The sequence below is a fragment of the Cellulomonas sp. KH9 genome (assembly GCF_900114185.1).
Taxonomy (GTDB): domain Bacteria; phylum Actinomycetota; class Actinomycetes; order Actinomycetales; family Cellulomonadaceae; genus Cellulomonas.
Genome location: NZ_FOSE01000002.1, coordinates 1,909 through 115,669, shown reverse-complemented (window position 1 = coordinate 115,669; position 113,761 = coordinate 1,909). Strand labels below are relative to the sequence as shown.

General features: G+C 75.2%; 111 protein-coding genes (1 of these 111 cut by a window edge). 50 read left to right on the top strand and 61 right to left on the bottom strand.

Features of this window, described 5'->3' with window-relative positions; translation table 11 throughout:
• On the top strand, positions 1–1,133 hold the 3' portion of the coding sequence (locus BMZ16_RS06700; RefSeq protein ID WP_089798861.1) for a ThiF family adenylyltransferase. Its footprint begins 13 nt before the window's first position; only the last 1,133 of its 1,146 coding nucleotides appear in the window; the start codon falls outside the window, past its left edge; its stop codon occupies positions 1,131–1,133.
• A 20-nt stretch (positions 1,134–1,153) separates the two neighbouring features.
• On the opposite strand, the gene BMZ16_RS06695 is transcribed toward BMZ16_RS06700, so the two are convergent.
• Genes BMZ16_RS06695 through glp form a run of 3 tightly spaced genes read right to left on the bottom strand, consistent with a single transcriptional unit; the run spans position 1,154 to position 3,376 of the window.
• Positions 1,154–1,657 (bottom strand): MogA/MoaB family molybdenum cofactor biosynthesis protein, encoded by a 504-nt coding sequence (locus BMZ16_RS06695; protein WP_089798860.1) that lies wholly within the window; start codon positions 1,655–1,657, stop codon positions 1,154–1,156.
• Positions 1,650–2,129 (bottom strand): cyclic pyranopterin monophosphate synthase MoaC, encoded by a 480-nt coding sequence (gene moaC / locus BMZ16_RS06690; RefSeq protein ID WP_089798859.1) that lies wholly within the window; start codon positions 2,127–2,129, stop codon positions 1,650–1,652. Before moaC ends, BMZ16_RS06695 begins: the two co-directional genes overlap by 8 nt.
• On the bottom strand, positions 2,126–3,376 hold the full coding sequence (gene glp / locus BMZ16_RS06685; RefSeq protein WP_089798858.1) for a molybdopterin molybdotransferase MoeA: 1,251 nt from the start codon (positions 3,374–3,376) through the stop codon (positions 2,126–2,128). Before glp ends, moaC begins: the two co-directional genes overlap by 4 nt.
• Positions 3,377–3,486: 110 nt before the next feature.
• Here glp and moaA point away from each other — a divergent pair, with 110 nt between their 5' ends.
• A complete protein-coding gene (gene moaA, locus BMZ16_RS06680) occupies positions 3,487–4,536 on the top strand; it encodes a GTP 3',8-cyclase MoaA (protein WP_089798857.1) in 1,050 nt (349 codons plus the stop codon).
• A 4-nt stretch (positions 4,537–4,540) separates the two neighbouring features.
• A complete protein-coding gene (locus tag BMZ16_RS06675) occupies positions 4,541–4,849 on the top strand; it encodes a MoaD/ThiS family protein (protein ID WP_089798856.1) in 309 nt (102 codons plus the stop codon).
• Between the two features lie 4 nt (positions 4,850–4,853).
• On the opposite strand, the gene BMZ16_RS06670 is transcribed toward BMZ16_RS06675, so the two are convergent.
• Positions 4,854–5,309, bottom strand: a complete 456-nt coding sequence (locus tag BMZ16_RS06670) for a molybdenum cofactor biosynthesis protein MoaE (protein WP_089798855.1) — start codon at positions 5,307–5,309, stop codon at positions 4,854–4,856.
• A 93-nt stretch (positions 5,310–5,402) separates the two neighbouring features.
• Between BMZ16_RS06670 and BMZ16_RS06665 the strand changes: the two genes are divergently transcribed.
• Genes BMZ16_RS06665 through BMZ16_RS06645 form a run of 5 tightly spaced genes read left to right on the top strand, consistent with a single transcriptional unit; the run spans position 5,403 to position 8,790 of the window.
• Positions 5,403–5,801, top strand: coding sequence for a TOBE domain-containing protein (locus BMZ16_RS06665; protein WP_089798854.1), 399 nt, complete (start codon positions 5,403–5,405; stop codon positions 5,799–5,801).
• On the top strand, positions 5,798–6,589 hold the full coding sequence (gene modA / locus BMZ16_RS06660; RefSeq protein WP_255366414.1) for a molybdate ABC transporter substrate-binding protein: 792 nt from the start codon (positions 5,798–5,800) through the stop codon (positions 6,587–6,589). Before BMZ16_RS06665 ends, modA begins: the two co-directional genes overlap by 4 nt.
• Complete coding sequence (gene modB / locus BMZ16_RS06655; protein ID WP_089798853.1) at positions 6,586–7,419, top strand: molybdate ABC transporter permease subunit; 834 nt, start codon at positions 6,586–6,588, stop codon at positions 7,417–7,419. The genes modA and modB overlap by 4 nt, the downstream gene beginning before the upstream one ends.
• The gene (locus BMZ16_RS06650) at positions 7,419–8,132 is read left to right on the top strand and encodes an ATP-binding cassette domain-containing protein (protein ID WP_089799906.1); all 714 of its coding nucleotides are present in this window, start codon (positions 7,419–7,421) and stop codon (positions 8,130–8,132) included. Before modB ends, BMZ16_RS06650 begins: the two co-directional genes overlap by 1 nt.
• A gap of 46 nt (positions 8,133–8,178) precedes the next feature.
• A complete protein-coding gene (locus tag BMZ16_RS06645; RefSeq protein ID WP_177199621.1) occupies positions 8,179–8,790 on the top strand; it encodes an NTP transferase domain-containing protein in 612 nt (203 codons plus the stop codon).
• Here BMZ16_RS06645 and BMZ16_RS06640 read toward each other — a convergent pair.
• From BMZ16_RS06640 to BMZ16_RS06630, 3 genes are all read right to left on the bottom strand, one after another.
• On the bottom strand, positions 8,762–9,031 hold the full coding sequence (locus tag BMZ16_RS06640; protein WP_089799904.1) for a DUF6457 domain-containing protein: 270 nt from the start codon (positions 9,029–9,031) through the stop codon (positions 8,762–8,764). The genes BMZ16_RS06645 and BMZ16_RS06640 overlap by 29 nt on opposite strands.
• A gap of 21 nt (positions 9,032–9,052) precedes the next feature.
• A complete protein-coding gene (locus tag BMZ16_RS06635) occupies positions 9,053–9,595 on the bottom strand; it encodes a hypothetical protein (protein ID WP_089798851.1) in 543 nt (180 codons plus the stop codon).
• A gap of 68 nt (positions 9,596–9,663) precedes the next feature.
• Positions 9,664–10,839 carry a glycosyltransferase gene (locus BMZ16_RS06630; protein ID WP_089798850.1) on the bottom strand — a complete coding sequence of 392 codons (1,176 nt, stop codon included), beginning with the start codon at positions 10,837–10,839 and terminating at the stop codon, positions 9,664–9,666.
• 193 nt (positions 10,840–11,032) lie between these two features.
• Here BMZ16_RS06630 and BMZ16_RS06625 point away from each other — a divergent pair, with 193 nt between their 5' ends.
• The 4 genes from BMZ16_RS06625 to treZ all read left to right on the top strand — a co-directional run bounded on the left by BMZ16_RS06625 (position 11,033) and on the right by treZ (position 18,419).
• The gene (locus BMZ16_RS06625) at positions 11,033–11,824 is read left to right on the top strand and encodes a transglutaminase-like domain-containing protein (protein ID WP_089799902.1); all 792 of its coding nucleotides are present in this window, start codon (positions 11,033–11,035) and stop codon (positions 11,822–11,824) included.
• Between the two features lie 85 nt (positions 11,825–11,909).
• Positions 11,910–14,102: a glycogen debranching protein GlgX gene (glgX, locus tag BMZ16_RS06620; RefSeq protein WP_089798849.1), complete on the top strand. Its 2,193-nt coding sequence runs from the start codon at positions 11,910–11,912 to the stop codon at positions 14,100–14,102.
• Positions 14,099–16,618: a malto-oligosyltrehalose synthase gene (gene treY / locus BMZ16_RS06615; RefSeq protein ID WP_089798848.1), complete on the top strand. Its 2,520-nt coding sequence runs from the start codon at positions 14,099–14,101 to the stop codon at positions 16,616–16,618. Before glgX ends, treY begins: the two co-directional genes overlap by 4 nt.
• Positions 16,619–16,625: 7 nt before the next feature.
• Positions 16,626–18,419, top strand: coding sequence for a malto-oligosyltrehalose trehalohydrolase (gene treZ, locus BMZ16_RS06610; protein ID WP_089799900.1), 1,794 nt, complete (start codon positions 16,626–16,628; stop codon positions 18,417–18,419).
• Between the two features lie 25 nt (positions 18,420–18,444).
• On the opposite strand, the gene zapE is transcribed toward treZ, so the two are convergent.
• Entirely contained in the window at positions 18,445–19,521 is a 1,077-nt protein-coding gene (gene zapE, locus BMZ16_RS06605; protein WP_369822495.1) for a cell division protein ZapE, read from the bottom strand.
• 347 nt (positions 19,522–19,868) lie between these two features.
• On the opposite strand from zapE, the gene BMZ16_RS06600 reads away from it, so the two are divergent.
• Genes BMZ16_RS06600 through cobA form a run of 6 tightly spaced genes read left to right on the top strand, consistent with a single transcriptional unit; the run spans position 19,869 to position 26,007 of the window.
• On the top strand, positions 19,869–21,539 hold the full coding sequence (locus BMZ16_RS06600) for a nitrite/sulfite reductase (protein WP_089798847.1): 1,671 nt from the start codon (positions 19,869–19,871) through the stop codon (positions 21,537–21,539).
• Positions 21,536–21,697, top strand: a complete 162-nt coding sequence (locus BMZ16_RS19215; RefSeq protein WP_177199620.1) for a hypothetical protein — start codon at positions 21,536–21,538, stop codon at positions 21,695–21,697. Before BMZ16_RS06600 ends, BMZ16_RS19215 begins: the two co-directional genes overlap by 4 nt.
• Positions 21,694–22,413 carry a phosphoadenylyl-sulfate reductase gene (locus BMZ16_RS06595; RefSeq protein ID WP_089798846.1) on the top strand — a complete coding sequence of 240 codons (720 nt, stop codon included), beginning with the start codon at positions 21,694–21,696 and terminating at the stop codon, positions 22,411–22,413. Before BMZ16_RS19215 ends, BMZ16_RS06595 begins: the two co-directional genes overlap by 4 nt.
• Positions 22,410–23,354: a sulfate adenylyltransferase subunit CysD gene (gene cysD / locus BMZ16_RS06590; protein ID WP_089798845.1), complete on the top strand. Its 945-nt coding sequence runs from the start codon at positions 22,410–22,412 to the stop codon at positions 23,352–23,354. The genes BMZ16_RS06595 and cysD overlap by 4 nt, the downstream gene beginning before the upstream one ends.
• Positions 23,354–24,799, top strand: coding sequence for a sulfate adenylyltransferase subunit 1 (locus tag BMZ16_RS06585; RefSeq protein WP_089798844.1), 1,446 nt, complete (start codon positions 23,354–23,356; stop codon positions 24,797–24,799). Before cysD ends, BMZ16_RS06585 begins: the two co-directional genes overlap by 1 nt.
• Positions 24,796–26,007, top strand: coding sequence for a uroporphyrinogen-III C-methyltransferase (gene cobA / locus BMZ16_RS06580; protein ID WP_089798843.1), 1,212 nt, complete (start codon positions 24,796–24,798; stop codon positions 26,005–26,007). Before BMZ16_RS06585 ends, cobA begins: the two co-directional genes overlap by 4 nt.
• Here the strand turns inward: cobA and BMZ16_RS06575 are convergent.
• Positions 25,998–26,717 carry a YoaK family protein gene (locus BMZ16_RS06575; protein WP_089798842.1) on the bottom strand — a complete coding sequence of 240 codons (720 nt, stop codon included), beginning with the start codon at positions 26,715–26,717 and terminating at the stop codon, positions 25,998–26,000. The two genes, cobA and BMZ16_RS06575, sit on opposite strands and share 10 nt — an antisense overlap.
• Before the next feature lie 106 nt (positions 26,718–26,823).
• Here BMZ16_RS06575 and BMZ16_RS06570 point away from each other — a divergent pair, with 106 nt between their 5' ends.
• Positions 26,824–27,612, top strand: coding sequence for a dihydrofolate reductase family protein (locus tag BMZ16_RS06570; RefSeq protein WP_089798841.1), 789 nt, complete (start codon positions 26,824–26,826; stop codon positions 27,610–27,612).
• Entirely contained in the window at positions 27,609–28,094 is a 486-nt protein-coding gene (locus BMZ16_RS06565; protein WP_089798840.1) for a hypothetical protein, read from the top strand. The genes BMZ16_RS06570 and BMZ16_RS06565 overlap by 4 nt, the downstream gene beginning before the upstream one ends.
• Positions 28,095–28,145: 51 nt before the next feature.
• On the opposite strand, the gene BMZ16_RS06560 is transcribed toward BMZ16_RS06565, so the two are convergent.
• The 3 genes from BMZ16_RS06560 to gndA are packed head-to-tail and all read right to left on the bottom strand — an operon-like array spanning position 28,146 to position 31,602.
• Positions 28,146–28,898 (bottom strand): cysteate racemase, encoded by a 753-nt coding sequence (locus BMZ16_RS06560; RefSeq protein ID WP_255366412.1) that lies wholly within the window; start codon positions 28,896–28,898, stop codon positions 28,146–28,148.
• Positions 28,895–30,151 carry a carboxylate--amine ligase gene (locus BMZ16_RS06555; protein ID WP_089798839.1) on the bottom strand — a complete coding sequence of 419 codons (1,257 nt, stop codon included), beginning with the start codon at positions 30,149–30,151 and terminating at the stop codon, positions 28,895–28,897. Before BMZ16_RS06555 ends, BMZ16_RS06560 begins: the two co-directional genes overlap by 4 nt.
• Positions 30,148–31,602 (bottom strand): NADP-dependent phosphogluconate dehydrogenase, encoded by a 1,455-nt coding sequence (gndA, locus tag BMZ16_RS06550; protein ID WP_089799894.1) that lies wholly within the window; start codon positions 31,600–31,602, stop codon positions 30,148–30,150. The genes BMZ16_RS06555 and gndA overlap by 4 nt, the downstream gene beginning before the upstream one ends.
• A 177-nt stretch (positions 31,603–31,779) precedes the next feature.
• Here gndA and BMZ16_RS06545 point away from each other — a divergent pair, with 177 nt between their 5' ends.
• From BMZ16_RS06545 to BMZ16_RS06520, 6 genes are all read left to right on the top strand, one after another.
• Positions 31,780–32,361, top strand: coding sequence for a DUF3000 domain-containing protein (locus BMZ16_RS06545; protein WP_089798838.1), 582 nt, complete (start codon positions 31,780–31,782; stop codon positions 32,359–32,361).
• A gap of 55 nt (positions 32,362–32,416) precedes the next feature.
• A complete protein-coding gene (locus tag BMZ16_RS06540; protein WP_255366410.1) occupies positions 32,417–32,944 on the top strand; it encodes a response regulator transcription factor in 528 nt (175 codons plus the stop codon).
• Positions 32,945–33,050: 106 nt separating this feature from the next.
• Positions 33,051–34,310, top strand: coding sequence for an HRDC domain-containing protein (locus BMZ16_RS06535; protein ID WP_089799890.1), 1,260 nt, complete (start codon positions 33,051–33,053; stop codon positions 34,308–34,310).
• A 141-nt stretch (positions 34,311–34,451) separates the two neighbouring features.
• A complete protein-coding gene (locus tag BMZ16_RS06530; protein ID WP_089798837.1) occupies positions 34,452–35,690 on the top strand; it encodes a thiolase family protein in 1,239 nt (412 codons plus the stop codon).
• The gene (locus tag BMZ16_RS06525; protein WP_089798836.1) at positions 35,687–37,807 is read left to right on the top strand and encodes a 3-hydroxyacyl-CoA dehydrogenase NAD-binding domain-containing protein; all 2,121 of its coding nucleotides are present in this window, start codon (positions 35,687–35,689) and stop codon (positions 37,805–37,807) included. Before BMZ16_RS06530 ends, BMZ16_RS06525 begins: the two co-directional genes overlap by 4 nt.
• A gap of 245 nt (positions 37,808–38,052) precedes the next feature.
• Positions 38,053–38,382: a hypothetical protein gene (locus BMZ16_RS06520; protein ID WP_089798835.1), complete on the top strand. Its 330-nt coding sequence runs from the start codon at positions 38,053–38,055 to the stop codon at positions 38,380–38,382.
• A 76-nt stretch (positions 38,383–38,458) separates the two neighbouring features.
• On the opposite strand, the gene pflA is transcribed toward BMZ16_RS06520, so the two are convergent.
• The 4 genes from pflA to BMZ16_RS06500 all read right to left on the bottom strand — a co-directional run bounded on the left by pflA (position 38,459) and on the right by BMZ16_RS06500 (position 44,353).
• A complete protein-coding gene (gene pflA, locus BMZ16_RS06515; protein ID WP_089798834.1) occupies positions 38,459–39,343 on the bottom strand; it encodes a pyruvate formate-lyase-activating protein in 885 nt (294 codons plus the stop codon).
• A gap of 76 nt (positions 39,344–39,419) precedes the next feature.
• On the bottom strand, positions 39,420–41,690 hold the full coding sequence (gene pflB, locus BMZ16_RS06510) for a formate C-acetyltransferase (protein WP_089798833.1): 2,271 nt from the start codon (positions 41,688–41,690) through the stop codon (positions 39,420–39,422).
• Positions 41,691–41,807: 117 nt separating this feature from the next.
• Complete coding sequence (gene dxs / locus BMZ16_RS06505; RefSeq protein WP_089798832.1) at positions 41,808–43,685, bottom strand: 1-deoxy-D-xylulose-5-phosphate synthase; 1,878 nt, start codon at positions 43,683–43,685, stop codon at positions 41,808–41,810.
• A gap of 59 nt (positions 43,686–43,744) precedes the next feature.
• The gene (locus BMZ16_RS06500; RefSeq protein ID WP_089798831.1) at positions 43,745–44,353 is read right to left on the bottom strand and encodes a DUF4126 domain-containing protein; all 609 of its coding nucleotides are present in this window, start codon (positions 44,351–44,353) and stop codon (positions 43,745–43,747) included.
• 91 nt (positions 44,354–44,444) lie between these two features.
• On the opposite strand from BMZ16_RS06500, the gene BMZ16_RS06495 reads away from it, so the two are divergent.
• The 3 genes from BMZ16_RS06495 to BMZ16_RS06485 are packed head-to-tail and all read left to right on the top strand — an operon-like array spanning position 44,445 to position 47,280.
• Complete coding sequence (locus BMZ16_RS06495) at positions 44,445–45,899, top strand: GuaB1 family IMP dehydrogenase-related protein (RefSeq protein WP_089798830.1); 1,455 nt, start codon at positions 44,445–44,447, stop codon at positions 45,897–45,899.
• Positions 45,896–46,606, top strand: a complete 711-nt coding sequence (locus BMZ16_RS06490; protein WP_089798829.1) for a type 1 glutamine amidotransferase — start codon at positions 45,896–45,898, stop codon at positions 46,604–46,606. Before BMZ16_RS06495 ends, BMZ16_RS06490 begins: the two co-directional genes overlap by 4 nt.
• A complete protein-coding gene (locus BMZ16_RS06485) occupies positions 46,603–47,280 on the top strand; it encodes an NUDIX hydrolase (RefSeq protein WP_089798828.1) in 678 nt (225 codons plus the stop codon). The genes BMZ16_RS06490 and BMZ16_RS06485 overlap by 4 nt, the downstream gene beginning before the upstream one ends.
• A gap of 52 nt (positions 47,281–47,332) precedes the next feature.
• Here the strand turns inward: BMZ16_RS06485 and BMZ16_RS06480 are convergent, their stop codons facing one another.
• Both BMZ16_RS06480 and BMZ16_RS06475 read right to left on the bottom strand, forming a co-directional pair.
• Positions 47,333–48,415 (bottom strand): Gfo/Idh/MocA family protein, encoded by a 1,083-nt coding sequence (locus BMZ16_RS06480; RefSeq protein ID WP_089798827.1) that lies wholly within the window; start codon positions 48,413–48,415, stop codon positions 47,333–47,335.
• 91 nt (positions 48,416–48,506) lie between these two features.
• Positions 48,507–49,670, bottom strand: coding sequence for a Gfo/Idh/MocA family protein (locus BMZ16_RS06475; RefSeq protein WP_089798826.1), 1,164 nt, complete (start codon positions 49,668–49,670; stop codon positions 48,507–48,509).
• A gap of 216 nt (positions 49,671–49,886) precedes the next feature.
• On the opposite strand from BMZ16_RS06475, the gene BMZ16_RS06470 reads away from it, so the two are divergent.
• Positions 49,887–50,897: a LacI family DNA-binding transcriptional regulator gene (locus BMZ16_RS06470; protein ID WP_089798825.1), complete on the top strand. Its 1,011-nt coding sequence runs from the start codon at positions 49,887–49,889 to the stop codon at positions 50,895–50,897.
• Between the two features lie 14 nt (positions 50,898–50,911).
• Positions 50,912–51,808 carry an aminoglycoside phosphotransferase family protein gene (locus BMZ16_RS06465; RefSeq protein WP_089798824.1) on the top strand — a complete coding sequence of 299 codons (897 nt, stop codon included), beginning with the start codon at positions 50,912–50,914 and terminating at the stop codon, positions 51,806–51,808.
• A 33-nt stretch (positions 51,809–51,841) separates the two neighbouring features.
• Here BMZ16_RS06465 and BMZ16_RS06460 read toward each other — a convergent pair whose 3' ends face one another.
• The 5 genes from BMZ16_RS06460 to BMZ16_RS06440 form a co-directional block, all read right to left on the bottom strand.
• Positions 51,842–52,093, bottom strand: a complete 252-nt coding sequence (locus BMZ16_RS06460) for a hypothetical protein (protein WP_089798823.1) — start codon at positions 52,091–52,093, stop codon at positions 51,842–51,844.
• Positions 52,094–52,242: 149 nt separating this feature from the next.
• Positions 52,243–55,062: an aconitate hydratase gene (locus BMZ16_RS06455; RefSeq protein WP_089798822.1), complete on the bottom strand. Its 2,820-nt coding sequence runs from the start codon at positions 55,060–55,062 to the stop codon at positions 52,243–52,245.
• A gap of 249 nt (positions 55,063–55,311) precedes the next feature.
• Positions 55,312–55,488: a translation initiation factor 2 gene (locus BMZ16_RS06450; protein ID WP_089798821.1), complete on the bottom strand. Its 177-nt coding sequence runs from the start codon at positions 55,486–55,488 to the stop codon at positions 55,312–55,314.
• A gap of 106 nt (positions 55,489–55,594) precedes the next feature.
• Entirely contained in the window at positions 55,595–56,857 is a 1,263-nt protein-coding gene (locus tag BMZ16_RS06445; protein WP_089798820.1) for a class I SAM-dependent RNA methyltransferase, read from the bottom strand.
• The gene (locus tag BMZ16_RS06440; protein WP_089798819.1) at positions 56,847–58,850 is read right to left on the bottom strand and encodes an APC family permease; all 2,004 of its coding nucleotides are present in this window, start codon (positions 58,848–58,850) and stop codon (positions 56,847–56,849) included. The genes BMZ16_RS06445 and BMZ16_RS06440 overlap by 11 nt, the downstream gene beginning before the upstream one ends.
• A gap of 124 nt (positions 58,851–58,974) precedes the next feature.
• Here BMZ16_RS06440 and BMZ16_RS06435 point away from each other — a divergent pair, with 124 nt between their 5' ends.
• Entirely contained in the window at positions 58,975–59,625 is a 651-nt protein-coding gene (locus BMZ16_RS06435; protein WP_089799888.1) for a potassium channel family protein, read from the top strand.
• A complete protein-coding gene (locus tag BMZ16_RS06430; RefSeq protein WP_089798818.1) occupies positions 59,622–60,296 on the top strand; it encodes a potassium channel family protein in 675 nt (224 codons plus the stop codon). Before BMZ16_RS06435 ends, BMZ16_RS06430 begins: the two co-directional genes overlap by 4 nt.
• Here BMZ16_RS06430 and BMZ16_RS06425 read toward each other — a convergent pair.
• The 4 genes from BMZ16_RS06425 to dut form a co-directional block, all read right to left on the bottom strand.
• Complete coding sequence (locus BMZ16_RS06425; RefSeq protein WP_089798817.1) at positions 60,229–61,002, bottom strand: DUF3159 domain-containing protein; 774 nt, start codon at positions 61,000–61,002, stop codon at positions 60,229–60,231. The two genes, BMZ16_RS06430 and BMZ16_RS06425, sit on opposite strands and share 68 nt — an antisense overlap.
• Positions 61,003–61,006: 4 nt before the next feature.
• The gene (locus tag BMZ16_RS06420) at positions 61,007–61,375 is read right to left on the bottom strand and encodes an OB-fold nucleic acid binding domain-containing protein (protein ID WP_089798816.1); all 369 of its coding nucleotides are present in this window, start codon (positions 61,373–61,375) and stop codon (positions 61,007–61,009) included.
• Positions 61,372–62,088 (bottom strand): DUF3710 domain-containing protein, encoded by a 717-nt coding sequence (locus tag BMZ16_RS06415; RefSeq protein WP_089798815.1) that lies wholly within the window; start codon positions 62,086–62,088, stop codon positions 61,372–61,374. Before BMZ16_RS06415 ends, BMZ16_RS06420 begins: the two co-directional genes overlap by 4 nt.
• Positions 62,089–62,202: 114 nt before the next feature.
• Complete coding sequence (gene dut / locus BMZ16_RS06410) at positions 62,203–62,712, bottom strand: dUTP diphosphatase (RefSeq protein ID WP_089798814.1); 510 nt, start codon at positions 62,710–62,712, stop codon at positions 62,203–62,205.
• Between the two features lie 154 nt (positions 62,713–62,866).
• Between dut and BMZ16_RS06405 the strand changes: the two genes are divergently transcribed.
• A complete protein-coding gene (locus BMZ16_RS06405) occupies positions 62,867–63,418 on the top strand; it encodes a DUF3093 domain-containing protein (protein WP_089798813.1) in 552 nt (183 codons plus the stop codon).
• Between the two features lie 31 nt (positions 63,419–63,449).
• Here the strand turns inward: BMZ16_RS06405 and BMZ16_RS06400 are convergent, their stop codons facing one another.
• From BMZ16_RS06400 to BMZ16_RS06390, 3 genes are all read right to left on the bottom strand, one after another.
• Entirely contained in the window at positions 63,450–63,749 is a 300-nt protein-coding gene (locus BMZ16_RS06400) for a DUF4193 domain-containing protein (RefSeq protein ID WP_089798812.1), read from the bottom strand.
• Positions 63,750–63,990: 241 nt separating this feature from the next.
• Entirely contained in the window at positions 63,991–64,869 is an 879-nt protein-coding gene (locus tag BMZ16_RS06395; RefSeq protein WP_089798811.1) for an inositol monophosphatase family protein, read from the bottom strand.
• Between the two features lie 45 nt (positions 64,870–64,914).
• Positions 64,915–65,499 (bottom strand): trimeric intracellular cation channel family protein, encoded by a 585-nt coding sequence (locus BMZ16_RS06390; RefSeq protein WP_089799887.1) that lies wholly within the window; start codon positions 65,497–65,499, stop codon positions 64,915–64,917.
• A gap of 194 nt (positions 65,500–65,693) precedes the next feature.
• On the opposite strand from BMZ16_RS06390, the gene sepH reads away from it, so the two are divergent.
• A complete protein-coding gene (gene sepH, locus BMZ16_RS06385; protein ID WP_089798810.1) occupies positions 65,694–66,773 on the top strand; it encodes a septation protein SepH in 1,080 nt (359 codons plus the stop codon).
• A 74-nt stretch (positions 66,774–66,847) separates the two neighbouring features.
• Here sepH and BMZ16_RS06380 read toward each other — a convergent pair whose 3' ends face one another.
• From BMZ16_RS06380 to BMZ16_RS06365, 4 genes are all read right to left on the bottom strand, one after another.
• Positions 66,848–67,528: a thymidine kinase gene (locus BMZ16_RS06380; protein ID WP_089798809.1), complete on the bottom strand. Its 681-nt coding sequence runs from the start codon at positions 67,526–67,528 to the stop codon at positions 66,848–66,850.
• Between the two features lie 31 nt (positions 67,529–67,559).
• Complete coding sequence (locus BMZ16_RS06375) at positions 67,560–68,720, bottom strand: alkaline phosphatase family protein (protein ID WP_089799885.1); 1,161 nt, start codon at positions 68,718–68,720, stop codon at positions 67,560–67,562.
• A 2-nt stretch (positions 68,721–68,722) separates the two neighbouring features.
• Positions 68,723–69,295 (bottom strand): DUF5998 family protein, encoded by a 573-nt coding sequence (locus BMZ16_RS06370; RefSeq protein WP_089798808.1) that lies wholly within the window; start codon positions 69,293–69,295, stop codon positions 68,723–68,725.
• A gap of 77 nt (positions 69,296–69,372) precedes the next feature.
• On the bottom strand, positions 69,373–72,171 hold the full coding sequence (locus BMZ16_RS06365) for a bifunctional acetate--CoA ligase family protein/GNAT family N-acetyltransferase (protein ID WP_089798807.1): 2,799 nt from the start codon (positions 72,169–72,171) through the stop codon (positions 69,373–69,375).
• A 126-nt stretch (positions 72,172–72,297) separates the two neighbouring features.
• Between BMZ16_RS06365 and BMZ16_RS06360 the strand changes: the two genes are divergently transcribed.
• The gene (locus BMZ16_RS06360) at positions 72,298–74,778 is read left to right on the top strand and encodes a DNA gyrase/topoisomerase IV subunit A (RefSeq protein WP_089798806.1); all 2,481 of its coding nucleotides are present in this window, start codon (positions 72,298–72,300) and stop codon (positions 74,776–74,778) included.
• A 33-nt stretch (positions 74,779–74,811) separates the two neighbouring features.
• A complete protein-coding gene (locus BMZ16_RS06355) occupies positions 74,812–75,570 on the top strand; it encodes a hypothetical protein (RefSeq protein ID WP_089798805.1) in 759 nt (252 codons plus the stop codon).
• Between the two features lie 16 nt (positions 75,571–75,586).
• Here the strand turns inward: BMZ16_RS06355 and glgA are convergent, their stop codons facing one another.
• Complete coding sequence (gene glgA / locus BMZ16_RS06350; RefSeq protein ID WP_089798804.1) at positions 75,587–76,813, bottom strand: glycogen synthase; 1,227 nt, start codon at positions 76,811–76,813, stop codon at positions 75,587–75,589.
• A 108-nt stretch (positions 76,814–76,921) separates the two neighbouring features.
• Between glgA and BMZ16_RS06345 the strand changes: the two genes are divergently transcribed.
• Entirely contained in the window at positions 76,922–78,163 is a 1,242-nt protein-coding gene (locus BMZ16_RS06345) for a glucose-1-phosphate adenylyltransferase (RefSeq protein ID WP_089798803.1), read from the top strand.
• A gap of 88 nt (positions 78,164–78,251) precedes the next feature.
• Complete coding sequence (gene serB / locus BMZ16_RS06340) at positions 78,252–78,902, top strand: phosphoserine phosphatase SerB (RefSeq protein WP_089798802.1); 651 nt, start codon at positions 78,252–78,254, stop codon at positions 78,900–78,902.
• Positions 78,903–78,934: 32 nt separating this feature from the next.
• On the opposite strand, the gene BMZ16_RS06335 is transcribed toward serB, so the two are convergent.
• The 3 genes from BMZ16_RS06335 to fabG form a co-directional block, all read right to left on the bottom strand.
• Positions 78,935–79,456 (bottom strand): SixA phosphatase family protein, encoded by a 522-nt coding sequence (locus tag BMZ16_RS06335; RefSeq protein ID WP_089798801.1) that lies wholly within the window; start codon positions 79,454–79,456, stop codon positions 78,935–78,937.
• A gap of 136 nt (positions 79,457–79,592) precedes the next feature.
• The gene (gene fabI / locus BMZ16_RS06330) at positions 79,593–80,360 is read right to left on the bottom strand and encodes an enoyl-ACP reductase FabI (RefSeq protein WP_089798800.1); all 768 of its coding nucleotides are present in this window, start codon (positions 80,358–80,360) and stop codon (positions 79,593–79,595) included.
• A 68-nt stretch (positions 80,361–80,428) separates the two neighbouring features.
• A complete protein-coding gene (gene fabG / locus BMZ16_RS06325) occupies positions 80,429–81,184 on the bottom strand; it encodes a 3-oxoacyl-ACP reductase FabG (RefSeq protein WP_089798799.1) in 756 nt (251 codons plus the stop codon).
• Positions 81,185–81,329: 145 nt separating this feature from the next.
• Between fabG and BMZ16_RS19710 the strand changes: the two genes are divergently transcribed.
• From BMZ16_RS19710 to BMZ16_RS06310, 3 genes are read left to right on the top strand one after another with little or no spacing between them, the layout of a single operon-like run.
• On the top strand, positions 81,330–81,665 hold the full coding sequence (locus BMZ16_RS19710; RefSeq protein WP_255366408.1) for a DUF3099 domain-containing protein: 336 nt from the start codon (positions 81,330–81,332) through the stop codon (positions 81,663–81,665).
• A gap of 2 nt (positions 81,666–81,667) precedes the next feature.
• On the top strand, positions 81,668–81,913 hold the full coding sequence (locus BMZ16_RS06315) for a hypothetical protein (RefSeq protein WP_089798797.1): 246 nt from the start codon (positions 81,668–81,670) through the stop codon (positions 81,911–81,913).
• Positions 81,910–82,935 (top strand): SURF1 family cytochrome oxidase biogenesis protein, encoded by a 1,026-nt coding sequence (locus tag BMZ16_RS06310; RefSeq protein WP_369822493.1) that lies wholly within the window; start codon positions 81,910–81,912, stop codon positions 82,933–82,935. Before BMZ16_RS06315 ends, BMZ16_RS06310 begins: the two co-directional genes overlap by 4 nt.
• Here the strand turns inward: BMZ16_RS06310 and BMZ16_RS06305 are convergent.
• Positions 82,908–84,506, bottom strand: coding sequence for an ABC-F family ATP-binding cassette domain-containing protein (locus tag BMZ16_RS06305; protein ID WP_089798796.1), 1,599 nt, complete (start codon positions 84,504–84,506; stop codon positions 82,908–82,910). The genes BMZ16_RS06310 and BMZ16_RS06305 overlap by 28 nt on opposite strands.
• 183 nt (positions 84,507–84,689) lie before the next feature.
• Between BMZ16_RS06305 and BMZ16_RS06300 the strand changes: the two genes are divergently transcribed.
• From BMZ16_RS06300 to BMZ16_RS06290, 3 genes are read left to right on the top strand one after another with little or no spacing between them, the layout of a single operon-like run.
• The gene (locus tag BMZ16_RS06300) at positions 84,690–85,361 is read left to right on the top strand and encodes a biotin transporter BioY (RefSeq protein ID WP_089798795.1); all 672 of its coding nucleotides are present in this window, start codon (positions 84,690–84,692) and stop codon (positions 85,359–85,361) included.
• The gene (locus BMZ16_RS06295; RefSeq protein WP_089798794.1) at positions 85,358–86,086 is read left to right on the top strand and encodes an energy-coupling factor ABC transporter ATP-binding protein; all 729 of its coding nucleotides are present in this window, start codon (positions 85,358–85,360) and stop codon (positions 86,084–86,086) included. The genes BMZ16_RS06300 and BMZ16_RS06295 overlap by 4 nt, the downstream gene beginning before the upstream one ends.
• Before the next feature lie 46 nt (positions 86,087–86,132).
• The gene (locus BMZ16_RS06290) at positions 86,133–86,768 is read left to right on the top strand and encodes an energy-coupling factor transporter transmembrane component T family protein (RefSeq protein ID WP_089798793.1); all 636 of its coding nucleotides are present in this window, start codon (positions 86,133–86,135) and stop codon (positions 86,766–86,768) included.
• A gap of 40 nt (positions 86,769–86,808) precedes the next feature.
• Here BMZ16_RS06290 and BMZ16_RS06285 read toward each other — a convergent pair whose 3' ends face one another.
• Positions 86,809–87,219: a DUF3817 domain-containing protein gene (locus BMZ16_RS06285; RefSeq protein ID WP_177199619.1), complete on the bottom strand. Its 411-nt coding sequence runs from the start codon at positions 87,217–87,219 to the stop codon at positions 86,809–86,811.
• Positions 87,220–87,314: 95 nt separating this feature from the next.
• Between BMZ16_RS06285 and BMZ16_RS06280 the strand changes: the two genes are divergently transcribed.
• Both BMZ16_RS06280 and BMZ16_RS06275 read left to right on the top strand, forming a co-directional pair.
• Complete coding sequence (locus BMZ16_RS06280; protein ID WP_255366407.1) at positions 87,315–88,616, top strand: alpha/beta fold hydrolase; 1,302 nt, start codon at positions 87,315–87,317, stop codon at positions 88,614–88,616.
• A 79-nt stretch (positions 88,617–88,695) separates the two neighbouring features.
• Entirely contained in the window at positions 88,696–89,565 is an 870-nt protein-coding gene (locus BMZ16_RS06275; RefSeq protein ID WP_089798791.1) for a KPN_02809 family neutral zinc metallopeptidase, read from the top strand.
• A 70-nt stretch (positions 89,566–89,635) separates the two neighbouring features.
• Here the strand turns inward: BMZ16_RS06275 and BMZ16_RS06270 are convergent, their stop codons facing one another.
• From BMZ16_RS06270 to BMZ16_RS06230, 9 genes are all read right to left on the bottom strand, one after another.
• Positions 89,636–89,998 (bottom strand): metal-sulfur cluster assembly factor, encoded by a 363-nt coding sequence (locus tag BMZ16_RS06270; RefSeq protein ID WP_089798790.1) that lies wholly within the window; start codon positions 89,996–89,998, stop codon positions 89,636–89,638.
• On the bottom strand, positions 89,995–90,510 hold the full coding sequence (gene sufU, locus BMZ16_RS06265; RefSeq protein WP_089798789.1) for a Fe-S cluster assembly sulfur transfer protein SufU: 516 nt from the start codon (positions 90,508–90,510) through the stop codon (positions 89,995–89,997). The genes BMZ16_RS06270 and sufU overlap by 4 nt, the downstream gene beginning before the upstream one ends.
• Positions 90,507–91,859, bottom strand: a complete 1,353-nt coding sequence (locus tag BMZ16_RS06260) for a SufS family cysteine desulfurase (RefSeq protein ID WP_089798788.1) — start codon at positions 91,857–91,859, stop codon at positions 90,507–90,509. The genes sufU and BMZ16_RS06260 overlap by 4 nt, the downstream gene beginning before the upstream one ends.
• A gap of 115 nt (positions 91,860–91,974) precedes the next feature.
• On the bottom strand, positions 91,975–92,739 hold the full coding sequence (sufC, locus tag BMZ16_RS06255) for a Fe-S cluster assembly ATPase SufC (RefSeq protein ID WP_089798787.1): 765 nt from the start codon (positions 92,737–92,739) through the stop codon (positions 91,975–91,977).
• Positions 92,740–92,760: 21 nt separating this feature from the next.
• Entirely contained in the window at positions 92,761–93,093 is a 333-nt protein-coding gene (locus tag BMZ16_RS06250; RefSeq protein WP_089798786.1) for a non-heme iron oxygenase ferredoxin subunit, read from the bottom strand.
• On the bottom strand, positions 93,090–94,397 hold the full coding sequence (gene sufD, locus BMZ16_RS06245; RefSeq protein WP_089798785.1) for a Fe-S cluster assembly protein SufD: 1,308 nt from the start codon (positions 94,395–94,397) through the stop codon (positions 93,090–93,092). Before sufD ends, BMZ16_RS06250 begins: the two co-directional genes overlap by 4 nt.
• Complete coding sequence (sufB, locus tag BMZ16_RS06240; protein ID WP_089798784.1) at positions 94,397–95,854, bottom strand: Fe-S cluster assembly protein SufB; 1,458 nt, start codon at positions 95,852–95,854, stop codon at positions 94,397–94,399. Before sufB ends, sufD begins: the two co-directional genes overlap by 1 nt.
• Complete coding sequence (locus BMZ16_RS06235; RefSeq protein WP_089798783.1) at positions 95,851–96,690, bottom strand: helix-turn-helix transcriptional regulator; 840 nt, start codon at positions 96,688–96,690, stop codon at positions 95,851–95,853. The genes sufB and BMZ16_RS06235 overlap by 4 nt, the downstream gene beginning before the upstream one ends.
• 175 nt (positions 96,691–96,865) lie before the next feature.
• A complete protein-coding gene (locus BMZ16_RS06230; RefSeq protein WP_089798782.1) occupies positions 96,866–97,498 on the bottom strand; it encodes a hypothetical protein in 633 nt (210 codons plus the stop codon).
• A gap of 187 nt (positions 97,499–97,685) precedes the next feature.
• Here BMZ16_RS06230 and BMZ16_RS06225 point away from each other — a divergent pair, with 187 nt between their 5' ends.
• From BMZ16_RS06225 to BMZ16_RS06215, 3 genes are all read left to right on the top strand, one after another.
• On the top strand, positions 97,686–98,621 hold the full coding sequence (locus tag BMZ16_RS06225) for an ABC transporter ATP-binding protein (RefSeq protein WP_089798781.1): 936 nt from the start codon (positions 97,686–97,688) through the stop codon (positions 98,619–98,621).
• The gene (locus tag BMZ16_RS06220; protein WP_089798780.1) at positions 98,618–99,406 is read left to right on the top strand and encodes an ABC transporter permease; all 789 of its coding nucleotides are present in this window, start codon (positions 98,618–98,620) and stop codon (positions 99,404–99,406) included. The genes BMZ16_RS06225 and BMZ16_RS06220 overlap by 4 nt, the downstream gene beginning before the upstream one ends.
• 100 nt (positions 99,407–99,506) lie before the next feature.
• Positions 99,507–100,505: a COX15/CtaA family protein gene (locus BMZ16_RS06215; protein ID WP_255366406.1), complete on the top strand. Its 999-nt coding sequence runs from the start codon at positions 99,507–99,509 to the stop codon at positions 100,503–100,505.
• 103 nt (positions 100,506–100,608) lie between these two features.
• Here BMZ16_RS06215 and BMZ16_RS06210 read toward each other — a convergent pair whose 3' ends face one another.
• The 12 genes from BMZ16_RS06210 to BMZ16_RS19705 form a co-directional block, all read right to left on the bottom strand.
• A complete protein-coding gene (locus tag BMZ16_RS06210; protein WP_089798779.1) occupies positions 100,609–101,217 on the bottom strand; it encodes an NUDIX domain-containing protein in 609 nt (202 codons plus the stop codon).
• A complete protein-coding gene (locus BMZ16_RS06205; RefSeq protein WP_089798778.1) occupies positions 101,214–102,878 on the bottom strand; it encodes a CTP synthase in 1,665 nt (554 codons plus the stop codon). Before BMZ16_RS06205 ends, BMZ16_RS06210 begins: the two co-directional genes overlap by 4 nt.
• Positions 102,879–102,950: 72 nt before the next feature.
• Complete coding sequence (murJ, locus tag BMZ16_RS06200; RefSeq protein ID WP_089799876.1) at positions 102,951–104,642, bottom strand: murein biosynthesis integral membrane protein MurJ; 1,692 nt, start codon at positions 104,640–104,642, stop codon at positions 102,951–102,953.
• Positions 104,639–105,514, bottom strand: coding sequence for a hypothetical protein (locus BMZ16_RS06195; protein ID WP_089798777.1), 876 nt, complete (start codon positions 105,512–105,514; stop codon positions 104,639–104,641). Before BMZ16_RS06195 ends, murJ begins: the two co-directional genes overlap by 4 nt.
• Positions 105,511–106,560 (bottom strand): copper transporter, encoded by a 1,050-nt coding sequence (locus BMZ16_RS06190; protein ID WP_089798776.1) that lies wholly within the window; start codon positions 106,558–106,560, stop codon positions 105,511–105,513. The genes BMZ16_RS06195 and BMZ16_RS06190 overlap by 4 nt, the downstream gene beginning before the upstream one ends.
• A 97-nt stretch (positions 106,561–106,657) precedes the next feature.
• Complete coding sequence (steA, locus tag BMZ16_RS06185) at positions 106,658–107,845, bottom strand: putative cytokinetic ring protein SteA (protein WP_089798775.1); 1,188 nt, start codon at positions 107,843–107,845, stop codon at positions 106,658–106,660.
• Between the two features lie 6 nt (positions 107,846–107,851).
• The gene (recN, locus tag BMZ16_RS06180; RefSeq protein WP_089798774.1) at positions 107,852–109,588 is read right to left on the bottom strand and encodes a DNA repair protein RecN; all 1,737 of its coding nucleotides are present in this window, start codon (positions 109,586–109,588) and stop codon (positions 107,852–107,854) included.
• Entirely contained in the window at positions 109,585–110,457 is an 873-nt protein-coding gene (locus BMZ16_RS06175) for an NAD kinase (RefSeq protein WP_089798773.1), read from the bottom strand. The genes recN and BMZ16_RS06175 overlap by 4 nt, the downstream gene beginning before the upstream one ends.
• Positions 110,454–111,347, bottom strand: a complete 894-nt coding sequence (locus BMZ16_RS06170) for a TlyA family RNA methyltransferase (protein ID WP_255366405.1) — start codon at positions 111,345–111,347, stop codon at positions 110,454–110,456. Before BMZ16_RS06170 ends, BMZ16_RS06175 begins: the two co-directional genes overlap by 4 nt.
• On the bottom strand, positions 111,344–111,526 hold the full coding sequence (locus BMZ16_RS06165) for a hypothetical protein (protein WP_089798772.1): 183 nt from the start codon (positions 111,524–111,526) through the stop codon (positions 111,344–111,346). Before BMZ16_RS06165 ends, BMZ16_RS06170 begins: the two co-directional genes overlap by 4 nt.
• A 154-nt stretch (positions 111,527–111,680) precedes the next feature.
• Positions 111,681–112,694 carry an HAD-IIA family hydrolase gene (locus BMZ16_RS06160; RefSeq protein WP_089798771.1) on the bottom strand — a complete coding sequence of 338 codons (1,014 nt, stop codon included), beginning with the start codon at positions 112,692–112,694 and terminating at the stop codon, positions 111,681–111,683.
• Positions 112,691–113,761: midas domain-containing protein (locus BMZ16_RS19705; RefSeq protein WP_255366404.1), on the bottom strand; the 1,071-nt coding region annotated here is incomplete at its 5' end. The genes BMZ16_RS06160 and BMZ16_RS19705, both read right to left, overlap by 4 nt.

Genomic DNA, 113,761 nt, shown 5'->3' with positions numbered 1-113,761 from the left:
GCGGCCCGTTGCCGCCGCTCGTCGAGCCCGGCCCCCCGCTGACGCCGGCCCAGGTCGCCCGCTACGCGCGGCACCTGGCGCTCGCCGAGGTCGGCGAGACCGGCCAGCGCCGGCTGCTGGCGGCGCGCGTGCTGGTCGTCGGCGCCGGTGGGCTGGGGTCGCCCGTGCTCCTGTACCTCGCAGCCGCGGGCGTGGGCACGCTGGGGGTCGTCGACGACGACGTGGTCGAGGTCTCCAACCTGCAGCGCCAGGTGGTGCACGGCGTGGGCGACGTGGGGCGGCGCAAGGTCGACTCGGCGGCCGACGCGGTCCGCGCCCTGGACCCGGCGCTCGTCGTGCGCACGCACCCGGTGCGGCTGGGCGCCGACAACGCCCGCACCCTGCTGGGCGGGTACGACCTCGTCGTGGACGGCAGCGACAACTTCGCGACCCGCTACCTGCTCGACGACGTGTGCGCCGGGCTCGGGCTGCCGTGGGTGTGGGGATCGCTGCAGCGCGGGCACGCGCAGGTGAGCACCTTCTGGTCGACACCCCCGGTCGGTGAGGGCGTCACGCTGCGCGACGTGTTCGGCGGCCCGCCGCCGGACGGCACCGTCCCGGCGTGCGCCGTCGACGGCGTGCTGGGTGCGGTGTGCGCGGCCGCCGGCGCGGCGATGGCGCTCGAGGTCGTCCGCCTGGTGTGCGGCGCCGGCCGGACGCTGCTGGGCCGGGTCGTGGTGCACGACGCGTTCGCGGGCACGTGGCAGGACGTGCCGGTGCGCCGCCGCGCGGGTGACGCCCGGCGTCCCGGCGCTGGCGTGGCAGGACGCGCGGCGGACGTCCCGTCACCGGCGCCGCGGGACGTGCGCACCGGCGACGTCCTGGCGGCCGGCGACGCCGACGTCGTCGACCTGCGCGACGCGGTCGAGGTCGCGGCGCTCCCGTTCCCCGGGGCTCGCCACGTGCCGTTCGCGCAGTTCGTGTCCGAGACGGCGCTCGCGGCGCTCGACCCCGACCGGCCCCTCGTGCTCGTCTGCCGCGTGGGGAGCAGGTCCGCGCACGCGGCCGCGCTGGCCCGTGCGGCGGGTGTCCGGGACGCTCGGCACCTGCCCGGCGGGGTGGCCGCGTGGGCGCGGACGCCCGCGGGGGCCTGACACCGCGGGACACCGCCGGCTCAGCCGGGGTGGTCGCCCCCGGCCAGCTGGGACAGGGCGTGCGGCAGCACGCCGGCGAGCACCTCGAGCGCGTCGCGCGCGGCGCCGGGTGACCCCGCGACGTTGACCACCAGGGTGCGCCCGGCGACCCCGGCCACGCCGCGCGACAGCAGCGCACCGGGCACGCCCCGGCGCGCGCCGTCCGCGCGCAGCGCCTCCGCGATCCCGGGCACGGTGCGGTCCACCACTGCCAGGGTCGCCTCGGGCGTCAGGTCGCGCGGTCCCAGGCCCGTGCCGCCCGTGGTCAGCACCAGGTCAGCGCCGGACGCCACCGCCTGACGCAGCGCGCGCTCCACGGGCATGCCGTCGGGGACGACCACCCGGTCCGTGACCACCAGCCCCAGCGCCCGCAGCCCGTCGACGAGCACGGGCCCCGAGACGTCGTCGTACGTGCCGGCGGCCGCACGGTCGGACACCGTGACGACCACGGCGGACGGTGAGCCGGCGTCCACGGGCTCAGGCACGGGTCCAGGTCCCGCTGCGCCCGCCCGACTTCTCCTCGACGCGCAGGTCGGTGAGGTGGGCGCCCCGGTCGACGGCCTTGACCATGTCGACGAGCGTCAGACCGGCCGCGGCGACGCACGTCAGCGCCTCCATCTCGACCCCCGTCCGGTCGGCCGTGCGCACGCGAGCGTCGATGATGACGCCGTCGTCGACGACCTCGAGGTCGACGCTCACCCCGTGGATCGCGATCGGGTGGCACAACGGCACGAGGTCCGGGGTGCGCTTGGCGGCCTGGATGCCGGCGATGCGGGCCACCGCGAGCGCGTCGCCCTTGGGGACGCCCTCACCCCGGAGCAGCGCGACCACGTGCGGGGTGGTGACCAGACGCCCGGTGGCCCGCGCGCTGCGCACGCTGACCTCCTTGTCGGCGACGTCGACCATGTGCGCGGCGCCGTGCGCGTCGACGTGGGTGAGGCGGTCGGACTGGGTCACGCGTCGTGCTCCCTCAGGTCGATGACGGTCACGGGGTCCCCCGCGGCCAGGTGGGCGACGTCCTCGGGGACGTCGACGAGCGCGTCGGCACCGGCCAGGGCACCGAGCAGGTGCGACCCGGGACCGCCGACCAGGGTGGCGACGGGTCGTCCCGAGCCCCAGTCGAGGCGCGCGCGCAGCAACCGCCGACGGCCGGCCGTGGACGCCAGGTCCGCGGCGAGGACGGCGGTGAGCGTGCGCCGGTGCACGTGGCGCGCGCCGAGCAGGCGCCGCAGCAGGGGGCGGACGAACACCTCGAACGACACGAACGAGCTGACCGGGTTGCCCGGCAGCGCGAGCACCGGGGTGCCGTCCGCGAGCGCACCCACCGCCTGCGGCTTGCCGGGCTGCATGCGGACGTGCACGAGCTCACCGGAGCCGTCGGCCAGCAGGGCGTCGCGGACCACGTCGTACGCGCCCACCGAGACCCCTCCGGTGGTGACGACGACGTCGACCTCGCCGACGAGCGCCGCCAGCGCGGCGCGCACCGCGGGGACGTCGTCACGCACCACTCGCACGGCGACGACGTCCGCACCGGCGGCGGCGGCCGCGGCGGCGAGCTGCGGCCCGTTCGACTCGTGGATCTGCCCGTGCGCGAGCGGCTGTCCCGGCGCCACCAGCTCGGACCCGGTCGACAGCACCGCGACGCGCGGGCGGGCGTGGACGGCGACGTGCGCGTGGCCCGTCGCGGCGAGCAGGCCCACCGCGCCGGCGCCGAGCACGTCCCCGGCGCGCAGCACGACGTCACCCGCGCGCACGTCCTCGCCGCGCCGCCGCACGTGGGCCCCGGGCGCGACGACGCCGTGGACGTGGACGCGTCGCGTGCCGCCGTCGGTCGCCTCGACGGGCAGGACCGCGTCGGCGCCGTCCGGCACCGGCGCACCGGTCATGACCCGCGCCACCGCCCCGGCGGGCAGGCGGACGTCGCGGGTGTCCCCCGCCGCGACGTCGTCGGCGACCTCGAGCACCCCGTCGACGCGCAGCTCCGCGCTGCGCACGGCGTAGCCGTCCATCGCCGAGCTGTCCCAGGGGGGCAGGTCGACCGCGCTGCGCACGTCGGTGGCGAGCGCACGCCCGCGCGCGTGCGCCAGGGGCACGGTGACGGCGGGCAGCGGCCGTCCGAGCGCCAGCACCGCGGCCGCGTGCTCGTCGAGGCTGCGCACGACGCGGGCGGGCAGTGCGGGCCCGGCGGGCAGGACGTCGGCCATGCGCCCAACCTACTGCCGGGTTGGCAGCCGCCCACGCCCGCCCGGCGCGGCGCACCGTCCGGGCAGCGGACGCGCACGGCGGGCGCCACGGGCGTCCGTATCATCGCCGTATGGGAGCCGTGAGCGGGGGCGGTGCCACCTCGCGGCCGACGGGGGGCCTGGTGGACCGGTACGGCCGGGTGGCCACCGACCTGCGCGTGTCGCTGACCGACCGCTGCAACCTGCGCTGCACGTACTGCATGCCCGCCGAGGGGCTGCCGTGGGCACCGGACGACACCGTCCTCACCGACGCCGAGGTCGTGCGCCTGGTGCGGGTCGGCGTCGAGCGGCTGGGCGTCCGCGAGGTCCGGTTCACGGGCGGTGAGCCGCTGCTGCGCCGCGGCCTGGAGGGCATCGTCGGCGCGACGGCCGCCCTGCGGACCGCCGACGGCGCCCCCGTCCGCACGGCGTTGACCACGAACGGGCTGGGCCTCGACAAGCGGGCCCGTGCGCTCGCGGACGCGGGCCTCGGCCGGGTCAACGTCTCGCTGGACTCCCTGGACCCGCAGCGCTTCGCGGCGATCGCGCGCCGGGACCGGCACGCCGACGTGCTCGCGGGCCTGGCGGCCGCGGCCGCCGCGGGCCTCGCGCCGGTGAAGGTCAACGCCGTGCTGGTGCGCGGCGTGAACGACGACGAGGCCGTCCCGCTGCTGACGTGGGCCCTGGAGCACGGCTACCACCTGCGGTTCATCGAGCAGATGCCGCTGGGGCCCCACGGGTCGTGGGTGCGCGAGGACATGGTCACCGCCCGCGAGATCCTCGACGCGCTGTCGGCGGCGTTCGGGCTCGTCGCGGAGCCGGACGGTGCCCGCGGCGGCGCCCCGGCCGAGACGTGGCACGTCGCCGGGCACCCGGGGGCGACGGTCGGGGTGATCGGCTCGGTGACGCGGCCGTTCTGCGGGGCGTGCGACCGCACGCGCCTGACGGCGGACGGCCAGGTCCGCAGCTGCCTGTTCGCGCGCGACGAGGACGACCTGCGCGGGCTGCTGCGCGGTGGGGCGGACGACGACACGATCGCGGACGCCTGGCGGGCCGCGATGCGCGGCAAGGCGGCAGGCCACGGCATCGACGACCCGACCTTCCTGCAGCCCGCCCGGACCATGAGCGCGATCGGAGGATGACGGCATGACGACCACCCCGTCGCACACCACCGGGACCCCGCCGGTCACCGCAGCCGACGTGCCCGTGACCACGGTGCGCTACTTCGCGGCAGCCGCCGAGGCGGCGGGGGTCGACACCGAGCAGGTGCCGGTGCCCGTCGGCGCGACGGTGGGCACCCTGCTCGACGCGCTCGCCGCCCGCCACGGCACCGCCCTGCAGGACGTGGCGGCGCGGTGCGCGCTCCTCGTGGACGGGGTGCTGCACCGAAACCGTGACGAGCCGCTGGGCACACCCTCCCGCGTCGACGTGCTGCCGCCGTTCGCGGGCGGCTGAGCCGTCAGGCGCTGCCGACCCACTCGTGACCGCCCGCCGTGAGGTCCTGGCGCTTCCACACCGGCAGGTGGGCCTTGACCTCGTCGACCAGCAGCGCGGCGGCCGCGAACGCGTCCTGCCGGTGGGCGGCGGACACCGCCACGCCCAGGGCGCACTCCCCCACGGCCAGGGTGCCGACCCGGTGGACGCAGGCGACCGCGTCGACGCGGCTGCGGGCGACGACGTCGGCCACCACGCGCTCGACCACGTCCTGCGCGTCGGGGTGGGCGACGTACTCCAGCCGGGTCACGCCCCGTCCCTGGTCGTGGTCGCGGACGACGCCGGCGAACGTCACGACCGCACCGGCCGCGGCGTCCGCCACCGCGCGGGCCAGCTCGTCGACGTCGACGGGGTCGGGGGTCACGCGCGCGGTGAGCACGCGGCGCGCGGGCTCGTACGGGCGGTCCTCGGGTCCGGTCACCGCGCCAGCCTAGGGTCGTGCCACGCCGGCCGCAGATGCGGTGCGCCAGTGCCGTAGTCGCCGCAGGTGCGGCGTCGACACTACGATCGGTCGGTGCCGACCTACCGCGTGGCCGAGGCCGCGACGCTGCTGGGCGTCAGTGACGACACCGTGCGCCGCTGGATCGACTCCGGCCGGCTCACCGCCGCCCCGGGGTCGTCCGGCCACCGGGAGGTCGACGGCCTCGCCCTGGCCGGCCTCGCGCAGGAGCTGGGCGCGCGGCCCGAGCCCGGCGGTGAGCACCGCTCCACCCGCAACCGGCTGCGCGGGATCGTCACCCGGGTCGTGCGGGACACCGTGATGGCCCAGGTCGAGATCCAGGCCGGACCGTACCGCGTGGTGTCGCTCATCAGCCGCGAGGCCGCCGACGAGCTGGGGCTCGAGCCCGGGGTCGTGGCGGTCGCCTCCGTGAAGGCGACGAACGTCGCCGTCGAGCACGTCGAGCGCGGGTGACGGGCCGCGCGCCGGCCCTCACGGCCGCCCTCACCATGACGCTGCTGGGCGTGACCGTGGCGCTCGGAGGCTGCGCGCCCACCGGGACCGCCCGTGCGGGCGACGACCCCGAGCGGGTCGAGGACAGGCTCGTGGTCCTGGCGGCCGCGTCGCTGACGGACGTCGTGGCCGACCTCGCCGAGCGCGCGACGGCGGACCACCCCGGGCTGCGCGTCGAGACGACCTTCGGGTCCAGCGCGACGCTCGCCGCGCAGGTCCTGGCCGGGGCGCCGGCGGACGTCCTGCTCACCGCGAGCGACGACACGATGCTCACCGTCACCGACGCGCTCGGCGGCGAGCCCGTCGTCGTGGCGACCAACCACCTCCAGCTCGCCGTGCCCGCCGGCAACCCGGGCGGGGTCACCTCGCTCGCGGACCTCGCCGACCCGGACCTGACGGTCGCGCTGTGCGCCCCGCAGGTCCCGTGCGGCGCGGTCGCGGCGGACGTCCTGGCGCGGGCGGGCGTCGTCGCCGCACCTGACACCCTCGAGCGCGACGTGCGTGCCGTCCTGACCCGGCTGACCCTCGACGAGGCGGACGCCGGCCTGGTCTACCGCACGGACGTGCGGGCGGCCGACGGCGCCGTCGAGGGCATCGAGGTGCCGCAGGCCGCGGACGTCGCCACCGAGCACCCCGCGCTCGTCGTCCCCGGTGCCCCGCACCCCGCCGCGGCCGCCGCCTTCGTGACGCTGCTGACGGGACCCGATGGACGCCGGGCGTTCGCCGCGGCCGGGTTCGGCCCGCCGTGAGCGGGCGGACCGCCGGCCGGCTCTCGTCGTGGGCACTGGTCCTGGCGGCGGGCGCGGGCGTCGCGGTGCTCGTGCTCCCGATCGTCGCGCTGCTGCTGGCGACGCCCTGGGGCGACCTGCCCGCGCTCGTCGGCGACCCCGCCGTGCTGCAGGCGCTGCGCCTGTCGCTCGGCACCGCCACGGTGGCGACGACGGTGTCCCTGCTGGTGGGCGTGCCCCTGGCGTGGGTGCTCGCGCACGACGACCTGCGCGGCGTCCGGCTGCTGCGCGCGCTGGTGACCGTGCCGCTGGTGCTGCCGCCCGTGGTCGGTGGCGTCGCCCTGCTGCTGCTGCTGGGGCGGCGGGGGCTGCTCGGCGGCACGCTGCACGCGTGGACCGGCCTGAGCGTGCCGTTCACGTCCGTCGCCGTGGTCCTGGCCCAGGTGTTCGTCTCCCTGCCGTTCCTCGTGCTGGCCGTCGAGGGTGCCCTGCGCGGCGCGGACCGCCGCCGCGCGCTCGCCGCCCAGACCCTGGGTGCGTCGCCCGGGTACGTGCTGCGCCGGGTCACCCTGCCCGCCGTCGCCCCGGGCGTCGCGGCGGGTGCCGCGCTCTGCTTCACACGGGCGCTCGGCGAGTTCGGTGCCACCGTGACTTTCGCCGGCAGCTTCCCCGGGACCACCCGGACGATGCCGCTGGCGGTCTACCAGGCGATGGACACCGCGCCCGAGCAGGCGGTGGCGATGTCGGTGCTGCTGCTCGCGCTCTCGGTGACCGTGCTGGTCGCGCTGCGCGGACGGTGGCTCGGCGGCCTGCCCGGGACGGGTGGCCGCCCGGCCGGGAGGGCACGGTGATGCTCGACGTCCACGCCCGGGTGGAGCGCGGGGCCCTGACCCTCGACGTCGCGCTGCGCGTCCCGCCCGGTGCGGTGCTCGCGGTGATGGGACCCAACGGCAGCGGCAAGTCCACCCTGCTCGAGGCCGTCGCCGGCCTGGTCCCGCTGACGGCGGGGCACGTGCGCCTGGGCGACGAGGTGCTCGCCGACGCCGCGGCCGGGCACCACCGGCCGCCGGCCCGGCGCGGCCTGGGCGTCGCGCTGCAGGACGGCGCACTGTTCGGGCACCTGTCCGCGCGCGAGAACGTCGCGTTCGGCCCGCGCGCGCAGGGGGTGCGCGCGGCCGCGGCGCGCGCGGCGGCCGACGCGCTGCTGGCGGACGTCGGCCTGGCCGAGCACGCCCGGACCCGCGCCGACCGCCTGTCCGGCGGGCAGGCCCGACGCGTCGCGGTCGCCCGGGCCGTCGCCGCACGCCCGCGCGCCCTGCTGCTCGACGAGCCGTTCGCCGCGCTGGACGCCGGGACGCGGCACGGGGTCCACGGGGTCGTCCGCCGGGCCGTCGCCGCCGGTGTGCCCGCGCTGCTGGTGACGCACGACCTGCGGGACGCGCTCGAGCTCGCCGACGCGCTGCTGGTGCTCGAGGCGGGGCGCGCCGTCCAGCAGGGCACCCCGGCCGAGGTCGCCGCGGCTCCCGCGACCGCGTACGTCCGGCGGGTCGCCGCGGCAGGCTGAGCGCACCGGCAGGCCGAGTGCACCGGCAGGCCGTAGCGTGACGCACGTGACCGGTGCACCCGCCGTCGTGGTCGTCCTGACCGGCGGCACCGCACGCCGTCTGGGCGGCGCGCCCAAGACGGCGCTCGACGTGGGCGGCCGCTCCCCGTTGCGACGCCTGCTGGACGACGTCGCACCGCTGCCGACGGTCGTCGTCGGTGAGCCGCAGGACGTGGGGCACGAGGTGCTGTGGGCCCGCGAGCAGCCCGTCGGCGGTGGTCCGCTCGCCGGGGTCGGCGCGGGTGTGGCGGCGGTCCGCGCGGCACACCCGGGGCCGGCGGTGGTCGTCGTGCTCGCCGGGGACCAGCCGTTCGCCGGACCGGCCGTCGGGGCGCTGCTCGCGGCGCTGGACGCGGACGCCGCGGTGGACGCCGCCCTCGCCGTCGGCCCGGACGGACGCCCCCAGCCGCTGCTGGCGGCCTACCGCCTCGCGGCCGTGCGCGAGCGGCTGGCCCAGGACCTGCACGGGCGACCGGCGCGGGACCTGGTCGCGGGCCTGCGCACGGTCGGTGTCGCGGTGTCCGCCGCGACGGTGCTCGACGTCGACGACGCCGACGACCTGGCAGCCGCCCGCCGCGTGGCCGCCTCCCTCAGCCCGCGGCCGCGGGCTCCTCGCTGAGCAGCACCGCCACCCGGGCCAGCGCGTCACGCACCGCCGCCTCCGGGTCGTCGCCCGCGGCGGCGGCCCGGCCGGCCGCCAGACCCACCAGGTACGCGGTCAGCGGTGCGGCGGGACGCAGGACGCCGTGGGCCACGTCGCGCACCATGTCGAGGACGTCGTCCTGCGTCGCCGCGACGAGCGCCGGGTCGACGCCGAGCGCGGGGGCCGCCCGGTCGGTCCAGTCCTGCAGCGCGTCCATCGCCACCTCCGTCGTCGCAGCCTAGCCACGGTCCACGGCCGCACACCCCTCGTGCGCGGCGGGTGCGTCGAAGGCCTGCGCCCGGTGCCGGGCGTGCAGGGTCTCGACCAGCTCGGCCTGCTCCCGCGAGCGCGCCACGAGCGCGTCGAGCCGTTCCGCGTCGAGGTCGAGCGCGGCGGCGTGCTCCCGCAGCGTCGTCCAGCCCAGGCGCTTGCCCTCGAGGCCCGAGCGCAGCACCTCCAGCTCCAGGACGAGCGTCATCGGGGACCGGCCCGCCGCGCGGCCGTTGGGCTTCAGCCGCGCCACGCGCTCGGCCAGCGCGGCCCCGAGGTGCTTCCAGCGGGAGAGCCGGAACCCGAGGTCACGCGCCGTGGCCTCGTGCACGCGACGCTCCTCGCGCAGCTCGGCCGCCAGCCGCTCGAGGTCGGCGGCGTCCTGCCCCGCGTCGGGGTTGCGACTCATCCGCAGGACCCGCGCGGCGACGGCGCTGGCGCCCGTGATGTGGTCGTTGAGGTAGGTGCGGACCAGCGCCAGGTCGATGCGCCCGGCGTCGGGCTGCGTCATGGCGTCCTCCCGGATCGGCGTGCACCGATCCTGCGGCCCGCGGGGGCCGGGCGCACGCGGGGAGGGCGTCAGACGGACTCGCTCGACGGTGCGGGCGGGGCGACCGCCTGCTGCGCCTCCCGCTCGACCAGCTGCTCACGCCGGCTCGACGCGCGCGGCCGGTACACGACGCGGGAGTGGAACGTGAAGCGGACGACGAAGGCGACCGCGATGGTGATCGCCGTCGCGAGCACCGCGGCCACGTGCATCGTGTTCACCAGCAGGCCGACCAGCGGCAGCCGGACCATCGTCTCGACGTTGTTGAACACGAACGACTGCGCGAACCGCGCCCCCACGCCCTTGCCCTCGTGCCGCAGGTCGCGGAACACGAAGCGCTCCTGCAGCAGGAAGTTCCCGGCGATCGTCACCTCGGCTGCGACGATCGCGGCCAGCAGCCAGTGCGCCCCCAGGCTCGTCATGGCCGCGACGATCCCGATGTTGGCCAGCGCCCCCAGGCCGCCGATGATCGCGAACCGCGACATGCGCCCGAACCGCAGGCCGGCGAGCTGCCACATGAAGTGGACGCCCTGGGCCAGGTTCGCCTTGGACGCGCCGGCGTAGCGCTCGCCGAACACGAACGGCACCTCGACCACCCGCATGGGGTGCCGCGCGAGGATCTCGAGCAGGATCTTGAAGCCGCGCGGGCGCAGCGTGTCGAGGTCGACCGCGGCGCGGCGCACGGCGAAGAACCCCGTCATGGGGTCCGAGCAGTCGCGCAGCCGCACGGGGAACATGGCGCGCGTGACCGCCGTCGAGGTCGACGACACGGCCTGGCGGACCACGCCCGAGAGCCCGGCGCTGGAGCCGTCCCCGATGTACCGCGAGGCGACGGCGACGTCCACGTCCGGCTCCTGCACCCGCGCCAGCAGCGTGGGGATGAGCTCGGGCGGGTGCTGCAGGTCGCCGTCCATGACGAGCACGTAGGGGGTCGTGGTGGCCCGCACCCCCGCGAGGACCGCACCGCCCAGGCCGCCCTCGGGCGTCTCGCGGTGGATCACCCGCACGGGCAGCTCGGCGGTGGTGGCGGCCGTGCGGACCACGTCCGCCGTGTCGTCCGTGGAGTCGTCCACGAAGAGCAGGTCGACGCCCAGCCCCCGGGTCGCCTCCCCGACGCGACGCACCAGCTCGGGCACGTTCGGGGCCTCGTTGAACGTCGGCACGATCACGGTCAGCACCGCTCCCGCGCGATCCGGCGCTCCGTCCATGTGCACCTGCCTCCGGTCTTCCGACGACGCCCCGTCGCGTCGCAGAACGTCCTGCCACGGTAACCGACACGATCTGCCGCGCCGAGCCACTCACCCGGGCTAAACGCTTCAGCAGCGCGCCGCCGCACGGTCGGCACAAACTCCCACGAACCCTGACGAGACAAGCGTGCACCCGGCTGCCACGATGACGCACGTGCATCGCGACATGACCGCTCGCCTGGTCCTCGACGTCACCTCCCCCGCGCGCCTCGTCCTCGAGATCGCCGTCTCCCACCGGCACGACCCGGTCGAGGAGCTGAGCATCCTGTCCGGCGGTCGCGCCGTGGTGCCGCGCGAGGTCGTGGACCCGCACGGGTCCCGGCTCCACGTCCTCGACGTCCAGCCCGGACAGCTCACCGTGGACTACCGCGCGAGCGTCACCGGACGGGCCGAGCCGGAGCCCGGCGACCCCTCGGACGAGCTGCTCTACCTGCGGCCGTCCCGCTACTGCGAGTCCGACACCCTCGCCCCGACCGCGCGGGCGGAGTTCGTCGGGCTGGCCGGCGTCGAGCTGCTGGGGGCCGTCAGCTCGTGGGTCGGCACGCGGCTCGCGTACGCCCCGGGCTCCAGCCTGCCGACGGACGGCGCCGTGCGCACGCTCCTCGCCCGGCGGGGCGTCTGCCGCGACTTCGCGCACCTCGTCGTCGCCCTGCTGCGCGCGCTCGACGTCCCCGCCCGGCTGGCCGCGGTCTACGCCCCGGGCCTGGACCCCATGGACTTCCACGCCGTCGCGGAGGCCTACGTGGAGGGTCAGTGGCGCGTGCTCGACGCGACCACGCTCGCCCCGCGGTCGAGCCTCGTGCGCATCGCCACCGGCCGCGACGCGTCCGACACGGCGTTCCTGTCGGTGCACCGCGGCACCGCGACGCTGCGTGAGCTGCAGGTGTCGGCCGTGGCCGACACGCTGCCGGACGACGACGTCCGGGAGCTCGTGTCGATCGGGTGAACGGGGAGGCCACCGGCGTCCGGACGTGATCTGCGGCACAGCGGCTCAGCGAGCCGATCCGATACCTCCCTGGCACGCTTTCGCCATGCAGACCTGGCCCGGACGCCCCTACCCGCTCGGCGCGACCTACGACGGCACCGGCACCAACTTCGCCATCTTCTCGGGTGTCGCGGAGCGCGTCGAGCTGTGCCTCATCGACGACGACGGTACCGAGACGCGGGTCGACCTGCCCGAGGTCGACGCGTTCGTGTGGCACGGCTACCTCCCCTCGATCGCCCCCGGGCAGCGCTACGGGTACCGCGTGCACGGCCCGTACGACCCGGCGGCCGGGCACCGCTGCGACCCCTCGAAGCTGCTGCTCGACCCGTACGCCAAGGCCATCGACGGGCAGGTCGACGGCGACCCGTCGCTGTACTCGTACGCGTTCGGGGAGCCCGGCACCCGCAACGAGACCGACTCGGCGGGCCACACGATGACCTCGGTCGTGGTGAACCCGTTCTTCGACTGGGGCCACGACCGTCCGCCGGAGCACCAGTACCACGAGTCGGTGCTGTACGAGGCGCACGTCAAGGGCCTGACCCGCCTGCACCCGGCGGTCCCCGAGGAGCTGCGCGGCACCTACGCGGCGCTCGGGCACCCGGCCGTCATCGAGCACCTGTCGGGGCTGGGCGTCACCGCGGTCGAGCTCATGCCGGTGCACCAGTTCGTCAACGACCCGTCGCTGCAGGAGCGCGGGCTGTCGAACTACTGGGGCTACAACACGATCGGGTTCTTCGCGCCGCACAACGGGTACGCGTCGATGGCCGGCAGCGGGCAGCAGGTCCAGGAGTTCAAGCAGATGGTCAAGGCGCTGCACGCCGCGAACATCGAGGTGATCCTGGACGTCGTCTACAACCACACCGCGGAGGGCAACCACCTCGGTCCCACGCTGAGCTTCCGCGGCATCGACAACGCGAGCTACTACCGGCTCGTCGACGACGACCAGTCCCACTACTTCGACACGACGGGCACGGGCAACTCGCTGCTCATGCGCTCCCCCGCGGTCCTGCAGCTCATCATGGACTCGCTGCGGTACTGGGTGACCGAGATGCACGTCGACGGGTTCCGGTTCGACCTGGCCGCGACCCTCGCCCGGCAGTTCCACGAGGTGGACCGGCTCTCGGCGTTCTTCGACCTCGTGCACCAGGACCCGGTCATCTCCCAGGTCAAGCTCATCGCCGAGCCCTGGGACCTCGGCGAGGGCGGCTACCAGGTCGGCGGGTTCCCGCCGCTGTGGACGGAGTGGAACGGCAAGTACCGCGACACGGTGCGCGACTTCTGGCGCGGGGAGCCCTCCACGCTGGGGGAGTTCGCGAGCCGGCTGACGGGATCCTCCGACCTCTACGAGCACACCGGACGCCGCCCGATCGCCAGCGTCAACTTCGTCACCGCGCACGACGGGTTCACGCTGCGCGACCTCGTGTCCTACAACGAGAAGCACAACGAGGCGAACGGCGAGGACAACCGGGACGGCGAGAGCCACAACCGCTCGTGGAACTGCGGCGTCGAGGGGCCGACGGACGACCCGGCGATCCTGGCGCTGCGGGCCCGCCAGCAGCGCAACTTCCTCGCGACCCTGCTCCTGTCGCAGGGCGTGCCGATGATCGCGCACGGCGACGAGCTGGGGCGCACGCAGGGCGGCAACAACAACGGGTACTGCCAGGACGACGAGATCACGTGGGTCGACTGGCACCTCGACGACGAACGGCAGTCGCTGCTGGAGTTCACGCGTCGGCTCGTCCACCTGCGCCGCGACCACCCCGTGTTCCGACGGCGGCGTTTCTTCGCCGGCGCGGCGGACCACGGCGGGCAGTCGGACCTGCGCGACATCGCGTGGATGACCCCGACAGGTGGACCCATGTCCGACGACACGTGGAGCGCGGAGCACGCGTTCGCGGTCATGGTGTTCCTCAACGGCGACGCCATCGACGAGCCGGACCTGCGCGGCCAGCAGGTGATCGACGACTCGTTCCTGCTGCTGTTCAACGGGCACTGGGAGAAGCGGCAGTTCCAGCTGCCGGGCACGGAGTACGGCGCGGTGTGGACGGCGGTGCTGGACACCGACACCCAGGTGCGCCCGGGCCGCGAGGTCAGGGCGCGGGGCCGGGTCACGCTCGCGCCGCGCTCGATGGTGCTGTTCACGCGACCCCCGGAGCAGGAGACGCCGTCGGCGTCCGGCAGCGGGTCCGCCGCGACCGCCGCACGCGAGGCGAGCAGGCTCGGGAGGGAGCACGTATGAGCGACCAGCCCGTCGAGCGTGCCCTGCCGGAGCGGCGCTCGGTCCGTCCCGGGCACCGTGTCCCCGTCTCCACCTACCGCGTGCAGCTCGGGGAGGACCTGACGTTCGACAACGTGGCGGCCCGCGTGCCGTACTACGCGGGCCTGGGCGTCACGCACGTCTACCTGTCCCCCGTGCTGGCTGCGGCCCCCGGGTCGACGCACGGCTACGACGTGGTCGACCACGACACCGTGTCACCGGTGCTGGGCGGCGAGCGGGGGCTGCGCCGGCTGGCGGACGCGGCGCACGCGGCCGGGCTCGGGCTCGTGCTGGACATCGTGCCCAACCACATGGCCGTGCCGACCCCCGCGTGGCACAACCGGGCGCTGTGGTCCGTGCTGACCGACGGCCCCGCGTCGCCGTACGCCGCGTGGTTCGACGTCGACTGGTCCGCCGGGGACGGTGCCGTGCTGATGCCGGTCCTGGGCGACCGGATCGGGGCCGTGCTCGCACGCGACGAGCTGCAGCTCGTCGAGGAGGACGTCCCCGGGGTCGGGACGACCACCGTGCTGCGGTACCACGACCATGTCTTCCCCGTGCGCGCCGGCACCGAGCAGCTGCCGCTGGCCGAGCTCGTGGAGCGGCAGCACTACCGCCTGGCGTACTGGAAGGTCGCGGACGAGGAGCTGAACTACCGGCGCTTCTTCGACGTCGGCACCCTGGTGGCGGTCCGCGTCGAGGACCCCGAGGTCTTCGACGCGACGCACGCGCTGGTCCTGCGCCTGCTCCGCGAGGGCGTCGTGGACGGCCTGCGCATCGACCACCCCGACGGGCTCGCCGACCCGGCCGGGTACCTCGCGCGGCTGCGCGAGGCGACCGACGGCGCCTGGGTGGTCGTCGAGAAGATCCTCGCCGGCGAGGAGGAGCTGCCCGACGACTGGGCCACGGCCGGCACCACGGGCTACGAGGCCCTGTGGCGCGTGCAGCAGACCTTCGTCGACCCCGGCGGTGCGGCGGTGCTGGGCTCGGTCATGCACCGCCTGACGGGCGACGTGTCGGACGCGTTCGACGAGGTCGAGGAGACGGCCAAGCGCGAGGTCGTCGACGGGCCCCTGTACGCGGAGGTCCACCGTCTCACCAACCTCGCGGCCGAGATCTGCCACGAGGACCTGCGGCTGCGCGACCACACGTGGCGCGCGCTGGAGGAGTGCCTGGTCGAGCTGCTCGTCGCGTTCGACCGGTACCGCGCGTACGTCGTGCCGGGCGAGCCGGCGCCGCCCGTGTCGGCGTCGGTGCTGACCGCGGCCGCCGAGCGGGCCCGCCGTCGCCTCGGCGTCGACCGCGAGGCGACCATGGCCGTCCTCGTCGACCTGCTGCTCGGCCGCGAGGCGGGCTCCGCGGGCCGCACGCGCGACCCCCGCCGTGACGAGCTCGTCGTGCGGTTCCAGCAGACGTGCGGGGCCGTCATGGCCAAGGGCGTGGAGGACACGGCCTTCTACCGGTGGACGCACCTGGTCGCGCTGTGCGAGGTCGGCGGCGAGCCGGTCCGGTTCGCCACCACCCCCACCGACCTGGCCGCGTGGGCCGCGCGGACGCAGGCGGGCGCGCCGTTCGGCATGACGACGCTCTCCACGCACGACACGAAGCGCGGCGAGGACACCCGGGCGCGCCTCGGCGTGATCTCCGAGCTGCCGCGCGAGTGGTCGACGCTCGTCGAGGAGCTGCGGCGGGCGTCCGCGCCCTACCGCGGGACGCTGCTCGACGGCCGCACCGAGTACCTGCTCTGGCAGACGCTGGCCGGCACGTGGACCGACGACGGGCCCATCGAGGAGGACCGCCTGCTGGCGTACCTCACCAAGGCCGTCCGCGAGGCCAAGTCGCACACCACGTGGACGGCGCCCGACGAGGCGTACGAGCAGACCGTCCTGTCGGCCGCCCGGCAGGCCCGCACCGACCCGGTCGTGCTGGGGCTGCTCGGCGACTGGGACCTGCGCACCCGCGAGGCGGTGCGTGCGGCCACGCTCGGCACCAAGCTCGTGCAGCTCACCCTGCCGGGCGTCGCCGACGTCTACCAGGGCACCGAGGTGCCGACGCCCACCCTCGTGGACCCGGACAACCGGCGCCCGGTCGACGCGGCCGCGCTGGCCGCACGCCTCGCCCGGCTGGACGAGGGCGCCGGGCCGCGCGGCCTGGCGGACGAGAAGCTGCTGGTCACGTCCCGGGCGCTGCGCGTGCGGCGGGACGTGGCCGACGCGTTCGTCGGGCCGCAGGCCGGGTTCGTGCCGCTGCCGCACTCGTCGGGCCACACCATGACGTACGCGCGCACCGCGGGTGGCGACCCGCGCGTCGTCGTCGTCGCGACCCGGCTGGCAGCCGCGGTCGAGCGCCTCGGCGGCTGGGCCGACCACACGGTGGCCCTCCCCGACGGGACGTGGCACGACGTGCTGAGCGACCGCGCTGTCGGCGGTGGTGTGCAGCGCGTGGGCGAGGTGCTCGAGCGGCTCCCGGTGGCGCTGCTCGTGCGGGAGGGGGTGTGAGGTGACCCTGACACCGCGCCTGTGGGCGCCGTTCCCCGACCGCGTCGAGCTGGTGCTCCCGGCCGACGACGGCCGCCTGCCGCTGCGCGCCGAGGACGACGGCTGGTGGACCGCCGACGTCGAGCTGCCCCACGGCACCGACTACGCGTTCTCGCTCGACGGCGGCGACCCGCGCCCCGACCCGCGGGCGCCCCGGCTGCCCCACGGGGTGCACGGCGCCGCGCGCGTCTTCGACGCCGACCGGTTCACCTGGACCGACGCCGGGTGGAGCGGGGTCGACGTGCGCGGGGCGGTGACGTACGAGCTGCACGTGGGCACGTTCACGCCGCAGGGCACGCTCGCCGCGGCGGCCGAGCGCCTCGAGCACCTCGTCGAGCTGGGCGTCGACGTCGTCGAGCTCATGCCCGTGGCGGCGTTCAACGGCCGGCACGGCTGGGGGTACGACGGCGTCGCGCTGTACGCGGTGCACGAGCCGTACGGCGGCCCGCGGGCGCTGCAGGAGTTCGTCGACGCCGCCCACGCGCACGGGCTGGCGGTCTGCCTCGACGTCGTGCACAACCACCTCGGCCCCTCGGGCAACTACCTGCACGAGCTGGGCCCGTACTTCACCGACGCGCACCACACGCCCTGGGGCCAGGCCGTCAACCTCGACGGCCCCGGCGCGGTGCACGTCCGCCGGTGGATCTGCGACTCGGTGCTGCGCTGGGCGCGTGACTTCCACGTCGACGCGTTCCGCCTGGACGCGGTCCACGCGCTGCGCGACGACTCCCCCCGGCACCTGCTCGCGCAGCTCTCCGACGAGGTCGCGGAGCTGGCCGAGGAGCTCGGGCGGCCGATCGGGCTGGTCGCCGAGTCCGACCTCAACGACGTCGTGACGCTGGACACGACCCAGGACGGCGGCTGGGGCATGACGGCCCAGTGGGCCGACGACGTGCACCACGCCGTGCACGCGCTGGTCACGGGTGAGCGGCACGGCTACTACGTGGACTTCGGCTCCCCCGAGACGCTGCGCACGGCCCTGACCCGGGTGTTCGTGCACGACGGGGGCATGTCGACGTTCCGCGGCGAGCCGTGGGGTTCCCCGGTCCCCGACGACGTCGACGGGCACCGCTTCGTCGTCTTCGCGTCGGACCACGACCAGGTGGGCAACCGTGCGCTCGGGGACCGCCCGTCGGCGCGGCTCGACCCCGGCGGGCTGGCCGCCCAGGCCGCGCTGGTCCTGCTCTCGCCGTTCACGCCCATGCTGTTCATGGGCGAGGAGTGGGGGGCCCGCACGCCGTGGCTGTTCTTCACCGACCACCCCGAGCCCGCGCTGGCCGAGGCCGTCCGTGAGGGCCGCACCCGCGAGTTCGGCGGGCACGGCTGGGTCGACCTGTACGGCGGCCCCGTCGACGTCCCCGACCCGCAGGACCCCGCGACGTTCACCGCGAGCGTGCTGGACTGGTCCGAGCCGGAGCAGCCCGACCACGCGCGGCTGCTCGAGTGGTACCGCGTGCTCGTCGCGCTGCGCCGGTCGGTCCCGGACCTGGCGTCGGGCGACCGCCACCACACCTCGCTCGACGTGCTCGACCCGCCGTCGCCCACCGACGCCCCCGGGTGGCAGGGGGCCCTGGTGCTGCACCGGGGTGACGCACGCGTCGTCGTGAACCTCGCCCACCAGCCCGTGGCGGTGCCGGTCGCGGCGTCGCACCCGCTGCGCGTCGTCGCCGCGTGGGACGGCGGGGCGGTGCACGCCCCCCACTCCCCCGGCGAGCCGCTGGTGGTGGACGTACCCGCACGCTCGGTCGTCGTGCTGGTCTGACCGTCGCGGCGGGCGTCGCGGCCGGTCAGTCCCGCACGACCAGGGCCGCGCCCTCACCCGCGAGCGCGCCGAGGCGGGACAGCGCCCGGTAGTACTTCTTGCGGTAGCCCCCGGCGAGCATGTCGGGCGTGAACAGGTCGGTGCCGTCCGTGGCGTCGGACCCGGACCCGCCCGCCAGCACGACCGGCACGTCGCGGTCGTACAGCCGGTCCACGAGCACGACGAGGCGCAGGGCGACGTCCTGCGCCGTCACCTGGTGCACACCGGTGAGCCCGACGAGGTCGATGCCGTCCAGCAGCGCGCCGTAGCGGCTGGGGTGGACGGTCGCGAGGTGCTCGAGCAGCGTGTCCAGGTCGTCCAGCGTGGCCCCCGGGTGGGCGGTGACCACGGCACGCACGTCCTGGGCGGACAGGGTGACGGCGTGCGTCGTGACCGCCCGGTGCCGGTGGTCCTCGCCGTCGATGCGCAGCACCTCGAAGCGGGCGGCCAGCGCCTGGATCTCGCGCAGGAAGTCCTCGGCGGCGAACCGCCCCTCGCCCAGCGACTCGGGCAGCGTGTTGGAGGTGGCGGCGATCGCCACGCCACGGTCCGCGAGCTCCCGCAGCAGGCGGGACATCATCACGGTGTCGCCCGGGTCGTCGAGCTCGAACTCGTCGATGCAGACCAGGCGCTTGGCAGCCAGGGCGTCGACGGTCGCGGCGAAGCCCAGCGCCCCCACGAGGTGGGTGAGCTCGACGAACGTGCCGTACGCGGTGCGCTCCGTACCGACGGCGTGCGCGAGCGAGGCGAGCAGGTGGGTCTTGCCGACGCCGAACCCGCCGTCCAGGTACACCGCCGGCGCCTGCGCGGCGGCGCGTCGCCGCCACCACGCCCCGCCGCTGCGCGTGGGGCCGCTGAGCGCGGCCGCGACCTCGCGCAGCCGGTCGAGGGCCTCCCGCTGCGACGGGTGCGCCGCGTCCGGCTCGTACGTGTCGAACGACTCGCGCGCGAAGTGCCGCGGCGGCACGAGCTCGGCGAGCAGCCGCGCCGCGGGCACCCGGGGGTGACGGGCCGTCAGGGAGTCCGGGCGTGCGCTCGGCGCGACGGGGTCGGGGGTGGTCACGGGGGACGACGATACGTCCCACGACACGGCCCGGCCCGGCAGGTCCGCACGAGGCGCGGGCGCGACGTCCTGGACGTCTGTCCGCATGTCGATCACGCATCTCGGGATCCGGACACACCCTGCCGATTCACCCGGACGCGTGTCACGCTCGTCACGTGAACCTCCCCGGGACCTGCCGTCTGTGTCGGTGCTGTCGCGCCGCCGCGGTCCCGTGCGCCTGCTGTCCGCGGACCCGCTGACCAGCCCCGTTCCCCTCGACGGGCGCGTGGTCCGCGCCCGTCGTCCACGACCTTCGTCGTGCGCGGACGCGTGAGCACGCCCCCCAGCACCCCGGAGGTGGCGCCCCGATGGCGCAGACCACGTCACGTCCCCCGCTCGCCCCGCCCGCCAAGCGCCCCGAGGGCCAGTGGGCCTTCGACCAGCGCGACCCGCTCAACGCCAACGAGGCCCTCAAGCAGCAGGACGACGGCCTCAACGTCCGGCACCGGATCGAGACCGTGTACGCCCGCGAGGGCTTCGCGTCCATCCCGGGCGACGACCTGCGCGGCCGCATGCGCTGGTGGGGGCTGTACACGCAGCGCCGGCCCGGCATCGACGGCGGGCGCACCGCCACGCTCGAGCCGCACGAGCTCGAGGACGAGTACTTCATGCTCCGCGTGCGGTGCGACGGCGGCTCCCTCGACCTGCGCCAGCTGCGCACCGTCGCCGGCATCTCCCAGGAGTTCGGCCGCGGGACGGCCGACATCACCGACCGCCAGAACGTGCAGCTGCACTGGATCCGCATCGAGGACGTCCCGGAGATCTGGCGCCGTCTCGAGGCCGTCGGCCTGACGACGCAGGAGGCGTGCGGCGACGTGCCGCGCGTCATCCTGGGCTCGCCGGTCGCCGGCGTCGCGGCCGACGAGATCATCGACGGCACCCCCGCCGTCCGGGCGATCCGCGAGCGGTACATCGGGGACCCGGCGTACTCGAACCTGCCGCGCAAGTTCAAGACCGCGATCAGCGGCTCCCCCCACCAGGACGTCGCGCACGAGATCAACGACGTCGCCTTCGTGGGCGTCGTGCACCCCGAGCTGGGCCCCGGCTTCGACCTGTGGGTCGGCGGCGCCCTGTCGACCAACCCCATGCTGGGCAAGCGGCTGGGCGCGTTCGTCACGCTCGAGCGCGTGCCCGAGGTGTGGAGCGGCGTCGTCGGCATCTTCCGCGACTACGGCTACCGCCGCCTGCGGACCCGCGCACGCCTGAAGTTCCTGCTCGCCGACTGGGGACCGGAGCTGTTCCGCCAGGTCCTGGAGACCGAGTACCTGGGGTACGCGCTGCCCGACGGCCCGCCTCCCCCGCCGCCGCCCACCGGCAACCGCGACCACGTCGGCGTGCACCCGCAGAAGGACGGCCGGTTCTACGTGGGGGCCGCCCCCACCGTCGGACGCGTCTCCGGGCCGGTGCTGACGGCGCTCGCCGACCTGGTCGAGGAGGCCGGGTCCGAGCGGGTGCAGCTGACCACCGAGCAGAAGCTCGTCGTGCTCGACGTCGAGCCGCAGCGCGTCGACACCCTGGTGGACGGTCTGGAGTCGCTGGGCCTGCGGGTCCGCGGCGCCTCGACGTTCCGGCGGGGCACGATCGCCTGCACCGGCATCGAGTTCTGCAAGCTGGCGATCGTCGAGACCAAGGCGCGCGCCGCGGCCCTGGTCGGCGAGCTCGAGGAGCGCCTGCCGACGTTCGACCAGCCCCTCACCATCAACGTCAACGGCTGCCCCAACTCCTGCGCGCGCATCCAGACCGCGGACATCGGCCTCAAGGGCGCGCTGGCCGGCGGCGAGGAGGGCTACCAGGTGCACCTCGGCGGCGGCCTCGGCCTGACCAGCGGGCTCGGGACCACGCTGCGCGGGCTGCGGGTCCCGGCCTCCGAGCTGCCCGACTACGTCGAGCGGGTCACCCGGCGGTTCGACGAGCAGCGCGCACCCGGTGAGCTGTTCGCGCAGTGGGTGCACCGTGCCGCCGAGGAGGACCTGCGATGAGCGAGCAGACCGGCGGGCAGCGGGCGGTGCCGTACTACTGCCCGTTCTGCGCGAGCGAGGACCTGTGGCCGGCCGGGCAGACGCACGGGCAGTGGGAGTGCCGCACGTGCGCCCGGGCGTTCGCGCTGCGGTTCGTCGGCCTCGTGGGCGTCTCGTGAGCACCGCGACGCACCGGGCGCCCGACCTGTCGCCCGACGCGCTGCGTGCCCTGGCCGAGCAGGCGGGCCGGGACCTCGAGGGGTCGCACCCCGCCGACGTGCTGCGCTGGGCGCGCGGCGTGTTCGGCGACGACCTGGTGGTCGCCTCGTCGATGGGCGACGAGGTGCTCGTCCACCTCGCCGCCGCCGCGGCGCCCGGCATCGACGTCGTCTTCCTCGACACCGGGTACCACTTCGCGGAGACCATCGGCACGCGCGACTACTACGCGGACTTCACCGACGTGAGCCTGCGCACCGTCCTGCCGCTGCGCACGGTCGCGGAGCAGGACGCCGAGCACGGCCCCCGGCTGCACGACCGCGACCCGAACCTGTGCTGCGCCCTGCGCAAGGTCGAGCCCCTCGAGCGGGCGCTCGCGCCGTACACGGCGTGGGTCACCGGCATGCGTCGCGAGGACGCCCCGACCCGCACGGACATCACGGTCGTCGGCTGGGACGCCCGCCGCGGCAAGGTGAAGCTCAACCCCCTGGCGGCCTGGTCGCAGGACGACGTGGCGGCGTACGTCGCCGAGCACCACGTGGTGCTCAACCCGCTGCGCGAGCTCGGGTACACCTCGATCGGCTGCGCGCCCTGCACGCGGGCGGTCGCCCCGGGCGAGGACCCCCGCGCAGGCCGCTGGGCAGGCACGAACAAGACGGAATGCGGGCTGCACACATGACGACGACGTTCCCCACCGACACCCCGGCCGCCACGGCGGCCGGCCCGACCACGCCGACGCAGCTCGACGCCCTGGAGTCCGAGGGCGTCCACGTGATGCGCGAGGTCGCCGGCGAGTTCGAGCGGCCCGTGCTGCTGTTCTCCGGCGGCAAGGACTCGATCGTCATGCTGCACCTGGCGCGCAAGGCGTTCTGGCCCGCGCCGGTGCCGTTCCCGGTCATGCACGTCGACACGGGCCACAACTTCCCCGAGGTCATCGCCTACCGCGACCGGGTCGTGGCCGCGCTGGGGCTCCGGCTCGTCGTGGCGAGCGTGCAGCAGGCCATCGACGACGGTCGCGTGACCGAGCGCCCGGGCGCGTCGCGCAACCCGCTGCAGACCGTGCCGCTGCTCGACGCGATCGCGGCGCACCGGTTCGACGCGGTCTTCGGCGGCGGGAGGCGCGACGAGGAGAAGGCCCGCGCCAAGGAGCGCATGTTCTCCCTGCGGGACGAGTTCGGGCAGTGGGACCCCCGCCGCCAGCGCCCCGAGCTGTGGGACCTGTACAACGGTCGGCACCGGCCCGGTGAGCACGTGCGCGTGTTCCCGCTGTCGAACTGGACCGAGCTCGACGTGTGGCGGTACGTGGAGCGCGAGGGCATCGAGCTGCCGAGCATCTACTTCAGCCACGAGCGCGACGTGTTCGCCCGCGACGGCATGTGGTTGACGGCGGGCACCTGGGGCGGCCCGCGACCCGACGAGACCGTCGAGCGGCGCCGGGTGCGGTACCGCACGGTGGGCGACATGAGCTGCACGGGGGCCGTCGACTCCGTGGCCGCCGACGTCGCCGACGTCATCGCGGAGGTCGCCGCCAGCCGCCTGACCGAGCGCGGTGCCACGCGCGCGGACGACCGGGCCTCCGAGGCCGCCATGGAGGACCGCAAGCGCGAGGGGTACTTCTGATGGGCACGCACGCACCGGGCCTCACCGGGACCCGACCGACCCCCGCCGCCGACGTCCACGCGCGGCGCGACCTGCTGCGCCTGGCCACGGCGGGTTCCGTCGACGACGGCAAGAGCACCCTCATCGGCCGCCTGCTGTACGACACCAAGTCCGTCCTGGCCGACCAGCTGTCCGCCGTCGAGCGGGCGACGGCGGCCCGGGGCGGCGAGGGCGCGGCCGTGGACCTCGCGCTACTCACCGACGGCCTGCGGGCCGAGCGGGAGCAGGGCATCACGATCGACGTGGCCTACCGGTACTTCTCGACCGCGCGCCGGGCCTTCGTGCTGGCCGACACGCCCGGCCACGTCCAGTACACCCGCAACATGGTGACGGGCGCGTCGACCGCGGAGCTCGCGATCGTGCTCGTCGACGCCCGCAAGGGCGTGCTCGAGCAGACGCGGCGGCACGCGGCCCTCACGGCGCTGCTCGGCGTGCCGCACGTGGTCCTGGCGGTCAACAAGATGGACCTCGTCGGGTTCGACGAGGCGACGTTCCGCACCATCGCCGCGCAGTTCACCGAGCACGCGCGCGTCCTGGGCCTGCCCACGGTGCACGCGGTGCCGCTGTCGGCCCTCGAGGGCGACAACGTCGTCAGCCGGTCCGCGCGCACCGACTGGTACGACGGCCCCACGCTCCTCGAGCTGCTGGAGCAGGTGCCCGTGGCACGGGACGCGACGGGTGAGCCGCTGCGCCTGCCCGTCCAGTACGTCATCCGTCCACGGACGGCCGAGCACCCCGACTACCGCGGGTACGCCGGCCGGGTCGCCTCCGGGGTGGTGCACGTCGGTGACGAGGTGCGCGTGCTGCCGTCGGGGCGTACCAGCCGCGTGGTGGCCATCGACACGTTCGACGGCCCCCTGCAGGCCGCCGACGCCCCGCGGTCGGTGACCGTGCGGCTCGCCGACGACCTGGACGTGGCGCGTGGCGACGTGCTGGTCCCCGCCGCCGAGCACGTCACGGTCGGCCAGGACCTGGTCGGGACCGTGTGCTGGCTCACCGAGCGCCGCTCCGTGCCCGGCTCCCGGGTGCTGGTCCGCGTCGGCACCCGCACGGTCCGGGCGCTGCTGCGCGAGGTCGACGCCCGGCTCGACGTCGACACGCTCACGGTGGAGCGGTGGGACCCCGTGGACACCCGGCACACCATCGACGCGACCGACACGTCGACGCAGGCGGCGCCCCCGGCGCTCGGCCTCAACGCGATCGGGCGGGCGCGCCTGCGGCTGGCCGAGCCGGTCGTGCTCGACGACTACGCGACCCACCGCCGCACGGGCGGCTTCCTCGTGGTCGACCCGACGGACGGCTCGACGCTGGCGGCGGGCATGATCGGGCCGACGCTGCTCGACCGGCTCGTGCCGGTGCGCACCGGCGAGCGCGACGACGACTGGCTCGCCGGGGCCGGGATATGAGCCCGCGGCACCCGCTGCTGCTCGACCTCGCCGGTCGGCGGGTCGTCGTGGTGGGCGGCGGCCCCGTCGCGGCGCGCCGCACCCGGGGGCTCCTGGCGGACGGGGCCGACGTGCACGTCGTCGCGCCCGCGCTGTGCGAGGACCTCGCCGACCTCGCCGCCGCCGGTGCCCTCACCTGGTCGGCGCGCGAGTACGCGCCCGGGGACCTCGACGGCGCCTGGCTCGTGCACACGGCGACCGGGGAGCGTCGGACGGACGACGCCGTGGCCGCGGACGCCGAGCTGTCCCGGACCTGGTGCGTCCGGGCGGACGACGCCGCGGCGTCGTCCGCGTGGACACCGGCGGTCGCCCGCGCGGGCGACGTGACCGTCGCGGTGAGCGCGGGCGGCGACCCCCGACGGGCCGTGGCCCTGCGCGCGGCCGTGCAGGTGCAGCTCGACACGGGCGGCCTGCCGCTGCGCCGGCGCCGCGCGGGCCGCGGGCACGTCACGCTGGTCGGCGGCGGGCCGGGTGACCCCGGTCTGATCACCACGCGCGGCCGGCGTGCGCTGGCCGAGGCCGACGTCGTCGTCGTCGACCGGCTGGCGCCGCGCGCGCTGCTCGACGAGCTCGAGCCGGACGTCGAGGTGGTCGAGGCCGGCAAGGCACCGCACGCGCACACGCTGACGCAGACCGAGATCAACCGGCTGCTGGTGGACCGGGCCCGCGCCGGGCAGCACGTGGTGCGCCTCAAGGGCGGGGACCCGTTCGTGCTCGGCCGCGGCGGCGAGGAGCTGGCCGCGTGCCGGGCGGCCGGTGTCGACGTGACGGTCGTGCCCGGGGTCACCAGCGCGATCGCGGTGCCCGGGGCTGCCGGCGTCCCGGTGACGCACCGGGACGTGGCACGTCAGGTGACGATCGTCTCGGCGCACGACGCGGAGACGGACTGGGAGACGCTCGCCCGCCTGCGGGGCACCCTGGTGCTGCTCATGGGGGTCGGGCGCCTGGGCGAGCACATGGCCCGGCTGGCGTCGCACGGGCTGGACGCGGGCACACCCGTCGCCGTGGTCGAGGACGGCACGCTGCCGAGCCAGCGCACGACGCTCGGCACGGTCGGGGACATCGCCGGGCGCGCGCAGGCGGTGGGTGTGCGCAACCCGGCCGTCGTGGTGGTGGGGGCCGTCGCCGAGCTCGCCACCACGCTGGGGGGCGTGGCCGCTCAGGGGTGAGGCGCCGGTGCGTCGTCCCGCTCGACGCGCGCCGCGCGGGCCAGCACGACGACCGCGGCGACCCGCAGGAGCACGGAGCCGGCGAGCGCGACCGGCGCCGTCAGCTCGCGGACCAGCACCGCACCGAGCGCCGCACCCGCCACCAGCGCCACCACCGCCAGCGCACGGTCCCGCTGGACGTGCCGCGGGCCGCGCGGCGCACCCGCGACGCGACTGTCCCGGCCCAGGTTCACCAGGGTGCCGGTCACCACGACCGTCGTGATCTCGGCGTTGCCCAACGGCTTCACGGCGGCCGCCTGCACCCCCGACAGACCGGCCAGCAGCCCGGTCGTGACCAGCACCGTCGTCTCCCCGAGGCGGGGCACCGCGAGCCAGGCCCCGCCCACGAGGACCGTGGCGGCCGTCAGTGCCGCGATCGTGACGACGGTCGCCCGGGGCACGACCGAGGACGACGTGTGGGGCACCGCGCGTCCCCCCACCACCGCGCCGACGAGGAACGCGCCGAGCGCGACCACCGTGCCGGCCAGCGGCACGTCGCCGGTGCCCGCGAGCGCGAACCCGAGGAAGAGCACGTTGCCGGTCATGTTCGCGGCGAACGCGTGGTCGAGGGCGAGGTAGGTGACCGCGTCGAGCGCGCCGCTCGCGGCGGTGAGCAGGAGCAGGGCGGCGCTGACCGCCTCCCGCCGTGCCGTCGCGCCGTCTCCTGGCATCGCTGCTCCCCCGTCGGCGCCGGTCGGGCGGCACGTGCTCCGTCCTCGACGGTGCCACGCCGGACCCGCCGGCGCACCCGGTCCGGGCGCGCCCTAGCCTGGGGACGTGACGCCCACCGTCGACCTCGACCTGCTCCTGCCCCGGGACGCGGCCCGTCGGCTCGCGTCCCCCGCCGACGAGGCGGACCTCGTCGCGCTGCTGCGGCGCGACCGCACCCGTCCGCACGTGCGGGCCACGATGGTCACGAGCGTGGACGGTGCCGCCGTGGGCGCCGAGGGCCGGTCCGGGTCGCTCGGCACCCCGGCCGACCGTCGCGTGTTCGCGGTGCTGCGTGCCCTGGCGGACGTCGTGCTCGTGGGTGCCGGGACCGTGCGGGCCGAGGGGTACCGCGAGCTCCCCGTGGCCGCCGGGCTGCGTGCGGTCCGTGCGTCGCTGGGCCTCGCGCCGGGCATCGTGCCCGCCGTGGTGACGCGTCGCGGCGACGTCCCCGCGGACGTGGCGGACGGTGCCCTGGTGGTCACCGGGGCGCAGGGCGCCGACCGGGCACGGGCCGCGGTGGGTGCGGACCGGACGGTCGTCGTCCCCGCCCCCCACGACCCCGGCTCCCCCGACCTGCGCGCGGCGGTCGACGCCCTGGCGGCCCGTGGGCTGCGCCACGTCCTGGCGGAGGGCGGCCCACGCCTGCTCGCGGACCTGCTGGCCGCGGACCTGGTCGACGAGCTGTGCCTGACGACGAGCCCGCTGCTCGTGGCGGGCGACGCACCCCGGGCCGCGACGGGCACCCGGCCGCTCGACCCGCCGCGCGCAGCCCGCGTGCGCCACCTCCTGCACGCGACCGACGGCACGGTCCTGACCTGCTGGGACCTGCGTGCACCCGTAGGCTCGGGGTCGTGACCGACACCATCCTCGTCCTCACCGAGGACACCCTGGCCGAGTCCGACGTCCGACACATCGTGGGCCTGCACCCCGACGAATCGCCCGCCTACCGCGTGCTCGTGCCCGCCGACACCGACCGCCCCCTGATCCCCTGGATCATCGACGCGCTGAGCCTCGGCGAGCTGCGCGAGGCGTGGGACCGGGCGACGGGCCACGAGCCGAACCGCACGCGTGCCCGTCAGACCGCCGCCGAGCAGGTCGCGGGCAGCGTCGCGGCGTTCGCCGCCGCCGGTCGCGAGGCGACGGGCGAGATCACCGGCGACGACCCCCTGCCTGCCCTGCGCAGCGCGGTCGCCGGCGGCGGCGTCCGCGAGGTCGTCGTGGTGACCTACCCGCACATGGTGGAGGACACGTTCCACACCGACTGGGCCTCGCGGGCGCGCGAGGAGCTGCACGTGCCGGTCCTGCACCTGTACTCGGGGACCAGCGAGCTGGGCTGAGCCGACCGGCGCGCCGGCCCGCGTCGTCGCGCCGTCCCCGGGCGGCGGCCGTCAGCGCAGCGGGTACCCGGCGCGCTCGACGGTCCGCCGTGCGAGGACGTCCAGCGAGTCGACGAACCCGCCGTCGGCGAGCAGGTCGTGCTCGGCCGCCACGACGGAGAGCTCGGTGCAGCCGAGCACCACGACGTCGGCCCCGCGCCGGCGCAGCCGGTCCGCGACCGCGTGCAGGGCACCGACGTCGGCCGGGCGGCCGGCCTTCACCTGGTCGTAGATGATCCGCATGACGGCGTCCTGGTCGGCGTCGTCCGGGACCACCACGGGCAGCCCGCGGTCCTCGAACGCCCGCTGGTACACCTGCGCCGCGAGCGTCCCGCTGGTGGCCAGCACGCCGACGCGCGTGACACCCGGGCGCGCGGCCACCTCGTCGGCCGTCTCGTCGACGATGCTCAGCACGGGCACCCCGACCGCGGCGGCGACCTCGTCCGTGAAGTGGTGCGCGGTGTTGCACGGCACCACGACGAAGCCGACGCCCAGCCGCTCCAGGCGGCGGGCGTCGGCGGCCATGACCGGCCCGGGGTCCTCGGTCGAGCGCCCCAGGATGTACGCGGTGCGGTCGGGGATGCCGGCGTGCTGCAGGACCACCAGGTCGACGTGGTCCTGGTCGCGCTCGGCGGCCGTGCGGCGCACCACGAGGTCCAGGAAGCAGACCGTCGCGGCGGGTCCCACCCCGCCGATGACGCCGACCTCCACGCGGTGCGGCGTCGTGCCGTCACCGCGTGGGGTCACCGTTCCGGCGTCGCTCACGCGTCACCCTTCGGGTAGTGGCGGCGGTACTTGCGCACCTGGTTGGCCTGCGCGACCGCCAGGTAGGCCAGCCGCCGCGGGTCGGTCTCCGCGCGGTACCACAGCGGGTTGGTCACGCGCCCGGCGCGACCGAGCGCCCGGGTGCGGGCCCGCAGCGCGGGGTCGGCGACGTAGCGGCGCAGCAGCCAGCGCGGCAGCACCGTGTACAGGTGCGGCTCCGTGAGGTGGTCCGCGGCCCCGTCGGGCAGCGGGTCGAGCCCCTGCACGTGCTCCCGCACGTAGAGCTCGGCCGTGTTGCGACCACCGGCCGTGATGTAGAAGTTCGACCGCCCCAGCCGCGGGTTGAGCTCGAAGAAGACGGTGCGACCGTCCCGCGGGTCGTACTTGAGGTCGAAGTTGGCGTACCCCGTCCACCCCAGGTGCTCGAGCAGCCGGACCGCCTGCGCGACGATCTGCGCGTCGTGGCCCGTGATGATCCCCGCGGGGTTGCCCAGCGCACCGGGCGTGTGCTCCTCGAGCAGCACGTGCCCGAACGCCGAGAACCGGACCCTGCCGGACGCGTCGCTGTAGCACGTGAGGATGCGCATGCCCGAGTCGTCCCCGGGGATGAGGTCCTGCACGACGAACCGGCCCTGGTACCCGGAGGCCTGCACCCGGGCCAGCAGGTCGGCGAGCTCGGCGGGCGTGTCGACCGTGAAGACCTTCTTCTTCCCGGGGAACTCCACCAGGTGGTAGGCCGCGGTGTCGGCCGCCTTCGCGATGACGGGGAACCGCAGCCCGGAGGTGTCCGGCGTCCCCCCGGCCTGCACGTCGTGCACGACCGTGGCGGGGTGGTCGATCCCGAGCTCGGCACACAGCTCACCGAACAGCACCTTGTCCGTCACGCGGTCGAGCGTCGCGACGTCCACGTACGGGATCGTGTACAGGTCCTCGAGCTGCGCCCGGTTCTCCACGATCGTGCGCACCAGCCAGTCCGCACTGCCCAGCAGCACCCGGTCGGTCCCCGGGTGCTGCTCGGCGATCGCGCGCAGCCGGCGCACGACGGTCGGGCCGTCGTCGATGCCCGGCTCGACGACGTTCTCGAGGATGCGCGAGTGGCGCACCAGGCCCGTCGAGACGGACGACACCACGACCGAGCGCACGCCGTACGCCTCGTGGAACGTGCGGGCGAGCGAGTACGCCCCGACGTCGCCGCCGAGGACGACGGGCTGCAGCCGCGGCGCCGGCACCTGGGCGCCCGTGCGCCGGCTCACCAGGTCTGCTCGGTGCGGTCGCCGGACCAGTCGGTGTGGAACACGCCGTCGCGGTCCGTGCGCCGGTAGGTGTGGGCACCGAAGAAGTCGCGCTGGGCCTGGATGAGGTTGGCCGGCAGCCGCTCGGCCCGCACGCCGTCGTAGTACGCGAGGGAGGACGAGAACGCGGGCGTCGGGACGCCGTGGGCCGCGGCCGCCGACACGACCCGCCGCCACGCCGCGACACCGTTGGAGACGGCCGCGGTGAAGTACGGGTCGGCGATGAGCAGCGGCAGCTCCGGGTTGCGCTCGTACGCCTGCGTGATGCGGTCGAGGAACTTGGCCCGGATGATGCAGCCGCCCCGCCAGATGCGCGCCATCGCGGCCCGGTCGATGTCCCACCCGTACTGGGCGGACGCGGCCGCGATCTGGTCGAAGCCCTGCGAGTACGCCACCAGCTTCGAGGCGTACAGGGCCAGGCGCACGTCCTCGATGAACGCACCGGGCTCGGGGACGTTCCAGGCGAGCGTGTCGGCCGGCAGCACGCCGCGCGCGGCCGCGCGCTGCGGGGCGGACCCGGACAGGGCGCGCGCGAACGTCGCCTCCGCGATGCCCGTGATCGGCACGCCGAGGTCGAGCGCGTTCTGCACGGTCCAGCGACCCGTGCCCTTCTGCTCGGCGGCGTCGGCGACCACGTCGACGAACGGGCGACCGGTGGCCGCGTCGGTGTGCGCGAGGACCTCGGCGGTCACCTCGATGAGGTACGACTCGAGGTCGCCGGTGTTCCACGCGGCGAAGACCTCGCCGATCTCGGGTGCCGAGGCACCCAGCCCCTGGCGCAGCAGGTCGTACGCCTCGGCGATGAGCTGCATGTCCGCGTACTCGATGCCGTTGTGCACCATCTTGACGAAGTGCCCGGCACCGTCCGGCCCGACGTGCGTGCAGCAGGGCACGCCGTCGACCTTGGCCGAGATGGCCTCGAGGATCGGGCCCAGCGACGCGTACGACTCGACGGTGCCGCCCGGCATGATCGACGGGCCGTTGAGCGCGCCCTCCTCGCCGCCGGACACGCCCGTCCCGACGAAGTGCAGGCCGTGCGCGCGCAGGGCCTGCTCGCGGCGGACCGTGTCGGGGAAGTGCGCGTTGCCGGCGTCGACGACGATGTCACCGGCCTCCAGCAGCGGGACGAGCTCGTCGATCACCGCGTCGGTCGCGGGACCCGCCTGCACCATGACGACGACCTTGCGGGGCCGGGCGAGCGAGGCGACGAAGTCCGCCATCGACTCCGACGGCACGAACGTGCCCTCGTCCCCGTGCTCGGTCACGAGCGACTGCGTGCGCGCGTACGTGCGGTTGTGGACGGCGACCGTGTACCCGTGACGCGCGAAGTTCCGCGCCAGGTTGCGGCCCATGACGGCCAACCCGGTCACGCCGATCTGCGCGGTGCCGACGACCGACGACGGGACAGACATCACTAGCGCTCCTTATGCCGGATGAGCACGGGCCGCCGGGAGGTGCCGGGCCTGTGCGGCGACCGGCACCGGCGCGCGCGGCGCGTGCGGATGCGTCGTCGAGCCTAGTGCGCGCGAGGCCCGGCGCCCTCGGCGTGCCGGGGACCGAGACGAGCGGTCCGCCCGTACTCTCGCCGCGTGACCCCTGCCGGACCCGAGGACGTCCCCGCCGAGTTCGTCCGCGCCCTGCGCTCGTTGCGCGGGGTGCCCGTGCGCCCCGAGGTGGTGCTGGACGAGGTTCCCGGACCTGCCCGCATCGCGCCGTACACGGCCGCACTGACCGCGGAGGTCCGCACGGCGCGACGGTCGGTCGCCGCGGAGGACCTCGCGTCCGGGCGGTTCGTCGTGCTCTACGACCCCGAGGGCCAGGAGGCGTGGGAGGGCTCGTTCCGACTCGTCACGCTGGTGCGGGCGAGCCTCGAGGCCGAGGTGGGCGCGGACCCGATGCTCGCCGAGGTCGCGTGGTCGTGGTTCCACGACGCCCTGGAGTCCACCGGTGTCACCCCGCACGCCGCCGGCGGCACGGTGACGCGGGTGCTGTCCCAGAGCTTCGGTGCGCTGGACCGGCGCGAGGAGCAGACCGAGCTCGAGATCCGCGCCTCGTGGACCGCCTGGGACGAGAACCTGGCCCCTCACCTGGCGGCCTGGGCCACCCTGCTGTGCACGGCGGCCGGCCTGCCCCCGCTCCCGGAGGGCGTCGTCCCGCTGCCGCGCCGCTGACGGGCCACCCGCGCACCGGCTCAAGTCGTCGGCGGGGCCTGCCGATGCACGGGGCGTGACCATCGAGCCTCTGCGACGCGACGTCCGCGACATCTCGGCCCGCCGCCCGGGCGTCTCGACCGTGCCCACGTCGCGGCGCGTGCCGTCCGCGACCCCCGCACGTCATCCGATGTGCGTGGTGGTCACCCAGATCGCCGAGGGTGAGGGCGAGACGCTGGTCCGCGCCCTGCGCCGGCGGGGGGCGCACCGCGTCGTCGTCCTCGCGCGGCGCGCGGGTCGTGTGGAGCTGCGCACGCTGCTGGCCGGTGGCCTCCGCGGCGGGGTGGCCAGCACCACCGACGCCGCCGGCACGCCCGCCCGCCCGGCACCGGCGCCGCCCGTCCCGACCGCCGAGCTCAGCGCCCGGGAGCTGAGCGTCCTGTCCCGCGTGGCCGAGGGCCGCACCAACCGCCTCATCGGCGAGGAGCTCGGCCTGTCCGCCCTCACGGTCAAGAGCCACCTGGCCCGGATCTCGCGCAAGCTCGGCACCGGTGACCGTGCCGAGCTGGTGGCGATCGCGATCCGCAACCGGTTCATCGACTGACCCACCACCCGCCGGGGCCGGCCGCAGGGACCTCACCCGGAGCGCCGTGCGCGACGCGCGCGCCTGCTGCACGGACGCACCCCCGCGGTCGCCTACGGTGGACGTCATGAATGCCGAGGCGCCGCAGGGCGCGCCGGGTGCGGACGACCACCCGGACGTGACCACGCCGGTCGTCGTCCCCCTGCTGGAGCCGGCCGACGGCGTCCCCGAGGTCGTCGCGACCCCGGAGGCCCTCGCTGCCACCGTCGCGGCCTTCGCGGCGGGCACCGGACCCGTCGCCGTGGACGCCGAGCGCGCCTCGGGCTACCGGTACGGGCAGCGCACCTACCTGGTGCAGCTGCGCCGCGAGGACGCCGGCACGGCACTCATCGACCCGATCGCGCTGCCCGACCTGTCGGCACTGTCCGACGCCCTCGTCGGTGTCGAGTGGGTGCTGCACGCCGCCTCGCAGGACCTGCCCGGCCTGGCCGAGCAGCACCTGCGCCCGTCCCGCCTCTTCGACACCGAGCTGGCCGCGCGGCTGCTCGGGATGGAGCGCGTCGGCCTCGCGGCCGTCGTGGCCGACACGCTGGGGCTCGGGCTGGCCAAGGAGCACTCGGCCGTCGACTGGTCCACCCGTCCGCTGCCGGCGGAGTGGCTGCGGTACGCCGCGCTCGACGTCGAGGTGCTGGTCGAGGTCCGTCAGGTGCTCGCCGAGCGCCTGGCCGTCGCCGGCAAGGCCGAGTGGGCCCGCCAGGAGTTCGAGGCGGTGCGGCTGGCACCGCCACCGGCGCCGCGGGTCGAGCCGTGGCGGCGGGTGTCGGGGCTGCACAACGTCCGCGACGCGCGACGCCTCGCGGTGGTGCGCGAGCTGTACGCGACCCGTGACCGCAACGCCCGCGAGCGCGACATCTCGCCGGGGCGGGTGCTGCCCGACGCGGCCATCGTGGCGGCGGCGCAGGCGCTGCCGCGCACGGTCGGCCAGCTGGTGACGCTGCCGGCGTTCGCCGGCAAGGGGACGCGACGCCGCGCGGCGCTGTGGCAGTCGGCGATCGACCGGGCCGTGGCCCTGCCCGAGGCGGACCTGCCCGCGACCCGCGGCCCCGCGAGCGACGGACCGCCCCCGGCCCGGGTGTGGGGCGACCGGGACCCGGCCGCCGCCCGCCGGCTGACCGCCGCGCGAGCCGTGGTCGCCGCGGCGTCCCAGGAGCACACCGTGCCCGTCGAGAACCTGCTGCAGCCGGACCTGCTGCGGCGGCTCTGCTGGTCCCCGCCGCAGCCGCTGGACGAGTCCTCCGTGGCGGCCGCGCTCCAGGCCGGCGGTGCGCGGGCCTGGCAGGTCGAGCTGCTCGCCGGCCCGCTCGCCGCGGCTCTCGCTGCTGCCTGAGGTCCCCGCTCGCGGGACTGTGATCTGCATCACCGGCGTCGTTACTCTTGAGTAACCTCGCGTGTCCAGGGACGATGGTCCTGCCCGTGCGCGACTGCGCGTGCGCGCTCCCCCGGACACCGCCGTCCCCCTGGAGGACTGATGCCGAGCACGTCCCGTCCCGACGCCCGGGTGCCCGCCGCCCGGCGCGTCGTCTTCGTCGACGGGGTGCGCACCCCGTTCGGCCGCGCCCGCAAGGACGGGCTCTACGCCCACACCCGCGCCGACGACCTCGCCGTGCGGACGGTCCGTGAGCTGCTGCGACGCCACCCCCGGCTGCCGCCCGAGCGCGTCGACGACGTCGCGCTCGCCGCGACCACCCAGCAGGGCGACCAGGGCCTGACGCTCGGGCGCACCGTCGCGATGCTCTCCGGGCTGCCGACGACCGTCCCCGGCTTCGCGATCGACCGCATGTGCGCCGGCGCGATGACCGCCGTGACGACCACCGCCGCCGCCATCGGCTTCGGCGCCCAGGACGTGACCATCGCCGGTGGTGTGGAGCACATGGGCCGCCACCCGATGGGCTTCGACGCCGACCCCAACCCCCGCTTCCTCGCCGAGCGCATCGTCGCCGCCGACGCCCTCAACATGGGCGTGACGGCCGAGAACCTCCACGACCGGTTCCCGGCGCTCACCAAGGAGCGCGCGGACGCGTACGGCGCCGCGAGCCAGGCCAAGTACGCCGCCGCGCTGGCCGCCGGCAAGATCGACCCGGACCTCGTGCCCGTCGCGCTGCGCGACCCCGCGAACGGCTGGGGCCTGGCGACGGCCGACGAGCCGCCCCGCCCGGGCACCACGCTCGAGGGCCTGGCCGGCCTGGCGACCCCGTTCCGCGCCGGCGGCCGTGTCACCGCCGGCACGTCCGCCCCGCTCACCGACGGTGCCGCCGCCTGCCTGCTCGCCGCGGAGGACGTCGCCGAGGAGCTCGGCCTGCCGGTGCGCATGCGGCTGGTCTCCTTCGCGTACGCCGGGGTGGAGCCCGAGGTCATGGGCCTGGGCCCGGTGCCCTCGACGCAGAAGGCGCTCGCGCGCGCCGGCCTCACGATCGACGACATCGGCCTGTTCGAGCTCAACGAGGCGTTCGCCGTCCAGGTCCTGTCCTTCCTCGACGCGTTCGGCATCGCCGACGACGACCCGCGTGTCAACCCCTACGGCGGCGCGATCGCCGTCGGCCACCCGCTCGCGTCGTCCGGCGTCCGCCTCATGACGCAGCTCGCACGGCAGTTCGCGGAGCACCCCGAGGTCCGGTACGGCCTCACCGCGATGTGCGTCGGCCTCGGGCAGGGCGGCACCGTCATCTGGGAGAACCCGCACTTCACCGCCGAGGAGGCCGCCCGATGAGCACGTCCGAGCCGCGACCCGAGCGCGTCACCCACGCCCTGGTCCGTGACGTCCGGCTGCCGGGGGGCCTGGGCACGCTGGCACTCGTCACCCTCGACAACGGGCTGGACCACACCAAGCCCACGACTCTCGGACCGCAGGGCATCGCCGAGCTCACGGCCACGCTGCGCAGCCTGCAGGAGCGCGCCGCGGCCGGCGAGATCGCCGCCGTCGCCGTCACGGGCAAGCCGTACTACCTCGCGGCGGGCGCCGACCTGCTGCAGGTCGCCGGCGTGCGCACCCGTGAGGCCGCGCTCGCGCTCGGCCGCGGTGGGCACGAGGCGTACCGGATGCTCGGCGAGATGGGTGTGCCGACGTTCGCCTTCGTCAACGGCGCCGCGCTGGGCGGCGGGTTCGAGGTCGCCCTCAACTGCGACTACCGCACCGCCGCCGCCGACGTCCGCGCCCTCGCCCTGCCGGAGACCGGCCTCGGGCTCGTCCCGGGGTGGGGCGGCGCGTACCTCGTGCCCCGGCTCGTCGGCATCGAGAAGGCCGTCGAGGTGGTCCTCACCCGCCCGGCCGCCAACACGCCGTACACCGCGGCGCAGGCGGCGCAGATCGGGCTCGTCGACGTCGTGCTCGACCCCGCGGACTTCCTCGAGGAGTCGGTGCGCTGGGCCGCGGGCGTGCTGCGCGGCGACGTCGTCGTCGAGCGTCGCCCGCTCGACGACGCCGCGACCTGGGAGGCCGTCGTCGAGGCGGCCCGCACCCGGCTCGACGCCGTCGTCCACGGCTCGCGCCCGGCGCCCGGTCGCGCGCTCGACCTCATGGCCGCCGCGCGGGACGCCGACAGGGACGCCGCGTTCGCCGCGGAGGACGAGGCGCTGGCCGACCTCATCCTCAGCGACGAGATGCGCGCCAGCGTCTACGCCTTCGGGCTCGTCCAGGGCGGCAAGAAGCCCACGGGTGCGCCCGACCCCTCGCTCGCCCGCCCCGTCACGCGGGTCGGCGTCGTCGGCGCCGGGCTCATGGCCGGGCAGATCGCGCTGCTGTTCGCCCAGCGGCTCGGGGTGCCCGTCGTCATGCGGGACCTCGACCAGGAGCGCGTCGACCACGGCCTGGCCGCGGTGCGCTCGACCGTCGAGCGGCTCGTGTCCTCGGGCCGCATGACGTCGGACGCGGGCGCGCGCATCACCACCCAGATCACGGGGTCCACGGACCTCGCGGTGTTCGCGGGGTGCGACCTGGTGATCGAGGCGGTCACCGAGGTGCTGGAGCTCAAGAAGCGGGTGTTCGCCGAGCTCGAGGACGTCGTCGCCCCGGACACGATCCTCGCGACGAACACGTCGGCGCTGTCCGTGACCCGCATGGCGGCGGACCTGCGGCACCCCGAGCGGGTCGTCGGCCTGCACTTCTTCAACCCCGTGGCGGCCATGCCGCTGGTCGAGGTCGTGCAGGCGCAGGCCACGTCCGACGAGGCCCTGGCCACCGGGTTCGCGGTCGCCGCGAAGCTGCGCAAGACCCCTGTCCTGGTCAAGGACCGTCCCGGGTTCGTCGTCAACCGCCTGCTCGTGCTGCTGCTCGGCATCATCGTGGACGCCGTCGAGCACGGCACACCCGTCGAGGTCGCCGACCGCGCCCTCGACCCGCTGGGCCTGCCGATGCCGCCGTTCGAGCTGTTCGACCTCGTCGGGCCCGCCGTCGGGCTGCACGTCCTGACGTCGCTGCGCGAGGACCTGGGCGACCGCTTCCCGCGCTCCCCCGGGCTCGAGAAGCTGGTCGCGGACGGCACGACCGTCGTCACGCCGGCACCCGCCAAGGGGCTGCCGAAGCGCGTCGACCCGGCCGTGCAGGCCGTGTTCGACGCCGCCCGGGAGACCCCGCCGGCCGACGAGCCGCTCGACGAGGCCGGGGTGCTCGACGCCGTCCTCACGGCCCTGACGGTCGAGATCGGTCACATGCTCGACGAGGGCGTCGTGACCACCCCGCAGCAGATCGACCTGTGCATGATCCTGGGCGCCGGGTGGGGCTTCCACCTGGGCGGCATCACGCCGTACCTGGACCGCACCGGCTACAGCGAGAGGGTCCTGGGCCGACGGCTGCTTCCCGACGGCGTGGCGAACGTCCCCACCACCTGACGACCACGGGCTGGATCGACCTCTCCCCGCGAGAGGTCGATCCAGCCCTCGGTGAGAGGTCGATCCGCCTGCACGCCCACGCGGGTGCCCGGTCCCCGGGGCAGGACCCGTCCCGCGGCGCGGCGCGGCGCGGGCGACCGATCCAGCGGTACGTCCCCGCTCCGGTCCGCCGCGCCGTCGGACCCCGAAGCCCGGCCCACGACCCGACCACGGGCCCGGCCGCCGAGTCCGCCGGCGAGTCCTGGTTGCGACTGCGCCTCTTCCAGGCAGGGCTGCCGCGACCCGTACCGCAGATCCGCATCCGTGACGCGTCCGGACGTGCGGTCTACCGCCTCGACCTGGGGTACCCCGACCAGCGGGTCGGGATCGAGTACGACGGTGAGGAGTACCACGCCGCCACGAGCGCACAGCACTGCGCTGACCTGCGACGACGCCAGGACCTCCGGGACCGGTTCGGGTGGGAGGTGCTCGGTCCGCACCGGGGGGACGTCCTCGGACGACGCAACGACCTCGAACGCGTGACCGCGGACATGATCGAGTTCACCGGTCCGCTGCTGGCACGGCAGGAGTGGTAGCACGGCTCGATCACTGTCGCGCCGGATCGACCTCTCACGCCTGACCGGGGGCGATCGGGCGAGCGGCGGAAGGTCGTCAGAACGTGGTCAGCCCGCGGGCGCGGAAGACGTCGCGGACGGCCTCGGTGGCCTCGCGCGTGGGCGGCTCGGTGTCCTCGAGCTCGTACGCCAGGCCGAGGTCGGCCCACTTGTCGCGGCCCATCTGGTGGAACGGCAGGACCTCGACGCGCTCCACCGCCTCGCCCAGCGACGCGACGTAGTCGGCGACGGCCTCGACGTTCTCGGGGGCGTCCGTCAGGCCGGGCACGAGCACGAACCGGATCCACATGCGGTTGCCGCGCGCGGCCAGGCGCCGACCGAAGTCGAGGGTGGGCTGCAGCTCGCGGCCCGTGGCCCGCTTGTACGTCTCGGGCAGCCCCGACTTCACGTCCAGGAGGACGAGCGAGACGTCGTCCAGCATCTCGTCCGTGGCCTGGGCGCCGAGGAAGCCCGACGTGTCGATCGCGACGGGCACGTCCATGGCCGCCGCGCCACGGATCAGGCGCCGCACGAACGCCGGCTGCATGAGGGGCTCGCCACCGGAGATGGTGACGCCCCCGCCGGTGGCCTTGAACACGCCGCGGTAGCGGGCGATGCGGGTGAGGAGCTCGTCGGCGGTGACGTCGGTGCCCCGCCGCATCTCCATGGTGTCGGGGTTGTGGCAGTACAGGCACCGCAGCGGGCACCCGGACAGGAAGATCGTCAGCCGCGTGCCGGGGCCGTCGACGGCCGTGACGAGCTCCCAGGAGTGCACCGAGCCGAGCCGGCCCTCGCGGACCGCCGCGAGCCGCTCGCTGCGCTCCGTCTCGGTGGCCTCGAGGCCGGCGGTGCCGTGCCCCTGCGTGCGGGTGTGCGACCCGCCGACCAGCGGCATGCCGAGCGGCACGACCGGCGCACCGGTCTGCTCGGTGGTGGTGCTCATCGTGGCCTCGCAGGGTCGGTGGTGCCGGGGGTGGCCCCGGCCCGGCGGTCAGGACGCCGGGCCGGGGTCACGAGGGTCAGACCGCGCCGTGGAAGGTGCGGGACAGCACGTCGAGCTGCTGCTCGCGCGTGAGCCGCACGAAGTTCACGGCGTAGCCCGAGACACGGATCGTCAGCTGCGGGTAGTTCTCCGGGTGCTCCATGGCGTCCACGAGCGTCTCGCGGTTCAGCACGTTGACGTTCATGTGGTAGCCGGAGGACAGCACGTAGGCGTCCAGCAGACCGACGAGGTTGGTCACCTGCTCGTCCTTCGTCCGGCCGAGCCCGGCGGGCACGATCGACGAGGTGAGCGAGATGCCGTCCTGCGCCTCGGAGTACGGCAGCTTGGCGACCGACAGCGCGGAGGCCAGCATGCCGTGCGTGTCACGGCCGTTCATCGGGTTGGCGCCCGGGGCGAACGGCTCGCCGAGCTTGCGCCCGTCGGGGGTCGACCCGGTGTTCTTGCCGTAGACCACGTTCGACGTGATGGTCAGCACCGACTGGGTGTGCAGCGAGTTGCGGTACGTGGGCAGCGCGCGGATCTTCTCCATGAAGGTCCGCACGAGCCACACCGCGATGTCGTCCGCACGGTCGTCGTCGTTGCCGTAGGTCGGGTAGTCGCCCTCGACCACGTAGTCGGTGATGAGGCCGTCGGCCGACCGCAGGGGCGTGACCTTGGCGTACTTGATGGCCGACAGCGAGTCCGTGACGACCGACAGGCCGGCGATCCCGCAGGCGAGCGTGCGCAGGACGGTGCGGTCGTGCAGCGCCATCTCGATGCGCTCGTACGCGTACTTGTCGTGCATGTAGTGCACGCAGTTCAGCGCGTCGACGTACGTCTCGGCCAGCCAGTCCAGCGTCTTGTCGAACTTGGCGAGCACGTCGTCGTAGTCGAGCACGTCGCCCTCGACGGGCGCCGAGACGGGGGCGACCTGCTTGCCCGTGATCTCGTCACGCCCACCGTTGATGGCGTACAGCAGTGCCTTGGCGGTGTTGACGCGAGCGCCGAAGAACTGCATCTGCTTGCCGACACGCATCGGGGACACGCAGCACGCGATGGCCGCGTCGTCGCCCCACGAGGCGCGGATGAGCTCGTCCGACTCGTACTGCACGGCCGAGGTGTCGATCGAGACCTGCGCGCAGAACTTCTTGAAGCCCTCGGGCAGCCGCTCGCTCCAGAACACCGTCATGTTGGGCTCGGGGGCCGGACCGAGGTTGTAGAGCGTCTGCAGGAAGCGGAACGACGTCTTGGTGACGAGCGGGCGCCCGTCCTCGCCGATGCCGCCGATCGACTCGGTCACCCACGTCGGGTCGCCGGAGAAGAGCGTGTCGTACTCCGGGGTGCGCAGGAACCGGACGATGCGCAGCTTGATGACGAAGTCGTCGATGATCTCCTGCGCCTGGTCCTCGGTGAGGATGCCGGCCTCGAGGTCACGCTGCAGGTAGACGTCGAGGAAGGTGGAGGTGCGGCCCAGCGACATCGCGGCGCCGTTCTGCTCCTTCACCGCGGCGAGGTAGCCGAAGTACAGCCACTGCACGGCCTCGCGGGCGCTGGTCGCGGGCTGCGAGATGTCGTAGCCGTAGGAGGCGGCCATCTGCTTGAGCTCGCCGAGCGCGCGGATCTGCTCGGACAGCTCCTCGCGGTCGCGGATGACGTCCTCGACCGAGCGCTCCATGTCGAGGGAGGCCTTCTCGAGCTTCTTCGCGGCGATGAGCTGGTCGACGCCGTAGAGCGCGACGCGGCGGTAGTCGCCGATGATGCGGCCGCGGCCGTACGCGTCGGGCAGGCCGGTGATGATGTGCGAGGACCGGGCGGCGCGGACGTTCGGCGGGTACACGTCGAAGACCCCGTCGTTGTGGGTCTTGCGGTACTTCGTGAAGATGTCGATGATCTCCTGCGGCGCCTCGTACCCGTAGGTCTCGAGGGACGTCTGGACCATGCGCCAGCCGCCGTTGGGGATGATCGCGCGCTTCAGCGGCGCGTCGGTCTGCAGGCCGACGATCAGCTCGTTCGCCTCGTCGATGTAGCCCGGGGCGTGCGACGTGATCGTGGACGGGGTGGCGGGGTCGACGTCGTAGACGCCCTTCTCGCGCTCCGCCGGGAACATCTCCGAGAGCTTGCCCCAGATGCCGGTGGTGCGGGCTGTCGGGCCGGCGAGGAAGTCGGCGTCACCCTCGTAGGGCGTGTAGTTGCGCTGGATGAAGTCGCGGACGTCGACGTGGTCGGTCCACGGTCCGGCGACGAAGCCCTCCCACGCCGCAGGTACGACGGTGTCGCTGCGGTCGCTGGCGGCGGCGGTGATGGTCATCAGGCTCTCCCTGGGTCGGGGTCGATGAGGACGACGCTACGGAGCAAATGATGGGATGTCTTGGGACCTCGGTCCCCGCGCCCCGGACGCCCCGGTGACGCCCACCACAACGCCTGGTCAGCCGCGTGCGCGCAGCGCCGCGAGGACGTCCCCCGCGACGTCGTGCGGCGTGAGCCGCAGCTCGTCGATCACCTCGTCGCGGGACGCGTGCTCCAGGAAGACGCCCGGCACCCCGAACGACTGCACGGGCGTCGGCACGTTCGCCTCCCGCGCACGCTGCCCCAGCAACGCCCCGATGCCACCGTCGACCAGCCCGTCCTCGAGGGTGACGACGTGGTCGTGCTCCCCCGCCAGCTTCACCAGGGCGGCCGGCACGGGCAGCACCCAGCGCGGGTCGACCACGGTGACCGCGGTGCCGTCGGCCGCGAGCAGGTCGGCGACCGCGAGCGCGGTGCCGACCATGGCCCCGATCCCGACGACGAGCACCCGCGTGCCCGCGCCCTCGTGCCGCGCCAGCACGTCGACCCCGTCGGCGTCCTCGATCGCGGGCACGGGGTCACCCATCGACCCCTTCGGGTACCGCACGACGCTCGGTGCGTCGTCGATGTCGACCGCCTGGCGCAGCGCGGCGCGCAGCGTGGGCTCGTCGCGGGGCGCCGCGAGCCGCAGCCCGGGCACGATCGACAGCATGGCCAGGTCCCACATGCCGTTGTGGCTCGCCCCGTCGTCACCGGTGATGCCGGCGCGGTCGAGCACGAACGTGACGCCCGCGCGGTGCAGGGCGACGTCCATGAGGACCTGGTCGAAGGCGCGGTTGAGGAACGTCGCGTAGACGGCGACGACCGGGTGCAGGCCCGCGAAGGCCATGCCGGCGGCCGACGTCGCGGCGTGCTGCTCGGCGATGCCCACGTCGAAGACGCGCTCCGGGAACTCCGTGGCGAACGGGGCGAGGCCCACGGGCTGCAGCATGGCGGCCGTGATCGCGACCACGTCGGGCCGGCGCCGGCCGATGCGCACGATCTCGTCGGCGAACACGCTGGTCCACCCGAACCGCGACGGCGCCAGCGGCAGCCCCGTCTCGGGGTGGATCCGGCCCACCGCGTGGAAGCGGTCGGCGACGTCCTGCTCCGCGGGCGTGTACCCGCGGCCCTTCTCGGTGATGACGTGGACGATCACCGGCCCGCCGAACGCCCGTGCCCGGCGCAGCGCACGCTCGACGGCCTGCTCGTCGTGCCCGTCGACCGGACCGATGTACTTCAGGCCCAGGTCCTCGAACATGCCCTGGGGCGCGACGACGTCCTTGATGCCCTTCTTCAGCCCGTGCAGCGCCTCGTAGGCCAGGCGCCCGGGCGGCCCGGAGCGGCGCAGGGTCGTCTTGCCCCACGTCAGCACCGACTCGTAGCCCTGCGTGGTGCGCAGCGAGTCGAGGTGCTGGGCGAGCCCGCCGATGGTCGGCGCGTAGGACCGCCCGTTGTCGTTGACGACGATGACGAGGCGCCGGTCGACGCCCGCGGCGATGTTGTTGAGCGCCTCCCAGGCCATGCCGCCGGTGAGGGCGCCGTCGCCGATGACGGCCACGGTGTGCCGGTCGGCCTCGCCGCGCAGCTGCCGCGCCTTGGCGATGCCGTCCGCCCAGGACAGCGCGGTGGACGCGTGCGAGTTCTCCACGACGTCGTGCTCGGACTCGGTGCGGCTGGGGTACCCGGACATGCCGCCCCGGCGGCGCAGCGACGTGAAGTCCTGGCGGCCGGTCAGCAGCTTGTGCACGTAGGCCTGGTGCCCGGTGTCGAACACGATCGTGTCGCGCGGGGAGTCGAAGACGCGGTGCAGCGCGATGGACAGCTCGACGACCCCGAGGTTCGGGCCGAGGTGGCCGCCGGTGCGCGAGACCTGGTCGACGAGGAACTCGCGGATCTCCTCAGCGAGCGCGTCGACCTCCTGCGTCGTGAGCCGACGCACGTCCTGCGGCGACGAGATGCGTTCGAGCAGCCCCACCTGGGCCTCCTTCGTGCCGGTCCTCCGGCGGTGTGCCGACGGTTGCCGGACGTCCCACTCTAGGTGCCGCGCAGCGGTCCGTCCTGCGCCACCCGCCCGCCCCGCCGTGCACGCCACCGGCGCCGCAGCACGACGAGCGCCCAGACGCCGAGGGCGAGGACCACCAGGACGAACACCGGGAGGAACACCGCGAGCAGACTCAGGCCGATCGCCGCGCCGTCCTCGATCGTCGAGACGACGGGTGCACCCAGGCCTCCGGTGCCGGCGTTGACGACGGGGCGGGCAGCCGCCTTGCCGGCGTGCACGAGGCCCGCGACGACGATCCCCGCGAGGACCGGCACCCAGGGGTTCTCCCGCACCCACGACGACGCCTCGAGCTCCTCCGCCGCGGACGTGGCGGCGAAGACGATGCCCCCGGTGGCCGGGCGGATGAACGTCTGCACCGCGTCGTTCAGGGTGTCCACCGCGGGGACCTTGTCCAGCACGACGTCGGTGAGCAGCAGCACCGCCCCGACACCGATCGCCCAGCCGCTCTGCACCCACTCCAGGCCGGCGGGCAGCACCACGAGGTCCGTGAACCGCGCGAGGAGCGCCACGAGCAGGAACGGGATGTACGCGTTGAGGCCCGCCGCGGCCGACAGACCGATCCCCGTGAGCGCGACCAGCATGTGCGGGAGACTACCGGCGGGGTCCCGTCCGCCGGGGCCGGTGCCGCGCCCGCGGCCGGATCGTTAGGATTCCTGGGAAAGGGGTCCCCTCATGCGCTTCCTCGACGGCCACACGGCCGCGTCCGACCTCACGTACGGCGACGTCTTCCTCGTCCCGTCCCGCTCGGAGGTCACCTCCCGCTTCGACGTCGACCTGGCCTCGAGCGACGGCACGGGGACGACCATCCCCGTGGTCGTCGCGAACATGACCGCCGTCGCCGGCCGCCGCATGGCCGAGACCGTCGCCCGGCGCGGCGGGATCGCCGTGCTCCCGCAGGACACGCCCACGGACGTGGTCCGCAAGGTCGTCTCGTCGGTCAAGGAGCGGCACCCCGTCGTGGAGACGGCGACCGTGGTCGCCCGCGACGACACCGTCCACACCGCGCTCACGCTCATCGCCAAGCGCTCGCACGGTGCCGCCGTGGTCGTCGACGACGGCCGGCCGGTCGGGGTCGTCACCGAGGCGGACTGCCGGGACGTCGACATGTTCACGCAGGTCGACCAGGTGATGACGCCGGACCCCACGACCGTGGACCTCGCCGTCATCGAGCAGGGCGGCGCGCACGGGCTGGAGGACGCGTACGAGCAGCTGCACCGCTCGCGGCGCCGCTTCTCCCCCGTCGTGTCCGACGGACGCCTGGTGGGTGTGCTGACGCGTGTCGGTGCGCTGCGGTCGTCGATCTACACGCCCGCGCTCGACGCGCAGGGCCGGCTGCGGATCGCCGCCGCCGTCGGGATCAACGGCGACGTGAAGGCCAAGGCGGCCGACCTGCTGGACGCGGGCGTCGACGTGCTCGTGGTCGACACGGCGCACGGCCACCAGCGCAAGATGCTCGACGCGCTGGCCGCGGTGCGGGCGCTCGACCCCCGGGTGCCGGTCGTCGCGGGCAACGTGGTCACCGCGCAGGGCGTGCGGGACCTCGTGGAGGCGGGCGCCGACATCGTGAAGGTGGGCGTCGGCCCGGGTGCCATGTGCACGACCCGCATGATGACCGCCGTGGGCCGCCCGCAGTTCTCCGCCGTGCTCGAGTGCGCGGCCGAGGCGCGGCGGCTGGGGCGGCACGTGTGGGCCGACGGCGGCGTCCGGCACCCGCGCGACGTCGCCCTCGCCCTCGCCGCGGGCGCCTCGCAGGTCATGGTCGGCTCGTGGTTCGCCGGGACGCACGAGTCGCCGGGCGACATGCGGACCGACAGCCAGGGACGGCTGTACAAGGAGAGCTTCGGGATGGCGTCGGCGCGCGCCGTGGCCGCGCGCACGCAGGGCGGGTCCGCGTTCGAGCGCGCGCGCAAGGGCCTGTACGAGGAGGGCATCTCGCACTCGCGGATGTACCTCGACCCGCGTCGCCCCGGTGTGGAGGACCTGCTCGACCAGATCACGGCCGGGGTGCGCTCCGCGGCGACGTACGTCGGCGCGACCAACCTCGAGGAGCTGCACGAGCGGGCCGTCGTCGGCATCCAGTCCGCTGCGGGGTACGACGAGGGCCGCCCCCTGCCCGACGGCTGGTGAGCGCCGTGCGCCCGGTGCTGGTGCTCACGCACGCGCCGCACGAGGGGCCGGGGGCGATCACCCGCGCGCTGGACGTGCCGTACACGGTGCGCACGGTGCTCGACGTCGCCGAGCCGAGGCTGCCGGCCCTGGCGGACGTCTCCGGCGTGGTCGTCATGGGCGGGGCGATGGACGCCGACGACGTCGCGGGCCACCCGGGCCTGGCCGCCGAGCGCGGGCTGCTCGCCGCCGCGGTGGACGCCGACGTGCCCGTGCTGGCCGTCTGCCTGGGGCACCAGCTGCTGGCGCTCGCGCTGGGGGCACGGCTGCACCGCCGGACGTCGCACGAGGTGGGGTTCGCGCCCGTGCGGGTCGTGGCGGACGACCCGGTCCTGGGCGGGCTGGGGCCCGCCGGGGCGGTCCCGACGGTGCTGCACTGGCACAGCGACGAGGTGGACCTGCCCGACGGGGCGACGCTCCTGGCGTCCACGGACGCCACGCGGGTGCAGGCGTTCCGCGCCGGCAGCGCGCTGGGCGTGCAGTTCCACCCCGAGCTCGACGTGGCGATGCTCGACCTCTGGCTGGCCACGCCCGACATGGTCGACGGCATGGACGACGACGAGATCGACGCGCTCCGTGCCGACGGTGCGCACCACCTGCCGGCGCTGGCGCCCGCCGCGCTGCGGGTGTTCACGGCCTTCGCCGACCAGGTCCGGGCCCGCGGGTGAGCCCCACCGACGCGGCGGGCGCACGCGCCGACCTGCTGCGCGTGGCGCACGACGGGGTCGACTGGCCGGGTGACCCCGGCCTGCTCGCCCGCAGCAGCGGCGCGCGCCGCTCCGCGGTCCTCGTCCTGTTCGGCGTGCTGGACGACGCACCGGCCCGGGTCGGGTCGCAGCACGTGCCGGCCGACCTCGACGTGCTGCTGCACCGCCGGGCGGCGACCCTGGCGCACCACCCCGGACAGGTCGCGTTCCCCGGCGGCGGCATCGACCCCGAGGACGACGGCCCGGTGGGCGCCGCGCTGCGCGAGGCGGTCGAGGAGACCGGCCTGGACCCGTCGGGCGTCGAGGTGCTCGGCACCCTCGCCGACCTCCCGCTGCCCGTCAGCGACAACCTCGTGACCCCCGTGCTGGCGTGGTGGGCCCGCCCCTCGCCGGTCGTGGCGGTGGACCACCGCGAGGCCGTGGACGTCTTCCGGGCGCCGGTGGCCGACCTCGTGGACCCCGCGCGCCGGGGCGTCGTGGTGCACCCCGCGGGTCGCGGACGGGTGCGCACACCCGCCTTCGAGCTCGACGGGGGTGTCGTCGTGTGGGGCTTCACGGCGCTCGTGCTGGCGGGCGTGCTCGACGCCGCGGGCTGGTCGGTCCCGTGGGACCGCTCGCGGTCCGTCGTCCCCTGACGGCACGGGCCGTCAGCGCCGCGCAGGTCACGGCACGGCGCCGACGCGACCCTCAGCCGCGGCCGGTGAGCTCGACGGCCTGGAGCTGTGCCCTGACCGACAGCTCGGCGGCCTTGAACGTGTGCTCCTGCGTCATGGCGTTCTCGGTGCGGTTCAGGCAGTCGAGGACCAGCTCACCGAAGTACGGGTAGCCGACCTCCCCCGCGAGGTGGAACGCCGTCTCCTCCTGGCCGTTCGCGAGGTACAGGTGGCCGCCGGTGGACTGCGGGTCGCCGAGCTGCAGGTACTTGCGCTGCTCGATGAACCCCTCGGTGCCCAGGATGATCGTGCGCCCGTCACCCCAGGTCTGCAGCCCGTCGGGGGTGAACCAGTCGCACCGGAAGTAGCCGGTGGCGCCGTTGTCCATGACGAGCATCGCGTCGCCGAAGTCGTCCAGACCCGGGTGCTCGGGGTGGTGGTGGTTCGCGATCTGCGACCGGACGACCTCGCCGTCCGACGCACCCGTGTAGTGCAGGATCTGCTCGATCTGGTGGGAGCCGATGTCGCACAGGATGCCGCCGTACCGCTCCTTGTCGAAGAACCAGTCCGGGCGTCCCGTGCCGAGCCGGTGCGGGCCCGTGCCGATGACCTGCAGGACGCGCCCGATCGCGCCCTGGGCGATCAGCTGCGACGCGAACACGGCCGTCTCCACGTGCAGCCGCTCCGAGTAGTACACGGCGTACGTGCGCCCCGTCCGGGCGACGGCGTCCTTCGCGGCGGCGAGCTGCTCGAGCGTGGTCAGCGGCGCCTTGTCGGTGAAGTAGTCCTTGCCCGCCTCCATGACGCGGATGCCCAGGGCGCAGCGCTCGGAGGTGACGGCGGCGCCGGCGACGAGGTGCACGGCGGGGTCGTCGAGTACCTCGGCCTCGCTGCGCGCGATCCGGACGCCGGGGTGGCGGGCGGCGAAGGCGGCGACCTTGCGCGGGTCCGGGTCGTAGACCCAGGCCAGCCCGGCGCCCGCACCGATCAGGCCGTCGACCTGGCCGTAGATGTGCCCGTGGTCCAGGCCGATCGCGGCGATGGTGAACTCCCCCGGTCCCACGACGGGTGCGGGGACGGGGTCGGGGGCGTAGGTCGAGCCGTCGGTCCTGCTCATCGGGCGTGCTCCTCGGACGTCGGGGCCCGCGGGGCGCAGGCCGGGGCTGAGGTCGGCGCGGCGCCGGCGGCACCGCCCGGGCGATGGCGGTTCAGGCGTGCGGACCGGGCGAGCCGCCGAGGGAGATCACACCCTCCTGCGACGCCACCGCGCCGGTCTTCTCGTGGTAGCGCGGCGCCCGTGCCAGCAGGGCCTCGCCGGTGTACCACGGGGACGCGGGGTCGAGCGGCAGGTCGACGGGCCGACGCTCGATCGCGGCCTGGTAGACGGCGGTGACCACCTCGACCGTGCGGCGTCCGTCCTCCCCCGTGATCGCGGGCGGACGGCCGGCGACGAGCGCGGCGACCACGTCACCGATCTGGCCCGCGTGGCCCTCGTGGGCGAGCGGTCGACGGTCCGCGGCGAGCCGCTCGATGCGGGCGACGAGCTCGGCGTTGCCGCCGCGTGCCGGGAACCCGTTGGGCTGGGCGGACTCCGCCCGCACCGACCACGGCTGGGCGACGGCGGCGTCGCGGCCCTGGACCGCGAAGGCCTGCTCCTCGCCGTGGTGCACGACGGACGCCGTCAGCGTCGCGATCGTCCGCTCCCACTCGAGCAGCGCGACGGAGAGGTCCTCGACCTCGGAGTTGTCGTGCCAGGCGTTCGTCATGACCGCCGTGACGCGCTCGGGACGGCCGAGCATCCACAGCAGGAGGTCGATGTGGTGGATCGCGTGGTTCAGCGTGGGACCGCCACCCTCGGACTGCCAGGTGCCCCGCCAGTCCAGGTCGTAGTACGGCGTGCCCCGCCACCACGCGGAGTCGACACGGACGTGCGACACCGGCCCGAGCAGCCCCGAGTCGACCGTCTCCTTCACCGCGGCCAGGTCGTCGCGGAACCGGTTCTGCGCGACCACGCCGAGCGTCCTCCCGGCCTGGCGCGCGGCCGCCAGCATCTCGTCGCAGGCGGCGACCGAGGGTGCCATCGGCTTCTCGACGAGGACGTGCTTGCCCGAGCGCAGCAGGTCCACCGTGAGGGACCGGTGCGACGACGGCGGCGTGCAGACGCTCACCAGGTCGACGTCGTCCCGTGCCAGGAGCTCCTCGTAGGTGACGACGTCGGCGTCGACGAGCCCGAAGGCGGCCTTCGTGTCGTGCGCCCGGGACGCCGCGACGTCGTGCAGGGCGACGACACGGCACTCCTCGGGGAACGCCGCGTACCCCGCGACGTGCGCCGCCGCGATGCTCCCGGTCCCGACGACGCCGACGTTGAGCATGGTCCGGACTCCTTGGTGCCGGTGTGCGTGCTGTCGACGCACACGAGGTCGCGTGACACGGCGGCCGAGGAGGTCGTCGGGCACGTGATACGTATCAGTGGTGATACGTATCACGGTAGGATGCGGGTCACGGGTGCACCCGTCAAGCCGTGACGACGTCGCACCGCGCCGGGGCCGTCCCGGTCGGCAGGAGTCCACCCCCGGCGGAGGACCGACATGGACGCACCGCGCGCCACCAGCCGCGACGTCGCACGCCTGGCGGGCGTGGCGCAGTCGACCGTCTCCTACGTGCTCGCCGGCAAGGGGTCGATCTCCCCCGCGACGCGCGAGCGCGTCCTGCGGGCCGCCGAGGAGCTGCACTACCGGCCGAACCTCGCCGCCCGCGCGATGCGCACCCGCCGGACGGGGCGCGTGGCGGCCGTGATGGGCCTGCCGGCCTACGACCCCGCCGCCATGCTCGCGGGCGCCTCGGCAGCGGCGCAGGCCGCGGGGTACGCCATGGACGTCCTGCACGTCGACGGCAGCGTCGAGACCCGCAGCGAGCGCGTCCTCGAGCTCGCGCGGTCCGGCCAGTTCGAGGGGGTCCTGTCGTTCACCCCGCTCCTGCCCGCGGTCCAGGATCACGCGCCGGACGGGGTCCCCGTCGCGGTGTCCGACACGTTCGACGACGACATGCACGCCGCCGGCGAGCTCGTCGACTCCTCACCGGTCGTGACGTTCGTCGAGCACCTGGCCGCCCTCGGCCACACGCGCTTCCTCCACGTCGCGGGCCCGCCCGAGTACGCCTCCGCCGTGGCCCGGCGCGACGCGTACCTCGCGACCGTCGAGCGCCTCGGCCTGACGTCGCTCGGCGTGGTCGAGGGCGACTGGTCCGGGCGGGCGGGTCTGCACGCGATCAGGTCGCTGCCCGAGCACGCACCGCCCCTCGCCGTCATCGCGAGCAACGACCTCGTCGCCGTCGGCGTGATGCGGGGTGCCGCGGAGCGCGGGTGGTCCGTGCCCGGGGACGTCAGCGTCACCGGGTGGGACAACGCCGCCGTCGGGCCGTACCTGACGCCGTCCCTCACCACCGTCGACACCGACCGCACCGAGGCCGGACGGCGCGCGATGCGGCAGCTCGTCGCCGCCCTGCACGCCGAGCCGGCGCCCGCCGGGCTGCCCCCGCTCACCACCGTCGTCTGGCGCGAGTCGACCGCCCCACCCGCGCACCGGGACGCTCGTCCCTGACGTACCGTCGCCCGGTGACGACGCCCCCGGTGCCCCGCCACCCCAAGATCGAGGTCGACGTCGACGCGGACCTCGCCCACGCGCTGCTCGCCGAGCAGCACCCCGACCTCGCGCACCTTCCGCTGCACGGGCGCACGTTCGGCTGGGACAACCTCACGTGGCGCCTGGGCGAGGACCTCGCGCTGCGGTTCCCTGTGCGGGAGATGTCGTCGACGCTGATCGAGCGCGAGCAGCGGTGGCTGCCGGTCCTCGCCGACCGCCTGCCGGTCCCCGTCCCCCGCCCGGTCCGCGACGGCCGCCCGGGGCACGGCTACCCGTGGGCGTGGAGCGTCGTGCCGTGGCTGCCCGGCACACCGGTGGCCGCGACGCCCGTCGCCGACCGCACCGGCTGGGCGACCGAGCTCGCCGACGCGCTGGTCGCGCTGCACCGGCCCGCGCCGCCCGACGCCCCCGTCAACCCGTACCGCGGCGTGCCCCTGGCGCAGCGGCACGAGGTCACGACGTCCCGCCTGACCGCCGACGTCCCGCACGCCGACGCCCTGCGCGACGCGCTCGACGCGGGCCTGGCAGCGCCCGGGTGGGACCGGGCCCCCGTGTGGGTCCACGGCGACCCGCACCCGGGCAACCTCGTGGCCGCGGGCGGCCACCTCACGGGGCTGATCGACTTCGGCGACCTGTGCTCCGGCGACCCCGCGAGCGACCTCGCCACCGCGTGGATGACGTTCGACCCGGCCGGGCGGGCGGCCTTCGTGGCCCGGACGCAGGAGACGCACCACTGGGATACCGCGACGTGGGTCCGGGCACGGGCCTGGGCGGCGTCGTACGTGCCGGTGCTGCTCGCGCACCCCGAGGAGTACCCGCTGATGGCCGAGATCGGCCGTCACACGGCCGCGCAGGTCGCGGCGGCCTGAGCCGCCCGGGCCGGCTCCCACCGGCCCGCTCGGTCACAGACGCCCGACGCGGTCGGACGTCCGCAGGACGACGACACCCGCCAGCACCGCGACCAGCGCGGCCACGAGCACGGTGGTCATGGACGGCACGGCCTGCGGCGGCACCGGGCAGCCCGCGGACGAGTCCTCCTCCTCGCACGACGCCCACGGCTGCAGGAAGACGGCTCCCACCAGCAGCACGCCCCACACGACCAGCAGCCACCCGACGAGCGCGAGACGATCCGCCTCCCCCGCTCCTGCGTTCATGCCTGCCCCTTCACGGGTGTCGCCGACGGTCGTCGGCGCGGGGCGTGCACCCTAGCGGGCGCCGTACCGTCGAGCAGGGTCCCCGACACGCCCGAGGGGGCGCCCCGTCGTGCGGGACGCCCCCTCGGGGAGCTGCGACGACCGCGGGGTCAGGCGACCCCGGCCACCTGGCGCAGCACGTACTGCAGGATCCCGCCGTTGCGGTAGTAGTCCGCCTCGCCGGGGGTGTCGATGCGCACGACCGCGTCGAACTCGACGGCCGTGCCGTCGGCCTTCGTGGCCGTGACCTTCACCGTGCGCGGCGTCGTGCCCTCGTTGAGCGCGGTGACGCCGGCGATGTCGAACGTCTCCGAGCCGTCCAGGCCCAGGGAGTCCGCGGACTCGCCCTCGGGGAACTGCAGCGGCAGCACGCCCATCCCGATGAGGTTGGAGCGGTGGATCCGCTCGAAGCTCTCGGTGATGACCGCACGCACGCCCAGCAGGCTGGTGCCCTTGGCCGCCCAGTCACGCGACGAGCCGGACCCGTACTCCTTGCCGCCGAGGATCACGAGCGGCACGCCCGCGGCCTGGTAGGCCTGCGCCGCGTCGTAGATCGTCGTCTGCTCGGTGCCGCCCTCGAGCCAGTTGACCGTGAAGCCGCCCTCGACGCCGGGCACCAGCTGGTTGCGCAGCCGGATGTTGGCGAACGTCCCACGGATCATGACCTCGTGGTTGCCACGGCGCGAGCCGTAGGAGTTGAAGTCACGACGCTCCACGCCGTGCTCCGCGAGGTACCGACCCGCCGGGCTGTCCGCCTTGATGGAGCCGGCGGGGCTGATGTGGTCGGTCGTGACCGAGTCGCCCAGCTTGGCGAGCACGCGGGCACCCGAGATGTCCGTGACGGGCTCCGGCGTCGCGCCCATGCCCTCGAAGTACGGGGGCTTGCGGACGTACGTGGAGTCGGCGTCCCAGTCGAAGACGTTGCCCTCGGGCGTCGGCAGCGCACGCCACCGGTCGTCGCCCGCGAAGACGTCGGCGTAGTCGGACTCGAACATCTGGCGGTCGATCGACGCGTCGATGGTCGCCTGCACGTCCTCCGGCGACGGCCAGATGTCCCGCAGGAACACCTGCTCGCCCGCCTCGGTGGTGCCCAGGGGCTCGTTCTCGAAGTCGAAGTCCATCGTCCCGGCCAGCGCGTACGCGATGACCAGCGGCGGGGACGCCAGGTAGTTCATCTTCACGTCGGGGTTGATCCGCCCCTCGAAGTTGCGGTTGCCCGAGAGGACCGAGACGACCGACAGGTCGTGCTCGTTGACGGCGGCCGAGATCTCGTCGGCGAGCGGGCCCGAGTTGCCGATGCAGGTCGCGCAGCCGTAGCCGACCAGGTGGAAGCCCAGCTTCTCGAGCGCCGGCCACAGACCGGCCTTCTCGTAGTAGTTGGTGACGACCTGCGAGCCGGGCGCCATCGACGTCTTGACCCACGGCTTGGCCGACAGGCCCTTCTCGACCGCGTTCCGCGCGAGCAGCGCCGCGGCGAGCATGACCGACGGGTTCGACGTGTTGGTGCAGCTCGTGATGGAGGCGATGACGACGTGCCCGTGGTCGAGCTCGGTCGCCGTACCGTCCGCGAGCGTGACCGGCACGCGCTTGTGCGGGCGGCGCGCGGCGTCGCCGTTCGGCACGTCGGCCGGCTTGTCGGAGTCGTCCGCGTGCTCGCCGGCCGCGATCGGGTCGGAGGCCGGGAAGGTCTCGTCGACGGACTCGTCGAGCCCCGTGAACGGCGCGGCCTCGACGTCGGAGACGTAGTCGACGATCGTCGTCGCGAACGACTCCTTGGCCGCCGAGAGCTCGATGCGGTCCTGCGGGCGCTTCGGCCCGGCGATCGACGGGACCACGCTCGACAGGTCCAGCTCGAGGTACTCGGAGAACACGGGCTCGACGTACCCGGGCGCAGCCGGGTCGTGCCACAGGCCCTGCTCCTTGGCGTACGCCTCGACGAGCGCGAGCTGCTCCTCGGAGCGCCCCGTCAGGCGCAGGTAGTCCATGGTCACGCCGTCGATCGGGAAGATCGCGGCGGTGGAGCCGAACTCGGGGCTCATGTTGCCGATGGTCGCGCGGTTGGCCAGCGGCACCGAGGCGACGCCGTCGCCGTAGAACTCGACGAACTTGCCGACGACGCCGTGCTGGCGCAGCTGCTGCGTGATCGTCAGGACGACGTCGGTGGCGGTCACGCCGGGCGGGATGGTCCCGGTGAGCTTGAAGCCGACGACGCGCGGGATGAGCATCGACACCGGCTGGCCGAGCATGGCCGCCTCGGCCTCGATGCCGCCGACGCCCCAGCCGAGCACGCCCAGGCCGTTGACCATCGTGGTGTGCGAGTCGGTGCCGACGCACGTGTCGGGGTACGCCTTGCCGTCGCGCACCATGACGACGCGCGCCAGGTACTCGATGTTGACCTGGTGCACGATGCCGGTGCCCGGGGGGACGACCTTGAAGTCGTCGAAGGCCGTCTGGCCCCACCGCAGGAACTGGTAGCGCTCGAAGTTGCGCTCGTACTCGAGCTCGACGTTGCGCGCGAACGCGTCGCGGCGCCCGGCGACGTCGATCTGCACCGAGTGGTCGATGACGAGCTCGGCGGGTGCGAGCGGGTTGATCCGCTCCGGGTCGCCACCGAGGTCCGCCACGGCCTCCCGCATCGTCGCGAGGTCGACCACGCAGGGCACACCCGTGAAGTCCTGCATGATGACGCGCGCCGGCGTGAACTGGATCTCGGTGTCGGGCACCGCCTGCGGGTCCCAGCCGGCAATCGCGCGCACGTGGTCCGCGGTGATGTTGGCACCGTCCTCGGTGCGCAGCAGGTTCTCCGCGAGGATCTTCAGGCTGTACGGCAGCCGCTCCACGCCGGGGACGGCCCCGAGCCGGTAGATCTCGTACGAGGCGTCACCGACCTCGAGAGTTCCCTTCGATCCGAAGCTGTCGACGCTGCTCACTGGCGCTCCTTCGCTGACGTGTGTCCGGGCGCTCACGTCCCGGCGGTCGGGCCCTGCCCGCGGCCCAGCCTAGGACGCGGTCGGACGGGTGCCCGTGCAAGTATCTTGATGTCGAGATAGATCGTACCGCCTCGGTGCGGTCCCGCGCACGGGCCGACACGCTGACCCGCACGCCCGCCGACACGCCGGCTCGACACGCCGCGAGGGGCGGCCCGCGACCGGACCACCCCTCGTCGGTGCCGTGTGCTGTCAGCCCGCGTCGCCCTCACGGCTCGCCCGCAGCGCCTCGGCCGCCTTGCGCTCGGCCTCCACGGCACGCTCGTGGGCCCGCGGGTCGTAGTCCGGGGTGCCCTGCTTGTGCAGCTCCTGGGTCGCGATGCGGCTCGCCTCCGCGAGCCGGCTGGCGGCGTCCTGCGACTCGGTCATCGTCCGCTCCTCATCGTCCGTCCGCGACGGGGTCCCGTCGGGGCCCGGCCCGCGGGCCCGCCACCACGCTAGGCCCGCCCGGTGCGCTCCGCGCGGCGGCGCGCGCTCAGCGGTCGAGGACGGCGACGGCCTCCAGGTGGTGCGTCATCGGGAAGAGGTCGTGCCCCGTGATCGTCACGTCCGACCAGCCCCGCTCACCCAGCAGGGCCACGTCGCGCGCGAGCGCCGCGGGGTCGCACGCGACGTACACGACACGGCGCGGACGCAGCGCGGCGATCGCGTCGACGACCTTGCGACCGGCGCCCGTGCGCGGCGGGTCCAGCACCACGACGTCCGCCGCCGCCACGGCGGGTGCTGCGCCGCGCCGCCCGCGCAGCACGTCGAGCACGTCCCCGGCGTGCAGCTCGACCTGGGGGCGGTCGTGCGCGTTGCGGCGCGCGTCGCGCACGGCACGCTCGTCGCCCTCGACGGCCACCAGGCGCCCGTCGGGGCCGATCGCGTCGGCGAGCGGCGCGGAGAACAGCCCGGCGCCGGAGTACAGGTCGAGCACCGTCGCACCCGCGACGTCCCCGACGGCCTCCAGCACGCGGGAGGCGAGCAGCGCGGGGGCCTCGCGGTGCACCTGCCAGAACCCGGCGGCGGCCACGCGGTAGTCGTACGCCGTGCCGGCGACGTCCACGTGCTCACGCACCGCGGCGCGCGCGTTGGGGCGCAGGTCACGACGGTTGCTGTGCAGGTCGAACGGCGCGCCGTCGAGCAGCACCAGCGCCGAGGAGCCGTCCGCCGGGGCGACGGCCTCGATCCGCGAGCCGGCCGGCCAGCGCCGGTCGAACAGCCCGAGCGCCGCGACGTGCTCGGTGGCCAACGGCATGTCCGTCAGCGGCAGGACGTCGTGCGACCGGTACGCGCGCATCCCGGCGCGCCCCTCGGCGTCGACGTGCAGGTCGATGCGCGTGCGCCAGGCCAGGCCGCCGCGCGCGTCGTCGCCGGGCGCCGCCACGACCTCGGGCTCCAGGTCGAGCTTCGCGAGGCGTCGCAGCTGCTCGGCCAGCACCGCGCGCTTCCACGCCCGCTGGGCCGGCAGCGCGACGTGGGCGAGCTCACCCCCGCCGACACCGCCGGGACCCGCGGCGGGCCAGGCGGACGGCACACGGTCCGGGGACGCCTCGAGGACCTCGACGGCGTCCGCGCGCCAGAACGACGCGTCCGGGGACGCGTCGGTCAGCCGCGCACGCACCCGCTCCCCGGGCAGGGTGTGCCGGACGAACACGACCCGGCCCTCGTGACGGGCGACGCAGTGGCCTCCGTGGGCCACCGGGCCGATCTCCAGGTCGACGATCGTTCCGTTGCGCAGGGTCTCAGAAGGCACCCGGTACGGTACCTCGGACCGAGTCCTCGAGCCCCGTCTGCCCGGCCGACGACGCGAGCTGCCAGGGCACGGAGGCGACGACCACGCCGGGTGTGAACAGCAGCCGGCTCTTGAGGCGCAGCGCGCTCTGGTTGTGCAGCAGGTGCTCCCACCAGTGGCCCACGACGTACTCGGGGATGTAGACCACCACGAGGTCGCGCGGGCTCTCACGGCGGATCGAGCGCACGTACGTGAGGACCGGGCGCGTGATCTCGCGGAACGGCGAGTCCAGGACCTTCAGCGGGACGGGGACGTCGGCCGCCTCCCACTGCGCGCGCAGCGCCGCGACCTCGTCGGCGTCGACACCGACCGTCACGGCCTCCACGACGTTGGGCCGCGACGCGCGGGCGTACGCGAGCGCACGCATCGTGGGACGGTGCAGGTGCGACACCAGCACGACGGCGTGGACGCGGCTGGGCAGCGCACGGGCCGACTGCTCGTCGGCGCCGAGCGCCAGCTCGGCACGCACGCGCGAGTAGTGGCGGTGCACGGCCTGCATCACGCCGTAGACGCCCGCCATCGCCAGGATCGCGATCCACGCACCGAGCAGGAACTTGGTGGCCAGCACGATCACCAGGACGGTGGCCGTCATGCCCAGGCCGATCGCGTTGACCACGCGGGACCGTCGCATCCGTGCGCGGGCCTGCGGGTCGGGCTCGGTGCGCAGCCCGCGCGTCCAGTGCCGCACCATGCCCAGCTGTGACAGCGTGAACGAGACGAACACCCCGACGATGTACAGCTGGATGAGCCGCGTGACCTGCGCGTCGAACGCCCAGATGAGCGCGATCGCGCCCAGGGCGAGCGTGACGATGCCGTTGGAGAACGCCAGCCGGTCGCCGCGGGTGTGCAGCTGGCGCGGCAGGTAGCCGTCGCGGGCCAGGATCGAGCCCAGGACGGGGAAGCCGTTGAAGGCGGTGTTGGCGGCCAGCACCAGGATCAGGCCCGTGACGACCGACACGAGCACGAACAGCAGGTGCTGCCCGGAGAACACGGCACCCGCGAGCTGGCTGATGACGGGGTGCTGCTCGTACCCCTCGCCGACCGGCACGCCGTCCCGGAGCAGCTGCGTGGCGGGGTCGTCGACGAACCTCACGCCCGTGGCCTGCGCGAGCAGCAGGATCGACAGGATCATCGCGATCGAGATGGACCCGAGCAGCGCCAGCGTCGTGGCGGCGTTGCGCGACTTCGGCTTCCGGAAGGCGGGCACACCGTTGCTGATCGCCTCGACACCGGTCAGGGCGGCGCAGCCCGACGCGAACGCGCGCAGCACGAGGAAACCGCCCGCCAGGCCCATGAGCCCCTGGTCGAACCCCTGCTCGGCTGCGACGCCCAGGCCGGCGCTCTCGGCCGGCGGCAGGGTCCCCGAGAAGTAGCGCACGGCGCCGACCACCGCGAGCGAGCCCATCGCGCCCATGAAGAGGTACACGGGGACGGCGAAGAGGGTGCCCGACTCCTTGACGCCCCGCAGGTTGAGCAGCGTGAGCACCACGACCAGCGCGATCGCGAACGACGTCTCGTGCCCGCGCAGCGCCGGGAGGGCGGTGGCGGCGTACTGCGCCCCGGACGAGATCGACACCGCCACGGTCAGCACGTAGTCCACGAGCAGGGCGCTCGCGACCGTGACGCCCGCCTTCGGGCCGAGGTTGACCGACGCGACCTCGTAGTCGCCGCCGCCCGAGGGGTACGCGTGCACGTTCTGGCGGTAGGACGCCACCACCGTCAGCAGCACGACCGCGACGCCCAGCCCGACCCACGGCGAGACGGTCAGCGCGGTGAGCCCCGCCAGGGACAGCGTGAGGAGGATCTCGTCGGGGGCGTACGCGACGGAGGAGAGCGCGTCGGACGCGAAGACGGGCAGGGCGATGCGCTTGGGGAGCAGCGTGTGGCCCAGCCGGTCGCTGCGGACCGGACGGCCGAGCACGAGCCGCTTGGCGGCATCTGCGAGGTCCGACACGATGAGCGATCGTATGCCCGTCCGGCACCGCGCACACGCGGGTGGGCCCACGGGTCACGCCGGCTGACACGCTGCGCCCCCGGCACCGCCGGGTATAGCGTGACCGGCTGTGCACTTCGTCATCATGGGATGCGGGCGCGTGGGTGCGACGCTCGCGCAGTCCCTGGAGTCCCGCGGTCACTCCGTGGCCGTCATCGACCAGAACCCCGACGCGTTCCGCCGACTCGACGCCGGCTTCTCCGGCAACAAGGTGACCGGCCTCGGGTTCGACCGCGACACCCTGCGCACCGCCGGCATCGACGACACCTACGCGTTCGCCGCCGTGTCCGACGGGGACAACTCCAACATCCTCGCCGCCCGCGTGGTGCGCGAGACCTTCGGCGTCGAGAACGTCGTCGCCCGCATCTACGACCCGCACCGCGCCGAGATCTACCAGCGCCTCGGCATCCCGACCGTGGCCACCGTGCGGTGGACCGCCGACCAGGTCCTGCGGCGGATGCTGCCGATGGGGACCACCGACGAGTACCGCGACGCCTCCGGGCGCATCCAGCTCACGCAGGTCGACGTCCACCCGGGCTGGGTCGGACGCCCGCTGCGCGCCCTCGAGAGCGCCAGCGGCGCGCGCGTCGCCTACGTCACCCGCTACGGCGACGGGCTGCTGCCCGCCGCCGGCTCCGTCCTCCAGGAGAACGACATCGTGCACATGCTCCTCGAGGTCGCGCAGGCCCCCGCCGTCGAGCGGGTCCTCACCGCACCGCCGGCGGTCGGCGCGTGAGGGTCGTCATCGCCGGCGCGGGCTCGGTCGGCCGGTCCATCGCGCGGGAGCTGCTCGCCCACGACCACGAGGTCACCCTCGTGGACCGCCAGCCGTCGGCCATGCGCGTCGCCCAGGTGGCCGACGCCGACTGGCTGCTCGCCGACGCGTGCGAGCTGCCCACGCTGCGCGACGTGCGCGCCGACGAGTGCGACGTGATGGTCGCCGCGACGGGCGACGACAAGGCGAACCTCGTCATCTCGCTGCTCGCCAAGACGGAGTTCGGCGTGCCGCGGACCGTGGCACGCGTGAACAACCCGAAGAACGAGTGGATGTTCGACGCGGGCTGGGGCGTCGACGTCGCCGTGTCGACCCCCCGCATCATGACCGCGATGGTCGAGGAGGCCGTCGCGGTCGGGGACCTCGTGCGGATCTTCACATTCCACCAGTCCAAGGCGGACATCCTCGAGCTCACGCTGCCGGAGGGGTCCCCGTTGGCGGGGCTGCGGGTGGGTCAGATCGCGTGGCCCACCGACACGGTGCTCGCCTGCATCGTGCGTGACACGCGACCCATCGCGCCGAGCCCGGACGACACCCTGGAGGGGCGCGACGAGCTGCTGTTCGTCACGGGCCGCGAGGTGGACGAGAAGGCGCTGGAGCACCTGCTGACCCACGGACCAGCATCCAGCTGAGCCACAGGGCCACGGCCGTCAGCGGCAGCCCCATCGCGAGCTTCGCGGTGCCGAGCCACACGACCTCGTCGGCCAGGAAGAGCGGCAGCTGCACCAGCAGCCGCAGCCCGAACATGCCGACCCACGGCCACGTGGCCAACGCGTAGCGACGGCGCAGCGCCGGGTCGTGGCGCCACTCGACGGCCGCGGACCACGGCCCGCCGCCCAGTGGGCCACGGGCGCTGAACAGACCGACGACGAGGCCCACGAGGGGCCAGCCGGCGACGACCGAGACGAGGGTCCCCACCAGGTACGCGGCATTGACGAGCAGCCCGTACGCGAAGTAGTCGCTCGCGTCACCGGTCCGCCACGCCCACACCACGCCGATGCCCACGCCCAGCACGCCCGAGAACGCCTGCGTGACCGGCGTGCGCTGCACCAGGCGTGCCACCACGGCCAGCACCGCGGCCACCGAGGCCGCGATCAGCGCGGGGCGCAGCTGCTGACCTGCTGCGATGTAGACCACCACGAAGAGCAGCCCCGGCGCCACGGCCTCGACCATGCCGCGGACACCGCCGACGGCGTCGGCGGCCGAGAACTCGTCGGCCGTGATGGCACGCAGCCCACGGGCGCCACCCTCCTCGGGCGGCACGGCGTCGTCGATCGCGTCGAGCACCACCGGCTCGTCGTCGTGCGGTCCGGGCCGTCGGTCCCTCGGCTCGCTCATCGGCTCACTCCCCCGGTCGCGCGCGCAGCTCGTAGCGCGGGTTGAACACCGTGCGGCGGCCGTCGACGAGGCACACCATGCCGTCCACCTTCAGCCGTCGTCCCGGCTCGATGCCCGCGATGCGGCGACGCCCCAGCCACACGAGGTCGAGCGCGCCCGAGCCGTCGTAGAGCTCGGCCTCGATGGCGGGGACACCCTCGCGCGGTCGCAGCGTCACCGAGCGCAGGACGCCGCTGACCCGTGCCCGCTGGCGGTGCGGCAGCGCGGCGACCGGGCAGCACCCGGGCACGCGCAACGCGTCGGCCCGCTCCTCGTCGGCCTCGATCTCCGCCCGGGAGGCCACGACCTTGCGGAACCTGTCGGTGAGGGTCATCCGATCTCCGTGATCTCCGGGCCACGCTCGGGGGGCGCCAGCCGCGGGTTCGCCGGCGGCGGGGGCGGCGGCGTCGCGCCGCCCGGCAGCTGCAGCGGGAGCAGGTCGCGCGGCGGCCGCGCGTCCGTGCCGCGCACGACGACGACCTGGCCGAAGAGCTCCTCGAGCCGCCCCGCGGCGTCGGGCTCGACGGCGGCGCGACCCGTGAGCACGCCGCGCACGAACCACCGCGGACCGTCGCTGCCGATGAAGCGCGCGGGCCGGTGACCCGTACGGCCCTCGGGGGTGCGCACCGGCAGCCGGGCGAGCAGCTCCCGACCGAACGGGCCGGGCAGGTCGTCCACGGTCCCGCCCTGCTGCGTGATGGACGCGGCGATCTCACCGCGGATCTCGTCCCAGATGCCCTCGCTGCGCGGCGCGGCGAACGCCTGGAGCTGCAGCGACGACCCCTCGAGCAGCACGGCCACGGCCGAGACGACGTTCGACGCCTTGTCGACCTCGAGGCGCACCTCCATGCCCTCGACCGACGGCAGCTGGATGGCACCGAGGTCCACCCGCGGCACGTCGGGGTGGGGTGCGTCGACGTCCCAGGGACCGCGCGCGTCGGGTGCCGGCAGCTCCGCGGCCTCGACGTCCTGCGTCTCGTCCTGCGGGGCGTCGGCCGGTGCGTCGGCCGCGCCGCCCTCCTTCGGGCCACGACGGAACAGACCCACTTCGCTTCCTCCGACCGGCGCTCGCGCGCCCTCGCCCTGCATCGACGTCCTCATGATCCTCAACGACGATCATGACGACAGTAGTTCCGCTCCCGGCCGGCGGCCGGGTCGCGATCACGCCGTGGACGCCCCGCCCGCGGCCGCCGCCCAGCCCCCGCTGGACCCGAAGCCCCCGGCGCCCCGCACCGAGTCCGGCAGCGCGTCGACCTCGACGAACGCCGCACGCTCGACGCGCTGCACCACCAGCTGGGCGATGCGGTCACCGCGGTGCAGCTCCACCGGGTGGTCCCGGTCGGTGTTGAGCAGCGTCACCGCGATCTCGCCCCGGTAGCCCGCGTCGACCGTGCCGGGCGCGTTGACGACCGTGAGGCCGTGGCGTGCCGCGAGCCCCGAGCGGGGGTGCACGAACGCCGCGTAGCCCACGGGCAGCGCGATGGAGACGCCCGTGGGGACCGTCGCCCGCTGCCCGGGCGCGAGGGTGACGTCCTCGCGTGCCACCAGGTCGGCGCCCGCGTCACCGGGGTGCGCGTACGCCGGGGCGGGCAGGTCCGGGTCGAGCCGCCGCAGCAGCACCGGGACGTCCGTGCCGGGCTCGTGCGGGGCGGGATGGCTGGTCGCTGTCACGGGGGCCGACCCTACCGTGGGCGCGCGCGACCCGCGCCACCCTGCGCCACACCGCGGCACAGCCGTCCGCCGGCCCCGCCGGGCAGCGCCCCGCGGCCCGCGACGCGGCCGTCCCGCACCGCGCGGGGGCCGCACGCGATGAGATCCTGGGCGCATGACCGCCACACCCGACCCCGGCACACCTCCCGAGCCGTCCGGCACGGACGACCACGCCCGCCGCTTCCGCGAGCAGCTGTGGCCCGGCCCCCTGGGCTGGGTCGCGGTCGTCGCCTTCGCCGTCGTTCTCGGGATCGCCTTCGTGCCCGTCGACACGCGGCTGGCCCTCGCGGCGGGGGTGCTCGCGCTGGGCGCCGGGCTGGCCGGTGCGGTGCTCACCACTCCCCTGGTCCGGGTCGCGCAGGGCACACTGCAGGCAGGCCCCGCGCGGATCCCGGTCGACGTGCTGGCCGCACCCCGGGTCCTCGACCGCACCGCGCTGCGCACCGAGCTCGGGCCGGCTCTGGACGCCCGCGCGTACGCCTGCCTCCGGTCGTGGATCGGCACCGCGGTGCGTGTCGAGGTCGTGGACCCGCAGGACCCGACCCCGTACTGGATCGTCTCGACGCGGCGCCCCGACCGGCTCGTCGCCACGCTGCTGGCGTCCGGCGCGCAGCCGGGCACCCGACCCGCCCCCGGCACGACGCCGGCCGGCCACCCCGAGGGGTGACCGGCCGGTCGGTGGTCGACGAGGCGCGTCGTCAGGCAGCGCACTCCGAGCAGACGGGCATGCCGTCGCGCTCGTAGGCGAGCTGACTGCGGTGGTGCACCAGGAAGCACTTCGAGCACGTGAACTCGTCGGCCTGGCGGGGAAGGACGCGGACGGAGAGCTCCTCGCCGGACAGGTCGGCGCCGGGCAGCTCGAAGCCCTCGGCAGCCTCCGTCTCGTCCTCGTCCACCACGCCCGAGTTCTTGTCGGAGCGCCGGGCCTGGAGCTCCTGGAGCGAGTCCTCGCTCAGGTCCTCCTCGGTCTTGCGCGGGGCGTCGTAGTCGGTTGCCATGTGTGAGCGTCACACTCCGTCTTCTGCAGCAGTGATCGTGGTACGCGGGATCAAGGCGCCACGTCAGCGTTTTGTTCCCGGCGCGGGTCGGATTCTGCATTACTTCCGGCCTGGATGCGAACAAGGACACGTGCCCATGTCCGCGGACATGACGCGCACCACTCGCCGGGCACCGTCGCCGCAGGTCAGACCGCTATCGCGGACCACCGTGACCACGGTCGCACACCGCGTCGCCGGACGGCTAGTCGGGGGCGTCCGCGTCCAGCCCCGCGAGCAGTGCGACCAGCTCGGCGACCCGCTCCGACGAGCCCGCGACCACCATGTCGGGCCCGGCCGGGCGGCCGCGCAGCCCCGTCACGACACCACCGGCCTCCGCCACCACCAGACCGGCGGCCGCGAGGTCCCAGGGCTGCAGCCCGCGCTCGTAGTACAGGTCGAGCCTGCCCGTGGCGACCTGGCACAGGTCGATGGCGGCGGCTCCCGCCCGGCGCACGTCACGCACCCGGGGCAGCAGCTCCGCCAGCACACGGGCCTGGGCGCGGCGCCGCTCGGCGACGTACCCGAACCCGGTGCCGAGCAGGCACCGGTCGAGCGGCGGTGCCGGAGCCACGACGAGCGGACGCCCGTCGAGGTGGGCACCCTGCCCGCGTCCCGCGGCCCACATCTCCCCCGTCGCCGGTGCGTGCACGCAGCCGGCGAGGACGGTCCACGCGCCCGGGGCGGGCTCGCCGAGGACCGCGGCGACGCTCACGGCGTACGCGGGCAGCCCGTAGAGGTAGTTCACGGTGCCGTCGATGGGGTCGACCACCCACGTGACACCCGACGTGCCGGCCACGTGTCCGCCCTCCTCCCCGAGGATGCCGTCGTCGGGTCGCAGCCGGGCGAGCTCGGCACGCACCAGCTCCTCGCTGGCCAGGTCCATGGCGGTGACGACGTCGACGGCGCTCGACTTGGTCGCGGCCACCCCGACGGTCTCGGGACGGCCGTCGTGCACCAGCCGGCCGGCGGCCACGGCGACCTGCCGGGCGACGGCCACGAGGTCGGCGACGAGCTGGGCGGACGGTTCCGCGGACGGTTCCGTGGACGGGGTGGCGGACGGGCCGGCGGGAGGCGTGCTCACCCCGCCATCCTGCCGCAGGCGGCCGCGCACCCCGCGCCGACGGCGTCAGCGGGCCCCGCCGGACCCGCTCCCCCGCCACGGTCCCGGGGCGTTGAGGCGGAACCGCAGCGCGGCGACGCGCAGCACGAAGACACCCGCGGCGACGGCGCCGAGGCCGACCCCGCCGGCCCATCCCAGGTGCCACAGCGCGACCACCGCGGCGGACCCCAGCAGGGCGGGGACGGCGTAGAGCTGCCGGTGGTGCAGCACGACCGGCACCTCGCCCGTGAGGAGGTCCCGCAGCATGCCGCCCCCGACCCCGGTGAGCACGCCCACCACGACGGCGGCCACCGCGGTGGTCCCGTACTCCAGGCCCTTCATGGTCCCGACCACCGTGAAGAGCGCCAGGGCGCCGGCGTCGAGGACGTTGATGACGCGGCGGGCACGCTCGAGCCGCGGGTGGCCGAAGTACATGACGAGCCCGCCGGCGAGCGCGGCCGCCATGAGGCGCAGGTCGCTGATGCCGACGGGCGGCACCGCACCGATCAGCACGTCGCGCAGCACCCCGCCGCCGAGACCGGCCGCCCAGGCGAGCACGAGGATGCCGAAGATGTCGAACTGCTTGCGCACCGCCGCCAGAGCGCCGGACATGGCCCCGACGAACACGCCGGCGACCTCCAGCAGCGGTTGGGCCAGCAGCTCGGGCGTCACACCCCCATCCTCGCGCAGGCCCGGGCGGCCGGCGGGACGCACGTCACGTCGCGGATGCCGCGGCGCACCGGAGCAGGTGCGCGCGTTCGCGGCCCGGAGATGGCAGGCTCCCTCCTGGAGCCCGGGGAGGTCGTATGGGTGAGCTGGAGCTGGTCGGTCTGCACGAGGACGGCGAGCACCTCGTCGTCGTCGCGCCCGACGGGCAGCGCTTCCGCCTGCGCATCGACGACCCGCTGCGGGCGGCGGTGCGCCGTGACCGGCCGCAGCTGGAGCAGCTGCGCGCCGAGCAGGCCGGGTCGCTGAGCCCTCGCGAGATCCAGTCGCGGATCCGGGCCGGCGCCACCGCGCAGGAGGTCGCCGACGCCGCGGGCGTGCCCGTCGAGTCCGTGCGCCGCTACGAGGGCCCCGTCCTGGCCGAGCGTGAGTACGTCGCGGAGCAGGCGCGCGGCACGCGCGTCGGGCGCGACTCGGGTGCCCCCCTGCTCGGCGACCTGGTCACGGACCGCCTCGCGGCCCGCGGCGTGGACGTCGGGTCGCTGGCGTGGGACGCCGCGCGCGAGGGCACGGGCCCCTGGACCGTCGTGGCGCGGTTCGTCGTCGACGACGGTCCGCGCACCGCCCGCTGGACGTACGACCCCGTGCGACGCGCCGTCGTCGCCGACGACGACGAGGCGCGCTGGCTCTCCGAGACCGAGATCGACGAGCCCGCGGCGCGGCGGCACCTGGCGGCCGTGCGGGACGTGGTGTTCGACCTCGAGGCGATGGGCGAGGTGACCCCCGAGGAGCCCGAGCCCACGCACGTGCTGCTCGACGAGCTGCGCACGCGCCGTGGCGTGCGCCAGCCCCTGGAGCTCGACGGTGACGACGAGGAGTTCGAGGGCTTCGGCCCGCAGCACGCGTTCGACTTCACGGCGGGCCCGGTCGACGACGGGGCCGTGACCGGCACGATCGACGAGGCGAGTGCGCCGGGCGCGCACCCCCGGGACGCCGACCCCGCGCGCGAGGCGGTCGTGCTGACGCCACCCCGCGGCGAGCGGACCTCCCCGCCGACCGGTGCGGTGCCGGCGACCCCCGCGGCGGCTCCCGCCCCGGAGACGCCCACCCCGGACGACGCCGCGGAGCCCCGACCGGGGTCCGGTGAGCGACGCTCCCGGCGCACGCGCGCCAAGGTGCCCAGCTGGGACGAGATCGTCTTCGGCGCCAAGCCGGAGTGAGGTCCGTGCGACGGCACCGTCGCACGGACGAGGCCCGCCGCTCGGCCAGGGCCCCGCACGCAGCCCTGCCCCGCTCAGGGAGCGGTGCCGCCGCGGCGGTCGCCCGCCTCGTCGTCGAACAGCAGGGTCTGCGCCGACGGGCCGGTGGCGCGGGCCACGCGCGCGGTCATGCGCCGCACGTGGTGACGGCGGCACAGGACCTCGTAGGCCACCTCGCCGGCCCCACCCGCGACGTCGCCGACGACGACCTGGTCGCCCTCGACGACCATGACGCCGTCCAGGGTGCGCGCGTTGTGGGTGGCCCGCGCCCCGCACCAGCACAGGGCCCGGACCTGGAGCACCTCCACCCGGTCGGCCAGCTCGACGAGGCGCGCCGACCCGGGGAACAGCCGGGCACGGAAGTCCGTCGTGATGCCGAAGGCGTAGACGTCGACGGACAGCTCGTCGACGACGCGGGCCAGCTGCTCGACCTGGACGGCGGTGTAGAACTGCGCCTCGTCGGCGATGAGGTAGTCGACCGGCCGGCCGCGCGTGCGCCGGGTCACGACCTCGGCCCAGAAGTCGGTGGTGTCGTCCACCTCGTCCGCCCGGCGCTGCAGACCCAGCCGCGAGGAGATCGTGGCGTTGCCCGCGCGGTCCTGCCGGGTGAACAGCACCCCGTCGCGGCCGCGTGCGGCGTGGTTGTGGTGCATCTGCAGCGCCAGCGTCGACTTGCCGCAGTCCATCGTCCCCGAGAAGAACACCAGCTCGGCCACGCTCAGCCTCTCCGTCGCACGGCTCGCCCGCTCACCGGTGCACCAGCAGCGGCACGAGCATCTCGCGGGCCGTCAGCGACCCGTGCACGCCCACGAGGGCGACGGACGCCGGCGTCTGCGTGCGGGAGTCGACCACCGTCGCGGCCCCGGTCATCGCGACGACCACGTCACCGACCACCGGGAGCACGCGCGGCTCCACCGGCCCGAACCACCCGGCCCCGACCGCCTCGTCGCGCGTGCGCACGACCGCGTCGTCGCCCAGCTCGTCGCGCCAGCGGGCGGCGACGGCACCGGGGTCGACGCCGTCGGCGACGTGCAGGTGCAGCGCGCGGGGCTCTCCCCCGGCGGTCGCGACGCCGTCGCCCAGCACCGGGTCCGTGCCCACGTCGCGCCGACGAGCCGGGTCGACGTCGACCATCCCGTGGTCGGCGGTGACGACCAGGAGCGTGTCGCGGGGCAGCGAGCGTGCCAGCCGCCCCAGCGCGGCGTCGAGCTCCGCGAGCGCCTCGCCCCACTGCCAGGAGCCCCAGCCGTGGTGGTGCCCGGTCTTGTCGACGTCGTGCCAGTACAGGTAGGCCACCCCGGGCTCGCGCAGCGCCCGCACCACCGCGTCGACGCGGTCGTCCAGCGACTCCGCGGCCGCGTAGCGCGCGCCGCGCAGGGCGGCACCGGTGAGCCCCGAGCCCTGGAACCGGGCCGGTCCGACGCTGGTGACCCGCACGCCGGCGGCACCCAGCTGCTCGAACACGGTGGGGTGCGGCTGCCAGCGGTCCGCGGGCGGCATGTCCGTCCAGGAGACGAGGTTGCCCAGGCGGCCGGTCTCGGGCACCCGCACGGTGTAGCCGAGCATCGCGGTGCGGCCCGGACCGCACCCGGTGCCGAACGCGGCGACCGCCGTCGCCGTGGTCGAGGGGAACGTGCTGAGCAGCGGCTGCGAGGACGCCAGCAGCGAGCGGAGGAACGGTGCGTGCCCACCGCGCTCGGCGAGGTTGAGGTGGCCGAGCCCGTCGACCAGCACCACGCAGGCGCGGGTCGCGGCCGGCAGCCCCAGCAGCGCCTGGGCGGGTGCGCCGTCGGCGACGTCGACCCCCAGCGAGGCCGCCACCGCGGGCAGCACGTGCCGCAGCGACGGCCCGTCGCCCGGGGTCACCAGCTCGTCGGGGTGCGGCAGGGCCCCGGCCCGCGCGGACACGCTCACCGCTGGGTCGTCGCCGCCGAGAGCGTGCGCCCGAACCGCATCGCGGCGAGCACCGCCTCGCGTCCCTCCGCCGCGGCGCTCACCCGCACCACCACGTCGTCGGGGGTGATCGAGCCGCTCATGCCGTGGTCGGCGTCGCACTGGGGGTCGCCGCACGACGCGGGCTCCAGGTCGACGCGGGACACGGCACCCCAGCCGATCGCCAGCGTCAGCTCCGAGGCGCCGTCGCCGGCGCGGTGCTCCTGCGGGTCGTTCATGACGTGCGTGAAGGCCACCGAGCGCAGCTCGCGCAGCGGCACCGCCTCGGTCGTCGCCTGGGCGCTGGCCGACGGGTGCTCGGAGTCCGCGGGGTGGTCGTCGACGTGGGTGACGACGAACCGGGTCGCGGTCAGCACGAGCACCGTGACGTGCCGTCGCACCTCCGCACCGTCGAACGTCGTCTCGGGGTGGACCAGGTGGGCGACGGTGTCCTCGCCGGCCAGGGCGAGCTCGAGGACCTCGCCGACGAGCTCCGGGTAGTACCCGGCACGGTGCAGGTCGTCACGCAGCGCGGTGGAGAGTGCAGGCACGCCACCATCCTCCCATCCCCGCGCGGGCGGGCCGGTCCGGCGGTGACGGGCGCGCCAGGGACGTCCCCCGGACGGGCTCACGGCCGCGCCAGCCGGCGGGTGGCGTCGGCGCGGTCGGCCGGTGCCACCGTGACGTACGCGCCGAGCACGGCGAGACCGTGCGGTGAGACGACCACCGGGTTGAGCTCGAGGGACCGCACGTCGGGCAGGGCGTCGGCGAGCACGGACACCCGGGCGACCAGGTCCTCCAGCGCCGCCACGTCGAGGGCCGGCAGCCCCCGGTACCCGAAGAGCCGGGGTGCCGCCCGCGGCGTGCGCACGAGCTCGGCGACGTCGACGTCCGTCAGCGGCGGCACCCGGTACGCCACGTCACCGAGGAGGTCGGCCGCGTCCCCGGCCACGCCCAGGCTGATGACGGGCCCGAACAGCGGATCCTCGGTGGACCGCACGACGCACGCGACGCCGTGCGGGGCCATCGCCTGCACCTCCAGGGGCGGCACGCCGGGTCCGGGGTCGTGCTCGCCCGCGAGCGCCAGGATGCCGGCGACGTCCGCGCGCAGCTCGGTCGCGTCGGCGACGTCGAGCCGCACACCGCCGAGGTCGGCCCTGTGCCGCAGCGCCGGCACGGTGGTCTTGACCGCGACGGGCCACCCCAGCGCGTCGGCGGCTGCGACCGCCTCGTCCGCGTCGCGCACGCGCACCGAGGGCCACACGTGGACCCCCGCGGCGGCCAGCAGCTCGGCGGTCTGGGCCGGGTCGAGCGGCAGCGGGGAGCCGTCGGTGGCGCCCGACGCGGCCAGCAGGCGCGCCACCAGGCGGGCCGCGGCGCGGGTGTCGACGCCCGCGGGCTGCACCGGGCGTCCCCGGTCGGCGGCGTGCCACGCGGCGTAGCGCGCGGCCCGGCCCAGGGCGAGCGCGGCGTCCTCCGGTGCCGCGTACGCGGGCACGGTCCACACCCGACCGTCCGGGGCGGCGGCCGCCAGGTCGGGCGTCACACCGTGCAGGTCGTGGATGCACGCGACCGTCGACTTGCCGGTGCGGGCCGCGGCACGGGCGACCTCCCCGGGCAGGACCGCGTCCGGCACCCCGAGGGTCGGGATGCGCAGGACGATCACGACGTCCACGTCGGGGTCCCCGTAGACCCGCTCCACGGCGTCGTGCACCTCGTGCGGCGACGCGTCCTCGGCGAGCAGCTCGACGCGGTCGGTCACGACCAGGCCGGCGGCGGCGGCGGCCTCCGCGACCAGGGCGGCCACGCCCGTGGAGGTCGCGAGCACCGCGGTGCGTCGTCCGCGCGGCAGGGGCTGGTGCGCCAGCAGCTGGACGACGTCCAGCATCTGGTGGACGTTGTCGACCCGGATCACGCCGGACTGGCGCAGCACCTCCTCCAGGGTGCGGCGGGGCGCACGGGTCGGCCGCACGGCGTGGCCCGGGGGCGCGACGTGGCCCGACCGGCCCGCCGTGAGGACGACCACCGGCTTGTGCGCCGCGAGCCGGCGGGCGATGCGCGAGAACTTGCGGGGGTTGCCGATCGACTCCAGGTACAGGGCCACGACGTCGGTGCCGTCGTCCTCGCCCCAGAACTGCATGAGGTCGTTGCCGGACACGTCGGCGCGGTGCCCCGCCGAGACGAGCTGGGCGAGCCCCAGGCCCCGGCGCTCGACCGCGCCCAGCAGCGTGACGGCCAGCGGCGCCGACTGGCAGAACAGCCCGACGCGCCCCGGTCGCGGCGGGCGCGTGGCCAGCGACACGTCCAGCAGGGTGCCGTCCTGCGTCGCGATCAGCCCGAACGAGGCCGGGCCGACCACGCGCATGCCGGCGCCGTGGGCCACGCCCAGCAGCAGGCGCTGCCGCGCGAGCCCCTCCGGGCCCGACTCGGCGAACCCGCTGGACAGCAGCACGAGCCCGCGCACGCCCAGCGCGCCCAGCCGGCGGGCCGCGTCGAGGACGCGCTCGGGGGGCAGCGCCACGACGGCGAGCTCGACGGGCCCCGGCACGTCGTCGATCCGCGTGTGGTGGTGCACCCCGTCCGCGTCGACCTCCGCCGCCCCGTCCCGGCCCTCGGGTGCGCCCACGGCGACCGCGTGCACCGTCAGCCGTCCGGCACGCGCCTGGTCCGCGAGCCCGTCGAGGACGCGCTCGGCCTGGCGGGCGGCCAGCGACCCGGCCGCCTCCGGTCCGGGTCCCACCACGACAACCGACCGCGCCGTGAGCAGCGCGCGCATCGAGCGCGCCTCGGCCCGGTGCTCCCGGTCCGCGGCGACGGCCAGCGACCGCTCGGTGGGGTCGATGTCGAACGTCACCTGCACGACGCCGTCCTCGGTGCGCTGGCGCACCTCGTACCCGGCCTCCTTGAAGACGGCCAGCATGCGGCCGTTCTGCGGCAGCACCTCGGCGAGGAAGTGCCGGACGCCTCGTTCGCGCGCCGCCGCGGCCAGGTGCTCGAGCAGCACGGAGGCCAGGCCCTTGCCCTGGTGGGCGTCGGCGATGTTGAAGGCCACCTCGGCGGTCTCGGGCTCGACCACGTCGTACCGCGCCACGCCGATGATGCGCTCGGGCGTGCCCGCCTCGGGCGACCCCGTCACGGCCACGAGGGCCACCCGGTCGACGTGGTCCACCGTCACGAGCCGCTCGAGGTCGCGCTCCGGCAGCCGGTCGAGCGACGCGAAGAACCGCAGGTACGTCGAGCGCTCGGACTGCGCGACGTGGAACGACTGCAGCGCGTCGGCGTCGTCCGGGCGGATCGGGCGCAACCGCGTGGTGGTGCCGTCCGTGAGGACGACGTCCGCCTCCCAGCCTGCCGGGTAGGGTGCGGCGGCGGACCCCGGCGCACCGGCCGGGTCCGGGTGCCCGTCAGGGGGGACGACGTCGGCCATGCCGCCAGGCTAGCGGCGCGGCTGCACCGAGGACGGACCCGGCGCGGCGACAATGGTCGTGGCGCGCGAACCGCCGGCACCCGCACGCCCCACCCGCACCGCAGCACCCGAGGAGCACACCAGCCCATGGCGCGTCGCCCCGCGACCCCCGACCTGCCGCCCGAGGACCTCGTCGAGCGGATCGTCGACGTCGACGTCACGACGGAGATGGAGGGGTCGTTCCTCGAGTACGCGTACTCGGTGATCTACTCGCGTGCCCTGCCCGACGCGCGCGACGGCCTGAAGCCCGTGCAGCGGCGGATCATCTACCAGATGGCGGACATGGGGCTGCGCCCCGAGCGGCCGTACGTGAAGTCGGCGCGCGTGGTCGGCGAGGTCATGGGCAAGCTGCACCCGCACGGCGACACGGCGATCTACGACGCGATGGTGCGTCTGGCGCAGCCGTTCTCCCTGCGCCTGCCACTGGTGGACGGGCACGGCAACTTCGGGTCGCTCGACGACGGCCCCGCGGCCTCGCGGTACACCGAGGCCCGGATGGCGCCGGCCGCGGTGGCGATGACCCAGGGCCTCGACGAGGACGTCGTCGACTTCGTCCCCAACTACGACAACAAGCTCAAGCAGCCGGGCGTGCTGCCCGCCGCCATCCCGAACCTGCTGGTCAACGGCGCGACCGGCATCGCGGTGGGCATGGCGACGAACATGGCGCCGCACAACCTCGTCGAGGTCGTCGCCGCGGCACGTCACCTGGTCACCCACCCCGACGCCACGCTCGAGGACCTCATGCGGTTCGTCCCGGGCCCGGACCTGCCGACGGGCGGCAAGATCGTCGGCCTCGACGGTGTGCGCGACGCGTACCGCACCGGCCGCGGCGCGTTCCGGACGCGGGCCACCGCGCGGATCGAGAACGTCACGCCACGCCGCAAGGGCATCGTCGTCACCGAGCTGCCGTACACGGTGGGCCCGGAGAAGGTCATCGAGAAGATCAAGGAGGGCGTGCAGTCCAAGAAGCTCTCCGGGATCTCCGACGTCGTCGACCTCACGGACCGCGCGCACGGGCTGCGGCTGGTCATCGAGGTCAAGACCGGGTTCGACCCCGAGGCGGTGCTGGGGCAGCTCTACCGGCACACGCCGCTGGAGGACTCGTTCTCGGTCAACAACGTCGCCCTGGTGGACGGGCAGCCGCGCACGCTCGGGCTGGTCGACCTGCTGCGGGTGTGGGTCGAGCACCGCCTCGAGGTCGTCCGCCGCCGCACGTCGTACCGCCTGACCAAGCGGCAGGAGCGCCTGCACCTCGTCGAGGGCCTGCTGGTCGCGATCCTCGACATCGACGAGGTCATCCAGGTCATCCGCACGTCGGACGACGCGGACACCGCGCGGGGTCGGCTGCGGTCGGTCTTCGACCTGTCGGAGCCGCAGGCGGAGTACATCCTCGAGCTGCGGCTGCGGCGGCTGACGAAGTTCTCGCGCATCGAGCTGGAGAAGGAGCGCGACGAGCTGATCGACGAGATCGCGCGGCTGCAGGCGATCCTCGGCGACGACGCCCTGCTGCGCACCGTCACCTCGGACGAGATGGCCGACGTCGCCGCGACGTACGGCACCCCGCGCCGGACCGTCCTGCTGGAGAGCGCCGGCGGGACGAGCCTCGCCGGCGCGGCGGGCGCACCGACCTCGGCCAAGGGCGCACCCGCGTCGCTGGAGATCCCCGACACGCCCTGCTGGGCCCTGCTGTCGGCCACGGGCCTGCTGGCGCGCACGTCCGAGGACGTCGAGCCCGCACGCGGTGACGGCTCGGTCCGCAGCCGCCACGACGTCATCGCCTCGGCCGTCGCGACCAGCGCCCGCGCCGAGGTCGGTGCGTTGACGTCGGCGGGGCGGGTGGTGCGCCTGTCGGTCCTCGAGCTGCCCACGCTGCCGCCGACCGACGGCCCGCCGTCGCTGTCCGGCGGGCTGCCGGTGGGCGAGGCGGTCACGCTCGACAAGGGCGAGCGCGTCGTCGCGCTCGTCCCGCTGGGCGCCGACGCTCCCCCGCTGGCGCTGGCGACCGTCCAGGGCGTCGTCAAGCGCGTGACGCCCGGCGACGTGCCGACCAAGGGCGACGAGTGGGAGGCCATCTCCCTCAAGGACGGCGACGCGGTCGTCGGTGCCGCCCTCGCGGGGGACGACGACGAGCTCGTGCTGGTCTCGTCCGACTCCTCGCTGCTGCACTTCCCCGGCGCCCAGGTGCGCCCGCAGGGCCGCGCGGCCGGCGGGATGGCCGGCATCAAGCTCGCCGCCGGCGCGCGGGTCGTGGCGTTCGGTGTCGTGCGCCCCGGGGACGACGCGGTCGTCGTGACGGTGTCCGGGTCGTCCGCGGCGCTGCCCGGCACGCAGACCGGCTCGGCCAAGGTGACCCCGTTCGCCGCCTACCCGGGCAAGGGCCGGGCCACGGGCGGCGTGCGCTCGCACCGGTTCCTCAAGGGCGAGGACACCCTCCTGCTCGCCCACGTGGGACCGGCGCCCGCGCGGGCGACCGGCTCCGGCGGCCAGCCGGTGGACCTCCCGCCGGTCGACGAGCGCCGCGACGGGTCGGGCGTCGCGCTCGCGGCACCCCTGCACGCCGTGGGCTGACGTCGGCCGCACCGCAGCGCCTACCGTGGTGCCGTGGCTGCCACGCTCGACCTGCCCCGGTCCGTCCTCCTCGCGCTGTGGCTGACGTCCGGCGGTGAGACCGACGCGGCCGTGCCCGCCGTCCAGCACGACGACGAGCCGCACACGGTCGACGTGGACGGCGAGCCGCTGACCCTGGCCGACTGGGTGCGCTGGCTCGGACGTCCCGTGGACGAGGCGGCCGCGCTGCTGCCCGTCCCGGGTGAGCCGGTCGCCGCGCCGCCGGCGGTGTCGGGGCCGGCCGTCGACGCCGGCGAGTGCGTGCTGCTGCGTGCCGGCACCCGGCTGCTCGCCGCGGTCCCGGACGTCCGGCGGTTCGGCTCGGACCTCGAACCGGGTCACCTCGTGACCTGGCGCGTCACCGCCGTGCCGGACTGGCGGACGGCCGTGTGGGCGCAGGTGGGCACGCTCGAGGACGCCGAGCGCGACCTGCGCCGCGGGCTGCTGACCGCCACGGAGGCGCTGGTGCAGCTCGGGGTCGAGCGGTGGCGCCCCGACGCCGCCGACGCCATCGCCCAGGTGCGCGACGGCGCGCTGCCCGAGCGACGGCTGCCGCGCCGGGTCGACGCGCAGCGCCTGCGGGTGCTGTCGAGCGCGGCACGGCTGCGCGGCATCGTGGCGCTCGCCGCGCAGGACGACGGGGGCGCGGTGAACACCTGGCAGGCCGACCAACGGGCCACCGCGCTGCGGGAGGTCGACCGCGTCGCGCGCCGCGCGATGGCGGCCGCCGCCACCGCGCTGACGCGCGACTGACGTCGCCGCGCCCGGGTCAGCCCCGCAGCACCGCGCGGTAGACCTCGAGCGTCCGCTCGCCGATCGCGTGCCACGAGAAGTGGTCCTCGACCCGCCGGCGCGCGGCGGCACCCCACTGCGCGGCCCGGCCGACGTCGGACACGGCGTCCGCGAGCGCGGCGCCCAGGTCGGCCACGAACGCGTCCGGGTCGACCGGTGTCCCGGTGCCGTCCTGCACCTGGTCGATCGGCACCAGCAGACCGGTGACGCCGTCGACGACCACCTCGGGGATGCCGCCCGTGGCGGTGCCGACCACGGGCAGGCCCACGGCCATGGCCTCGAGGTTGACGATGCCGAGCGGCTCGTACACCGACGGGCACGCGAACACGGTGCCGTGCGCGAGGACGGCCACGAGCTCGTCGCGCGGCAGCATCCGGTCGATCCACACGATGCCCGAGCGTCGCGTGCGCAGGTCCTCGACCAACCCCGTGACCTCGGCGAGGATCTCGGGCGTGTCGGGCGCACCGGCGCACAGCACGACCTGCACGTCCGTCGGCAGCGTCTCGACCGCGCGCAGCAGGTACGGCAGGCCCTTCTGCCGCGTGATGCGGCCGACGAACACCACCGCCGGGCGGTCGGGGTCGATGCCCAGGCCCTGCACCACCTCGCGGGCGCGGGCGACGACCTCCGGCGACGTGGGACGCTGCCACCCGTCGAGGTCGATGCCGTTGTGCACGACGTGCACCCGGCCGGGGTCGACCGCCGGGTACGAGCGCAGGATGTCCTCCCGCATGCCACCGCTGACGGCGATGACCGCGTCCGCCGCCTCGTACGCGGTCCGCTCCACCCAGGAGGACAGCGCGTAGCCGCCGCCGAGCTGCTCGGCCTTCCACGGGCGCAGGGGCTCCAGGCTGTGCGCGGTGAGCACGTGCGGGACGTCGTAGAGCAGCGCCGCCAGGTGCCCCGCGAGGTTCGCGTACCAGGTGTGCGAGTGCACCAGGTCGGTGCCGCCGTCGGCGGCGTCCCGGCCGATGCCGTCGACGATCGCCAGGTCGACGCCCATGGTGGCCAGCGCGGCGTTCGCCCCGGCCAGCGAGCCGGGCACCGTGTACCCGTGCGTGCCGGGCTCCGCGACGGGCTGGTCGAAGGCGTGCACCCGCACGTCGACGAGCTCGCGGAGCACGGCCGTCAGGCCGGCGACGTGGACGCCCGCGCCCCCGTACACGTGCGGTGGGTACTCGCGGGTCAGCAGGTCGACGCGCACCGGTGCCTCCAGTCGTGACCGGCCCGCCGCCGGTCGTCCGGGCGACACGCTAGCGCTCATGACGCCGCGCACCTCGCTGCGAGCACCGCGCGGCCCTAGGTTGGGTCCATGCCAGCGCCGCGTGTCCTCGCCATCGTCCTCGCCGGGGGGGAGGGCAAGCGCCTCATGCCGCTCACGACGCACCGCGCGAAGCCCGCGGTCCCCTTCGGCGGCATCTACCGTCTCGTCGACTTCGCCCTGTCGAACGTCATCAACTCGCACTACCTGCACGTGATCGTCCTCACGCAGTACAAGTCCCACTCGCTGGACCGTCACGTCTCCAAGACCTGGCGCATGTCGGCGCTGCTGGGCAACTACGTGGCGGCGGTCCCCGCGCAGCAGCGCGTCGGCAAGCACTGGTACCTGGGCAGCGCGGACGCGATCTACCAGTGCCTGAACATCATCGACGACGAGCGCCCCGACATCGTCGTCGTGGTGGGCGCCGACCACGTGTACCGCATGGACTTCTCGCAGATGGTCGACGCGCACATCGAGTCGGGCGCAGAGCTCACCGTGGCGGGCATCCGCCAGCCCATCGACATGGCCGACCAGTTCGGTGTCATCGAGACGGTGCCCGGCGACCCGGCGCGCATCGCGGCGTTCCGCGAGAAGCCGTCGGACCCCACACCGGTGCCCGGGTCGCCCCTGGAGATCCTGGCGTCCATGGGCAACTACGTGGCGAACGCCGACGCCCTGGTGCAGGCCGTCACCGTGGACGCCGAGGACGTGAACTCGCGGCACGACATGGGCGGCGACATCGTCCCGTGGTTCGTCGAGCGTGGCACGGCGGGCGTGTACGACTTCATCCGCAACGACGTGCCCGGGTCGACCGACCGCGACCGCGACTACTGGCGCGACGTGGGGACGATCGACTCGTACTACGACGCCAACCACGACCTGATCTCCGTCGAGCCGGTCTTCAACCTCTACAACGACGCGTGGCCGCTGTTCACGGGGTACACCGGCCTGCCGCCGGCCAAGTTCGTGCACGCCGGCGCGGGGCGCCTGGGGCACGCGGCGGACTCGATCGTCTCCCCCGGCGTCGTCGTGTCGGGCGCGACCGTGTCGGGGTCGGTCCTGTCCCCCGGCATCCGGCTGCACTCGTGGGCGCAGGTCACCGACTCGGTGCTGATGGACGGCGTCCAGGTCGCGCGGTACGCGCAGATCCACCGCGCGATCCTCGACAAGAACGTCATCGTCCCCGAGCGGGCGCGCGTCGGGCTGGACCACGAGCACGACCGGGCGCGCGGGTTCACGGTCACCGAGAGCGGGATCACGGTGGTCCCGAAGGGCACGGTCATCACCGACTGACGACGCGCCGCCGGTGCGGGCCGGACCGGCGGCGCACGTCAGGCGGACGGCGGCGCCCGTGCCCGGCCACGCCCGCTAGCCTGCGGGCGTGGAGACCCGCACGGCCGCTGCCCGCCTCGTCGTCATGGACATCGACTCGACGCTCATCACCGGTGAGGTCGTCGAGATGCTCGCGGCCCGGGCCGGGTCGCTGCCGCTGGTGGCGGCGATCACGGAGCGCGCCATGCGCGGCGAGATCGACTTCGCCCAGTCCCTGCGCGAGCGTGTCGCCACCCTGGAGGGTCTTCCCGTCACGGTCTTCGACGACGTGCTGGCGGAGGTCGAGCTGACCCCCGGGGCGGCGGAGCTGGTCGCCGAGCTGCAGGCCCGCGGCTGGCCGGTCGGGCTGGTGTCGGGCGGGTTCCTGGAGGTGGCACGCCCCCTGGCGGCGCGGCTCGGGATCACGCGGGTCCACGCCAACCGGCTCGAGGCCCGCGACGGCGTCCTCACCGGGCGGGTCGCCGGACCCGTCGTCGACCGGGCGGCGAAGGCCGCGACGCTGACCGCGTGGGCCACCGAGCTGGGGCTGCCGATGACGCGGACCGTCGCCATCGGGGACGGCGCCAACGACCTGGACATGCTCGCCGCGGCGGCCACCGGGATCGCGTTCAACGCCAAGCCCGTCGTGGCCGGTGCCGCCGACGTCGCGGTCGCCGGGCGGCTGGACGCGGTGCTGGCGCTGGAGCCGTTCGCCGCCTGAGCAGGGCGGGCGGCACCTGGTGCGCGCGCCGGTCAGGCCGGGTGGTCCAGGTGGACCAGCCGCAGGGCGCCCGGTGCCGTGCCCGTCCAGGGACCGTCGAGCTCGAGGACCGACCAGGCCGCCGTCGGCACGCCCACGCGGACGCGGGCCAGCACCTGCTCGTCGGAGCCGGGTCCGGCCAGCGTGGCCGCGGCGTGGGACACCGTCGGCTCGTGGCCGACGACCAGGACGGTGGCGGCGTCGTCCGGCACGCCCTGGACCACCGTCACCAGGTCGCCCGTGGACGCGTCGTAGAGCTCGTCGCTCACGGTGACCGCCGCCGGCGCCGCGCCCGCGGCGGTCAGCGCGGCCCGGGCGATGTCCCACGTCTGACGCGTGCGCAGCGCGGACGAGCAGAGCACGTGCGTGGGCGCGAGACCCGCGGCGGCGAGGGCGGCGCCCACGGCCGTGGCCTGACGCCGACCGACCAGGGCGAGGGGACGCCCGTGGTCGGGGACGCCACCGGCCGGTTCGGCCTTGGCGTGCCGCAGGAGGACGAGACGGTGCGGGGTCACCGCACCAGGGTGCCATCGCCCGCGGTGCGACGAGCCCACGCCGGCGGCGGGACGGACGTGACGTGCGTGACGCCCGGCACCGCACCTCCCGCCGACGCGCCGCCGCCGGTCGCCGTCGCGACCCGCCCTGCGGCGCTCACAGCCCCATGGCGTGCACACCGCCGTCGACGTGCACGATCTCCCCGGTCGTCGCGGGGAACCAGTCCGACAGGAGCGCGGCGACCGCACGAGCGGTGGGCTCGGGGTCGGTGACGTCCCAGCCGAGCGGTGCCCGCTCCGGCCAGCCGCCCTCCATCGACTCGAAGCCCGGGATCGACTTGGCGGCGGTCGTCCGGATCGGGCCGGCCGACACCAGGTTCACGCGGATGCCCGCGGGACCCAGGTCGCGCGCCAGGTAGCGGGCCGTCGACTCGAAGGCGGCCTTCGCGACACCCATCCAGTCGTAGACGGGCCACGCGTAGCGCGCGTCGAACGTCAGGCCGACCAGGGCCGAGCCGCGCGTCAGCAGCGGCTGCGAGGCCACCGCGAGCGACTTCAGCGAGTACGCGCTGACCTGCAGCGCGGTCGCGACGTCGGCCCACTCGCCGGCCAGGAAGTTGCCGCCCATGACCGACTGGGGTGCGAAGCCGATGGAGTGGACCGCACCGTCCAGGTGGTCCGTGTGCTCCCGCACGCGGTCCGCGAGCGCGTCCAGGTCGTCCTGCGACGTGACGTCGAGCTCCACCACGGGGGCAGCCTGGGGCAGCCGGCGCGCGATCACCTGGGTGAGTCGCATCTGGCGCCCGAACGAGGTGAGCACGACCTGCGCCCCCTGCTCCTGGGCCAGGCGTGCGACGTGGAACGCGATGGAGCTGTCGGTGAGGACGCCGGTGACGAGCAGGGTCTTGCCCTCGAGCAGTGCCATGGTCCACGTGCCTTTCGTTCGGAGGTGCGCGGGCGTCGTGCGCCCGCGCGGTGAGGTCGGAGGGAGGCTCAGTGCCCCATGCCCAGGCCGCCGTCGACCGGCAGGACCGCACCGGAGACGTACGCGGCGTCGTCGGACGCGAGGAACTGCACGGCGGCGGCGACCTCGTCGGCCTGCCCGAAGCGCCCGGCGGGGATCGTCCCGAGGTACGCCTGCTGCCGGTCGTCGGGCAGCGCCCGCGTCATGTCGGTGTCGATGAACCCGGGGGCGACGACGTTCGCGGTGATGCCGCGCCCGCCCAGCTCGCGGGTGATGGAACGTGCCATGCCGACGAGCGCCGCCTTGGAGGAGGCGTAGTTGACCTGACCGGGCGACCCGTACATGCCGACCACGGACGAGATGAGGACGATGCGCCCGCGGCGCAGCCGGATCATGCCCTTGCTCGCCCGGCGCACCACGCGGAACGCGCCGGTGAGGTTGACGTCGACGACGTCGGCGAAGTCCTCGTCGGTCATGCGCATCAGGAGCTGGTCGCGCGTGACACCGGCGTTGGCGACGAGCACCTCCACGGGTCCGTGCGCGGCCTCGACCTGCGTGAACGCGGCGTCGACCGAGGCGGTGTCGCGGACGTCGCCGATCACCTCGAGCACCCCGTCGGGGGCGCCGCCCGACCGGACGATCGTGGCGACCCGGTCGCCCGCCGCGACGAACCGCTCGGCGATGGCGCGGCCGATGCCACGGTTGGCGCCGGTCACCAGCACGCTGCGCGGGGCGCGGGCGGCGGCGTCGGGGGCAGGGGTCGTCTCGGGCGTCGTGGCTGGCACGGGTCACGACGCTAGCCGACGGCGACGGTGGGCACGGGGGTGCGCGCGGCCACGAGTTGCGGCCCCGGCGTTGTGGGAGACCCACAAACTGTGCGCCCCACCACGTCGCCCCGCCGGGCGTCCCGGGCACGCCTACCATCGGACGGTGAGGACTCGTCGTCGCGCCGCGCACCCGGGGCCGGAGGTGCACCGCATCACCTCGGCACCCGAGGCGCTGGCCGACGACCTCGCCCGTCGCCAGCGGCGGTACCTGTGGCAGATGGGCGTGCGCGTGCTGTGCTTCGTGGCCGCGGGCCTGCTGTGGTCGCACGTGCCCACCGCGGTGTCGATCGCGCTGATCGCCGCCGCCGCGGTGCTGCCGTACGTGGCCGTGCTGCTGGCCAACGCGGGACGGGAACGACGCGACGAGCCCGGCGTCTACTACGAGGCGCGGGAGATCGGCGGCGCGCCGCCGCACGACGAGCTGGGAGATGGACGGTGACGATGGCGACGCCCCCGCAGGGTGCCGTGCCCGACGTGGTCGGGGAGCTCGTGTGCAGCGCACGCGGCTGCCGCGCCGAGCCCGCCTGGGGCGTGCTGTGGAACAACCCACGGCTGCACACGCCCGAGCGGCGCAAGGTGTGGCTGGCGTGCGAGGCGCACCGCGAGCACCTGACCGAGTACCTGCGGGTGCGGGACTTCCTGCGGGACGTCGTCCCCGTCGACGAGCTGGAGCGGTCGGACCCGTGAGCCTGCTGCACGAGGACGGGACCGCGGCCGGCGACCGGGGGGCGACGGACGACGCCGGGGCGGGCGCCGCGCCGGCCGTGCCCCTGACGGCCGGCGACCTGCGCGCGGCCGCGCGACGCCGGGCCGTCGGGCTGGTGGTGCTCGCGGTCGCCGTCGCGCTCACCTGCACGTTCCTGGGCCGTTGGCAGTGGCACCGGCACGTCGCGCGCGACGCCGCGATCGCGGTCGTCGAGGCGAACTACGCGGCCTCGCCCGTCGACCTCGCCGACGTCGTCGCGGACCCCGACGCCCGGCTCCCGGAGGCCGACGCGTGGCGCTCGGTCGAGGTCCGCGGCCGGTACGTGGCGGACGCGGCGGTGCTGCTGCGCAACCGCCCCGTGGTGCCCGGCACGCCCGGGTACCACGTGCTGGTCCCCCTGGTCGTGCAGGACGCGGCACCGGGCGCCTTCGGTGCCCCGGTGGACGCCGGGCGCGTGCTGGTGGTCGACCGGGGCTGGGTGCCGACGGGTGCGGACGGCTCGGTCGACGTCGACGTGCCCGCACCGCCGGCCGGCGACGTCACGGTGACCGTCCGGCTGCGGCCGGGTGAGCCGGCGAGCGCCCGCAGCGCCCCGGACGGCCAGGTGCAGGCCATCTCACCGGCCCAGGTGCTGGCGGCCGCCGGCGTGGACGGTGAGCCGTACGCCGCGTACGGCGGGCTGGTGCGCGAGGTCCCGGGCGCCGACGAGCCGCTCGGTGCGCTCGCCGCACCGAGCACGGACCCCGGCTCGCACCTGTCGTACGCGTTCCAGTGGTGGGTGTTCGCCCTGGGGGGCCTCGTCGCGTTCAGCGTCGCGGCACGCCGCGAGTGGGCGGCGGCCGGTGCGCTCGGGGCCGGTGCGCTCGGGGAGGCGGCAGCAGGCCCGCGCCCGCCCCGACCCCGCCGCGCGCGCGGCCGGGACGAGATCGACGAGGACGCCGAGATCGAGGCGCAGCAGCGGCGCGACCTGCAGGCTCAGGCCAGCGCGATGAGGTCCAGGTAGTCCTGGCTCCACAGGTCCTCGTCGCCGTCGGGCAGCAGCAGGACCCGCTCGGGCTCGAGGGCCGCGACGGCGCCCTCGTCGTGGCTGACGAGGACCACGGCCCCCTGGTAGCCGCGCAGCGCCGCGAGGATCTCCTCGCGGGACGCGGGGTCCAGGTTGTTCGTCGGCTCGTCGAGCAGCAGCACGTTGGCGCTCGACACCACGAGGGTCGCCAGCGCGAGCCGCGTCTTCTCCCCGCCGGACAGCACGCGGGCGGGCTTGTCGGCGTCGTCGCCCGAGAACAGGAACGACCCGAGCACCGAGCGCACCTGCGTGTCGGTGAGGTCCGGGGCCGCGGTGCGCAGGTTCTCCACGACCGTCCGCGACAGGTCGAGCGTCTCGTGCTCCTGCGCGTAGTACCCGAGCTTCAGGCCGTGGCCGGCCTTCACCTCGCCGGTGTCGGGCTCCTGCAGGCCGCCGAGCATGCGCAGCAGCGTCGTCTTGCCGGCACCGTTGAGGCCGAGCACGACGACCTTGCTGCCCCGGTCGATGGCCAGCGAGACGTCCGTGAAGACCTCCTGCGATCCGTACGACTTCGACAGCCCCTCGGCCGTCAGCGGCGTGCGGCCGCAGGGCGCCGGGTCGGGGAACCGCAGCTTGGCGACCTTGTCGTTGACGCGCACCGCGTCGAGTCCCGACAGCATGCGCTCCGCCCGGCGCGCCATGTTCTGCGCCGCGACCGCCTTGGTGGCCTTCGCGCGCATCTTGTCGGCCTGGGCCAGCAGCGTCGCGGCCTTCTTCTCGGCGTTCGCCCGCTCGCGGCGCCGACGCTTCTCGTCGGTCTCGCGCTGCAGCAGGTACGCGTCCCAGCCCAGGTTGTACTGGTCGAGCTGCGAGCGGTTGGCGTCGAGGTGGAACACCTTGTTGACGGTGGCGCGCAGCAGCTCGACGTCGTGGCTGATGACGACGAAGCCGCCCGGGTACGACTTGAGGTAGTCCCGCAGCCACACGATCGAGTCGGCGTCGAGGTGGTTGGTGGGCTCGTCGAGCAGCAGCGTGTCCGCACCCGAGAAGAGGATGCGCGCGAGCTCGACGCGGCGGCGCTGACCGCCGGACAGCGTGCCGAGCTCCTGCCCCAGGACACGGTCGTCGAGGCCGAGGGCCGCCGTGATGCGGTGGGCCTCGCTCTCGGCCGCGTAGCCACCGGCCGCGGTGAATCGCGCCTCGAGCCGCGTGTACCGGTCCATGGCCTTGTCGCGCGTCGCGTCGTCGGCCGAGGCCATCGCACCCTCGGTGTCGCGCATCGACGCGAGGACCGCGTCCAGACCGCGGGCGGACAACACACGGTTCATGGCGAGCTGGGTCAGGTCGCCGGACGCCGGGTCCTGCGGCAGGTAGCCGACCTCACCGCCGCGCGAGATCGTCCCGCCCGTCGGCTGGGTCTCCCCCGCGAGCGTCTTGGTCAGCGTGGTCTTGCCCGCGCCGTTGCGGCCGACGAGCCCGATGCGGTCGCCGGAGGCGATCCGGAAGGTCGTCGGTTCCAGCAGGACGCGGGCGCCGACGCGCAGCTCGACGCCCGAAGCGGTGATCACGGGGTGGTTCCTCGGTTTCCTACGAGAAGACCGGGCGGGTTCTGGCCCCCGGCACAAACGCCGTCCATCGTACCCAGCGCTAGCGTGGCCGGGGGTCGGGCTCCCGACCGCACCGGCGTCGTCGCACGCCCGCCTCCGGGCGGACGGCCCGACGACCGTCCACCTCACCGGCGGGAGACGCCCATGTCCAGCCCTTTCCCGCACGACGACGGCGCGCGCACCGTGACGCCCGTGCCCGGCCCGGTCGTCGCCGAGGTGCTCGGCGACCCTCCTGCACCGCGCTCCGTGCGCCGGACCAGCACGGACGTCGCCCTCGTGGCCACGTTCGCGGCGTTCGTCGCCGCGTGCGCCCTGGTGCCGGCGATCCCGACGGGGGCGGGCGTGCCCGTCACCCTGCAGACGTTCGGCGTCGTCGTCGCGGGCCTCGTGCTCGGCGCCCGGCGCGGGTTCCTCGCCGTCCTGCTGTACCTGGTCGTGGGCCTGGCCGGGGTACCCGTCTTCGCCGAGATGACCGGCGGCCTCGGTGTGCTGGGCAAGCCGTCGGTCGGCTACCTGCTGGCGTTCCCCGTCACCGCGGCGGTCGCCGGGTGGCTCGGCTGGCTCGCGCTGCGCGCGCGCCCGGCGTGGCGCTACCCGCTGCTCGTCGCCGCAGGCCTCGGCTCGTCGTTCCTGGTCACGCACCCCGCCGGGATCGTCGGGCTGATGACGCGGCTCGCGGTCGGCCCCGCCGAGGCTCTGGCCATCGACGTCGTCTACTGGCCCGGTGACGTGGTGAAGAACCTGCTCGCCGCGGGTGTGACGCTGGCCGTGCTGCGCGCGTTCCCCGACCTGCGCCGCGGCCGGCGCACGGCGTGATCGAGCTCGACGCGGCCGAGGTCACCGCCTGGTCCCCCGACCCGGCCGGTGGCCCGGACCGCGTCGTGCGGCTGCTCGGGCCCGTCACGCTGCGGCTCACCGAGCGGCGCGTGGCCGTGGTCGGGGCCAACGGCTCCGGCAAGTCGACGCTCGCCCGCCTGCTCAACGGGCTGGTGCTGCCCTCGGCCGGTGCGGTGCGCGTCGACGGGCTCGACACGGCCGCCGACGGCCGCGCCGTGCGGCAGCGGGTCGGCTTCGTGTTCACCGACCCCGACGCGCAGATCGTCATGCCGACGCCGCTGGAGGACGTGGCGCTGTCGTTGCGTCGCACGGTGCCGGACGCCCGCGAGCGCGCGTCACGTGCCCTCGACGTGCTGACCCGGTTCGGCCTCGCGCAGCGGGCGCACGTGTCGGTGCACGCCCTGTCCGGCGGGCAGCGCCAGCTCCTCGCCCTGGCCGCGGTGCTGGCGACCGAGCCGGCCGTGCTGGTCTGCGACGAGCCGACCACGCTGCTCGACCTGCGGTGGCGCACCCACGTGGACGCGCTGCTCGCGTCCCTGGCGCAGCAGGTCGTCGTGGTGACGCACGACCTGGAGGCGGCCGCGCGTGCCGAGCGCGTGCTCGTGGTGGACGACGGCCAGGTCGTCGCCGACGACGCGCCGGGGCCCGCCCTCGCCCGCTACCGGGAGCTCATGGGCGCACGCGCCGCCGAGGCCGTGCCGTGAGCGGGCCGCCACGATCCCGGACCCGGCGCGGCCCGGGGGGTCCCCGGTGAGCGCGGGACGGCCGCAGCGCGTGCCCTGGGCCGGCCCGCTGGGCCTGCACCGTCCCGGGACGAGCCCGGTCCACCGCGCGCCCGCAGGGCTCAAGCTGGTCCTGCTCGCGGCGGTCGGCGCGGTCCTCGTCGTCCGCACCGGACCGGTCGTGGCGGCCGTCGGGCTGCTCGTCGTGATCGCGCTCGGGGTCGTGGCCCGCACGCCGTGGCGGACGTCGACACGCGGGCTGGTGCCCGTGCTGCTCACGGCCGCCGCCCTCGGCGGGTACCAGACGTGGGCGCGCGGTGCGGCGTACGGCGCGGAGGTGGCACTGGACCTGCTGACCCTGGTGCTGGCGGGCACCCTGGTGACGACGACGACCCGCGCCGACGACCTGCTGACCGTGGTCGCGCGGGCCGCGCGCCCGCTGCGGCACGTCGGGCTGCCGCCGGAGACGGTGGCGCTCACCGTCGGGCTGTTCCTGCGCACCGTCCCGGTGCTCGTGCGGGTCACGGGCGAGGCGCGGGACGCCGCCCGGGCACGCGGGCTGGAGCGGGACCCCCGGGCGGTCGTCGTGCCGGCGGCGGTGCGGATGGTGGGGCACGCGCGGACGACGGGCGACGCGCTGGCGGCGCGCGGGCTCGGGGACTGAGCCCGTACCGGCAGGTGCGCGCGGGGCGGCGCGGCGCGTGTCAGGTGCCGGGTACCGCCGCCGGGTCGCCGTCGGTCGGCAGTGGGCGGGCGAGCCGGCCGGTGCGTCGCAGCCACCGCTCGAGCGGCAGCGTGACCAGGGGCGGCACCGCGGCGGCCAGCGCGATCCCCGCGACCCACCACGGCCAGCGCAGCCGCACGGCGGCGACCAGGGCGACGACCGTGTAGAGCAGGAACGCCCCGCCGTGCAGGCGCCCGAAGACCGCCACGCCGAGCTCGGTGGTCTGCGTGACGTGCTTGAGGACCATGCCGACGAGCAGGCCCGCCCACGTGAACGCCTCCACGAGCGCGACGACGGCGAACAGGCGCCCGACGGGACGCACGGGAGCGGTGTCGGCAGGCACGGACGGGGACGCGGCCGGGACGGACGGCGCGGGGGTGGACGCGGGCATGCGGTCGCTCCTGGGGTCGGGGGTGGCCGCGCCCATGCTGCCCCACGTGCGGGTGCGGGCGGGAACCGGCCCACGGTGCGGCCCGTTACGGGGTCATGACGACACGGGACGGTCGCGCGGACGGCATGACGGGGCAGGGCTCGGGCGGACGGGACGCCGCTCGCCGCGCGGCGGTCGAGCGCGCCGCGCGCGGGGTCCTCGCGCACGGCGGGGGGACGGTGGACCGGCCGGTCCACGGCGACACCCTCCCGCTGGCCTACGTCCGTACCGCTCCGCGCGGTGACGCCCCTCCGCTCGTCGTCGTGCCGGGCGGCCCGGGGCTCGCGTCCGTGCTGCCCTACGTGGCGTTGCGCGCCGAGGCCACCCGCCGCGGGCTCGACGTCCTCATGGTCGAGCACCGCGGGATCGGTCTGTCACGCCGCCTGCGCGGGGGCGACGACGTGCCGGGCGAGGCCGTCACGGTCGCCGCGGTCGTGGACGACCTCGCGGCGGTGCTGGACGCGGCAGGCGTGGAGCGTGCTGTCCTGCTCGGGGCGTCCTACGGGTCGTACGTCGTCCAGGCCTTCGGCACGCGCCACCCCGACCGCGTCGCCGGGATGGTCCTCGACTCCCCCGTCCTGGCCCCCGCGGACGACCTCGCCGCGTGCCGCGCGCACCGGCGCCGCCTCCTGTGGGACGGCGACCTGCGCGCCGATGACGACCCGGCCCTCGTCGGCGTGGCCGAGGCGGTCCGCTCCCTCGCGGACGAGGTACCGGCGGCCGACCTCGCCCACGTCGTGCAGGTCGTGCACGAGTTCGCCGGCCCGCAGGTGCTGCACCGCCTCCTGCTCGCCCGGCGTGCCGGACGGCTGCGGGCGGTGTGGGACCGGGTGGCGACGCTCGGCAGCGGCGAGGTGGCGGGCGCCGGACAGCCGTTCGTCATGGAGCCGGACCTCGTCGCGGGGATCATGGACGACGAGCTCGGGTACGCGCTGCCGCCGGACGGTGGTCCCCTCGACCCGCAGCTCGCGTTCGCCGACGCGGCCGCGCGGCACGAGGGCGGCGGTGGCGGCTCCCCGGCCGCCCCGGTCGACCTGCCGGCGGCGCTGCCGACGTTCACGTGGCCCGTCGCGGTCCTCTCCGGCGACCGCGACCTGCGCACGCCCCGGCCCGTCGCCGAGCGGGTCGTCGGGCTCGCCCCGGACTCCGTCCTCGTCCCGCTCGCCGGCACGGGCCACAGCGCGCTGGACACCCACCGGGCCGCCGCCCTGCTCGCCGCCCGCGCGGTGGCGGCCGGCGCGGCGCACCGGTTGCCGGACCTTGCCCCTCGACTTGCCGCCCTGCCGCGGCGCGGTCCGTCGCGGCACGTGGGGACGGCGCTCGCGGCGGTCGTGCGGGCGACGACGCGCCGCCCCTGACACGCTGCCGCGCACGGGCTCCCGGACCACCGTCCAGCGCCGCCGCGCGCGTGCGTGACCTCGGGGCTAGCGTGTGCGCGTGACGTTCAGCGAGGGTGGCAGGTTCGAGGGCGGCCGGGTCAAGCGCCACGGGCGCGGCGGCACCGCGGTGGCCGGTGGCGGCCTCGTCGGGATCATCGCCCTGGCGATCTTCCTGTTCACCGGCCAGGACGTGTCCGGGATCCTCGGCTCCGGGCAGGGAGGCGGCGCGAGCCAGCCCGTCGAGGAGGTCGGCGAGTGCACCGCCGAGCAGGCGAACGCCGATCCCCTGTGCCGGTACTCCGCCACCCTGGAGTCGCTGGACGTGTACTGGGCGGCCACGGTCCCCGCGGGGACCGCCTTCGCACCTCCGTCGGGCAACGAGTTCACGGACGGCGTCGCGACCGGCTGCGGCCAGGCCTCCGCGTCGACCGGCCCGTTCTACTGCCCGGCCGACCAGGGCATCTACCTGGACGTCGCCTTCTTCGACCTGCTGCAGCAGCAGCTCGGCGCGCAGGGCGGGCCGCTGGCGGAGATGTACATCTACGCCCACGAGTACGGCCACCACGTCCAGCACCTCACGGGCGTGTTCGACTCCGCCGACCGCAGCGGCGGCGGCGCCGAGTCCGACTCGGTGCGGGTCGAGCTCCAGGCCGACTGCTACGCGGGGATGTGGGTCGGCGACGCCGCCACGCGGGAGGACCCCGAGACCGGCGTCACGTACCTGCAGCCGCCGACGCGCGAGGAGCTCGCGCAGGCGCTCGACGCGGCGGCCGCCGTCGGCGACGACCACATCCAGCAGCAGTCGGGCGGCGTGAACCCCGACACGTGGACCCACGGCTCCAGCGAGCAGCGGCAGACGTGGTTCACCACCGGCTACGAGCAGGGCTCGCTCGAGGCGTGCGACACGTTCGCGACCGACAGCCTCTGACCGGGACCCGTCCGACGACGCACGGCCGCCCCCTCACCTGGTGGTGAGGGAGCGGCCGTGACGCGGTGGGTCAGATGTTGAAGCCCAGGGCCCGCATCTGCTCGCGGCCGTCGGGCGTGATCTTCTCCGGGCCCCACGGCGGCATCCACACCCAGTTGATGCGGAAGCCGTCGACGACGCCCTCGAGCGCCTGGGCCGACTGGTCCTCGATGACGTCGGTCAGCGGGCACGCCGCCGACGTCAACGTCATGTCGATGACGGCGGTGTTCGTCTGGTCGATGACGACGCCGTAGACGAGGCCGAGGTCGACGACGTTGATGCCGAGCTCGGGGTCGATGACGTCGCGCATCGCCTCCTCGACGTCCGCCGCCGTGGCGGCACCGGTCGTGGGCGCGCCGGTCGCGGGCACGGGCGTGGTCTCTTCGGTGGTCATGCGTCCTCCGTCGTACGGGCTCCGGACAGGATGAGGGCGTCGGCCAGCGCGACCCAGCCGAGCTGGGCGCACTTGACGCGCGCGGCGTAGCGCGAGACGCCGGTGAACGCCGCGGCGTCCCCGAGGATCTCCTCGGCGTCGTCACCGATGCCCGCGCCCTGGGACTGCATCAGGTCGCGGAACGTGGCGGCGAGCCGGTCGACGGTCGGCAGGTCCTGCCCCACGACCAGGTCGTGCAGGACGGACGCCGACGCCTGCGAGATCGAGCACCCCTGGCCCTCCCAGGCCACGTCACGCAGCACGGGGACGTCACCGCTGGTGTCGACGTCGACGTGCATCGTGATCTCGTCGCCGCAGGTCGGGTTCACCTGGTGCGAGGTCGCCGCGCACGTGCCGTGGTCGGCCACGGCCACCCCGACGGCCGTCGCGCCGGCCGGCAGGCCCCTGCCGTGCGGGTGCTTGGCGTGGTCGAGGATGACCTGCTGGTACAGCTGCTCCATGGCCGAGCTCACGCGGGCCTCCCGTCCGTCGTCGTGTCCTGCAGACCGAAGAACGTCCGGACCCCCGCCAGGGCTTCCCGGAACGCGGCGACGTCGTCGTCGGTCGTGTAGACCCCGGCGCTCGCGCGGGCCGTCGCAGCCACGCCGAACCGGCGGTGCAGCGGCTGCGCGCAGTGGTGTCCGACGCGCACCGCGACCCCCGCGTCGTCGAGCACCTGGCCGACGTCGTGCGCGTGCACGCCGTCGACGACGAACGACACGGCCGCGAGCCGGTCGACGTTCTCGGTGGGGCCGATCACGCGGACGCCGGGCACGGACGCCACGGCGTCGAGCAGCAGCCCCGCGACGTGGTGCTCGTGCGCGGCCACGGCCGGCATCCCGAGCTCGGCGAGGTACTGCGCCGCGGCGCCCAGCGCCACGGCCTGCGAGACCATCTGCGTGCCCGCCTCGAACCGCTGCGGCGGCGGGGCGTAGGTCGTGGCCTCCATCGTGACGACCTCGACCATCGAGCCGCCGGTGGTGACCGGCGGCATGGCCTCGAGCAGCTCGCGCCGGCCGTACAACGCACCCACGCCGGTGGGGCCGTACATCTTGTGGCCGGAGAACGCGGCGAAGTCCACACCGAGGGCGTGCAGGTCCACCGGCAGGTGCGGCACGGACTGGCACGCGTCCAGCACGGTCAGTGCCCCGACCTCGCGGGCCCGGGCGACGAACGCCTCGACCGGCGTGACCGCACCCGTGACGTTCGACGCGTGCGTGAAGGCCAGCACCCGCGTGCGGTCCGTGACCACCGTCGCGAGGTCCTCGGTGCGGATCCGTCCGTCGTCGTCGACCCCCAACCAGCGCAGGGTCGCCCCGGTGCGGGCCGCGAGCTCCTGCCACGGCACGAGGTTCGCGTGGTGCTCGGCCTCGGTGACGACGATCTCGTCACCGGCGCCCAGTGCGAACCGCCGGGCGGCCTCTCCCCCGCGCCCCAGGGACGCGTTGGACATCGCGTACGCCACGAGGTTGATCGCGGCAGTCGCGTTCGACGTCCACACGAGCTCACCGGGCGACGCGCCGACGAACCCGGCCACGCGCGCCCGGGCGTCCTCGAAGGCCTCGGTCGCCTCCTCGGCCAGCTGGTGCGCGCCGCGGTGCACGGCGGCGTTGCGCCGGACGTAGAAGTCCTGCTCGGCGTCGAGGACGACCTCGGGCTTCTGCGACGTCGCCCCGCTGTCGAGGTACACCAGGCGGCGGCCGTCGCGCAGCGTCCGCTCCAGCAGCGGGAAGTCGGCCCGCACGGCGGTGAGCTCGGCGGCGGACAGCGTCGGGCCACCGAGGTGGCCGGCCGGGACGAGCGGCTCGAGCGTGCTGGTCATGTGTCCTCCGGACGGGCGGCGGGCGCCCGCGGGTGCGTGCGACGAGATGGTCGCCCCGGGGGGGGCGGCCGGTGCGGCGGCCGCCGGGTGGGACCCGGCGGCCGCCGCGACGGGCTCAGGCCGAGGTGCCGGCCGTGAGGAAGCGGTCGTAACCCTCGTTCTCGAGGCGCTCGGCCAGCTCCGGGCCGCCCTGCTCGGCGATCCGGCCGTCGACGAAGACGTGCACGAAGTCCGGCGTGATGTACCGCAGGATGCGCGTGTAGTGCGTGATGAGCAGGACGCCCACGTCGCCACCGGCCTTGACCCGGTTGACCCCCTCGGACACGACGCGCAGCGCGTCGACGTCCAGGCCGGAGTCGGTCTCGTCGAGGATCGCGAAGCGCGGCTTGAGCAGCTCCATCTGGAGGATCTCGTGGCGCTTCTTCTCACCGCCGGAGAAGCCCTCGTTGACGGAGCGCTCGGCGAAGGACGCGTCCATGCGCAGGTCGTCCATCGCGGCGCGCACGTCCTTGACCCACGTGCGCAGCGGGGGCGCCTCGCCGGCGATGGCCGTCTTGGCGGTGCGCAGGAAGTTCGACACCGAGACGCCCGGGACCTCGACGGGGTACTGCATCGCGAGGAACATGCCCGCGCGGGCACGCTCGTCGACGCTCATCGCGAGGACGTCCTCGCCGTCGAGCAGCACCGTGCCCGACGTGATCTGGTACTTCGGGTGCCCGGCCAGCGAGTACGCCAGCGTGGACTTGCCGGACCCGTTCGGGCCCATGATCGCGTGGGTCTCACCGCTGTTCACGGTGAGGTCGACGCCGCGGAGGATGGGCTTGGCGCCCTCCTTCGTCTCGACGCTGACGTGCAGGTCGCGGATCTCCAGGGTGGACATCTGGGGGTACTCCTCGCAGTTTCAGAGCGGCGCGTCGACGTCGACGAGCACACGCTCGCCGTCGACGGTCACGGGGTAGACGGGGACGGGGCGGATCGCGGGCGGCGACAGCGGCTTGCCGGAGCGCAGGTCGAACCTCGACCCGTGCAGCCAGCACTCCACCGTGCAGTCCTCGACCTCGCCGTCGGACAGGGAGACGGCACCGTGCGAGCAGACGTCGCTGATCGCGTGCCAGTCACCGGACTCGTCGCGGACGACGGCGACCTCGACGGGTCCCGCCTCGCCCTCGAGCTCGACGCGGAGCGCACCGGCGACCGGGACGTCCGCGGTGTAGCAGGCCAGCTGGGCGCTCATGCACGCTCCGGGGCGGCCGCGGCCTCGGATCCCTCGACCTGGGGCACACCGAGGATCTCGCTCATCGACTTCTCGAGCTCGGCGTCGATCGCGGCGACGAGCCGCTCCTCGACCTCGGGCACGCCGATCTCGTGGATGAGCTCGGCGAAGAAGCCGCGCACGACGAGGCGGCGCGCGTCCGTCTCGGGGATCCCGCGGGCGCGCAGGTAGAAGAGCTGCTCGTCGTCGAACCGGCCGGTGGCGCTGGCGTGGCCGGCACCCTCGATGAGACCGGTCTCGATCTCGAGGTTCGGGACCGAGTCCGCGCGCGCGCCGTCCGTCAGGACGAGGTTGCGGTTCAGCTCGTACGTGTCGGTCCCCTCGGCGGCCGCGCGGATCAGCACGTCGCCGACCCAGACGGTGTGGGCGCCGACGCCCTGCAGGGCGCCCTTGTAGGTGACCCGGGACACGCAGTTCGGGACCGCGTGGTCCACGAACAGGCGGTGCTCCTGGTGCTGGTCCGCGTCCGCGAAGTACAGGCCGAGCGCCGTGACGGACGCGCCCTCGCCGACGAACTCGGTGTCGGGCGTGATGCGGACGACGTCGCCGCCGAGCGTGACGACGATGTGCTTCACGGTCGCGTCGCGCCCGATCCGCACCCGGTGGCTGGCGGCGTGGACCGAGCCGGCCGCCCAGTCCTGCACCGACACGACCGTCAGGTGGGCACCGTCCTCCGCGACGATCTCGACCGTCTCGGTGAGGTTGGCGTGCCCGACGTGGTCGAGCACGACCACGCCCTGGGACATCGGCTCGGCGTGCACCAGCAGGTGCGCGGCGGTCGGCTCGAGGGGGGCCTCCGCCAGACCGGCGCCCTCGATGCCCTCGACGACCACCGACGTGACCTTGGAGGACACCGACTCGCGGGGCAGCGTCACGACCGTGGCACGGTCGAACGACGCCCACGCGGTCGCCGCGGCACGGTCGCCGGGCTTGCCGGCGGTGCCGAGGCGCACGTCGTCGCGGTCGACGATCTCGACGCGGACCTCGGGCGCCTCGACGACGGTCGTCAGGACGCCGCGGCCGCTGAGGACGCCGTCGGTCGCCGCGGCGAACAGGCCGGCGAACCGGTCGACGGGCGCGAAGCGCCACTCCTCCTCGCGCCCCGTGGGCACGGGGAAGTCCGCGACGTCGAAGCTCGTCGGACGCGACGCGCGCGACGCCTCCGGGACGATCCCGCCGTGCGTGTGCGCGCCGTCGGCGGTCGCACGGGAGTGGTCCGTCGAGAGGCCCTCGGTGGGGACCTGCTCGTTCGTGGTGGTCGACATCAGCCGACGGCCCCTTCCATCTGCAGCTCGATGAGGCGGTTGAGCTCGAGCGCGTACTCCATGGGCAGCTCACGGGCGATGGGCTCGACGAACCCCCGCACGATCATGGCCATGGCCTCGGTCTCGGTCATGCCTCGGGACATCAGGTAGAACAGCTGGTCCTCGCTGACGCGGGAGACCGTGGCCTCGTGGCCCATCGACACGTCGTCCTCGCGGACGTCGACGTACGGGTACGTGTCGGAGCGCGAGATCTGGTCGACGAGCAGGGCGTCGCACAGCACGTTGGACGCCGAGTGCTCGGCCCCCTCGAGGATCTGCACGAGCCCGCGGTACGACGTGCGACCGCCCCCGCGCGCCACCGACTTCGACACGATGGACGAGGACGTGTGCGGCGCCGCGTGCACCATCTTGGAGCCCGCGTCCTGGTGCTGGCCCTCGCCGGCGAACGCGATCGACAGCGTCTCGCCGCGGGCGTGCTCACCCATGAGGTAGATCGCCGGGTACTTCATGGTGACCTTGGAGCCGATGTTGCCGTCGACCCACTCCATGGTGGCGCCCTCGGCCGCGGTCGCCCGCTTGGTCACCAGGTTGTACACGTTGTTCGACCAGTTCTGGATGGTCGTGTACCGCACGCGGGCGTTCTTCTTCACGATGATCTCGACGACCGCGGAGTGCAGCGAGTCCGACTGGTAGATCGGCGCGGTGCAGCCCTCGACGTAGTGCACGTAGGAGCCCTCGTCGGCGATGATCAGCGTCCGCTCGAACTGGCCCATGTTCTCCGTGTTGATGCGGAAGTAGGCCTGCAGCGGGATCTCGACGTGGACGCCCGGCGGCACGTAGACGAACGACCCGCCGGACCACACGGCGCTGTTGAGCGCGGCGAACTTGTTGTCGCCCGGGGGGATCACGGAGCCGAAGTACTGCTCGAAGATCTCCGGGTGCTCGCGCAGACCCGTGTCGGTGTCGAGGAAGATGACGCCCTGCTCCTCGAGCGACTCCTGGATCTGGTGGTAGACGACCTCGGACTCGTACTGCGCGGCGACGCCCGCGACGAGACGCTGCTTCTCCGCCTCCGGGATGCCGAGCCGGTCGTACGTGTTCCGGATGTCCTCGGGCAGGTCCTCCCAGCTGGTGGCCTGCTTCTCGGTGGACCGCACGAAGTACTTGATGTTGTCGAAGTCGATGCCCGACAGGTCCGCGCCCCACCAGGGCATGGGCTTCTTCTCGAACAGCCGCAGCGACTTCAGACGCGTCTTGAGCATCCACTCGGGCTCGTTCTTGAGCCGCGAGATGTCGCGCACGACGTCCTCGGACAGGCCGCGCCGCGCGACGGCGCCGGCGACGTCCGGGTCGTGCCACCCGTAGGTGTAGTTGCCGATCGAGGCGATGGCCTCGTCCTGGCTCATCGGCTCACCGGTCGCCGGCCGGGTGGCCGTGTCGTCCGTGGGTGCGCTCATGGTGTCGGTCCTTCCGTCGAGTGCACGGGGGCTGGGGAGGGCTGGGGGGTCGGTGGTCGGGCGTGCCGACGGTCCGGCGGCCGCGCGGGGTGGTCGGGCGCCTCGTCGGCGTCCGGGGGCGATGACCTGCCGCCACCGGCGGGGATGCTCGTGGTGCACACGTGGCCACCCGAGCCGAGCGTGGACAACCGCTGCACGTGCACGCCCAGCATCCGGCTGAAGGCGCGCGTCTCGGCCTCGCACAGCTCGGGGAACTGCGCGGCCACGTCCTGGACGGGGCAGTGCCCCTGGCACAGCTGCACGACGGCGGTCCCGGGCACGGGGCGCGCCGACGCGGCGTAGCCGTCGTCGGCCAGGGCTCGTGCGAGGGCCCGGGCGCGGGCCGTGACGTCCTCGCCGGCGGCGTCGACGACGCCCGCGTGCCGCGCCTCCAGCTCGGCCACGCGGTGCTCGGCGAACTGCTGGACGGCGCGCGGGCCGGCTGCGTCGGCGAGGAAGTGCAGGGCGTCGGTCGCGATCTCCGCGTACCGCTGGGTGAGGGCGGCCTGGCCCTGTCCGGTCACGACGTAGCGTCGCGCGGGCCGGCCGCGGCCGCGCGTGCCCGCGGGGCCGACGTGCACGGCCACCTGGTCCGCCAGCTCGAGGGCCTGGAGGTGCCGGCGCACGCCCGCGGCGGCGAGGTCGAGCGCGGACGCGAGGTCCGCGGCGCTGACCGGGCCGTCGGAGGCGACGAGCTGCAGGATCCGGCGGCGGGTGGAGGCGTCGTGCTCGCTCGCCGCGTCGGGGCTGCGGTCGGCGTCGGCGCCACGGTCGGCGACGGGTGTGGACCCGGCCATGCAGCACCTCCCCGCGACGTCGGCACCCTCGACCCGCCAGAGCCGTCGGTGTGGGCACGACTGCACCCGATATCGGCAACATCCTTGTTGCCGAAATCCATCCACGCAAGCAAGGCGAGCCTTGGTGACGTGCACCTCGCACGTGGCGCGGAGCGGGCGTCGCAGCGCGGGAGGGCTACACGGTGGCGCGCGCCCGAGCCGCCGGACCCGTGCCGCCCGTCGCGGGGCCGGGGTCACCGGCCGCACGCGCGGACGCCGCCGCGAGCGCGATCCGGCTCGCCCCCACCTGGTCGCCGGGAGCGCCGTCCCGCGTGCGGCGCTCGAGCGCGGAGGAGAACAGGTGCACGGCTTCCGCGTACCGGCCGGTGCCGTAGCGCACGCGCCCCTGCCCCTGGTCGGCGAACGCCAGCACCGCCGAGCAGTCCCGGCGCGCGACCTCGTCGACGCCGGGGACCACGGCCGCCGCCTGCGCGGCACGGCGCACCGCGTCGACCACGGCGTCGGCCGCGTCGAGCAGGCCCCGCCGGTGCAGCACCTGGGCGAGCCGCAGCAGGGGTCGCCACGCGGCGGCCGGGACGGGTTCGGCCGCGGGCAGGTCGGCGAGCGCCGCCGGTCCCCCGTGGCGCGCCACGTCCGCCCACGCGAGCCGCTCCGCGGCGGCCAGCGCCCCGAGGATGCGCAGCCAGACGACCCGCTCGGCGTCGCCCGGCGGCCCCTGCCTCTCGAGCCGCTCCACGTGCTCCCACGTCGCCGCGACGTCCTGCGGGACCTCCCACAGGGTCGCCGTGTCGATGCGGTACGTGACCACGGGCAGCTCCTTCGACAGTCACGGGGCACGGGGACGCGCGGGACGATCCGGGCAGATCGCCCCGTGCGCACACCGTAGGGGGCGGCGGACGACGTCCGCACGGCCCGTCCACCACCAGGACAGCGCCGCCAGGGGCACCCGCCGCCGGCACCGGTGCGAGGCCTGCGAGCGCCTAGACTCGCGCTCCGTGCCCCGCTCCCCTGCCGTCGAGGTCCACGGCCTCGTCAAGAGGTACGACGGACGTACCGTCGTCGACGGCCTCGACCTGACGGCCGACGCCGGCCGCGTCACCGCGGTGCTGGGGCCCAACGGCGCGGGGAAGACCACGACGGTCGAGTGCTGCGAGGGCCTGCGGTCCCCCGACGCCGGGACCGTGCGCGTCCTCGGCCTCGACCCCGTCGCGGACGCCGCGGCGCTGCGGCCCGCCGTCGGCGTGATGCTGCAGGACGGCGGCCTGCCGACGGGCGTGCGGGCGCAGGAGATGCTCGAGCACGTCGCGCGCATGTACGCCCGGCCGCTCGACACGGGTGAGCTCGCGGAGCGTCTCGGCCTCGGCGCGTTCGCGCGCACCACCGTGCGCCGCCTGTCCGGGGGGCAGCGCCAGCGGCTCGCGCTGGCCGTCGCGGTCGTCGGGCGACCCCGTGCGGTGTTCCTCGACGAGCCGAGCGCGGGCATGGACCCGCAGTCCCGGCTGGCCGTGTGGGAGCTCGTGCGCGAGCTGCGCGACGGCGGTGCGGCGGTCATCCTCACGACGCACCTCATGGAGGAGGCCGAGGACGTGGCCGACCAGGTCGCCGTCGTCGACCACGGGACGGTGATCGCCCGCGGCACCGTGCCGCAGCTGCTCGCCGCCGGCGTCGACCGCGACGGGACCGCGACGCTCGTCGTGGACACCGCGAGCGACGTCGACCCGACCGGGCTCGCGGCGCGGCTCGGTGGCCGCTTCACCGTGGAGCGCCGCTCCGGGACGTCGCTGGCCGTGAGCGGCCCGGTCGCGCCCGGCACGGTGGCCGCCACCACCGGGTGGCTCGCCGAGCAGGACGTGCTGGTCACGCGCCTGGACCTGGGCCGCCGCACCCTCGAGGACGTCTTCCTCGACCTGACCGGACGGAGCCTGCGATGAGCGTGCCCGACGCCCCCGCGACACCGCTCGCCGACGGGCCGGCCGCGGCACCGCCCGCCCGGCGGGTGCTCGCGCAGGCGGCGTTCGAGGCGCGCATGATCCTGCGCAACGGCGAGCAGGTGCTGGTCGCGGTGGTCATCCCCGTGCTCGCCCTGGTCGGCCTCGTCCAGACCTCGTTCGTCGCGCTGGACACCGACGGCATGAGCCGGGTCGACTTCCTCACGCCCGGCGTCCTCGCGCTGGCCGTCATGACGGCGTCCTTCACCTCGCAGGCGATCGCCACGGCGTTCGACCGCCGCAACGGCGTCCTGCGCCTCATGGCGACGACGCCGCTGGGGCGCGGCGGGCTGCTCGCGGGCAAGGTGCTCGGCGTGCTCGCGGTCGAGGCCGTCCAGGTCGTGCTCATCGGAGCCGCCGCCCTGGTGCTCGGGTGGCGGCCGGACCCCGCGGGGGTCCTGCTCGCGCTCGTCGGCGTCGTCCTGGGGACCGCGGCCTTCACCGCGCTGGCGCTGCTGGTCGCGGGGACCCTGCGGGCCGAGGCGGTGCTCGCGCTGGCCAACCTGCTGCTGCTCGTGCTCGCGCTGGGCGGCGGCGTCATCGTGCCGGCGGACCGCCTGCCCGGGCCGCTGGCGACGCTCGCCGCGTGGCTGCCGTCCGGCGCCCTGGGCGACGTGCTGCGCGGTGCGCTGGTCGACGGTGCGCTGCCGCTGGTCCCGGTGCTCGTGCTGGCCGGGTGGACCGCCGTGCTCGGCACCCTGGCGGCGCGGCTCTTCCGCTGGCACTGAGGCGACCGGCGGTGCCGCCCGGCACGATGAGACGTACACCGCACGGCCCGGTCGCGCCGGGCGCACCGCGGGGCCACGACCGCCGCCTACCCTGGACCCCGTGACCGGCACGATGCCCTCCCCCGACTCGACGTCCCAGCGCGAGGACGGGCGCCCGCCCGGGTCACCCCGGCGGGTCGTCGCCCTCCTCGACCGCCTGCGCCCGGGCTGGACGCAGCGCGCGGTCGTCGCGAACCTCGTGGCGCAGATCGGCATCGTCGTGACGGGCGGCGCCGTGCGACTCACGGGCTCCGGGCTCGGGTGCTCGACGTGGCCGTACTGCGAGCCCGGCCGGTTCACGCCCGAGTTCCACGGCGAGATGACGATCCACCCGATCATCGAGTTCGGGAACCGCACGCTCACGGGGGTGCTCCTCGTCGTGGCGCTCGCCGTCGCGCTGCTGGCGGGGCTCGACCGCACGCGGTCGCTGTCCTACCGCAGGCTGGCCTGGGCGCCGCTCGTCGGCGTGCTCGTGCAGGCGGTCGTCGGCGGGATCACCGTGCTCATCGACCTGCACCCGGCGATCGTGGGCTCGCACTTCCTCATCTCCGCCGGGCTCATCGCCGTCTCCGCGTGGCTGCTGGTCCGGCGGCGCGAGGGCGACGGCCCGGTCGTGCCGGTCGTCGACGAGCGCGTCCGCACGCTTGCCCGTGGCCTGGCGGTCCTGGGCGCCGTCGTGGTGGCGCTGGGCGTCGTCGTGACGGGGGCCGGACCCCACTCCGGGGACGAGGAGGTCGGGTACCGCTTCGCCGTGGACCCGTACGCGGTGGCGCGGGTCCACGCGCTGTCCGTGTGGGCGTTCGTCGCGACCCTCGCCGTGATCCTGGTGCTGCTCGCCCGCGCCCGCCGCGTCGCGGGTGCCGGGTCGGGCGGCCCGGCCCGCGCCCTGCGCTCGGGACTGGTCCTGATGGTCGTCACGCTCGCGCAGGGGCTCGTCGGGTACGTGCAGCTGTTCACCGGGCTGCCGATCGCCCTGGTGAACCTGCACATGCTCGGCGCCGGCGTCCTGATCGCCGCGATCGCGTCCTTCCTCGGGACGCTGCGCCGCCGCGCGGCCTGACGAGAGCACGGCCAGGACGGCACGAGCGCCGACGTGACGAGGGGCGGGGCCCGTCCGGGCCCCGCCCCTCGGCGGTCGTTCGTCCACACGGGGCGCGGTCGGGTCAGACGGGCGTCACCTCGGTGAGACCCGACCAGCCGGCACCGCGCGCGGCCACGGCCGCGAGGACGCCGACGACCGTGGTCGGGCAGTGCAGCCGACCGGCCATCACCCCCGCGACGACGTCGTCCAGCGGCACCCAGACGGGCACGATGTCGGCCTCCTCCTCGCCGCGCACGTAGCGCTCCGCCTCCGGCACGGGCGACAGGTCCCGCGCGAGGAAGATCGTGATGCGCTCGTCGGACCCACCGGGCGACGTGAAGTACTCCGCGAGCCGCCACCACCGGCCGGCCACGAGGTCCGCCTCCTCGGCGAGCTCACGCGCGGCCGCCGTGACGAGGTCCTCGTTCTCGACGTCCAGCAGACCCGCGGGCGGCTCCCACAGCACGTGACGCACCGGGTGCCGGTACTGGGAGAGCAGCAGCACGCGGTCCTCGTCGTCGAGCGCGATCACCGCGACGGCGCCGGGGTGGTCGACGTACTCGCGCACGACGTCGCCGTCGTCCAGGCGCACCGTGTCGGACACCAGGTCCCACACGCGCCCGTCGTGCAGCAGGCGGTGCTCGACGACCTCCCGCTCGCGCGGGAGGTCGACGAGCGCCTCGCCGCTCACGCGCCGGTCCGCGCCGCGAGCGCCGCGCCGACCAGGCCAGCGAACAGCGGGTGCGCACGCGTAGGACGCGACTTGAACTCCGGGTGCGCCTGCGTCGCGACGTAGTACGGGTGCTCCTCGCGCGGCAGCTCGACGAACTCCACGAGCGAGCGGTCGGGCGAGACGCCGGAGATCACGAGACCGGCGGCCTCGAGCTTGTCGCGGTACGCGTTGTTCACCTCGTACCGGTGCCGGTGCCGCTCCGAGACACGCTCGGTGCCGTACACCTCGGCGACGACGGAGCCGGGCAGCAGCGCGGCGTCGTACGCGCCCAGGCGCATCGTGCCGCCGAGGTCGCCCTCGCCGCCGACGATCGCCAGCTGCTCCTCCATCGTGGCGATGACGGGGTGCGGTGAGCCCGGGTCGAACTCGGAGGACGACGCCCCCTCGAGCCCGGCGACGTTGCGCGCGTACTCGATGACCATGCACTGCAGACCCAGGCACAGGCCGAGCGTGGGGACCTTGCGCTCCCGCGCCCAGCGCAGCGCGCCGAGCTTGCCCTCGATGCCGCGCACGCCGAACCCGCCGGGCACGAGCACGGCATCCACGCCGCCGAGCGCCTCCTGGGCACCCTCCGGGGTGCGGCAGTCGTCGGACGGCACCCACCGGATCGTCACGCGTGCGTCGTGGTGGAACCCGCCGGCGCGCAGCGCCTCGGTCACCGAGAGGTACGCGTCGGGCAGGTCGATGTACTTGCCGACGAGCGCGATCTCGAGCTGGTGCGCGGGGGCGTGCACCCGGGTGAGCAGCGCGTCCCAGCCGCTCCACTCCACGTCACGGAACGGCAGGCCGAGCCGCTGGACCACGTACGCGTCGAGACCCTCGGCGTGCAGCACGCGCGGGATGTCGTAGATGCTCGGCGCGTCCTTGGCGATCGCGACGCTGTCGACGTCGACGTCGCAGAACAGCGCGATCTTGCGCTTGATCGACTCCGGCACCTCGCGGTCCGCGCGCAGCACGATCGCGTCCGGCTGGATGCCGATGCTGCGCAGCGCCGCGACGGAGTGCTGCGTGGGCTTGGTCTTCAGCTCACCCGACGGGCCGATGTACGGCAGCAGGGACACGTGCAGGAAGAACACGTTGTCGCGGCCGAGGTCGTGGCGCACCTGGCGTGCCGCCTCGAGGAACGGCTGCGACTCGATGTCGCCGACGGTGCCGCCGATCTCGGTGATGATCACGTCGACGTCCTCGGACGCCTGCGAGCGCATCCGGCCCTTGATCTCGTCCGTGATGTGCGGGATCACCTGCACGGTGTCGCCGAGGTACTCGCCGCGGCGCTCCTTGGCGATGACGTCCGAGTACACCTGCCCGGTGGTGACGTTCGCCGAGCCGACCAGGTCGACGTCGAGGAACCGCTCGTAGTGGCCCACGTCCAGGTCGGTCTCGGCACCGTCCTCGGTGACGAAGACCTCACCGTGCTGGAACGGGTTCATCGTCCCGGGGTCCACGTTGATGTACGGGTCGAGCTTCTGCATCGTGACGCGCAGACCGCGCGAACGGAGAAGTCGACCGAGGCTGCTGGCCGTCAGGCCCTTGCCCAGAGAGGAGGCCACGCCCCCCGTGACGAAGATGTGCCGGGTCAGGGAGTCCGACCGCCCGGAGAGTCGATGCGCGCGTTCCATCACGGGCTTCCACCCTACCGGACCCGACGCCCGACCGGGACGTGGGAGCACCCGAACGTGGCGCGCCGTGCGTCACGTCGGGGTCGGACCGGTCCGTCCGGACGGCGCGGGGTCGTCGGACGTCGCCCCCGGCACCGGTGCGCGCTCGACGCGCACCACACCGGTCAGCGTGCCGCGGTCGAGCAGTGCGACCGCGGCGGCCACCGCCGTGACGGCGACGACCGCGCCCCCTCCGGCGGCCGCCGTCGCACTGAGCGCGCCGTCACCCACCACGTTCATCACCGTGGTCGCGACGCCGCGGCCGGCGACCGCCCCGAGCACCCCGCCGCCCACCGCGACGACAGCCGTGCGCCCCAGACCGGCGAGCGCGGCACCGCCCGCGGCGTGCCGGAGCGCGAGGACCGCCACGACACCGCCGAGCGCCATGCCGAGCGACGTCGCGAGCCCGATGGACCGGAGCACGGCCGTCGGGTCCTCCGGGTCCCCCAGCACGACGAGCAGCGGGACGGCGAGCGCGACGGCACCCCACCCGACGACGTTCGTGAGGATCGCCGCGCGCGGCCGCTCCACGGCGTAGAGCGTGCGGGACACGTGGAACATCACCGCGAGCCCGACGACCCCCGCGGGCATCCACGTGAGCAGGATGCTCATGGCCTCGGCGAGCCCGTCACCCTCGCCCGTCGCGAGGTCCGCGAAGACCCGGGCCACGCCGCTGCCGCCCGCGACCACCGCCGCCGCGCCCAGCGCGCCCACGGTCAGCACCGCGCGCGTCGTGACGGCCGACGTCGCGGCGAACCGCGCGCGGTCCCCCGTCGCGGCGTGCGCCGCCACGCGCGGGAACGTCGACGTCGCCAGGGGGACGACCAGGACCGCGTACGGCAGCAGGTACACCTGCTGGGCGTAGACGACCGCGGAGAAGCCGCGCCCGTCGTGGGGCAGCAGCTCGTTGGCGACGTACCAGATGACGAGGACCGAGAGCTGCTGGGCGGCGACCGACCCGACACCGGCGAGCGCGAGCGCCCGGAACCGGGGGCCCGCGTCGTCCGGGAACCGCAGCGTGGGACGCATCCGCACGCCGAGCCGACGCACGGGCAGCAGCACCGGCAGCAGCATCGCGAGAACGCCCGCCGTCGTGCCCCACGCGAGCAGGTCGATCGCGCCCGGCACCAGCGCCGTCGGGTCGGACGTCTCGCCGTCCGCGAGCGCGCCGTACACCACGAAGGTCGCGATCAGGACGAGGGAGTTCAGCACCGGGGCGAACGCCGGCCAGAAGAACCGGCGGTGCGCCTGCAGCACGCCGTACAGCAGCACGGTGAGCCCGTACACGGGGACCTGCACGGAGAAGACCAGCACGAAGTACCGCACGGTCGCCGCCAGCACGGGGTCGTCCCTGCTCGCGACCGCCGCCACGACGCCGCTCAGCGCCGCGAGGAGGACGCCGAGCGGGACCAGGACGAGCAGGACCCACCCGAGCGCCGCCGACACGAGGCGGTCGATCTGCGCGCGGTCGGCGCGTGCCACGGGCGCGGCCAGCAGCGGCACGACGGCGCCGGCGAGGGCCCCACCGGCCGCGACCTCGAAGAGCACGTTGGGCAGGAGGTTGGCCGCGTTGTACGCGTCGGCGATCGCCTCGTGCCCGACGGTCCCGTTGAGGACGAGGGTGCGCACGAGCCCGAGCACCCGGCTGAGGACGGTGACGACCGCGATCATCGCCGCCGCGCCGAGCAGCCCCTGGACGGCGCTGCGCAGACCCGCACGGGTCATGGCGTCGCGCCCACGCCCGCCCGGGGCGCAGCGGGGCGCCGCCCCCACGCGTCGATCTCGCGCAGCACCGGCGTGCGCTCGATGACGCGGGTGAAGCTGACCCGCTCGCTGACGAGGGTCAGGCCGACGACGCCGGCGAGCGCCGCGAGCCGCACGGGGCGCGGCGCACCGAGCACCAGCGCCGCGCCCAGCGCCGCGCCCAGGGCGTTCGCCCCGGAGTCGCCGAGCATGTCCGTCTCGGCGAGGTCGGCCTCGACGGCGGTCGAGGCCGCGCCGAGCACCGCGCACGCCGCCACGCCACCGCCGGTGCCCACGAGCGGCGCCGCCGCCAGGGAGACGGCCTTCAGGGCACGTCCCGGGCGCAGGTCGAGCAGGTTGACGAGGTTGGCGGTGCCGGCCACCAGTGCCGCTGACGCCAGGGTGTCCACCGCACGGGCGGCAGGACGGGTGGCGGCACCGCCGCCGGGCGGGGCCAGCGCGGCCGCCGCGAGGGCGCTCGCCCCGATGCCGAGCACCTTCAGCCCGCCGGTGGTCAGGTGCCCGCGCGCGAGGGCGCCGAGGTGCCCGCGCAGGCCCTTGGCACGCGTCCCGGGGTCCTCGCGCAGGTCGTCGACCAGGCCGAAGGCACCGGCGCCCAGGACGGCCGTCGCGGTCGCGGCTGTCGCGCGCAGACCGCCCGCGCCGGCGAGCGCACCGGCGAGGACGCCGACGGCGACCGCCGGACCCTCCAGCAGGCTGACGGGCTCACCGCGGTGGTTGGTACGCGTCCACGTCGCGGCGCCGCCCGGCGGCTGCCAGTCCAGCCCACCGCGCGCCGCGGCCGTGACCGCGGCGGCGACGAGCGCGGCCGCGGGCCGGCCTGCGCGGCTCATCCCTCACCGCCGGCCGGGTCGGGCACCTCGCCCTGCGCGCCGGCGTCGTCGGTCTCGGGCACGACGGGCGTGCGGTCCACGGGCGGGAGCTGGACCGCCGGCGGCAGCGTCTCCAGCCCGTCCCCGTAGCCGTAGTGCCCGGGCTGGTCGGCGATCGCGGCGGCGAGCGCGAGCGGCACCACCACCTGCCCGCTGACGATCGCGACGTCGGCGACGGTGGTCACGGTGTCGGCGAGCGCGTCGTCACCGCGCACGGCGGCGACCAGGTCGTCGCCGTCCGTCCCGGTCCCGGCGACGACGGCCCCTTCGGAGAGCCGCTGGGCCGCGGCCGCCAGCGCGAGCTGGGCGTCGAAGGTCACGGGCGTCGGCGCGGCCGTCGCGTCGCTGTCCGCCGGCTCGGCCGGCGTACCGGCGACGACCACCACGGCGTCCGCCGGGCGGGTCACGTCCTGGGCGTACGACACCAGCGGCCGGTCACCCGCCGCGAGCACGTCGAGCAGGGACGATGCGTTCTCCGACAGCGTGTCGGGCGCCGCGGAGTCGGCGCCGACGAGCCCGGAGACGAGCGCCTCGGCGAGCTCGGCGTCCGCACCGGCGTCGGCTGCCGGCGGCTGGTCGAGGTAGGACATGACCGTGCCCGCCAGGGTCCGGCGGTACGTCGCCATCGCGGGGTCGGTCCACGCCTCGTCCACCGTCACCGTCGCCGAGATCTCGGCACCGGCCTGGGTGAACCGCTCGACGAGCGCCGCGACGTCGTCCTCGGGGACGTCGTCGACGAGCACCAGCGCGACGCGACGGTCGGTCAGGGCGCCCGCGAGCAGGCGCTCCCCGGAGGCGGAGGCGAACGCGTTCGCGGCGGCCAGGTCGCCGCCGGTGCGGTCCAGCTCGGATCGCAGGCCCTCCTTCTCGGCGCGCAGCGCCTCGACCTGGCCGGTCAGGGTGTCGCCGATGGTCTCCTTCAGCGGGCCGGCGCCGAGGGCGATGCCGACGGCGAGCGCGAGGAACACGGAGATGAGGGAGACGATGTGGTACCGGAAGTCGATCACGGGGTGTGCTCTCGGTCGGGTGCGCGACGGATCGCGGCGGGACGTGCGAACGGGGCGCCGCGCAGGCCGGGGTCGGGGGCGCGGCGGGCGGGGGCGGTCACGGCGATCCGCCGAGCAGCGAGCCGACCCACGACAGCAGGTCGTCGACGCGCGCACCGACGAGGCCGATCAGGGTCTGCCCGGCGGCCGTGGAGGCCAGCGCCACGCCGAGTGCCAGCAGCCCTGCCATGACGAGCAGCGTCAGCTGCACGTTGGAGATGCGGTGCTGGTAGAGCTGGGACACACCCTTGGCGTCGACGAGCTTGCCGCCGACGCGCAGCCGGGTGAGGAACGTGCTGGCCATGCCGGAGCGGCCCTTGTCGAGGAACTCCACGAGGGTGGCGTGCGTGCCGACCGCGACGATGAGCTCGGCGCCCTTGTCGTCGGCCAGCAGCATCGCCACGTCCTCGCTGGTGCCCGTGGCGGGGAACACCACGTACGGCACGCCGAGCTCCTCGACGCGGGCGATGCCCGGCGCGCGGCCGTCACGGTAGGCGTGCACCACGATCTCGGCGCCGCACCGCAGCGCCCGGTCGGACACCGAGTCCATGTCGCCGACGACCATGTCGGGTCGCCAGCCGGCGTCGAGGATCGCGTCGGCGCCGCCGTCCACCCCGATGAGCACCGGCCGGTACTCGCGGATGTACGGACGCAGCGTGACGAGGTCCTCCTTGTAGTGGTAGCCCCGCACGACGATGAGGACCTGACGACCCTCGATGCGCGTGTCGATGTCCGGCACCCCGACGCCGTCGAGCAGGAGCTCACGCTCCCGGCGCAGGTAGTCCATCGTGTTGGCCGCGAAGGACTCCAGCTGCACCGACAGCCCCTCGCGCGCCTCGGCCATCGTCGCCGCCACGCTCTGCGCGGTCTGGGCGACGCCCTCGGCGACGAGCGTGTCACCGTCGTGGACGGCGTTGTCGACGACCCGCAGCACACGACCCTCGGTGATCGCCATGACGTCGGGACCGAGGTCGTCGATCAGCGGGATGCCCGCCTCGACGAGGATCTCGGGCCCGAGGTTGGGGTAGCGGCCGGACGTCGACTTGGCGGCGTTGAGGACGGCGGCGGGCTGGCACGCGACGAGCGCCTCGGCGGACACGCGGTCCAGGTCGAGGTGGTCGATCACGGCGATGTCGCCGGGCTTGAGCCGCTTGGTCAGCGCCTTGGTGCGGGGGTCGACACGGGCAGGGCCGACGACCTCGGCATCATCGGTCGCGGGCGTGCGGCGGCGAAGGGAGACTCTCATCGCGGATCATCGTCCCACGGACTGGGCCAACAGCTCCGCCGCGTGCGCGCGTGCCGTGGCCGAGTCGTCCTGCCCGGAGAGCATCCGGGCCAGCTCGCGCACCCGCTCCTCGCCGTCCACCTCGCGCACGTCGGACTCCGTCACCACGTCGACGCCGTCGGCCACGGACTTGGAGACCACCAGGTGACGGTCGGCGAAGGCGGCGACCTGCGCCAGGTGGGTGACGACGAGCACCTGCGTGCCCTGCGCGAGCCGCGCGAGCCGCTCCCCGACCTGCGTCGCGGCGCGGCCGCCGACGCCGGCGTCGACCTCGTCGAACACGAACGTCCCGGGCGTCGCCGCCCCGGAGCCGTCCGCGGTCGCGAGCGCGACCTCGAGGGCGAGCATGACGCGGGAGAGCTCACCGCCCGACGCCCCCTTGCCGAGCGCCCGCGCCGGGGCGCCCGCGTGCGGGACGAGCAGCATCTCGACGTGGTCGGCACCGTGCGGGCCGGGCTCGTCGGCCGGGCGCACGACGACCTCGAGGTGCGCCCCGCCCATGGCCAGGCTCGCCAGCTCCTCGGTGACCGCCTGCGCGAGCCGCACGGCGGCCTCGGTGCGGGTGGCCGTGATCGTCGCGGCCAGCTCACGCAGCCGCTCGTCGAGCGCGTCGCGCTGCTCCGTGAGCTCGGCGACGCGCTCCTGCCCGCCGTCGAGGTCCAGCAGCCGCTGCGAGGCGTCCTGCGCCCACGCGAGCACGGCCGCGACGTCCTCGCCGTAGCTGCGGGTCAGGCCGGTCAGCTCGGCACGCCGGCGCTGCACGGCGTCGAGCCGTGCCGGGTCGGCCTGCAGGTCCTGCGCGTACGCCGAGAGCTCGGCCGCGAGGTCGGCCAGCAGGTACCCCGCCTCGGCGGCGCGGGTCGCCAGGTCGGCGAGCGCCCGGTCGTGGTGCCCGGCGTGCTCCAGGGAGCGCCGCGCCTCCTCGACCAGCACGACGGCCGCGGCGCCCACGTCCGCCGCGTCCTCGTCCCCCACGAGCGCGGCGTGCGCCCCGGCGGCCGCGGCACGCAGGTCCTCGGCGTTGCCGAGCCGCTCGGCCTCGGCGGCCAGCTCGAGGTCCTCCCCGGGCTGCGGCGCGACGCGCTCGACCTCGGCCAGGCCCAGGCGCAGCAGCTCGGCCTCCCGGGCACGCTCCTGGGCGTGCGCGACCCGGTCGTCGAGCTCCGCCTGCACGCGCACCCGCTGCGCCCACGTCGCGGCGTGCCGCGCGAGCACCTCGGCGTGCGCGGGCCCCGCGAACGCGTCGAGGGCGGCGCGCTGCCGGGCGGCGGAGCGCAGCCGCATCTGGTCGGCCTGGCCGTGGACCGTCACGAGCTCCTCGGCGATCTCCGCGAGGACGCCCTGCGGCACGGACCGCCCGCCGAGGTGGGCCCGGGAGCGTCCCGGCGAGTCGGGCGTCCCGGCGCTGACGGTGCGCAGCACGACCAGCGACCCGTCGTCGTCCACGTCGGCACCGGCCTCGCGGGCGCGCTCGAGCGCGGGCGACCCCGCGGGCAGCAGGACGCGCCCCTCCACGGCGGCGCCCGCGGCGCCGGTCCGCACGGTCGCCGGGTCGGCGCGCCCGCCCAGGAGGAGCCCGAGCGCGGTGAGCACCATCGTCTTGCCGGCACCGGTCTCACCGGTGAGCACCGTCAGGCCGGGGCCGAGCCGCACGTGCGCACGCCCGATGACGCCCAGGTCCTCGATCCGGATCTCGTCGATCACGACGTACCGTCCTCGTCACCGCTGCGGGCACCGCGCCAGCCCACGACCGGCAGGTCGAACTTCTGGACGAGCCGCGTCGTGAACGGCGCGGGGTAGAGCCGTGCGAACCGCACGGGCACGTCGCTGACGCTGACCTCCATGCGGGTCCCCCGCGCGACGGGTAGCTGCCGGCGCCCGTCGCAGGTGACCACCGCGGTGGACGGGGACCGCTCGATGACCTCCACCGCCAGCACGCTGCTCGGACCCATGACCAGCGGCCGGGCGAAGAGCGTGTGCGCCGCCAGGGGCACCATGACGGTCCCGCGCACGTCCGGCCAGACGACCGGCCCCCCGGCCGAGAACGCGTGCGCGGTGGAGCCGGTCGCGGACGCGGCGATGAGACCGTCGCAGCCGAACGACGACAGCGGACGGCCGTCGACCTCGACGACCACCTCGATCATCCGCGCGGGGTCCGTCTTCTCCAGCGCCGCCTCGTTGAGGGCCCAGGCGGTCCGCACCGTGCCGTCGGCGTCGACCAGCCGCACGTCCAGGGTGACGCGCTCCTCGACCGCGTAGTCGCCGTCCGCCAGGCGCTGCACGGCGGTCGCGACGTCCGCCGGCTCGATCTCGGCCAGGAAGCCCACGTGCCCGAGGTTGACACCGAGCAGCGGCACGTCCGTGCCCCGGGTGAGCTCGGCGGCCCGCAGGATGGTGCCGTCCCCCCCGAGCACGACGGCCAGCTCGAACGGCGGCAGCTCGTCGGCGGTCGTGTGCTGGGACGCGGTGACCGGTTCGACGTCCGCGTCGCGCAGGGCGCGCAGCACGGCCTCGGTGGCGTCCAGCGCCTCGGGCCGACCGCTGTGCCGGACGACGAGCGCACGCCGCGTCACCGGGCACCTCCGGCGCCCGATGCCCGCTGCCCAGCGCCGTGACGGACCGTGTCGGGGTCCAGTGCGGTCGCCACGGCCGCGGCGACGGCCGCTGCCACGTCCGACGAGGACGCACCGGCGGCGGCCGCACCCGGGCCCTGCGCCCAGAGCACGAACTCGACGTTCCCGTGGGTGCCGGGCAGCGTGCTCGGGCGCACGTCGCGCACCACCGCACCCGACGCGACGGCCCGCTCGCACACGGTCTTCACGGCTTCCGCCCACAGCCGGGGGTCGCGCACCACGCCGTCGGAGCCGAGCCGCTCCCGGCCCACCTCGAACTGGGGCTTGACGAGCAGCACCAGGTCGGCCGCGTCCTCGGCCACCGCCAGCAGCGGGTCGATCACGAGCGTCAACGAGATGAAGGAGAGGTCGGCGACCACGAGGCCCGGCGCCGGGACGACGTCACCGGACCGCAGGTCCCGGACGTTGACGTGCTCCCGGACCTCGACCCGCGGGTCGTCGCGCAGCCGCGGCACCAGCTGCCCGTGCCCGACGTCGACCGCGACGACGTGAGCCGCGCCGCGACGCAGCAGCACGTCCGTGAAGCCGCCGGTGCTGGCGCCGGCGTCGAGGCAGTGCCTGCCGGCCACGACCGGGCCCGCGGTGCCGTACCCGTCGAGGGCGTCCGCGAGCTTGTGCGCCGCCCGCGAGGCGTACCCGGGATCGGAGGGGTCGGTCTCGACGTGGACGTCCTGGCGGTCGTCGACGGTCGTCGCGCCACGGCGGACGGCAGCACCGTCCACCCGCACGCGGCCGGACGCGAGCAGCTGGGCCGCGTGACCGCGCGAGCGCGCGAGCCCTCGGCGGACGAGCTCGCTGTCGAGCCGTGCCCTGGTCATGGTCGCCGTCATCCCTCGGCGTCCGCCAACCGGTCCTGGAGCGCCGTGTGCACGTCCTCGAAGGTGGTGAGCTGGACGCGCAGGTCCTGCTTCTCGACGCCGGCGAGCCGGGTCAGGGCCTCGTCGACGGCGGGGTCGCCGGAGGTCGGCACCGCCCCCGGCACCGTCGGCTCCTGCACGGGCTCGCTCACGTCACGTCCTCCTCACGACCACCACGGACGCCCGTCCGCGGCCGGGCCGCGGCACCCGGGGGTGCCGCCGGCACCGGCCGGGCGCGCGCTCGCCCACGGTACCCGGCGCTCGCCGCCGCGGGGCGGTCGCCCACAGGTCGGCGCGGCGGCGCGGTCAGCGCAGCAGCTCGGGCACCGACGCCGGGTCCGGGCCGGCACCACGGTCCGCGGCGTCCCAGGCGGCCGCGCACGCGGCACGCACCAGGTCCACCGGGTCGTCGGGCAGCCCGTCGACCTCGAGGACGGCGTCCACGACGCGGGCGGCGGCCCCCCGGCACACCCACCACCCGGCGTCGACCGCGGGCTCGGGGTGCGGCGTGAGCAGCGCCCGCAGGTCCGCGGCCAGGTAGTGCGGTCGCTCGCCCAGCACCGCGAGCACGGCGTCGCGCGCGGTGCTCACGCCCGTGAGCACGTGCAGCCCCGGCATGTCCCCCGCCCGCGCGCCGGCCAGGTCGGTGTCGAGCCGGTCCCCCACGACCAGCGGCCTGCTCGCCCCGGCACGGTCGACGGCCAGGCGGTACATGGTCGGCGACGGCTTGCCGGCGCTCGACGGCTCCACACCGGTCGCGGCCCGCACGGCACCGACCAGCGCACCGTTGCCGGGCGCGAACCCGCGTGCCGTCGGCAGGCTCAGGTCGAGGTTCGACGCCACGTGCCAGGCACCGCGCTGGACGGCGTACGCGGCCTCGGCGAGCTGGGTCCAGCCCACGTCCGCGGCATAGCCCTGCACCACGGCCACGGGCTCGTCGTCCGCGGACCCGACGATGCGGTAGCCCTTCGCCGCCACCGCCGTGTGCAGCCCTGCCCCGCCGACGACGAGCACCGGCTCACCAGCCGGCACCCGCGTCGCGAGGAGCTCGGCGGCCGCCTGCGCCGCCGTCATCACCTCGTCGGGCCGCGTCGGGATGTCGAGCCCCGTCAGCTGCTCGGCGACCGCCTCCGGCTCGCGTGACGCGTTGTTCGTCACGAAGACGAGCCGCATGCCCGCGGCACGTGCACCCGCCAACCCCTCGGCGGCGCCGTCGATAGGGTGGTGCCCCCGGTACGCGACGCCGTCCAGGTCCACGAGCGCCAGGTCGTACCGCTCGGCGAGCGGCACGTCGCAGCCGATCAGGCCGCGCGCGCTCACCGCGCCCCCTCCGCGGGTCCGTCGCCCTCCCCGTCCGCGACGTCGGTGGCGACGTCGGTCGCGGGCATGGGCGCAGGCTGCGGCTCGGGCTCGACCTCGCCGGCCCGGCCGTCCTCGTCGGCGACGTCCTCGGACACGTCCTCGTCGAGCACGTCCTCGGACACGTCCTCGTCAGGGACGTCCTCCTCGGTCTCGTCCTGCGTCGATGACCCCGCGGCCGGCTCGTGATCCTCGGCGGGCTCGTCCGCCAGGTCGTAGACCACGACGTCCTCGTCCTGCGTGACGTTGCCCGCGGCCTCGTCGAGGATCTCCTGCGGGTACGCGGCGAGCTCGGCAGCGGCGTCGTCCGGACGGCCGGCGGCCTCGAGGGCCGCTGCGCGAGCCTGCGCGACGCGGGCGGCAAGGAGCCCGCGCGCCGCGCGGACCAGGGGTGCGGAGAGCGCCGCGACGGCGGCCTCGGCCTGGCCGAGGTCGAGACGCGCACCGCTGACGACCATCGCCATCTCGATCTGCGTGTCCGCCGGGAGCGTCTGCGCCTCAGGCTCCTGCGAGAGGGTGATCGCCCGCTCGGGGCGACCCAGGCCTCGCTCGCAGTCCGCCATCACGGCCAGGTGCTCGGACGAGCCGTTGAGCCGTCGCACCGTGCGCAGCTCTCGCAGCGCCTCGGCGTACCGACCGGTGCGGTACGCCGCGAGCCCGGCGGCCTCGCGCACGACGTCCACGCGCCCGGCGCGGCGCACCGCGGCCTGTGCGTGCTCGTACGCGGCCTCGGGGTCCTCGTCGATGAGCCGTCCGACCATGACCAGGTGGCGGCCCACGCGCTCCGCGTTCTCCTTGCTCAGCGTCCGCAGCGGCCCCCGTGCGTCGCGGTCGAGCATCGAGAACGTCACGTCCTCCGGGATCACGGGGTCCGGGACCCGGGCCTCGCGCTCGTCGGGCGTCGGGCGGGCGGTGGCACGGTCGCCGAAGCGGGGGGCGCCGCCCGTCGCGGGCCGCGCATCCCTCCCGTACGGACGGCTGCCGCCTGCGGGACGACCCGCGCGGTCACCGAAGGACGGGCGCTCGGA

Coding starts and splice junctions, on each gene's coding strand:
- glp (WP_089798858.1), bottom strand. CDS start 3,376: ATGGCCGACGTCCTGCCCGCCGGGCCCGCACTGCCCGCCCGCGTCGTG.
- moaA (WP_089798857.1), top strand. CDS start 3,487: ATGGGAGCCGTGAGCGGGGGCGGTGCCACCTCGCGGCCGACGGGGGGC.
- BMZ16_RS06675 (WP_089798856.1), top strand. CDS start 4,541: ATGACGACCACCCCGTCGCACACCACCGGGACCCCGCCGGTCACCGCA.
- BMZ16_RS06650 (WP_089799906.1), top strand. CDS start 7,419: ATGCTCGACGTCCACGCCCGGGTGGAGCGCGGGGCCCTGACCCTCGAC.
- BMZ16_RS06640 (WP_089799904.1), bottom strand. CDS start 9,031: ATGGACGCGCTGCAGGACTGGACCGACCGGGCGGCCCCCGCGCTCGGC.
- BMZ16_RS06635 (WP_089798851.1), bottom strand. CDS start 9,595: ATGACGCAGCCCGACGCCGGGCGCATCGACCTGGCGCTGGTCCGCACC.
- BMZ16_RS06630 (WP_089798850.1), bottom strand. CDS start 10,839: ATGGACGGAGCGCCGGATCGCGCGGGAGCGGTGCTGACCGTGATCGTG.
- glgX (WP_089798849.1), top strand. CDS start 11,910: ATGCAGACCTGGCCCGGACGCCCCTACCCGCTCGGCGCGACCTACGAC.
- treY (WP_089798848.1), top strand. CDS start 14,099: ATGAGCGACCAGCCCGTCGAGCGTGCCCTGCCGGAGCGGCGCTCGGTC.
- BMZ16_RS06600 (WP_089798847.1), top strand. CDS start 19,869: ATGGCGCAGACCACGTCACGTCCCCCGCTCGCCCCGCCCGCCAAGCGC.
- BMZ16_RS19215 (WP_177199620.1), top strand. CDS start 21,536: ATGAGCGAGCAGACCGGCGGGCAGCGGGCGGTGCCGTACTACTGCCCG.
- cysD (WP_089798845.1), top strand. CDS start 22,410: ATGACGACGACGTTCCCCACCGACACCCCGGCCGCCACGGCGGCCGGC.
- BMZ16_RS06585 (WP_089798844.1), top strand. CDS start 23,354: ATGGGCACGCACGCACCGGGCCTCACCGGGACCCGACCGACCCCCGCC.
- cobA (WP_089798843.1), top strand. CDS start 24,796: ATGAGCCCGCGGCACCCGCTGCTGCTCGACCTCGCCGGTCGGCGGGTC.
- BMZ16_RS06575 (WP_089798842.1), bottom strand. CDS start 26,717: ATGCCAGGAGACGGCGCGACGGCACGGCGGGAGGCGGTCAGCGCCGCC.
- gndA (WP_089799894.1), bottom strand. CDS start 31,602: ATGTCTGTCCCGTCGTCGGTCGTCGGCACCGCGCAGATCGGCGTGACC.
- BMZ16_RS06535 (WP_089799890.1), top strand. CDS start 33,051: ATGAATGCCGAGGCGCCGCAGGGCGCGCCGGGTGCGGACGACCACCCG.
- BMZ16_RS06530 (WP_089798837.1), top strand. CDS start 34,452: ATGCCGAGCACGTCCCGTCCCGACGCCCGGGTGCCCGCCGCCCGGCGC.
- BMZ16_RS06525 (WP_089798836.1), top strand. CDS start 35,687: ATGAGCACGTCCGAGCCGCGACCCGAGCGCGTCACCCACGCCCTGGTC.
- pflA (WP_089798834.1), bottom strand. CDS start 39,343: ATGAGCACCACCACCGAGCAGACCGGTGCGCCGGTCGTGCCGCTCGGC.
- pflB (WP_089798833.1), bottom strand. CDS start 41,690: ATGACCATCACCGCCGCCGCCAGCGACCGCAGCGACACCGTCGTACCT.
- BMZ16_RS06500 (WP_089798831.1), bottom strand. CDS start 44,353: ATGCTGGTCGCGCTCACGGGGATCGGTCTGTCGGCCGCGGCGGGCCTC.
- BMZ16_RS06495 (WP_089798830.1), top strand. CDS start 44,445: ATGCGCTTCCTCGACGGCCACACGGCCGCGTCCGACCTCACGTACGGC.
- BMZ16_RS06480 (WP_089798827.1), bottom strand. CDS start 48,415: ATGAGCAGGACCGACGGCTCGACCTACGCCCCCGACCCCGTCCCCGCA.
- BMZ16_RS06475 (WP_089798826.1), bottom strand. CDS start 49,670: ATGCTCAACGTCGGCGTCGTCGGGACCGGGAGCATCGCGGCGGCGCAC.
- BMZ16_RS06470 (WP_089798825.1), top strand. CDS start 49,887: ATGGACGCACCGCGCGCCACCAGCCGCGACGTCGCACGCCTGGCGGGC.
- BMZ16_RS06460 (WP_089798823.1), bottom strand. CDS start 52,093: ATGAACGCAGGAGCGGGGGAGGCGGATCGTCTCGCGCTCGTCGGGTGG.
- BMZ16_RS06450 (WP_089798821.1), bottom strand. CDS start 55,488: ATGACCGAGTCGCAGGACGCCGCCAGCCGGCTCGCGGAGGCGAGCCGC.
- BMZ16_RS06435 (WP_089799888.1), top strand. CDS start 58,975: ATGGGATGCGGGCGCGTGGGTGCGACGCTCGCGCAGTCCCTGGAGTCC.
- BMZ16_RS06425 (WP_089798817.1), bottom strand. CDS start 61,002: ATGAGCGAGCCGAGGGACCGACGGCCCGGACCGCACGACGACGAGCCG.
- BMZ16_RS06420 (WP_089798816.1), bottom strand. CDS start 61,375: ATGACCCTCACCGACAGGTTCCGCAAGGTCGTGGCCTCCCGGGCGGAG.
- BMZ16_RS06405 (WP_089798813.1), top strand. CDS start 62,867: ATGACCGCCACACCCGACCCCGGCACACCTCCCGAGCCGTCCGGCACG.
- BMZ16_RS06400 (WP_089798812.1), bottom strand. CDS start 63,749: ATGGCAACCGACTACGACGCCCCGCGCAAGACCGAGGAGGACCTGAGC.
- BMZ16_RS06390 (WP_089799887.1), bottom strand. CDS start 65,499: ATGTCCGGCGCTCTGGCGGCGGTGCGCAAGCAGTTCGACATCTTCGGC.
- sepH (WP_089798810.1), top strand. CDS start 65,694: ATGGGTGAGCTGGAGCTGGTCGGTCTGCACGAGGACGGCGAGCACCTC.
- BMZ16_RS06365 (WP_089798807.1), bottom strand. CDS start 72,171: ATGGCCGACGTCGTCCCCCCTGACGGGCACCCGGACCCGGCCGGTGCG.
- BMZ16_RS06360 (WP_089798806.1), top strand. CDS start 72,298: ATGGCGCGTCGCCCCGCGACCCCCGACCTGCCGCCCGAGGACCTCGTC.
- BMZ16_RS06345 (WP_089798803.1), top strand. CDS start 76,922: ATGCCAGCGCCGCGTGTCCTCGCCATCGTCCTCGCCGGGGGGGAGGGC.
- fabI (WP_089798800.1), bottom strand. CDS start 80,360: ATGGCACTGCTCGAGGGCAAGACCCTGCTCGTCACCGGCGTCCTCACC.
- BMZ16_RS06315 (WP_089798797.1), top strand. CDS start 81,668: ATGGCGACGCCCCCGCAGGGTGCCGTGCCCGACGTGGTCGGGGAGCTC.
- BMZ16_RS06300 (WP_089798795.1), top strand. CDS start 84,690: ATGTCCAGCCCTTTCCCGCACGACGACGGCGCGCGCACCGTGACGCCC.
- BMZ16_RS06285 (WP_177199619.1), bottom strand. CDS start 87,219: ATGCCCGCGTCCACCCCCGCGCCGTCCGTCCCGGCCGCGTCCCCGTCC.
- BMZ16_RS06280 (WP_255366407.1), top strand. CDS start 87,315: ATGACGACACGGGACGGTCGCGCGGACGGCATGACGGGGCAGGGCTCG.
- BMZ16_RS06270 (WP_089798790.1), bottom strand. CDS start 89,998: ATGACCACCGAAGAGACCACGCCCGTGCCCGCGACCGGCGCGCCCACG.
- BMZ16_RS06260 (WP_089798788.1), bottom strand. CDS start 91,859: ATGACCAGCACGCTCGAGCCGCTCGTCCCGGCCGGCCACCTCGGTGGC.
- sufC (WP_089798787.1), bottom strand. CDS start 92,739: ATGTCCACCCTGGAGATCCGCGACCTGCACGTCAGCGTCGAGACGAAG.
- BMZ16_RS06250 (WP_089798786.1), bottom strand. CDS start 93,093: ATGAGCGCCCAGCTGGCCTGCTACACCGCGGACGTCCCGGTCGCCGGT.
- sufD (WP_089798785.1), bottom strand. CDS start 94,397: ATGTCGACCACCACGAACGAGCAGGTCCCCACCGAGGGCCTCTCGACG.
- sufB (WP_089798784.1), bottom strand. CDS start 95,854: ATGAGCGCACCCACGGACGACACGGCCACCCGGCCGGCGACCGGTGAG.
- BMZ16_RS06235 (WP_089798783.1), bottom strand. CDS start 96,690: ATGGCCGGGTCCACACCCGTCGCCGACCGTGGCGCCGACGCCGACCGC.
- BMZ16_RS06220 (WP_089798780.1), top strand. CDS start 98,618: ATGAGCGTGCCCGACGCCCCCGCGACACCGCTCGCCGACGGGCCGGCC.
- BMZ16_RS06205 (WP_089798778.1), bottom strand. CDS start 102,878: ATGGAACGCGCGCATCGACTCTCCGGGCGGTCGGACTCCCTGACCCGG.
- murJ (WP_089799876.1), bottom strand. CDS start 104,642: ATGACCCGTGCGGGTCTGCGCAGCGCCGTCCAGGGGCTGCTCGGCGCG.
- BMZ16_RS06195 (WP_089798777.1), bottom strand. CDS start 105,514: ATGAGCCGCGCAGGCCGGCCCGCGGCCGCGCTCGTCGCCGCCGCGGTC.
- steA (WP_089798775.1), bottom strand. CDS start 107,845: ATGAGAGTCTCCCTTCGCCGCCGCACGCCCGCGACCGATGATGCCGAG.
- BMZ16_RS06170 (WP_255366405.1), bottom strand. CDS start 111,347: ATGACGGCGACCATGACCAGGGCACGGCTCGACAGCGAGCTCGTCCGC.